This window comes from Mesorhizobium sp. KR9-304, assembly GCF_040049215.1.
GTDB lineage: Bacteria > Pseudomonadota > Alphaproteobacteria > Rhizobiales > Rhizobiaceae > Mesorhizobium_K.
Window position 1 is genome coordinate 2,427,963 of record NZ_JBDZDN010000001.1, and the last position, 112,927, is coordinate 2,540,889.

A 112,927-nucleotide genomic window follows, 5' to 3' on the forward strand; every position below is an offset into this window, starting at 1 on the left:
ACCGTACCCGAAACCGACACTGGTGGACTGGTAGAGTATACCAAGGCGCTTGAGAGAACTATGCTGAAGGAACTCGGCAAATTGCACGCGTAACTTCGGAAGAAGCGTGACCCTTTTGCGCGCAAGCGTAGGAGGGTGGCACAGACCAGGGGGTAGCGACTGTTTATCAAAAACACAGGGCTCTGCGAAGCCGCAAGGCGACGTATAGGGTCTGACGCCTGCCCGGTGCTGGAAGGTTAAGAGGAGGGGTGCAAGCTCTGAATCGAAGCCCCAGTAAACGGCGGCCGTAACTATAACGGTCCTAAGGTAGCGAAATTCCTTGTCGGGTAAGTTCCGACCTGCACGAATGGCGTAACGACTTCCCCGCTGTCTCCAGCATAGACTCAGTGAAATTGAATTCCCCGTGAAGATGCGGGGTTCCTGCGGTTAGACGGAAAGACCCCGTGCACCTTTACTATAGCTTTACATTGGCATTCGTAGTGGCATGTGTAGGATAGGTGGTAGGCTTTGAAGCCGGGGCGCCAGCCTCGGTGGAGCCACCCTTGAAATACCACCCTTGCGACTATGGATGTCTAACCGCGGCCCGTTATCCGGGTCCGGGACAATGTATGGTGGGTAGTTTGACTGGGGCGGTCGCCTCCCAAAGAGTAACGGAGGCGCGCGATGGTGGGCTCAGAACGGTCGGAAATCGTTCGCTGAGTGCAATGGCATAAGCCTGCCTGACTGCGAGACTGACAAGTCGAGCAGAGACGAAAGTCGGTCATAGTGATCCGGTGGTCCCGCGTGGAAGGGCCATCGCTCAACGGATAAAAGGTACGCCGGGGATAACAGGCTGATGACCCCCAAGAGTCCATATCGACGGGGTTGTTTGGCACCTCGATGTCGACTCATCGCATCCTGGGGCTGGAGCAGGTCCCAAGGGTATGGCTGTTCGCCATTTAAAGCGGTACGTGAGTTGGGTTCAGAACGTCGTGAGACAGTTCGGTCCCTATCTGCCGTGGGTGTAGGAATATTGAGAGGATCTGTCCCTAGTACGAGAGGACCGGGATGGACGGATCTCTGGTGGACCTGTTGTGGCGCCAGCCGCATAGCAGGGTAGCTATATCCGGACGGGATAACCGCTGAAGGCATCTAAGCGGGAAACCCACCTCGAAACGAGTATTCCCTGAGAGCCGTGGAAGACGACCACGTTGATAGGCCGGGTATGGAAGTGCGGCAACGCATGAAGTTTACCGGTACTAATAGCTCGATCGGCTTGATCGTTCTCATTCCTTGTGCCCATCGCACCCTTTCGGGTGTCGATCGGATGGCACGAAAATCCAGCTTCTCGAAACAACATGCTCTTTGCCGACCTGGTGGTTATGGCGGGGTGGCTGCACCCGTTCCCATTCCGAACACGGCCGTGAAACGCCCCAGCGCTGATGGTACTTCGTCTCAAGACGCGGGAGAGTAGGTCGCTGCCAGGTCTGCTAAGCGCATGTTGAAATCTTCTCTTGACGACAGGCCCGCCAACGGGATTTCGGGCCGCCAGCCTACTGGGTTCGGGCGGCCCTTTCATTTGGCGGGAATAGCTCGAAAGGACATTTGCCTTCGGCAAAAGTCCGGTGATACGGGGTGGAGCAGTGCCCCGTCCGCCCGCGGAGGCCCCACCTGTATCGGGGCTTCGAGGACGGACAAATCAAGAAGTCCGGGCTGCCCGGCCGGCATATGCCGTTAGGTTGACGCGGGGTGGAGCAGCCCGGTAGCTCGTCAGGCTCATAACCTGAAGGTCGCAAGTTCAAATCTTGCCCCCGCAACCAGATCGAAAGGCCCGGCTCGTCCGGGCCTTTTTCGTTTCTGGCTTGGCGGGACAGATACCGCCAATTCATGCCCTGCAACCAAGAATAGAAAGCCCGGCCCGTCCGGGCTTTTTGCGTTTCGATGGCCGTGAGGGACTTCGGCAACTGTCGCGAGCTCGAGGAAGTTTAACTGCCCCGAAGAGGGCTCCGCTTGCCCTTGGCCCCCAACAAGGCCAAGTTGGCGCCGAGAGTTGTTGTTCGCATACCGCCGATGCGCGGATGGCGTTCGGAGGTACTGCCGATGGGCTTGCAAGAATCGACCGTTGCCGTGATCGGCCTGGGCTCCATGGGGCTCGGCATGGCCCGCTCTCTGCTCAGGGCAGGCTTCGCCGTCAGGGGTTTCGACGTCAACGCGACGGCGCTGCGGGCACTGACGGATGCCGGCGGCATTGCCTGCGCGAGCCCCGCGGATGCCGGCGTTGGGGCAAACATTGCAGTCATTGTCGTGGTAAATGCTGCGCAGACGCAAACCGTGCTTTTCGAGGCCGACAATGTTGTCGACAGCCTCGCCGAGGGCGCGGTGGTGATCTCGTGCGCCACCATGTCGCCGGAAGATGCCAGGGATTTTGCCGCGCGAGTCGGCGAAAAGGGAGCGTTGTATCTCGACGGCCCGATCAGCGGCGGTTCGGTCAAGGCCGGCGACGGGGAGCTCACCTTCATGGCTTCGGGCTCGCCGGAGGCGTTCGCCGCTGCACAGCCGGCGCTCGATGCCATGGCAGGCACGGTCTATGCGCTCGGCGACGAGCCGGGAATCGGATCTTCCTTCAAGATCGTCAACCAGTTGCTCGCCGGCGTTCATATCGCCGCGGCTTGCGAGGCGATTGCATTCGCCAAGAGCCTCGATCTCGACATCTCGCGCGTGTTCGAGGTGATTACCCGGTCGGCTGGCAACAGCTGGATGTTCGAAAACCGGGTGCCCCATATCCTGGACGGCGACTACACGCCGCGCAGTGCGGTATCGATATTCACCAAGGATCTCGGCATCGTTTCCGATATCGGCCGCAAGCGAAAGTTTCCGTTGCCGATCGGAAGTTCTGCCCTGCAGCTGTTCGTCATGACCGAGGCAGCCGGCATGGGTCGCGACGACGACAGTTCGGTCGCCAGGCTGTTCGCAAAAATAACAGGGCTCGAACTTCCCGGCGCGGAAGAGGACGCTTGACCGCTTTTTGGCAAGATCGCGCCCATTCTCGCGCTGAGAGCAGACTTTTCGACTTGCAGTTCGCTCGCCGCTGGCCCAATTACCACCTGCAAGAAGACAGGGATTTATCAGACAAATGACTTTGCATCAGAATTTCATCGCCGGCAGCTGGATCGACGGCGCCGACGCGGGCGAGAACATCAATCCCTCCGATACCGGCGACGTCGTCGGCCGCTACGCGCGCGCCTCGCGCGAGCAGGCCGAGCAGGCGATAGCCGCGGCCAAGGCGGCGTTCCCGGCATGGTCGCGTTCCGGCATCCAGCAGCGCCACGACATCCTGAAGAAAGTGTCGGACGAGATCATCGCGCGCAAGGACGAACTCGGCAGGCTGCTTGCCCGCGAAGAGGGCAAGACGCTGCCGGAAGCGACCGGCGAGGTGCTGCGCGCCGCGCAGATCTTCGACTTCTTCTCGGGCGAAACGCTCAGGCTCTCCGGCGAGAAGCTGCCCTCGACGCGGCCCGGCATCGAGGTCGAGCTCACCCGTGAGCCGGTCGGCGTCATCGGTATCATCACGCCGTGGAATTTCCCGATCGCCATCCCCGCCTGGAAGATCGCGCCGGCTCTCGCCTACGGCAACTGCGTCGTCTTTAAGCCGGCCGACCTGGTGCCGGGTTCGGCCTGGGCTCTGGCAGATATCATTATCCGCGCCGGCGTTCCGGAGGGCGTGTTCAACCTCGTCATGGGCCGCGGCTCGGTGGTCGGCGACGCCATCCTCAACAGCCCCGGCATCGACGCGATCACCTTCACCGGATCGGTCGGCACCGGCAAGAAGGTCGCCGCCGCCTGCGTCGAGCACATGCGCAAGTTCCAGCTCGAGATGGGCGGCAAGAATCCGCTCGTCGTGCTCGACGATGCCGACCTCGCCGTCGCCGTCGAGGTCGCGGTTAACGGCGCCTATTTCTCGACCGGCCAGCGCTGCACGGCGTCGTCGCGGCTTGTCGTCACCGAAGGCATCCACGACAAATTCGTCGCCGCGATGGCCGAGCGGCTGAAGGGTCTCGTCGTCGACGATGCGCTGAAATCAGGCACCCATATCGGTCCTGTCGTCGACCAGAGCCAGCTCGACCAGGACAGTTCCTACATCGACATCGGCAGGAAGGAAGGCGCCAAGCTCGTGTGGGGCGGCGACAGGTTGAACCGCGAGAAGCCCGGCTTCTACCTGCAGCCGGCGCTGTTCACCGAGACCACCGCCGACATGCGCATCAACCGCGAGGAGATCTTCGGGCCGGTCGCCAGCGTCATGCGGGTGAAGGACTACGACGAGGCGCTCGCCGCCGCCAACGACACGCCTTTCGGGCTGTCCTCGGGCATCTGCACGACCAGCCTGAAGCATGCCTCGCATTTCAAGCGCAACTCCGAGGCCGGCATGGTGATGGTCAATCTGCCGACCGCCGGCGTCGACTATCACGTGCCGTTCGGCGGCCGCAAAGCCTCGTCCTTCGGGCCGCGCGAGCAGGGCCGCTACGCCGCCGAATTTTTCACCATCGTGAAGACGGCCTACACGCTTCCATAGGCAGCGGACCACGCATCGGTGGCCTTGGCCGGGGGCGGGGCTTGCGTCGGCCGGCCACTGCCGTCAAATGTCGGACAAAAGGGAGAGCCAAATGGGCAAGAGGATCATGTTCACCGGCGGCAGCGGCAAAGCTGGCCGCCATGTCGTGCAGTATCTGGTCGAGAAGGGGCACCAGGTGCTCAACATCGACACCAAGCCGCTCGACAATCCCAAGGTTAGGACGCTGATCACCGACATCACCGACAGCGGCCAGGTTTTCAACGCCTTCACCAGCTATATGGGCTTGCACGAATTCGACCCGTCACTGCGGGCGCAGCCGGTCGACGCCGTCGTGCATTTCGCGGCCGTGCCGCGCATCATGATCACGCCGGACAACGAACTCTTCCGCGTCAACACGATGGGCACCTATAACGTCATCGAGGCGGCGGTGAAGCTTGGCATCAAGAAGATCGTCGTGGCGTCGAGCGAAACGACCTATGGCGTGGTCTTCGCCAACGAGCCCAAGGACCCTACCCATTTCCCGCTCGACGAGGAATACGATGTCGACCCGATGGACAGCTACGCGCTCTCCAAGGTGGTCAACGAGAAATGCGCGCGCGCCTTCGCGTTGCGCAGCGGTTTCGACATCTACGCGCTCAGGATCGGCAACGTCATCGAGCCGCACGAATATGAGGGCTACATCCCGAAATGGATCAAGGATCCGGCCTTCCGCAAGCGCATCGCCTGGAGCTATATCGACGCGCGCGATCTCGGCCAGATCGTCGACCTCTGCATCGCCAAGGACGGGCTCGGCTACCAGGTCTTCAACGCCGCCAACGACGATCCATCGTCGGCGCTGACGACGCAGGAACTGCTCGACCGCTTCTATCCAAAAGTGCCGGTGAAGCGGAAGCTCGGCAAATACGAATCGCTCTATTCCAACCGCAAGATCCGGAAGGTTCTCGGCTTCAAGGAACAGCACAACTGGCGCAAATACGCGCCGAAGAAGAAGTAGGCGGCCGTCACACCGAAACGGTCATCCCGCCGTCGACATAAAGCGTGTGGCCGTTGACGAAGGAAGAGGCGTCGGACGCCAGGAACACCGCCGCGCCGACCAGTTCCTCGACCTCGCCCCAGCGGCCGGTGGGAGTCCGCTTCTCCAGCCATTCGGTGAAGGTAGGATCCTCCGACAGGGCCTTGTTCAGCTCGGTGCGGAAGAAGCCCGGCGCGATGGCGTTGATCTGGATGCCGTGCCTCGCCCAGTCCGCGCACATGCCGCGCGTGAGATTACGCACCGCGCCTTTGGTCGCCGTATAGGGCGCGATCGTCGGCCGCGCCAGCTCGCTCATCACCGAAGCGATGTTGATGATCTTGCCGCGCTTGCGCGGGATCATGCGCCTGGCCACCGCCTTGCCGACGTTGAAAACGCCGGTGACGTTGGTCTGCAGCAGCGCCTGCCACTTGTCGTCCGGGAACTCCTCCAGGGGCTTGCGGAACTGCAGGCCGGCATTGTTGACCGCGATGTCGATCGGGCCGATCTGCTTCTCGATGCGCGCTACTTCGGCCTCGACGGCGGCCGGATCGACCACGTCGAACACCGAAGCTTCGGCCGCCAGCCCCTCTCCGCGCAACAAGGCGACCGCCTTGTCGACCTTCTCCGCCGAGCGGCCATTGAGCACGACCCTTGCCCCGTGCCGGGCAAGGCCTCGCGCCAGCCCGTAACCAATACCCTGGCCGGAGCCCGTGATCAGGGCAAGCCGGCCCTTCAGGCTGAACAGGTCCGCCATGCGGTCAATTCGCTCCCGATCTATTCGCTCTGCCGGAAGTTTCGGATGCGGTCGAACAGCACCGCCAGGATGATCGCGCCGCCGATGAAGGTGCCCTGCCAGAAAGCGTTGATGCCGAGCAGGCCGAGGCTGTTGCGGATCACCTCGATCAGCGCCGCCCCAACGATGGCGCCGAAGGCCGTGCCGATGCCGCCGGCGAGATTGGCGCCGCCGATGACGGCCGCCGCGATGACCTGCAGTTCCAGCCCGGCGCCGATATTGGTGGTGATGGCGCCGAGCCACCCGGTCTGGATGATGCCGGCGATGCCGGCCGAGAGCGCGGAGATCATGTAGACGGCGACCTTGATCGGTTTCACCGGCACGCCGGTCAGCGTCGCCGCATGCTCGTTGCCGCCGATGGCGAAGACATGCCGGCCGAATCTGGTCCAGCGCAGCACGAAGCCGGTGATAAGCGCCAGCACGACCATGTAGAGCACGGGGTTGGCGATGCCGAACACCCAGGCGCCGCCGCCAAGCGCCAGCAGCTTGTCGTGATCGGGGCCAAACTGAAACACCACCGTATTCCCCGACGCGACCATGGCCAGGCTGCGGGCGATCGACAGCATGCCGAGCGTCACCACGAAAGGCGGAAAGCCGAGATAGGCGATCAGCACGCCGTTGAAGGCGCCGATGATCAACGCCGTCGCGATGGCAGCCGCGATGCCGATCTCGATGCCATAGCCGGCATGCATCGTGACGCCGAGAACCATACTGCACAGGCACAGAACCGAGCCGACCGACAGGTCTATGCCGCCGGTTATGATCACCAGCGTCATGCCGAGAGCGATGATGGCGACGAAGGTGACGTTGCGGGTTATGTTGTAGAGGTTCTTCGTCGTCGCGAAGGAGTCGGTCGCGAAGGACAGGTAGATGCAGGCAAGGATCACGGCGCAAAGCACCCAGAAGGTCTGGGTGTTCACGATCCGGCTGAGCAGGCTGTGCTGCTTGTGGGCGATCGTCTGATCGAGGGTGATAGCCATCTTCGATTTCTCTCGCTTACGCCACTTGCTCGATCGCGCCGGTGATCAGACCCGTGACTTCCTCGGGCGAACTCTTGGCGATCGGCTTGTCGGCGACCTTGCGGCCGCGCCGCATGACGATCACGCGGTCGGCGACCGTGAACACGTCGGGCATACGGTGGCTGATCAGCACCACCGCGATCCCCTTGCTCCGCAATTGGCGGATCAGGTTCAGAACCTCCGCCACCTGGCGCACGGAAATCGCCGCGGTCGGCTCGTCCATGAGCACGATCTTGGCTTCCGACAGCATGGTGCGGGCGATCGCCACCGCCTGGCGCTGGCCGCCTGACATCTGCTTGACGAGGTCGCGCGGGCGCGTCTCCGACTTCAGTTCCTTGAAAATCTCGCCGGCGCGCCGATACATCGACGCATAGTCGAGAATGCTGAACGGGCCGACGCCGCGGCGCAACTCGCGGCCGAGGAAGACGTTCGCCGCGGCGGTCAGATTGTTGCACAGCGCAAGGTCCTGATGGACGATCTCGATGCCGTGGCGGCGCGCGTCGACCGGCTTGTGCAGCACGAGTTCGTGGCCGTCCATCTTCATCGAGCCTTCGGTCGGGCGGAAATTGCCGGCGATCATCTTGACCAGCGTCGATTTTCCGGCGCCGTTGTCGCCCATCAGACCGACCACCTCGCCGGGCTCGATCGAAAACGACACGTCGTTGACGGCGTGGATGGCGCCGAAATGTTTCGAGATGTTCTTGAGTTCGAGAACCGCCACGCCTGTCAAACCTCCCAGCCGCCGCTTGGGCCTGGGCCAAGCTGACGCTCCTTGATGACCGCCGCCCTATTCCTCCCGGGTGGCGAACGGCCGCATTTACGCAAACCGGTGCGCGGGCGTCAATCGATAGTCAGGCGGAATGTCTCAGCAATTTTGTATGACAAATAGGACAATACCCGTTGACGCGCGAAACGCGCCGATATTAGGTAGCCTTCCTTCGGGAGGAAGGCATGCTGATCCTCGCAACTGGCGCAACCGGCAAGGTCGGACGGAACCTCATTGCTCGTCTGCTCGAGGATTCGCGCTTTGCCGGGGCAAGGGTCCGCGCATTGTGCCACAACCGCCTGTTCCCCGAAAGCGAGCGTGTTGAAGTGGTCAGGGGATCGATCGCCGACCGTGACGACGTTGCCCGCGCCATCGGCGGCGTCACCCATATCGTCCACCTCGCCACCTGCAAGGAAATCCCTGATGACGTGATGGACGTCACCGTCAAGGGGCTGTTCTGGCTGCTCGAGGAATTCCGGACCAGCCCGACGGCCCGGCAGTTCATCCTGATCGGCGGCGACGCCGGCGTCGGTCACTATTTCTATCGCCATGACGGTCCGGTCACAGAGAAGACGCCGCATATGGCCTATCCCGGCTGCTATGCGCTGTCGAAGGTGCTTGAGGAGGTGATGCTCGAGCAGTTCGGCATCCAGTACGACCTCAACGGCTGTTGCCTGCGCGCGCCGTGGATCATGGAAAAGGACGATTTCCGCTACACGCTGTCCTTCGGCGACGATCTATTCGGCGGACCGGACTGGAAGGCGATGGTGCCCGAAGCCGAAGCGAAGCGTTGCGCCCAAAAGGGCACGGTGCCGCTGCTCAAGGACGCCGACGGGCGTCCGCTGAAGCGCAATTTCGTGCATGTCGACGATCTCGTTTCGGCAATCCTCGCCGCGATCGATAACCCCAGTACGAAGCGCCAGCTCTTCAACATCTCAATGGACCGGCCCGTCGACTATGGCGAGCTTGCGTCCTATCTCGCGCGCACGCGCGGTCTGGATTCGATCGAGGTTGCGAGCCGGTTCCATTCCAACTGGATGGACAACAGCAAGGCGAAGTACCTGCTCGGCTGGCAGCCGGAATACGATCTCGAAAGGCTTGTCGACTCGGCATGGGAATACGAACGCGGGGTCAACGACCCCCGTGTCGTCTACTATCCGGGTTGATGTCGTGTGGCGGACACATCCGTGTCCGTCTGTTTCTAAAGGGAGGAATGAAATGAGGAAACTTCTATTGCTTGCCGCCACCGCGGCGATGGCGCTCGGCGCGAGCCAGGCGCTTTCACAGGATAAGAAGCAGCTTGTCATCGTGGTGAAGGGCCTCGACAATCCCTTCTTCGAGGCGATCAACCAAGGCTGCCAGAAGTGGAATTCCGAGAACGCAAGCTCGGAATATGAATGCTTCTACACCGGCCCGGCGTCGACGTCGGACGAAGCCGGCGAAGCGCAGATCGTGCAGGACATGCTCGGCAAGCCCAGCACGGTGGCGATGGCAATTTCGCCGTCGAACGCCAAGTTGATCGCGCAGACGATCAAGACCGCTGCGCCGACGATCCCGATCATGACCCTCGATGCCGACTTGACGGTCGAGGACGCTGCGCTGCGCAAGACCTATCTCGGCACCGACAACTACCTGATGGGCAAGCGCATCGGCGACTACATGAAGGAAGCAAAGCCGAGCGGCGGCAAGGTCTGCTCGATCCAGGGCAATCCCGGCGCCGACAACATCCTGCGCCGCGCCCAGGGCTGGCGCGATTCCCTGTCGGGCCAGGAAGGACTGGCCGAGCTCAAGGGCGAAGGCGGCTGGACCGAAGTTGCCGGCTGCCCGGTCTTCACCAATGACGACGGCGCCAAAGGCGTTCAGGCGATGACCGACATCCTCGCCGCCAACCCCGACCTCGCCGGCTTCGGCATCATGGGCGGCTGGCCGCTGTTCGGCGCTCCGCAGCCGTACCGCGACCTGTTCAAGCCGCTGGCCGACAAGATCGCGAGCAACGAGTTCGTCATCGGCGCCGCCGACACCATCGGCGACGAAGTGGCGATCGCCAAGGAAGGTCTTGTCACCGCTCTCGTCGGACAGCGTCCGTTCGAGATGGGCTACAAGGCTCCGTCCGTCATGATCGACCTGATCGAAGGCAAGCCTGTCGCCGATCCGGTCTTCACCGGGCTCGACGAGTGCACCAAGGATACGGTCGATACCTGCATCCAGAAATAAGCAACGGTCCTGAGCGCGCCCGCCCTTTCAGGGTGGGCGCGCTCGCTCCTTGCTGATCCTGCCAGAAATGCGATAGGCAGGCCGAGGGGGACGATTTGATGCGGGGTTTCAAGGACAAGACAGTGCCGGCCGGCTCGGCGGCACCCGCCGAACGAAGCAAGGGTTCGGGCGCTTCCTTCATGGCCGGCAGCAGCGTGCATGCCTCGCTCGCCAACGAGATCGGCCTGCGGATCGTGCGCGGCGACTATCCGCCCGGAACCATCCTTCCCAACGAGGCCAAATGGTCGGAGACCTTCGAGGTCAGCCGCTCGGCCGTGCGCGAAGCCATCAAGATGCTGATGGCCAAAAGCCTGCTGTCCTCGCGCCCCAAGGTCGGCAGCTGGGTCGAGCCGCGCGAGCGCTGGAACCTGCTCGACCGCGACGTGCTCGGCTGGTACGCCATGGCGCCGGACCGCGAAGCCTTCCTGCGCACCGTGCAGGAATTCCGCCACATCATCGAGCCGGAGGCGACCGCGCTCGCCGCCGAGCGCCGCACCGAAGAGCAGATGGCCGAGATCAGCGCGGCCTGCCGCGAAATGGGCGAGGCGACGTCGCTCGCCAGCCGCACCCACGCCGACACGCGCTTCCACCTCGCCATATTGCGGGCGTCCGGCAACGAATTGCTGGTGCCGCTCGGGGTGCTGATCGAATCGGCGCTGAACAACCTCTTCGTCTTCGTCACGCGCGAGACCAACGACGTGCGCCATGCGCAGAAGCTGCACGAGGCGATCGAGAAGAACGTCCGCCTGAAGCGTCCGGAGGCAGCCCGTGCCGCCGTGCGCAAGCTGCTCGCCAACACCGACGCTGTCATCATCCGCGAAGGCCGCTGACCTCGCGGCCGAATCTGTTCAGGCCAGGCAATCCGGCACGGCTCGCGCGCAGTACGCGATTCTCTTTGCAAGTTGCCCGCCCGGACCATGCCCAGCTGAATGAGGGGATTGATAACCGACCTATCCACGTCGCATGAATGGTGCGCGCCGCACGCAAGGAGGACATTGTGCTTGTCGACACGCATCTGCATCTCATCGACAAATCCCGGCTGGACTACCCCTGGCTGTCCGGTGTGCCGGCGCTAGACCGCGACTTTCTCTACGCCGAATATGCGCGCGACGCGCGGCGCGCCGGCATCACCGACGTGCTGCACATGGAGGTCGACGTCGCTCCTTCGGATATCGCAGGCGAGATCGAGTTCGTCCGCGATCAGTCGACCAGGCCCGACAGCCTGATCCGCGGCGCGATCTCCGCCTGCCGCCCCGAGGCCGAGGCGTTCCCGACGATGCTGGAGCGCGCTCTCGCCGATCCGTTCGTCAAGGGGTTTCGCCGCATATTGCATACCGTCGACGACGGCATATCGCAGGGTGCGCTGTTCCGCGAGAACCTCAAGCGCCTCTCCGGCACGCGGCTCACCTTCGACATCTGCATGTTCCCGCGCCAGGCAAATCTCGCGCTGGCGCTCGCCACGCTCGCGCCCGACGTCGCCTTCATCCTCGACCATTGCGGCGTGCCTGACGTCAAAGCCGGCGATTTCGACGCCTGGAAGCGCGGCATCGCGGAGATTGCGGCGCGCCCCAACGTGGTCGCCAAGATTTCCGGCATCGTCGCCTATGCAGACAGCGGAACCTGGACCGCCGACACGCTGCGTCCCTATGTCGAACATATCATCGACCGCTTCGGCTGGGACCGCGTCGTATGGGGCAGCGACTGGCCGGTCTGCACGCTCGGCGGAGGGCTGCTCGCCTGGGTGGCCGCGACCCACGCGGTGCTGTCGGGCTGCTCGGAGGACGAGCGCGACAGCCTGTTCTGGAAAAATGCCGACCGCGTCTGGCAACTCGGGCTCGGCCTCGAACGTTAGGAGGTCGGGGCATTCGCTGAATCTTGGCTTGACGGGCCCGAATTTTCTGATGGAACGGGTCAAAGCGCCGCATGTGGTGGTTTCTTGCAGTCATCGTGGTTGCCGCGGCTGTTGCCGCGATCGCGACCTATGGGCGGTTCGCCGCCCGGCTTGAGGGGCCGCCTTCCTCGGCCTTCGGGCTCGATGACGGCAAAACCGCGCTCGACATGGCCATCCAGCCGCTGCTTCGGCAGAACCCCGGCAAGACCGGGCTCAGGCTGCTGACGGACAATATCGAGGCCTTTGCGCTGCGTGCCGCCGTCGCGCGCAATGCCGAGCGCAGTCTCGACCTGCAATACTACTACTGGAAGGACGATCTCACCGGCGGCCTGCTTGCCGATGAGGTGATCAAGGCAGCCGACAGGGGGGTCCGCGTCCGGCTGCTGCTCGACGACATCAACGCCTGGGGGCGCGATTCCAACTATCGCGCGATCGACACGCACCCCAATGTCGAGGTGCGGCTGTTCAACCCCATCCGCTCCCGCGAGGGCATGTTGTTGCGCGGGATCGAAATGATCCTGCGCTACTGGCGGGTCAACCGGCGCATGCACCACAAGGCGTGGATCGCGGACGGGCGCGTCGCGCTGGTGGGCGGGCGCAACATCGGCGATGCCTATTTCGACGCATCCGAAGCCTCCAACTTCCGCGACATGGATCTCGTCGTGCTCGGCCCCGCAGTCCGGCAGACGGAGGAGATGTTCGACCGCTATTGGAACAGTTCCATGGTGGCGCCGATCCGCAACCTCACGCATCTGGGCCGCTTCAATCTCGGACGCCTGCGGCACAGGCTCAAGCGTCTCGTAGACTCAGACCGGGCGCGGCCCTATCTGGAGCGCGTGCGCAATGGCATGGCGGCCCGCGACCTGATGTCCGGCCTCGACATCCACTGGACCGACAAGGCGAGCATCGTGTCCGATCCGCCCATGAAGGCGACGACCGCCGACCGCGACGGTTGGTTGATCGATGCGATCCTTCCGACCCTCACGGGCGCGCGGGAAAGCCTCGAAATCACGTCGCCTTACTTCATCCCGCTCGACAGCGGAGCGCGCGTCCTGCTCCGGCTCGCCGGCGAGGGGGTCGCCATCTCGGTGCTCACCAACTCGCTCGCCGCGACCGACGTGGCCGCGGTGCATGGCGGCTACATGCGCTTTCGCAAGCCGCTGATCGCCGGCGGCATCCGGCTCTTCGAACTGCGCGCCCGCCACGGCCGCAAGGACATGTCGCTGTTCGGGTCGCGCGGCGCCAGCCTGCATACCAAGGCTTTCGTGGCCGACGGAATTGCGGGCTTCGTCGGTTCGTTCAACTTCGATCCCCGCTCGGTTTCGCTCAACACCGAAATGGGCATTCTGTTCGAACATGCCGAACTCGCGCGCCGGATGCAGGCGGTCTTCGCGGCGGAAACCGCGCCCGCGCGCAGCTACCGGGTGGTGCTTCTCGGCGGGCGCATCGGCTGGCGGGACGAGGCCGGCCATATTCTCGAGCGCGAGCCCGATGCGAGCCTGCGCCGCCGCGCCGTGGCGACATTGATCAGCCTGCTGCCGGTCGAATCGCAGCTTTGACCGCGCCCGCGCCGCCGTCTATGCCTGTCGGTAACGGAACCTTCATTGCCGGACCCGCTTTTCCTCCCGGAAAGGTCCGGATATCACTGTCGTCGTGGATGCCTGCCAAGGTCCTTGCATGATCAAAAGCCGCCTCGCTTTCCTCGATCCGGTGCTGCTCGCGCGTCTCAGGAAGAATTCCAACTCCATCAAGGCGCGGCTGCGGAGCCGCCTGCAGGCCATGCAGACGGCCGACGCCGCGACCTCGCCTGTCGGGAACGTCAAGGCTAATGGCGACCATGAACTCGTCGTCGCCTCCTACAACATCCACAAATGCGTCGGCACCGACGGCCGTTTCGAGCCAGCGCGGATTGCCGCCGTCATCGCCGAGATGGACGCAGACGTCGTCGCCATCCAGGAGGCGGACAGGCGTTTCGGCCGCCGCCAGGGCCTGCTGGACATCGAGGCGCTCAGGCGCGAGACCGGGCTGTCGCTGATCCCGACCTCGGAGAAGGCGGACGGGCACGGCTGGCACGGCAACGCGCTGCTGTTGAGAAAAGGCACGGTCAGCGACATCCGCCGGCTTGCCCTGCCCGGAGCCGAGCCGCGCGGCGCTCTCGTCGTCGATCTTGACCTGCCGGCCGGGCCGCTCAGGCTCGTGGCGGCGCATCTGGGCCTGCTCAGGCGCAGCCGGCGCTGGCAGGTGCGCTCGATCCTCGACGCCATAGAGCATGGTCCGCGCATGCCCATCCTGCTCGTCGGCGATTTCAACGAATGGCGGCCGGGCAGGAAGTCCTCGTTGCATGAGCTGAGGCCCGTCTTCGGGCCGCTCAGCCACAGCCATTTCTCGTTCCCGTCCTATTTCCCCGTCGTCGCGCTCGACCGCGTCATCGGCACGCCAGGCCTGGTGACCGCGATGGAAGTGCACGCCAGCAAGCTTGCGCAGGTCGCGTCGGACCATCTGCCGCTCAAGGCGACCATCGACATCCCGGCCGCGGTGAGAGAAATGCGCGGCCACGAGGACGAGCTCGTGCTTTCGGAGGTCGGCGCCTAGCAGGTCCCGACCCTGGCGGTTCCCCGGCAGAACCCCGTTGCGGTCTGGTTGCGGTCTGGGGCAAAGACGGGCATTTGTGCCGCAACAACAGCTTCTGGAGAGGATTTCGCCATGGCAGAGACGTTCGTGATCGCTCAGGGAGGCGGGCCGACGGCGGTGATCAACCAGACGGTCACCGGCGCCACGCTCGAAATCCGCAAACGCTACCCCGGGGCGCGCGTGCTCGGTTCCCGCTACGGCGTGCGCGGCGTGCGCGACGGCGATTTCGTCGTGCTCTCCGACCTTTCCGAGGACCAGCTTCGCCTGTTCGCCGGCACGCCGAGCTCCGGGCTTGGCTCCACCCGCGACAAGCCGGATGCCGCCTATTGCGACCTCGTGCTCAAGGGCCTGAAAAAGGCCGATGCGCAGGCCTTCATCTATATCGGCGGCAACGACACCTCCGGCACCCAGCAGATTCTCACCGACGCCTCGGGCGGCTCGATCGCCTTCGTGCATGCGCCCAAGACCATCGACAACGACCTTATGGAGAACGACCATACGCCGGGCTTCATCTCGGCCGCCGAATTCGTCGCCGGCGCCTTCCTCTCCGTCGATCTCGACTTCCGCGCGCTGCCCGGTGTCTATGTGGCAATCGTCATGGGCCGCCACGCCGGCTTCCTCACCGCGGCGTCGGCTGCGTGGCGGCTCGACGCCGAGAGCGGCCCGCATCTGATCTACGTGCCGGAGCGCGCCTTCTCGGTGAAGAGCTTCATCGACGACGTGAAGCGCACGCTCGACAAGCACAAGCGCTGCATCGTCGCCGTCTCCGAAGGCGTGCAGACGGAGGGCGGCACGTCGCTGGTCGAAAGCATCGTCGGCCCCGACAAGGTCGAGCGTGACGCGCATGGCAACGTCAAGCTGTCGGGCAGCGATCTGAACCGCGCCTTCGAGCATGCCTTGGCCGAAGGCCTGCCCGGCAAGCGCGCCCGCGTCGATGCGCTGGGCTACATGCCGCGCGGCTATGTCGGCGCCATCAACAAGGTCGACCAACAGGAAGCCTTCGATGCCGGCGTCCATGCCGTCGAGGCCGCCGCCCGGGGCGGCGGCTCGGTGGCGCTGCAGTTCGACGGGCGGAAGACCGTGTTGAAGATCGTGCCGCTGTCCTCCGTCGCCGCCAAGACCCGCCACATGCCCGACGATTTCCTCTCCGCCGAGGGCGCCGGGATCACCGACAAGGGCATGGCCTATCTGGAGCGGCTGGTGCCCAGGAAATTCGCGGTCGGCAAGCCGTTCGTGTGAGGCGAAAGCGGCTGGCGCAATCGATCTTCGTTTCGCTTCCGGAGCGGCCCCTGTAGGATGCTCGCCTCCGGCATTCTTTTTGAGGGGTTCTTATGTCCAGCAATGCAGCGCTCCAGGCCCGGCGGGTGGCAGCCATCCCGCGCGGCGTCGCCACCGCCTATCCGGTCTTTGCCGAGCGCGCGGAAGGCTCCGAACTTTGGGACAAGGACGGCAAGCGCTTCATCGATTTCGCCGGCGGCATCGCCGTGCTCAACACCGGCCACCGTCACCCGAAGGTGATCGCGGCGGTGAAGAAGCAGCTCGACGCCTTCACCCATACCGCCTTTCAGATCGTGCCCTACGAGCCTTACATCGAGCTCTGCGAGCGGCTGAACAAACTCGCGCCCTTCTCCGGTGAAGCGAAGTCGATCCTGTTTTCGACCGGCGCGGAAGCCGTCGAGAATGCGGTCAAGATCGCCCGCGCGGCGACTGGTCGCACCAACGTCATCGCGTTCTCCGGCGCCTTCCACGGCCGCACCCTGATGACCTCGGCGCTGACCGGCAAGGTCGCGCCCTACAAGAAGAAGTTCGGCCCGATGCCGGCAGGCATCTGGCACGCGCCGTTCCCCGTGCCGCAGTTCGGGGTTTCGGTTGCGGATTCGCTGCGCGCCATCGACTATCTCTTCCGCGCCGACGTCGACCCGGTCAATGTCGCGGCGATCATCATCGAGCCGGTGCAGGGCGAGGGCGGTTTCCATCCGGCGCCGACCGAACTGCTTGAAGGGCTGCGCAAGCTCTGCGACCAGCACGGCATCCTGCTCATCGCCGACGAGGTTCAGACCGGCTTCGCGCGCACCGGAAAAATGTTCGGTATCGAGCATTCCGGCGTCGAGCCCGACATGATCACCATCGCCAAGTCGCTCGCCGGTGGCTTCCCCCTGTCGGGCGTCGTCGGCAAGGCGGCGGTCATGGACGGTCCCGATCCCGGCGGGCTTGGCGGCACCTATGCCGGCAGCCCGATCGCCTGCGCGGCCGCGCTCGCCGTCCTCGACGTGATCGAGGAGGAAAAGCTCATCGAGCGCGCCAGCACGCTCGGCGTCCGCATCAAGGGCGAACTCGCCCGCATCGCGCAGCGCAACGACACGGTCGCGATGTCCTCGATCCGTGGACCGGGCGCCATGGTCGCCTTCGACGTGGTGAAGTCGCGCGGCGGCGAGGAGCCCGACGCCGACGCCACCAAGCGCGTCACTGCCGCCGCGCTGGCCGAGGGCCTGGTGCTGCTCTCCTGCGGCGTCCACGCCAACACGATCCGCATCCTGATGCCGTTGACGATTTCCGACGAGCTGCTTGGCGAAGGCCTTGCCAAGCTGGAGCGGGCGCTGGTCGTGGCGAACGGGTGAGCGCGCTTCTTCTTCGCTTGCGGGTACGCAGCCGTCCCTTCGGCGAACATGCCTAACGGGAAGCTTGGTTTCCCGTTAGACATGTTGTGGTGGATGACGTGACCTTCGATGAGATAGAGATTCGGCTGCGTAAAATTGCAGAACAGCGAACTGCAGTGCACTCAATTCCTCTCAATGCAGTTGCACTGAGGCTCATTTCTCCATTTGAGCAAGAACTTACTACCAACCAGGTCGCGGCCGTAAATCTGGCGCGGGTTCAATATCGTGGGGTGGCTACCTTCGAGCGCGACCTAAAAGACGCCTACGTCCGGTTATCGGCGAACTTTGGAAGGCTCCGGGGACGAGAGGACGCGTTGAATCGACTCGCTGCGCTATGCATCTGCCCGACATACTCTAAGCATCAAAACACCGATTTGATTGATCTTTTGATCGAGCTTTGTGAGGCGCTGCTGGTAGCGCCAGCTACGCTCAATGCGGCTCTGGACCTTGAACTGGCAAGCGTTGAAGCCACAAAGTCGATCTGGAACTGGCCCGCGAACAAACGTGGATAGTTTCCCTTCCGCTTGCCAACCAAGCCATTGATTTCACTCGCACGACAAAACGTGTCAACTGAATTCGGCCAACACCATTTCCCCCGCCCTCATACTCCATCCAGTTTCTCCTGCGGGAACGCCGATCATGACGGTGGTTTGCGGGGAGGGACCGGCGCTCGGGTGAAGCGGCTAACGTGGCCGTGGAGGTCGGGGGTCTCCCGGAGTTCCCAAGACTCCCCGCGCGCAAGCGACGGGAACCAGGCGTGGGTATGTCCCTGGCGCTGGCCGTACTTTGAAACTGCCGGCTGCACATGATCTTCCGAGGCGTTCGTATTTTCGGACAGGTCATAGCCGGTGTGTGTTGAGTTGGGGAATGGGAGGGCCAAAAAACGCCGGCGGGGCGCGGCAAGCTGCGCCATTGAATTAGTCTGAGAGGCTCGGCCATCGCGCCCCGCTTCCCGACTTCTCCCTCCGCGGCAGGGAGCGTTCTTTGACAATGGCCAGACTGCGAAAGCAGGGCGTGGCAACGATGAAGTGTGCGGCTAACGCTCCGGAATGACGAAGGAAGACAAGCCCGGGACCTCCCTCAAAGGGGAAGATGGCTACCCCACCACGATCGGGGTCTTGCCGTTGACGCGGTTGTAGAGGTCGATGACGTCCTGGTTGATCATGCGCACGCAGCCCGACGACATGGCCTGGCCGATGGTCCACCATTCCGGCGAGCCGTGCACGCGGAAACCGGTGTCGGCGCCATCCTTGAAGATGTAGAGCGCGCGGGCTCCGAGCGGATTCTCCAGCCCGCCCGGCCGGCCGTCCCGCCACTTTTCCAGCTCCGGCTTGCGGGCGATCATCTCCGGCGGCGGCGTCCAGGTCGGCCACTTCTTGCCGTACTGGATGTTGGCGCGGCCGGACCACAGGAAACCTTCCTTGCCGATGCCCACACCGTAGCGCAGCGCGTCGCCGCCCGGCTGCACGTAATAGAGGAAGCGCTCCTGCAGCTTCACCACGATGGTGCCGGGCGCCTCGCCAGTCGGGTCGACCACCACCTGGCGGTGCCATTTCGGCTCGATCTTCTTGAACGGCACTTCGGGCAGGGTGAAATTCTCGTCGGTGAACGACGCATACATCAGTTCGGGCGAGGTCACCTGGCGGTCGACGCTGATCTTCGGCCGGATCGAGCCGGTCGTCATGTCGTCGACCTGGTATGCCGGAACTTCGAGCGCGGCCATGTCGAACGAGCGCGAGCAGCCCGTTCCGGCGAGGATGGCCGCCGAGCCGAGGCCGAGAAGTGCTGCACGGCTCGAGATGGTTTCGGGAAATTCCTGCGAGACTGGCTGGGACACAAGCTTCGACACGGGCACTGTTCCACTCGGCTACACGCCCGGGCGACAGGCCGGGGCTTTCAGTATTTTAGGTATTCATGGTTGACGAAAAGTGAAAGCGTTGGCGGGCAAGGCGTAGCGCTCCGCTTCGCGCTGCAAGCGCCTTCCGGCGGGAAGGGGCGGCACAGAAAGACCTCTTCGCCGTCACAATCTCTCCCGAAACGGCCGGCTACCTGCGGCCCGACAGAAAGAGGGAATCATGAGCCACACATTGAAGACCGATTTTGCGCTGTTCGCTGCGGCCTTCATTGCGGGCGCTTTCGTGCCAACTCCGGGACGCCGGGCCAATGCCAGCTTCGCCGACATTCTCGGCGCGGTGCTCGGCGCCCATTAAGCCACGACGGTCCGGGACTTGCCCAAGGGCTTGCTCGCTGCCGCGTTTCCTGTCCCTATCCGGCTGACGAAGCATCTCCCGACGGAGGTTCGAGCTTGCAGCCGGCACTCATTCCAGCAGGCACATCATGGTTCTCGAGAACCTCGCCAGATTCGACACTTGGGGCGAACCTCGTCGCATTTACCGAACCGTTCCTGAACGACTACTTCAGGGCGAATTTCTATCACCTCAAAGGCCGCGATCTCGACCTCGTCGTTGACGCCGGCATGGGGCTGGCGCCGCTTGCCCCGCTGCTCGACCTGACACCGGGCAAGCCGGTGCTGGCGGCCGCCACCCACATCCATGCCGACCATGTCGGGTCGCTCTTCGAGTTTTCCGAACGCGCCGGGCCGAGGCTGGAGGCCGAAGCCTTCGCGACGATGGGGGATCGCTGGACCTTTGCCGACGAGTTCCGCTCGCTCGCCGAACCGGTGACGCGGCTGCCGCATGTCGGCTGGCGGGCGGCGGATTACCTCATTGAGCCAGCGCCGCTGACGCGTATCCTCGACGGGGGTGACCGCATCGACCTTGGCGACCGCAGCTTCACCGTGCTCAACTTGCCCGGCCATTCCTTCGGTTGCATCGGGCTCTACGACGAGCGCGACGGCCTGCTGTTTTCCGGCGACGCGATCTACGACGACACGCTGATCGACGACATGTGGTGCTCGAACCGGGACGACTATCGCGCCACGATGCTCCGCCTCATCGACCTGCCGGTACGTGTCGTCCATGGCGGCCACGGCGAAAGCTTCGGCGAGCCGCGGCTGAAGGAGATCGCGCGGGAGTATCTCGAGCGGCCTTGAACGCCGCTCAAGCACGAACCACTTTACAAATGGCGCGAGCGGGAGATTTATCCTCCCCATTGATAGGAAGATAAGAATGTCCGTCGAAACCTGGCTCGCTTTCGTTGCCGCCTCCTCGATCCTTCTCATCATTCCAGGGCCGACCATCCTGCTCGTCGTCTCCTACGCGCTGGGGCAGGGCTGGCGTACCGCTCTGCCGATGGCGATCGGCGTGGCGCTCGGCGACTTCACGGCCATGACGCTGTCCATGCTCGGCATCGGCGCGCTGCTTGCGGCCTCGGCAACGGTGTTCACGGCGCTGAAGTGGATCGGCGCAGCCTATCTGATCTATCTCGGCATCAAGCTTTTCCGCGCCGGCGGCGCTCTGAACGCCGAGCCGAGGACAGACGCCGCGTCCTCCGCCAGGATGATGGCGCATGCCTGGCTGGTCACCGCGCTCAACCCCAAGAGCATCACCTTCTTTGTCGCCTTCCTGCCGCAGTTCCTCGACCGCCATGCCGATTTCTGGACGCAGATGCTGGTCTTCGAAGCGACGTTCCTGGTGCTCGCCTTCGCCAATGCTTTCGGCTACGCGCTGGTGGCGGCTCGTGCGCGCAATGTCGTCAGGAACCCGAAGGCGATCCGCATCTTCAACCGCACGGGAGGCACGCTGCTGGTGGGCGCAGGCATCGCTACCGTCGCCATGCGTTCGGGCAACTGAGGCAGGCGCGGATGGCCGAAAAGGACAGCCTCGGCCTGACGCTTTCGGGTGCCGATATTGCCGGCGCGGCGCATTACGCCAAGGCGCTGCACGAGTTGCAGTGCTTCATCGGCGATCCGGTGGCCACGATCGATGCAGCGATCGCCGGGAGCCCGGACTTCGTCATGGCGCATGTGTTCAAGGGCTATCTCTACGGCCTGTCGACCGACCACGAGGCGACCCCGATCGTGAAAGCCTGCCATGAGGCGGCCGCCAGGCTGCCTGCGACCGGCCGCGAGCGTGGCCATGTCGCCGCGCTCGGCTTTCTCGCCGAGGGACGCTGGCACGAAGCCGGCCGCGTGCTGGAAGATGTCTCGATCGACGAGCCGCGCGACGCGCTCGGCCTGCTCGCCGGCCACCAGATCGACTTCTTCACCGGCAATTCGCGCATGTTGCGCGACCGCATAGCCCGCGCCATGCCTGCATGGTCGGAGGGCATGGCCGGCTACCATGCGACGCTCGCCATGCAGGCCTTCGGCTTCGAGGAAATGGGCGACTATGCCCGCGCCGAGATGCTGGGCCGGCGGGCAATCGAGTCCGAGCCGCGCGACGGCTGGGCTCAACACGCCGTCGCCCACGTTATGGAAATGCAGTGCCGCCAGCGCGACGGCATCGCCTGGATGCGGCACAATACCGACGACTGGGCCGGCGACAGTTTTCTCCAGGTGCACAATTGGTGGCACCTCGCGCTGTTCCACTACGAACTCGGCGAGACGGATGAGGCGCTGGCGCTGTTCGACGCGCCGATCTACGGCAAGCATTCGACGCTGGCGCTCAACATGCTCGACGCCTCGGCCTTGCTCTGGCGGCTGCATCTTCGCGGCGTCGATGTTGGCGACCGCTGGGCCGCGCTCGCCGCCAACTGGGCGCCCAAGGCCAAGGACGGCAATTACGCCTTCAACGACGCGCATGCGATGATGGCCTTCGTCGGCGCCGGGCTCGACGAGTCGGCGCGGCTTCTGCTCGAGGCGCAGCGCCATGCCATGGCCGGCAGCGGCGACAATGCCGGCTTTACACGCGATGTCGGCCACCCTCTCACGCTCGCCATCAAGGCGTTCGGCGACGGCGACTATGCGGAAACGGTGGCCTTGCTTCGGCCGATCCGTTCCATCGCCTACCGCTTCGGCGGCAGCCATGCTCAGCGCGACGTCATCGATCTCACGCTGATCGAGGCGGCCTTTCGTGCGGGTGACACAGCGCTCGCCGGCGCACTCTCGGCCGAACGCGCGGCGGCGCGTCCGGACAGCCCGCTTTCGCAGTTCTTCATGCGCCGGGCGACCGAGCTCGCCGCCAAGACAGCTTTCGCGGAATATCAATCCGTCTGATTTTTTGCGAAACGCGAAAAAAATCTGGTTTGACTAGTTGCGCCCTATGCGATTTTGCGCTGTAGGATTTGCCCGGAGGAAACGCGGCGCGAAAATCGGCGACCCGCATGACGGCCGGTCCAACGGCCGGGAGGAACGGCATGTATCTCGGCATCGATCTCGGCACGTCGAGCGTCAAGACGCTGCTGATCGATTCAAGCCAGGTGGCCGTCGCCTCGGCCACCGCGCCGGTCGAACTGTCGCGCCCGCATCCCGGCTGGTCCGAGCAAGACCCCGCCGACTGGATCGCCGCGACCGAACAGGCGCTTGACGAACTGAAGGCGAAACACGGCGTGGAGCTTGCCGCGGTGAAAGGCATCGGCCTTTCCGGCCACATGCACGGCGCGACCCTGCTCGATGCCGGCGACAAGGTGCTGCGCCCCTGCATCATGTGGAACGATACCAGAAGCCACGCCGAGGCGGCGAAGCTCGATGCCGATCCGCGCTTCCGGAAAATCACCGGCAACATCGTGTTCCCCGGCTTCACAGCACCCAAACTTGCTTGGGTGAAGAACCATGAGCCAGTCGTCTTCGCCAAGGTTGCCAAGGTGCTGCTGCCGAAGGACTACCTGCGCCTCTGGCTGACCGGCGAGCATATGTCGGAAATGTCGGATTCGGCGGGCACGTCCTGGCTCGACGTCGACAAGAGGCGCTGGTCGCCGGAACTGCTCGCCGCGACTGAACTAACTGAACAGCAGATGCCGCGCCTCGTCGAAGGCACCGAACCGGCGGGCAAGCTCCGCGCCGAACTCGCCTCGCAATGGGGCCTGAAGGCCGGAATCCCGGTGGCCGGGGGAGCAGGCGACAACGCAGCGTCCGCCTGCGGCATGGGCACGGTGAAGCCCGGCCATGCTTTCGCCTCGCTCGGCACGTCGGGCGTGCTCTTCGCGGCCAACGGCGCGTACCTGCCCAACCCCGAAAGCGCGGTGCACACATTCTGCCATGCGCTGCCCAACACCTGGCACCAGATGGGCGTCATCCTGTCGGCGACCGACTCGCTCAACTGGCTCTGCGAGATCACCGGCAAGAACGCCGGCGACCTGACCGCGGAACTGGGCGACAGTCTCAAGGCGCCGACCGGCGTGACGTTCCTCCCCTACCTCTCGGGCGAACGCACGCCGCACAATGACGCCGTCATCCGCGGCTCTTTCACCGGGCTCGGTCACGAAGCGACCCGCGCCACCCTGACCCAGGCCGTGCTTGAAGGCGTGGCCTTCGCCTTCCGCGACAGTCTCGAAGCCCTGCGCGCCGCCGGCACCGAGCTGACGCGCGTTACTGCGATAGGCGGCGGCTCGCGCTCGCGCTACTGGCTGAAGGCGATGGCCACCGCGCTAGACATGCCGGTCGACATTCCGGCCGACGGCGATTTTGGCGCGGCGTTCGGCGCTGCGCGGCTCGGCCTCATCGCCGCCGAGAAGGCCGATCCGTTCACGGTCTGCACCGCGCCTGCGACCGACGAGACGATCGAGCCCGACGCCAAGCTCGCCGGCGCATATTCCGAAGCCTACCAGCGCTACCGCGCGCTCTATCCCGCCATCAGAGGAGTTTCGTGATGCCAACCGGCTTTTTCGGCGACATCAAAAAGGTCAAATATGAGGGGCCGGACAGCACCAATCCGCTCGCCTACCGCTTCTACAACAAGGACGAGGTGGTTGCCGGCAAGCGTCTCGAAGACCATCTGCGTTTTGCCGTCGCCTACTGGCATTCGTTTGCATGGGAGGGTGGGGACCCGTTCGGCGGGCGCACCTTCGAGCGGCCGTGGTACGGCGACACGATGGAGCTTGCGAAGCTGAAGGCCGACGTCGCCTTCGAGATGTTCACCCTGCTCGGCGTGCCCTACTACTGCTTCCACGACGCGGATGTACGGCCCGAGGGCAAGACCTTTGCGGAAAGCGCCGCGCGCCTCGACGAGATCGCGGACTATTTCGCCAAGAAGCAAAAACAGACCGGCGTCAAGCTGCTCTGGGGCACGGCGAACCTCTTCTCCAATCGACGCTTCATGGCGGGTGCGGCTACCAATCCCGATCCAGACGTTTTCGCCTACTCCGCCGCGACGGTGAAGGCCTGCATGGACGTGACAAAGCGCCTCGGGGGCGAGAACTACGTGCTGTGGGGCGGCCGCGAGGGCTATGAGACCTTGCTCAACACCGATCTCAAGCGCGAGCGCGAGCAGGCCGGACGCTTCCTGTCGCTGGTCGTCGACTACAAGAAGAAGATCGGCTTCAAGGGCACGATCCTGATCGAGCCGAAGCCGCAGGAGCCGACCAAGCACCAGTACGACTACGACGTTGCCACCGTCTACGGCTTCCTCAAGGATTTCGGCCTGGAGAAGGAGGTCAAGGTCAACATCGAGCAGGGCCACGCGATCCTCGCCGGCCATACTTTCGAGCACGAATTGGCGCTAGCCGCCTCGCTCGGCATCTTCGGCTCGATCGACATGAACCGCAACGACTACCAGTCCGGCTGGGACACCGACCAGTTCCCGAACAACGTGCCGGAAATGGCGCTGGCTTACTACCAGGTTCTGCAGGCCGGCGGCTTCAAGACCGGCGGCACCAACTTCGACGCCAAGCTCCGCCGCCAGTCGATCGACCCTCAGGATCTACTGATCGGCCATATCGGTGCGATGGATTGCTGCGCGCGCGGCCTGAAAGCCGCGGCGAAGATGATCGAGGACAAGGCACTGTCCGGACCTCTCGAGGAACGCTACGCAGGCTGGCGCACGGCGGAGGGCCGGGCGATGCTGTCAGGCAAGCGTTCGCTGGAAGAAATCGCCGAGCGCGTGGTGAAGAAGAAGATCGAGCCGCAGCCGAAATCCGGCCGGCAGGAATTGTTGGAGAACATCGTCAACCGCTACGTCTGACTGGAAAGCACGGCTTTGCCGGCTTGGCAAAGCCGTTCTCTTCAGAGAAGGCTTGCCGCGACGATGGTAATAAAAGTGTCGCCGGTTCGACATGTCTTTGCCTTCAGCCTGTCACGAACGACGGCTAGGTTGGGCATATGGAAACGAACCGTACGAAGACACATCCGCAGAGCGGCTTCGACGCGCAGGTCGGAGCTTTGCTCGATCGAATCCATGAGTCGGCCTCGATCGTCGACAGCCTGATGGCAATGCCCTTGCCCGGCGAGGACAATGCCCCGCCGGAATGGGACGCGGCGGTTTCGCGCCGGCTGGAAAGCCGGCTTGCCGCCGCCATGCGGTCCATGATCGAGTCCGACGAGCCCGAACGCCGCAGCGCTTAGCAATTCCAGGAAAAGTGGAGACCGATTTTTCCGCCGGGAATTGCGACAAAACAAGAGGTCAATCCTTCCGCAAGGCGGTCGGCGACCTGCCGAACGATCGCGAAAAGGCTCGCGAGAACGCCGCAGCCGAGGAAAAGCCGGTGCGTGCTGCGATGTCGGCCATCGGAACTCTGGTGTCGACAACGAGTTTTCGCGCCGCCGTCAGCCTGAGCCTCAGATAGTATGCGCCCGGTGTCTCGCCGATCGACTTGTTGAAGATGCCTTCCAGCGTGCGTGGCGTCACGCCTGCTCGCTTCGCTATGGCGGCCATGCCGAGCGGCTGGTCGACATGCGCCTCCATCAGCCGGATCGCCTGGGCGAGGCGCGGGTCGTAGCCGTCGAGTCGGCCGAGCGAGACCAACGGCTGCGCGTCGGTCGCGGCGCGCGACTGGTCGTAGATGAAGACGCTGGCGACATCAAGCGCGGCAGCCATGCCGAGCCGCGACCGTACGAGATGCAGCATCAGGTCGAAGGTGGGCGAAGCGCCGCCGGTGGTGAAGACCGGCCCGTCGATGACGTAGCGGTCTGGCCGCACATCGGTGCCTGGAAAGGCGGCGGCGAAATCCTCCATATCCTCCCAGTGGGTGGTCGCCGCGCGCCCTTCCAGCAGCCCCGCCCGTGCCACCAGCCAGGTGCCGGCCTCGACCCCGCCGCAGGCGCGCGCCGAACGTGCGGCGCGGCGCAATCCCTGCAGGAAGCTCCCGGTGGCGTACCCCTGGGTGCCGAAACCGGCGACAACGACGATCATGTCGGTCTTGGCTGCAGGATCGAACTTGCCGCTGACCGCCACGGGCAGGCCGCAGGTGGTCATTGCCGGATCGCCGCTCACCGAGACAAGTTTGAAGTTAAATAGAATTTCGCCGGCGATGCGGTTAGCCGCGCGCAACGGGTCGATAGCCGAGGCCACGCACATAATCGAGGCGCCGGAGAAAACGAGAAATGTAACGTCGAGCGGCGTGCGCTCGGGCTGGAAGATGCCAGGCCTTTCGTTTTTTGCCATGTTGTATTCGTAAAACGCAAAGCAAGCGGCTGCAAGTCACGGCAAGATCGATCAATCCAGGGAGAGAGACATGCCGCTAGCCATGAACCGCGAGGTTTTCATCACCTGTGCCGTGACCGGATCGGGCGGCACCCAGGACCGCAGCCCGCATGTGCCGCGTTCGCCCAAGCAAATCGCGGACTCGGCGATCGAGGCGGCCAAGGCCGGTGCCGCCATCGTGCATTGCCATGTGCGCGACCCCGAAACAGGCAGGCCGCGCCGCGACGTCTCGCTCTACCGCGAGGTGACCGAGCGCATCCGCGACGCCAACGTCGATGTGGTGCTGAACCTGACGGCCGGCATGGGCGGCGACATGGTGTTCGGTCCGGTCGAGAGCCCGCTGCCGCTCAAGGAGCAGGGCACCGACATGGGCGGCGCGTCGAACCGCGTCGAGCATGTCAGGCAGTGCCTGCCGGAGATCTGCACGCTCGACTGCGGCACGATGAATTTCAACGAAGCCGACTATGTGATGACCAATACGCCGGGCATGCTGCGCGCCATGGGCGGCATGATGACGGCGATGGGCGTGAAGCCCGAGATCGAAGCTTTCGACACTGGGCATCTGTGGTTCGCCAAGCAGCTCGTCGAGGAAGGCGTGCTGAAGCCGGATGCGCTGGTGCAGCTCTGCATGGGCGTGCCGTGGGGCGCGCCTGACGATCTCAACACCTTCATGGCGATGGTGAACAACGTGCCGTCCACCTGGACCTGGTCGGCGTTTTCGCTCGGCCGCAACCAGATGGCCTATGCAGCGGCGGCCGTGATCGCGGGCGGCAATGTGCGTGTCGGACTGGAAGACAATCTGTGGCTCGACAAGGGAGTGCTCGCCACCAACGCGCAGCTCGTCGAGAGGGCCGTCACCGTCATCGAGAACATCGGCGCGCGGGTCATCGGGCCTGAGGAAGTGCGCAAGAAGCTCAACCTCACCAAGCGCGCGCCGGTGGCGGCATAATTGGGGACAATGACATGACCATTGAGAAGGCGGCCGCGATCGGCGGTGGGGTGATCGGAGCGGGCTGGGTTGCCCGGCTGCTGCTCAACGGCATCGACGTGTCGATCTACGATCCCGATCCGGAGGCTTCTCGCAAGGTCGGCGAGGTGATGAAGGGCGCACGGCGCGCCTACAGGAAGATGCTGCCCGGCGGGCTGCCCAAGGAGGGCAAGCTCACCTTCGCCAAGACGATCGCCGAGGCGGTGGCCGATGCGGACTTCATCCAGGAAAGCGTGCCGGAACGGCTGGACCTCAAGCACAAGGTGCTGGCCGAGATCGATCTGTATGCGCCGGCCAACGCCATCGTCGCCTCGTCGACATCGGGCATCCTGCCGTCCGACATGCAGGTGGCGATGAAGAAGCATCCCGAGCGGCTGGTCGTCGGCCATCCGTTCAACCCCGTCTACCTGCTGCCGCTGGTCGAGATCGTCGGCGGACAGCAGACGTTTCCGGAGGCGATCGAGGTCGCCAAGGAAATCTACGCCTCGATCGGCATGAAGCCGGTGGTGATCCGCAAGGAGATCGAGGCGTTCGTCGGCGACCGCCTGCTGGAAGCGGCATGGCGCGAGGCGCTTTGGCTGATCAAGGACGGTATCTGCACGGTCGAGGAACTCGACGACATCATGCGTTACTCGTTCGGCATCCGCTGGGCGCAGATGGGCATGTTCCAGGTCTATCGCGTGGCGGGCGGCGAGGCCGGCATGCGCCACTTCATGGCGCAGTTCGGGCCGTGCCTGAAATGGCCGTGGACCAAGCTGATGGACGTGCCGGAGTTCAACGACGAGCTGGTCGATCTCATCACCGAGCAATCCGACGACCAGGCGCATGGCCTGTCGATCCGCGAGCTGGAAAAGATCCGCGACGACAATCTGGTCGCGATCATGGAAGCGCTCGGCAAGCAGAACAAGGGCAAGGGCTGGGGCGCCGGCGAGCTCTACAACGGCTATACGAAACAGTTGTCGAAGCTCGCGTCGAAGAAGGCGAAGCCGGCGCTGAAGAGCAAGGTCGCGAAGTCGGCGGCCAAGGCGAAGGCGACGAAGCCCGTGAAGAAGTCTGCTGCGAAGGCAGTGAAAAAGACCGCCAAGAAGGCTGGCAAGAAGAAGGGCTGACCGCCGTGGATTTTGGCCTTACCGAAGAGCAGAAGCTCATTGTGGAAACCACTCGCGCGTTCGTCGAGAACGAGCTTTACCCGCATGAACAGGAAGTCGAGCGTACGGGCGTGCTCAGGCCCGAACTCGTCGCCGAGCTGAAAGCCAAAGCGATCGAGGCGGGGCTTTACGCCGCCAACATGCCCGCCGATGTCGGCGGGGCCGGGCTCGATACGGTGACCTGGCTGCTCTACGAGAAGGAACTCGGCAAGGCCAACTACGCGCTGCACTGGACCTGCGTGGCGCGCCCCTCGAACATCCTGCTCGCCGGCACGGCCGAGCAGCGGGAAAAATACCTGTTCCCCTGTATCCGCGGCGAGAAGTCGGACTGTCTTGCCATGACCGAGCCTGGCGCGGGCTCGGACCTGCGCGGCATGAAGGCGACCGCCACTCAGGATGGCGGCGACTGGGTGCTCAACGGCACCAAGCATTTCATCAGCCACGCCGACGTTGCCGATTTCGCCATCGTCTTCATGGCTTCTGAAGAGGAAGATTCTCCGCGCGGCAAGCGCAAGAAGATCACCGCCTTTTTCGTCGACAAGGGCACGCCCGGCTTCACCGTGCGCGACGGCTACCGCAACGTCTCGCATCGCGGCTACACCAATTCGGTGCTGGAATTCGACGACTGCCGGCTGCCGGCAGCCCAGGTTCTCGGCGAGGTCCACAAGGGTTTCGAGGTCGCCAATTCATGGCTCGGGGCGACGCGGCTGCAGGTCGGCGCGACCTGCCTCGGCCGCGCCGAACGGGCGCTCGGCCACGCCATCGACTATGCCGCGCAGCGCGAACAGTTCGGCCAGCAGATCGGCAAGTTCCAGGGTGTGTCTTTCAAGCTCGCCGACATGGCGACGGAACTAAAGGCCGCCGAACTAATGATCCTCGAAGCCGCCTGGAAATACGACCACGGCACGGTGACCGATCAGGACATGGCTATGGCCAAGCTGAAGGCTACCGAGATGCTCGCCTTCGTCGCCGACGAGGCGATCCAGATCCATGGCGGCATGGGGTTGATGGACGACCTGCCGCTGGAGCGCATCTGGCGCGACGCGCGCGTCGAGCGCATCTGGGAAGGCACCAGCGAGATCCAGCGTCACATCATTTCGCGCGCGCTGCTGAGGGCCGTCGGCGGATGAGCCGCCTCGACCGACTTCTGCGCCCCAAATCCATCGCCGTCATCGGCGGCGGCTTCTTCACGCCCAACGTCATCAAGCAGAGCCTGAAGATGGGCTTTGCCGGCGACATCTGGCCGGTCCATCATGAGAAGGACGAGGTGGCGGGCGTGCGCGCCTTCCGCTCGATCGCCGACCTGCCGGGCGCGCCGGATGCGACCTTCATCGGGGTCAACCGCAACCTCACCATCGACATGCTGAAGGCGCTGCGCCAGCGCGGCGCGGGCGGCGCGATCTGCTTCGCCGCCGGTTTTCGCGAGACGGCGCATTACGACCCGGACGGCTCTCGGCTGCAGGACGCGCTGATCGAGGCGGCCGGCGACATGCCGGTCATCGGGCCGAACTGTTACGGCCTCATCAACTACGCAGACGGCGCGCTGCTGTGGCCGGACCAGCATGGCGGGCGGCGGCTGAAGGAGGGCGAGACGGGGGCCGCGATCATCACGCAGTCGTCCAACATCGCCTGCAACCTGACCATGCAGACGCGGGGCCTGCCGCTTGCATTCCTGATGACGGCCGGCAACCAGGCGCAGACCGGCATCTCGGAAATGGCGTTGGGATTGATCGAGGATAGCAGGGTTTCTTCGCTCGGCCTGCACATTGAGGGTTTCGATTCCGTCGCCGGTTTCGAGCGTCTGGCGGCGCGTGCGCGGGAGCTTAACAAACCGATCGTCGCGATGAAGGTCGGCCGGTCCGAGCAGGCGAGGGCCGGAACCGTCTCGCATACGGCCTCGCTCGCCGGCTCCGACGCGGCTTCCGACGCTTTCCTGAAGCGCCTCGGCATTGCCCGGGTCGACACAATCCCTTCCTTCCTTGAGACGCTGAAGCTTTTCCACGCCGTGGGACCGCTGGCGAGCAACACGCTGTCCTCCATGAGCTGTTCCGGCGGCGAAGCGTCGGTGATGGCGGATGCGGCGGTGGGCCGCCCGGTCTTCTTCCCCGCACTGGCCGACGAGCACCGCGCGCGCGTCGAAGAAACGCTCGGGCCATTGGTCGCGGTCGCCAATCCGCTCGACTACAACACTTACATCTGGGCCAAGGAGGAGGCGCTGACCGCGACCTTCACGGCGATGGTGTCGGGCGGCTTCGGCCTCAACATGCTGGTGCTCGACTTCCCGCGCACCGACCGCTGCTCGGACGCTGACTGGTGGTTTACGGTCAACGCCTTCGGCAAGGCGCTGAAGACCAACGGGGCGAAGGGCGCGATCGTCGCATCGATGGGCGAGAACCTGCCGGAAGGTCATGCCGAAGAACTGCTGCGCCGCGGCATCGTGCCGATCCTCGGCATTGCGGAAGCGATGGATGCGGCGACGGCGGCGGCGTTTGTGGGAGAGGCGTGGCGTTGGCCAGTACCGCACTCATACTGGATATCGGAAACGCGAGCGAGATTGGATGAGATACGTGACCGTCTAGGCCATGCCAAAGACACTGTGGGTGCAGGTCGTACCGTGCTGACAGAATCGGTTGCCAAGTCCCAACTGCACGGCATTGGTTTGTCCATACCGGTTGGGCGTGAAGTGGCTACCGTCACTGATGCGGTTAAAGCTGCTCAGCAGATAGGCTTCCCGGTCGCTCTGAAAGCCCTTGGCGTCGCGCACAAGTCGGAAGTGGGCGCCGTCAAGCTCAACCTCAAAGACGAGGTGTCGGTGCGTGCCGCAGGCGAACAGCTCAGAGGCCTCGGCAGTGGCCTCTACGTCGAGCGCATGGTGGAAGGCGCCGTCGCCGAACTCATCGTCGGCGTCACGCACGATCCACTTTTCGGGCCGGTCATGACCGTCGGCGCGGGCGGCGTCTTGGTGGAGCTTTTGAAAGATTCCGTGACATTGCTAATGCCGCCGACTCGGACGGAAATCGAAACCGCGCTCGAAAGCTTGAAGATGTTCCCGCTGCTCGACGGCTTTCGTGGTCGCCCCAAGGCAGACTTGGATGCCGCCATTGAGGCGATCGCCAACATCGCCGATTTCGCGCTGACTCGCGGCAATGTGCTCGCCGAACTTGATATTAATCCGCTGATCGTCTGCGCGGAGGGCAAGGGCGCCTGGGTGGCGGACGCACTGCTCGTAACAAGAGAAATAGCTGGGGAGTCATAGATGACCGACGTGATCACCACGCGCCGCGAGGGCGCGATCCTCGAAGTCACGCTCGACCGGCCGAAGGCCAACGCCATTGACCTCGCCACCTCGCGACTGATGGGCGAGACCTTCAAGGCTTTCCGCGACGATCCGGAGTTGCGCGTGGCTATCGTGAAGACCGCCGGCGACAAGTTCTTCTGCGCGGGCTGGGACCTCAAGGCCGCGGCTGCCGGCGATGCGGTCGACGGCGACTATGGCGTCGGCGGTTTCGGCGGGCTGCAGGAACTGCGCGACATGAACAAGCCTGTCATCGCTTGTGTCAACGGTATGGCTGTCGGCGGCGGTTTCGAGCTGGCGCTGTCCTGCGACCTGATCTTGGCCTCCGACCACTCAAGCTTCGCGCTGCCCGAAATCCGCGCCGGCACGTTGGCCGATGCCGCCACGGTGAAGCTGCCGAAACGCATTCCGTACCATGTCGCCATGGACCTGCTGTTCACCGGCCGCTGGATGGATGTGCAGGAGGCTCACCGCTGGGGGTTGGTCAACGAGGTGCTGCCCAAGGAAAAGCTCGAGGACCGTGTCTGGGAGATCGCGCGGTTGCTCGCATCAGGCCCGCCGCTGGTCTTTGCGGCGATCAAGGAAGTCGCCCGCGAGGCGGAGGCGCTGACCTTCCGCGATGCGATGAACCGCATCACGAAGCGCCAGTTCCGCACAGTCGACGAACTCTACGGCTCGCAGGACAATCTCGAGGGCTTCAAGGCATTCGCCGAGAAGCGCGACCCGGTCTGGAAGGGCCGATAGGCTTAGCTTAGTGGTATGTCGTTGTCGGTCTTGCCCGACTGATAGGTAGCCGACAGCCTGTCGTAGGTCGCGGCGACGGTGCTGATGCGCGCCTCGAGCCGCGACCGCTCGGCTTCCGGCAGGCCAAGGACAAGCTTCCGGATCGAATAGCTTTTCCAGTAGGCGTTCTCGGCGCGGTAGCCGCCGGGGTCGAGCGTGAAGACCTCCTTCAGGATCTTGAGGTCATGCGGAATGGCAAAGCTGTCGCGTGAATCCTCGTGGCTGAAGAGGTAGTAGAAATTGTCAAAGCCGGTCCAGGTGATCGCCGACAGGCAGAGAGAGCAGGGCTCGTGCGTGGCGATGAAGATCGCGTCCCTGGTATCGACGCGCTCGGCCTTCGGCATTTCGTAGAAACGCTTCAGGCAATGGACCTCGCCGTGCCAGAGCGGGTTCTCGATCTCGTTGTTGGTTTCGGCAATAACCAGCGAGCGGTCGTCCTTGCGCAGGATCGCCGCGCCGAACAGCTTGTTGCCATGCGCCACGCCCTCGGCCGTCCTCGGCACGATATCGTGTTCGATCACATCGAGCAGGCGGTCGATCAGGGAAGGCTCTGCCATCGGTCAGCTTTCACGAGAGTCGGATTTCGAAGGGGCTGGGGAAATGGAACTCTTCCAGATTGTCGCCGTCGCCGCCGCGGTCGACGATCAAAAAATCCTGCGACTCGCCGATCGGCGTCAAAACGCCATGCCAGCGGTTGCGCGGATAGTTCACGCCCTGGCCCGACTGCGTGAGGAAAGCATGCGGCGTGCTGGGCGCGCCGCTCTCGTCATGGCAGACGACTACCAGGAAAGGGCGCGGCGAGAGCGGGATGAAGGCCTGGCTGCCAAGAGGATGGCGCTCGACCATCGTCAGCTTCAGCGGGAAGTCGTAGGGGGTCGCCTTGGCCAGGCTGATCAGCACATGACCGTTCGGTCCGGCGGCTTCCGCTCTTGCCAGCGCATGATAACGCTCGGTCTTGCCGCCGTTGATTGGGTAATGCAGGTCGCCGCCAGCGTCGATCACGTCGCCGAACGGCGCGAAGCTTTCGCGCGTCAGCGGCCGCGCCGTGATCGTCTTGCTCATCGGCCGAAGCCGCCGAGTTTCGGATGGCGGTTGACGTCCTTGTAGAGCAGATAGCGGAAGCGCCCGGGTCCGCCAGCATAGCATGCCTGCGGGCAGAAGGCGCGCAACCACATATAGTCGCCGGCCTCGACCTCGACCCAGTCCTGGTTCAGCCTGTAGACGCCCTTGCCTTCGAGCACGTAGAGGCCGTGTTCCATCACATGCGTTTCCGCGAAGGGGATGACGCCGCCGGGCTCGAAGGTCACGATGTTGACATGCATGTCGTGGCGCAGATCTTCCGGGTCGACGAAGCGCGTCGTCGCCCAGCGCCCTGCCGAGCCGGGCATGGCAAGCGGCACGATGTCCTGCTCGTTGCGGAACAGAGGCTCCGGCATGTCGAGTCCATCGACGCGCTCGTAAAGCTTGCGGAACCAATGGAAGCGCGCCGGCGCCTTGCCGGTGTTCTTCAGCGTCCAGCCGCTCGACGGCGGAAGATAGGCGTAGCCGCCCGGCTGCAGGCGTTGGCTCTTGCGGCCGAGCTTCACCGTAACCTCGCCTTCCATGACGAAAAGCACGCCCTCGGCGCCTGCGTCCGGTTCCGGCCTGCTGCTGCCGCCGCCCGGTTCCACCTCCAAGATGTATTGCGAGAAAGTCTCGGCGAAACCCGAAAGCGGCCGCGACAGGATCCAGGCCCGCGTGTTGTCCCAGAACGGAAGGCAGGAGGTGACGATGTCGCGCATCACGCCTTTCGGGATGACCGCATAGGCCTCGGTGAAGACCGCGCGGCCGGTCAACAAATCCGTCTGCGGCGGGCGACCGCCTTTCGGTGCGACATATTGGGGACCGACCATGTTGTCCTCTCAGGAAGGCAGGATTTCGCGAAGCCTGAGCAGCGCGATGCGTTCGACCTGTTTGCAGGCCGTTTCGAATTCCGTGGCCCGGTCGTTGCCGATGCGTGCCTCGAAGGCCGCGAGAATCTCGTCCTTGGTCTTGCCCTTGACGGCGATGATGAAGGGGAAGCCGAAGGTCGAGACGTAGGCTGAATTGAGCTTCGAGAAAAGCTCGCGTTCGGCGTCGGTCAGCGCGTCGAGGCCTGCGGATGCCTGTTCCCTGGTGGATTCCGCCGTCAGGCGCCTGGCCGCGGCGAGCTTGCCGGCGAGATCGGGGTGAGCGTTCAGCACGCCGAGCCTCTCCTTGTGGCTTGCCGCCCGGAAGATGCGGCAGAGCGCGTTGTGCAGGCCACCTGCAGTGTCGTGGGCAGGCCCGAGCTCCAGTGCATAAGCGCGTTCGGCGATCCACGGCGAATGTTCGAAGATGCCGCCGAACAGCGATACGAACGTGTCGAGGTCCATCCTGGAAGGTCTTATTGCCGGCAAGTGGAAAGGATGCGTCTCACTCCAGTGGCGTGCGATGTCGATACGCCGCGCCAGCCAGACCTTATCGTGGCCTTTGACGTAGTCGATGAAGCGCTTCAGCGCGGCAGCACGGCCCGGCCGGCCGACGAGCCGGCAATGCAGGCCGATGTTCATCATGCGCGGACGGCCCGCCTTGCCTTCGGCGTAGAGCGTGTCGAAACTGTCCTTCAGGTAGGCGAAGAACTGGTCGCCGGAATTGAAGCCCTGAGGCGTGGCGAAGCGCATGTCGTTGGCGTCGAGCGTGTAGGGGATGATCAGTTGCGCGCGGCCCTGGTGCTCGAACCAGTAGGGCAGTTCGTCGTCATAGGTGTCGGAGACATAGTCGAAGCCGCCTTCCTCGACCGCCAGCCGCACCGTGTTGACCGAGCTGCGCCCGGTGTACCATCCAACAGGGCGCTCGCCGGTCACCTCGCGGTGAAGCTTGATCGCCTCCGCCATGTGGCGACGCTCGTCCTCGATCGAATAGTCGCGGTAGTCGATCCATTTCAGCCCGTGCGAGGCGATCTCCCAGCCGGCCTCCTGCATGGCTGACACCTGGTCGGGCGAGCGCGCGAGCGCCGTGGCCACGCCATATACGGTAGCGGGAACGTCGGCCTCGGTGAACATGCGGTGAAGCCGCCAGAAGCCGGCGCGAGCGCCGTATTCGTAGATCGACTCCATGTTCCAGTGGCGCATGCCAACCCACGGTGCCGCGCCGACGATTTCGGACAGGAATGCCTCTGAAGCCGCGTCGCCGTGCAGCACGCAGTTTTCGCCGCCTTCCTCGTAATTGACGACAAACTGCACTGCGACATGCGCGCCATCAGGCCATTTTGGGTCTGGCGGGTTGCGGCCGTAACCGCGCATGTCTCGTTCGTAACGCATATGTTTCTGTTGCCTGTCGGGTGCATCTTCAGGATAAACAATGGATGTGCCGGACATTCCCTCGAAAATTTTTGAAAGTCTTTTTGTCGCGCTCCGCTTCACCCAGCCGATAGCATGGCCTTTAATGGGGCAGAATACGCATTCGATCGCAGGAAGGAGGGACCAATGGCGAAAGCCGATGGCGGTCGCCTGACGACCCACGTTCTCGATACCGCTTCCGGCCTGCCCGCGGCAGGGTTGAAGATCGCGCTCTATCGCATTATCGGCAACTCGCACCGCAAGATCCACGAGGCGGTCACCAACGCCGACGGACGGTGCGACGCGCCTTTGCTCGAAGGAAAGACCTTCCAGGCCGGTCAGTACGAGCTGGTCTTCTTCGCTGGAGACTATCTGCGGACCACCGGCGCGGCGCTGCCAGATCCGCCCTTTCTCGACCAGATCCCGATCCGTTTCGGCATGGCCGAGGCCAGGCACTACCACGTGCCGCTGCTGCTTTCGCCTTACGGCTACTCGACCTACAGGGGCAGTTGAGCATGGCGAAGCCGAAAATCCGGTCCGAACTGCGTTTCATCCTCAACGGCGAGGATGTCGCGCTCTGCGATGTCGCCCCCGGCGAGACGCTGCTCGACTATCTGAGGCTGCGCCGTTCGCTGCGCGGCACCAAGGAAGGTTGCGCGGAGGGCGACTGCGGCGCCTGCACGGTGCTGGTCGGCAAGCTTTCAGGCGGAAAGCTCGTCTACGAAAGCGTCAACGCCTGCATCCGTTTCCTCGGCTCGCTCGACGGCTGCCACGTGGTGACGGTGGAACATCTGCGCGGCGAAGCCGGCAGGCTGCATCCGGTGCAGCAGGCAATGGTCGATTTCCATGGCTCGCAATGCGGCTTCTGCACGCCGGGCTTCGTCATGTCGCTCTATGGTTTGTGGATGCGCTCGCCCGCTCCGTCGGTCGCGGCGATCGAGAAGGCGCTGCAGGGCAATCTCTGCCGCTGTACGGGCTATGAAGCGATCGTGCGCGCGGCCAGGGCGATTTCGAATTATGGCCAGGTTGCGAGGGACCCGCTTGCCGTCGAGCGCAAGCGCGTGACGGCCAGGCTGGCGGCGCTTCGCGACGGCGCGCGGGTCGAGATCGGCGAGGGCAGGCGGCGGCTGGTCGTGCCGGCCTCGGTCGATGATTTCGCCGCCATTCTCGACAAGGAGCCGAATGCCACTGTTGTCGCCGGCTCGACCGATGTCGGGCTCTGGGTGACCAAGCACATGCGCGACATCTCGCCGGCTATCTTCATCGGTGGCCTCGAAGGATTGCGCATCATCTCCGAAGAGGAGGGCCTCATCACCATCGGCGCCGGCGTCACCTACACGGAAACCTTCGCCATGCTGGCAAGACGCATTCCGGCGATGGGCCCCCTATTCGACCGCATTGGCGGCGAGCAGGTGCGCAACATGGGCACGATCGGCGGCAATATCGCCAACGGCTCACCGATCGGCGATACGCCGCCGCCGCTGATTGCGCTCGGCGCGACGTTGACCCTGCGCAGGGGCAAGCAGCGGCGCACGATTCCGCTGGAGGAATTCTTCATCGCCTATGGCAAGCAGGACCGCCGGCCGGGCGAATTCGTCGAGGCGGTGCATGTGCCGGTGCCCGCGAAGGGCGTGCACTTCGCCGTCCACAAGGTCACCAAGCGCCGCGACGAGGACATCACCGCCACGCTCGGCGCCTTCCACCTGACGCTGGCCAAAAACAGAACGGTGGCGTCGATCCGCATCGCCTATGGCGGCATGGCGGCGACGCCGAAGCGGGCGCGCGCGGTGGAAGCGGCGCTGCTCGGCAAGCCCTGGACGGAGGCGACCGTCGAGGCGGCGCTGCCGGCTTACGATCTCGACTTCGCGCCGCTGACCGACATGCGTGCCTCGGCGGAATACCGGGCGCTGGCGGCGAAGAACCTGCTCAGGCGCTTCTTCGCCGAGACCACAGGCACGAAGGCGCCGCTCACGGTCATGCGGCAAGAGGCGGCCTGATGAACAAGCACGCCGCTCCCGACATCAAGGCTGCAAAGATCACCGGCGGCGTCGCCACCGAGCTGCGCCATGATTCCGCGCACAAGCACGTCACCGGCACGGCCGTCTATATCGACGACATGCCGGAGCCGGAGGGCCTCCTGCATGGCTGCCTGGGTCTGTCGGGCGTCACTCATGGCCGGATCATGAAGATGGACTTGTCGGCGGTTCGCTCGGCAGCCGGCGTGGTCGATGTGCTGACCGCAAAGGACATTCCCGGCGAGAACGACATCTCGCCGACCGGGCGCCATGACGAGCCTGTGCTGGCAGACGGCGTCGTGCAGTTTTTCGGCCAGCCGATTTTCTGCGTCATCGCCCGGACGCGTGAAGAGGCGCGGCGCGCCACACGCTTCGCCAAGGTCGAATATGAAGAACTGCCCTTCATCCTCGACGTGGCCGATCTCGACCCGGAGAAAGGCAAACTCGTCACGCCGCCGCTGACGCTGAAGCGCGGCGATGCGCGCTCAGCGATAAAAAAAGCCCCCAAACGCATCAAAGGGCGGATGCGTCTCGGCGGCCAGGATCATTTCTATCTCGAAGGCCAGATCGCGCTCGCCGTGCCGGGCGAGGACCAGGACGTCACGATCTATTCCTCGACGCAGCATCCAAGCGAGGTGCAGCACATGGTCTCGCATGCGCTTGGCGTGCCCTCGAATGCCGTGACGGTCGAGATCCGCCGTATGGGCGGCGGCTTCGGCGGCAAGGAAACGCAGGGCAACCAGTTCGCAGCACTTGCCGCCATTGCCGCCAAGAAGCATCGCCGCGCCGTCAAGATCAGGCCCGACCGCGACGACGACATGATCGCGACCGGCAAGCGGCATGATTTCGTCATCGACTACGAAGTAGGCTTCGACCGCGAGGGAAACATACACGGCGTCGACTTCATGTTCGCCGCGCGCTGCGGTTTTTCCGCCGACCTGTCCGGACCGGTCACCGATCGCGCGCTGTTTCACTGCGACAACACCTATTTCTGGCCGGCGGTGCATGCGCAGTCGGCGCCGCTCTACACCAACACGGTGTCCAACACTGCCTTCCGCGGCTTCGGCGGGCCGCAGGGCATGGTCGGCGCGGAGCGTGTGATCGAGGAGGTAGCCTTCGCGGTCGGCAAGGACCCGCTGGAGGTCCGCAAGCTCAATTTCTACGGTACCGAAGACCGCAACGTGACGCCCTACCACCAGACGGTGGAAGACAACATCATCCACCGCATCGTCGCCGAGTTGGAAGAGAGCTCGGACTACGCAAGGCGGCGGCGCACCATCGCGGCCTTCAACACCAACAGCCGCTACGTGAGGCGCGGCATCGCACTGACGCCGGTGAAGTTCGGCATCTCCTTCACTGCTACGCAATACAACCAGGCGGGCGCGCTGGTGCATGTCTATACGGACGGCTCGGTGCATTTGAACCACGGCGGCACCGAGATGGGGCAGGGCCTCTACCTCAAGGTCGCGCAGGTCGTCGCCGAGGAATTCCAGATCGACCTCGACCAGGTGAAGATCACCGCGACAACCACCGGCAAGGTGCCGAACACGTCGGCGACAGCGGCGTCATCAGGCTCCGATCTCAACGGCATGGCGGCGCAGAACGCGGCGCGGCAGATCAAGGACCGGCTGATCGACTTCGCCGCCGAAAAATACCAGGTGCCGCGCGACCAGGTCGTCTTCCTGCCCAACAGGATACGCATCGGCAATCAGGAGATCGCTTTCGCCGATGTCGTGAAGCAAGCCTATATGGCGCGCATCCAGCTCTCGGCGGCGGGTTTCTACAAGACGCCCAAGATCCACTGGGATCGCGACAAGGGGCAGGGCCGTCCATTCTACTATTTCGCTTACGGCGCGGCCTGTTCGGAAGTGTCGATCGATACGCTGACCGGCGAATATGTCGTCGAACGCACGGACATCCTGCATGACGCAGGGCGTTCACTAAACAGGGCGATTGACCTTGGCCAGGTCGAGGGCGGCTTCATCCAGGGCATGGGCTGGCTGACCACCGAGGAGCTGTGGTGGGATGCAAAGGGCCGCCTGCGCACCCACGCGCCGTCAACCTACAAGATTCCGCTCGCATCCGACCGGCCGAAGATATTCAACGTCAAGCTCGCCGACTGGCCGGAAGCGAACGAGCCGACGGTCCATCGCTCGAAGGCCGTCGGCGAGCCGCCCTTCCCGCTTGGCATCTCGGTGCTGCATGCGCTGTCGGATGCGGTGGCGAGCGTGGCGGACCACAGGATCTGCCCGCGCCTCGATGCGCCGGCGACGCCGGAACGCGTGCTGATGGCGGTGGAGCGGCTGAAGGCAGAAGCGGCGAGGAAGCGCTGACGCTGGCGGAGCAACTCGGCCCGGAGAATGTTATATTCCGGCAGGATGAGGATGGCGACGACCACGGAAAGCCTGAAGGCATTTTTCAACGTGACCGACCGGGTTGCGCTGGTCGAGATCGCGCGGGCGAAAGGCTCGACCCCGCGCGAGGCCGGCGCATATATGCTGGTGTCACGCTCGGCCACACACGGCACCATCGGCGGCGGCCAGCTTGAGTTCATGGCAATCGATCAGGCGAGGCAGATGCTTGCCGCCCCCGGAGGGCCGCAGGAACTGATGCTTGACGTGGCGCTTGGGCCCGAGATCGGCCAGTGCTGTGGGGGGCGCGTCGAGGTGCTGACCAGGCTCGTGAACCACCGGCTGAAAGCCGAATTGATCGTCGCTGCAGAAGCCGAAGAGGCACGCCTGCCGCACATCTACATCTTCGGCGGCGGCCATGTCGGCCAGGCGCTCGCCAACGCGCTGGCGCTACTGCCCCTCAAGGCGGCGGTCGTCGAGACCCGCGCAGAGGCGCTGGCCGGCATGCCGCAGGGCGTCGAGACGAGGCTGACCTCCGTGCCGGAAGAGATGGTGCGCTCGGCGCCGGCAGGCGCGGTCTTCGTCGTGCTCACGCATGACCACGCGCTCGACTTCCTCATTGTCGCCGAGGCGCTGAAGCGGAAGGATGCCGCCTATGTCGGGATGATCGGCTCGAAGACCAAGAAGGCGGCGTTCCGGAGTTGGTATCTGAAAGTGGCGGGCGGTTCAGAGGCCGCGTACGGCCGCTTGGTCTCGCCGATCGGCGGCGACGCCGTGAAGGACAAGCGACCGGCCGTCATCGCCGCGCTCGCGGCGGCGGAGATCATGACGGCGCTCGCTGCCTTCCAGCAGGTGGACTTGCCTGTAGCTGCCGACTGATCGTTCATTTTCCCGCCAGCAGATCCTTGATCAATCGCTGGCAGCGCTCGGCCATGAAATCGAGCAGCAGTCGGACCTTGGGGTCCTGCAGCTTCTTGTGCGGATAGACGGCTGCAAGCTGGACTGGCGTCGGCGGCGTGTCTGGCAAGATGACCTTGAGCCGGCGGTCGCGGATGAAGGGCTCCACCTCGAAACGGGGCTTGTTGATGATGCCGCGGCCAGACAGCGCCCAGCCGGTCAGCACGTCGCCGTCATCGGAATCGAAGGGGCCGCGCACTTCGAATTTTGTCGGTCCCGCAGGCGTCTTCAGCGTCCAGAAATGTTCGCGCATGCCGGTATAGCGCAACATCAGGCAATCGTGTCTGTCGCCGGTCAACTGCTTGGGTTCGGTCGGTTCGCCACGTGCCTCGAGATAGGCGGGCGCGGCGACCAGCACGCGCTCGCAGTCCATGATGCCCCGCATCCTGAGGCTCGAATCCTCCAGGAGCCCGAGCCGGAAGGCGACGTCGATGCCCTCCTTCATGATGTCCACATCGTGGTCCGACAGGCGCAGCCGCACCTCGATATCGGGATATTTGTCGCGGAAGTCGGGAATGCCCGACGCGATCAGCCGTCGCCCCAGACCCAGGGGCGCGGTGACGCGAATGGTGCCGCGTGGCTGGCCCGACAGCGCACTGACCGCCGCCTCGGCTTCGGTGATAGCATCGAGCACCTGCTTGGCGCCGGCATAGAAGACGGTTCCGTGCTCGGTCGGCATGAGCTGCCGCGTCGTGCGGTTGAACAGCCTTACGCCGAGGTGCTTTTCGAGTTCCTTGATGCGATTGGATGCGACAGCCGGCGAGATGCGCATGTCGCGGCCCGCAGCCGACAAATTGCCGAGTTCCACGACCCGGACGAAGACTGCGATGTTGTCGAGATAGGCCATTCAGCCCGAACCTATGCCCGTTTCGGTAAGTGCGACAGTATTTTACATTTTTTTTTGAAAGTCATGAGGCATGTCCCCTCTTTCCGTTTGGAACGGAGACCTTAAAGTTCCGGGACGAGAGGGCTTTGGATGATCGATTTTGCGATTTTCTGGGATTGGCTGAGTTTTGCCGTGCGCTGGCTGCACGTCGTCACCGGCATCGCCTGGATCGGCTCGTCTTTCTATTTCGTCGCGCTCGACCTTGGCCTGCGCCAGCGTCCCGATCTGCCGGCGGGCGCGCATGGCGAGGAATGGCAGGTCCATGGCGGCGGCTTCTACCACATCCAGAAATATCTGGTGGCGCCGGCGGAAATGCCGGAGCACCTCACATGGTTCAAGTGGGAGTCCTATGCCACCTGGATGTCGGGCTTCGCCATGCTCGCCGTCGTCTACTACGCCGGCGCCGATCTCTTCCTCATCGACCGCAACGTGCTTGACATCTCGCCGATGACGGCGATCGGCCTGTCGATAGCCTCGCTCGTGCTCGGCTGGCTGCTTTACGATCTGCTCTGCAAGTCACCGCTCGGCAACAACGACACGCTGCTGATGCTGGTGCTCTACGTGATCTTGGTCTTCCTCGCCTGGGGCTTCACGCAAATCTTCAGCGGGCGAGCCGCCTTCCTCCATCTCGGCGCCGTGACGGCAACGATCATGTCGGCCAACGTGTTTCTGATCATCATACCGAATCAGAAGATCGTCGTTGCCGACCTGATCGCCGGCCGCAAGCCCGATCCGAAATACGGCAAGATCGCCAAGACTCGCTCGACGCACAACAACTACCTGACGCTGCCGGTGCTGTTCCTGATGCTGTCGAATCATTATCCGCTGGCGTTCGGAACTGAGTTCAACTGGATCATTGCCTCGATCGTCTTCATCATCGGTGTGTTGATCCGCCACTTCTTCAACACGATGCATGCCCGCAAAGGCAAACCCTACTGGACGTGGCTCGTGGCGACGATTCTGTTCATCGTCATCATCTGGTTGTCGACCGTGCCGAAGGTGCTGACAGGAGAGTCGAGAGCGTCGTCGTCGGCCGAGACCTTCGTGGCCTCGGTGCACTTCCCTGGTGTCCGTGACACGGTGCTCGGCCGCTGCGCCATGTGCCACGCGAACGAGCCATCCTATGAAGGCATCTACCATGCCCCCAAAGGCGTGGTTCTGGAGAGCGACGCCGCGATCGGCGAGCATGCGAAGGAGATTTATCTGCAGGCCGGCCGCAGCCACGCCATGCCGCCGGGCAACCTCACCCAGATCACGCCGCAGGAGCGCGCGCTGCTTGTGACCTGGTTCGAGGAATCGCGGCAGTAACATGAGCCAGACACTTCTTCGCGGCCGCACGCTGAGCTTCCTGCGCTGGCCCGACAATACGGACGACCATGCGGCCTACCGTTACGAGGAGGATGGCGGCCTGCTGCTCGACGGCGGCAAGATCGTCGCCGCCGGATCCTATGCGGACGTCTCGGCGAAGGCCGCCGAGAGCGCGAGACGAATCGACCACCGGCCGCATCTCATTTTGCCTGGCCTCATCGACGCGCATGTGCATTTCCCGCAGATGCAGGTGATCGCGTCCTACGGGGCGGAACTGCTCGACTGGCTGAACAAATACACTTTTCCGGAAGAGACGAAGTTCGACAACGCCCAGCACGGCCGGCGCATCGCGCGGCTGTTCCTCGACGAAATGGTCCGCCAGGGCACGACGACCGTTTCAGCCTACTGCTCGGTGCACAAGCAGTCGGCGGAAGCCTTTTTCGCCGAGTCGCACGAGCGCAACATGCTGAACATCGCCGGCAAGGTGATGATGGACCGCAATGCACCCGACGGCGTCCTCGATACGCCGCTCGGCGGCTATGACGATAGCAAGGCGCTGATCGCCGAATGGCACGGCAAGGGCAGGCAGCTCTATGCGATCACGCCGCGTTTCGCGATCACCTCCTCGCCGGAACAGATGGAAATGGCCGGCGCGCTGGCGCGCGAGTTCCCCGAGTTGCACATGCAGACGCATCTGTCGGAAAACCACGCCGAGATCGCCTTCACCAGGGAGCTCTATCCTTGGTCGCGCGACTACACCGATGTCTACGAACACTATGGCCTGCTGGGACCGCGCGCGCTGTTCGGCCACTGCATCCATCTGTCGGAGCGTGAAGCGGATGCGCTGTCGGACAGCGGTTCAGTCGCGGTCTTCTGCCCCACATCTAACCTGTTCCTCGGCTCCGGCCTGTTCGACTACCAGCGCTATCGCACGCGAACGAAGCCGCTGCGGATCGCCACCGCCACCGATGTCGGCGGCGGCACCAACTATTCGATGCTGCGCACGATGGACGAAGGCTACAAGGTGATCGCGCTCAACGGCGAGAAGCTCAATCCTTTCGCCTCGTTCTGGCAGTTGACGCGCGGCAACGCCGAGGCGCTGTCGATCGCCGACCGGGTCGGCACGCTGCATGTCGGCACCGACGCGGATATCGTGGTGCTCAATTCCCGAGCGACTCCGGCTATGAAACTCCGCATGGAGACGGTGGGCGCACTCGCGGAAGAGCTTTTCCTGCTGCAGACGCTGGGCGACGACCGTAGCGTAGCCGAGGTCTATGTCGCCGGCAGGCCGGCTAAGAGCGCGTTGGAAGCCGCCGCCCCATGAGCCATGGCTTGACCGGCCGGCCCGATGCCGTAAAGGCATGGCACCGGTCAGGAGGTGCAGCATGAGCGTCACGGACGACATCGCCAAAATCGCCGAGCAGGAAGAGCGGCTGGCCTTCTCGGCATTCGACGAGGCGACCGCCTTCTCCATAGGTTCGGCAATCCGCGGGCGGGCGCTCGCCGAAAACATGCCGATCGTGATCCAGATCGGCGTATGGGACCGGCTGCTGTTTTTTGCCGCGCTGCCGGGTTCCTCCAACTCGAATGCCGACTGGGTGCGCCGCAAGATCAATGTGGTCAAAATGTTTCAGAAGAGCACCTACCGGATGGTGCTGGAGCAGAACAGTCCCGACCGGGCGTTCAAGACCGGCCATGGACTGCCTGTGACCGAGTATGTCTTGGCAGGCGGCGGTTTTCCGCTTGTCATCAAGGGTGTCGGCGCTGTCGGCGCTTTTGGCGTTTCCGGGCTACCGGAACGCCAGGACCACGGCGTCATCGTCGACGCGCTCTGTGACCAGCTCGGCATCGAGCGCCAGGCGCTCGCGCTTCCCGTCAAGGTCGACTGATGGAAATCGATCCGAAGGCTTTCCTGACCTCGATCTTCGAGGCCGCGGTCGCCGCCGCCGATCCCGAGCGCACGATCCGCAACCACCTTCCCGCCAAGCCGAAAGGCCGCACGATCGTGATCGGCGCCGGCAAAGGGTCGGCGCAGATGGCGGCCGCCTTCGAGAAGGTGTGGGACGGCCCGATCGAGGGCCTGGTGGTGACGCGCTACGGCTATTCCGCGCCCTGCGAGCGCGTCGAGATCATCGAGGCGGCGCATCCCGTGCCGGACGAGGCGGGGCTTGTGGCATCGAAGCGGCTTCTTGCGATGGTTTCCGGCCTCACCGCGGACGACCTCGTCGTCGCGCTGATTTCCGGCGGCGGCTCGGCGCTGCTGCCGTCGCCCGCGCCCGGCCTGACGCTGGCGGACGAGATCGCGGTCAACGAGGCGCTGCTCGCTTCGGGCGCGCCGATCGCGGCGATGAACACGATCCGCAAGCATGTCTCCAGAATCAAGGGCGGGCGCCTCGCGGCTGCCGCCTGGCCGGCAAAAGTCGTATCGCTCGTCGTCTCCGACATCCCCGGCGACGATCCGGCGCTGGTCGCCTCCGGGCCAACGATCCCGGGCGAAGGAACTCGCGTCGATGCGCTGGATTTCGTGAAGGCATACGGCATGAAGCTGCCCCATGCAGTTATGGCCCACCTCAATCAGCCGGCCGCCGACGCGCCGACGGTCGACGATGCGCGCTTTGCCGGCAACGAGGTGCATCTGATCGCATCGGCGGCTGTGTCGCTCGAAGCCGCCGCCGCGGCGGCCAAGCGACAAGGCGTCGAGGCTGTCATCCTGTCCGATTCGATCGAGGGCGAGGCGCGCGAGGTGGGATCGGTTCATGCCGCGCTTGCTCGAGAGGTCGCGGCGCGAAACCGCCCGTTCCAAAAACCGGTTCTGATTCTTTCCGGCGGCGAGACGACAGTGACACTACGGGCGAAAGGCAAGGGCGGGCGCAACAGCGAATTCCTGCTCGCCTTCGCGATCGGCATCGACGGTTTCAGCGGCATCGACGCGCTGGCGGCCGACACTGACGGCATCGACGGCTCGGAGGACAATGCAGGGGCCTTCGCCGACGGCTCGACGGTGACGCGCATGCGTGCTGCGGGTGTCGACGCCAAGGCGATGCTTGCGGGCAACAACGCGTGGACCGCCTTCAACGCCGTCGGCGATCTGTTCGTGCCCGGGCCGACGGGGACGAACGTGAACGATCTCAGGGCAATCCTCGTCCGTTGAGATCACGCTCACACCTCGTGCAGGTAGAGGTGGTAGTCGAGTTCGCTCACGGTGCGGGCGACGCGCAGATATTCGGCGTGCTTGATGGCCGTGAAGGTTCGGTGCATGTCCTCGCCAAGCGCCTGCTTCAGGAATTCCGATGCTTTCGCCGCCTCGATGGCCGAACGCCAGTCCGGCGGCATGGAGGACGGCTGGTTCACTGTGGCCTCGTAGCCGTTCCCGGTAGTCTCCGGGCCTGGATCGAGCTTTTCTTCAAGGCCCTTGGCGATGCCGGCAAGGACCGTCGCGGCGACGAGATACGGGTTGGCGTCGACACCCGAAGGGCGATGCTCGATCCTGCGAGCGGCGATGTTCCCCGCCGGCACCCGAAGCGCGACCGAGCGGTTGTTGACGCCCCAGGTCGGCGCGACCGGCGCGTACGACTGCGACACAAAGCGACGCCAGGAATTGGCATGCGGCGCAAATACCAGCATCGATTCCGCCATGGTGTCGACAAGACCGCCAATCGCACGCAACAAGGGCAGGGACCAGTTCTCTCCCCCAGCCTCGGAAAAGACATTACCGCCTTTCTCATCCTGCAGCGAAACATGCAGATGCATGCCCGAGCCGGCGTATTTCTCAATCGGCTTCGCCATGAAGCAGGCCGTCACGCCATGGCGACGTGCTTGCGCCCGCACCAGCCGCTTCAGCAAAACGAGGTCGTCGGCCGCCTGCATCACGCCCTTGCGGTAGTTCAGCGTCAGTTCGTACTGGCCCGGCGCATATTCGGAAATGATCGTCTCGGCCGGGATGCCCTGGAGTGCTGCCGCCGCATAGATGTCGGAAAAGAGCGGCTCCATGCCGTGCAAATGGTCGACTGAATAAACTTCGGTCTTGCCGCTCTTCCTTCCGTCGAGCACGGCGGTCGCGGGCTGCACGCGGCCCTCCGCATCGCGCTCGTTGGCGAGCAGGAAGAACTCGAGCTCGAAGGCGCCGGCGGGAAACAAGCCTTTTGCCGCGAAAGCATCGACCTGCCGCGCCAGTGCATGGCGGGGATCCGACGTCATCGGCGCGCCATCCAGCGCATACATCGACATCAGCACCTGGCCTCGCGCCGGGGCAGTGCCGTGCAGCGGCTTCAGCGTGCCCGGGATCGGCCAGGCACGCAGGTCGCCGTCGCCGGAATCCCAGATCAGTCCGGTCTCGTGAACATCTTCGCCGGTGATGTCGAGGCCGAGGATCGAGATCGGCAGATGCCGGCCGTGCTCGTATAGCGCCATCAGCTCATGCCGCCGGATGATCTTGCCGCGGCCGACGCCGTTGGCGTCGGTGAGCACGATGTCGAAGGCCTCGATTTCCGGATGGGCTTCAAGGAAGGCGGCCGCTTCCTCGGCTGTCGAGCCCGATGGAGAATTCATGGAGAAATCCTGTTTCCTCGCGCTTTTCTCACGCCAAAAGAAGCGCCGCAACCTCGCCGAATGCCGCCACAAGGCGGTCAACCTGGCGCTTCGTGGTCGCTGGTGAGATGAGCATCATGTTGTGGAACGGCGCAATCAGCACGCCGCGATTGACAAGCGCGACATGGATGGCGGCCTCGAGAGCAGGCGCGTGCGCTGCCTCCGCTTCGCTGCCGTTCCTCAGAGGACCTTTCGCGCAGATGAATTCGACGCGGGCACCGACCCGGGCGACATGCCAGGGCAGGCGGTGCATCGCTATCGCGGCTTCAAGTCCGGTTTCGAGCCGCTCGGCCAGCCGCTCCATATGGGCGTAGTTCACCTCGGTCATCACCTCCTCCAGCGTCGCGCGCATGGCGGCGAACTGCAGGGGGTTGGCCGAGAGCGTGGTGCCCATGCCGGAATAGCCGGGTTCTTTCCTGGCGTTGTAGGCGCGGTAGCGGCGGGCAACATCGGCGCCCATGCCCCACACGCTTGCCGGCACGCCGCCGGCGATCGGCTTGCCGAGCACGAAGAGGTCCGGCTCCAGGCCGTAGCGCCCGGTATAGCCGCCGGGGCCGGTCGAGATGGTGTGCGTTTCGTCGATCAGCAGCAGCGTGCCCGCCTTGCGGGTAAGCCGGCGAAGGGCGTCGTGGAAGCCGGGATCGGGCAGCACCATGCAGGAATTGGTCAGCACCGGTTCGGTGATGACGCAGGCGATGTCCTTGCCTGCGAGCACTTTTTCCAGAGCAGGAATGTCGTTGAACTCGACGATTTTGGTCGTCTCGGTCAGGTCGCGGAACTCGCCTGCGAGGCCGGGGCGGTTGGCCGGACGTCCGTCGACTAGCCGCACCATCGTTTCGTCTACGGAGCCGTGATAGCAGCCGTTGAAGACGAGGATTTTCGGACGGCCGGTGACGGCCCGCGCGACGCGCAGCGCGAAACGATTGGCGTCGGTGGCGGTGGTTGCGATCTGCCATTCGGGCAGACCGAAGCGTTCCGACAGCAGCTTGCCTAGGACGAGCGTGTCTTCGTCGGGCAGCATGTAGGTCAGGCCACGCCCAGCCTGGCGACGGATGGCGCGCGCAACCGGCGGCGGCGAATGGCCGAACATCGAGCCGGTGTCGCCCAGGCAGAAATCGTCGAGGCCGATACCGTCGATGTCGACGATGACCGCCCCCTTGGCGCGGTCGACGACAACAGGAAACGGCGTCGGCCAGTCGTTCATCCAGTGCATGGGCACGCCGCCGAAAAAGCCGGCGATGCCTTTGCCGGCCGCGGCTTCCGATTTCGGCCGTGCGGCGCGGAAGGCCTCGGCTTCGGAGGCGCGCAGCTTCCTGATGCGGGTGAGGCTGACGCCGCCCTGGCTGTTTGCAGATGATTTCATGGTCCTGCCCGAGGCTTTCGCTGTTCCTAGCGGCTGGCGCGGCGTGTCGCAATCCGGTGCGCTTCATCGTCGCCGCGCAGTTTTCCTTCGCTCGTGGCAAGCTTCATCATCGCCACGCCCTGCTTTCGCAGTTCTGGCCATTTCAAAGAACGCTGCTCGCCACGGGAGCAGAAGTCGGAAAGCGGGGCGCAGGGCCGAGCCTCTCAAATTTTAGTGCGTGGCGCGAACCCCGCGCCCCGCCGGCGTTTTCCGTTTCCGTCCGTTCCGCTCCGCCCTGATACTCTTTGCCTTTTCAGGCATTGGCCTCAGGGCTATGTGCTCGTCCAGCACGCACCGCCCGTAGTGGCGGCAGGGGAACCCTTGGACGGAACCTCCCCGGGCAGCGGCCACGTTAGCCAACCACCGGAGGCGCCGTCTCCTCCCCACCTGACCACCGTCGCGACCGGCGTTCCCGCAGGAGGAACAGGCCAAGTATCGCCTATGGCGGACCGGCGTGAATAAACCGGGCCGCATCTTCTTCGAAATCGCGTGAAATCAATGGGTTGGCGCACGGCGCTTTCCACGCTTTCATTGAGGCGACCATGGGAAGCCGCGGTGCAAGGCGTGTTCTGTCTGCCAGGCGGTTTGTGGTATGGAGGGCCGGTTGGCCGGTATCGAGGGAATCCATGCGCAGAGAGATTTTGACGATGCTTGCCGTGCTGACCTGTCAGCCGGCCTTCGCTTCCGGGGGCATCCACTGCTCGGCCGATGCCGGCGGCGTGACCATCGACGTCGGCGGCGGCGTGACGCATGGCATGGGCGGCCCGCTGTTCAGCTTCGAGGGGAAGCTGGAGATCGCGGACAAGGCCATCGCCGCCGATCTCGGCGAGACCGCTTTCGCGCGCGAACACGTCGCGCAATATTGGCTGGATGGCGAGGATCTGCGCCTGCTGCTCTATCGCGAGCGGGAGGGCGACAAGCCGCATGGCTATGTCGAACTGACCATCCAAACCACGGCGCGCGGCGGTGACGATGGCGAAGGTTTTTATGACGGCCGCTACAAGCTCTCGGTTTTCGATGCGACGGAAGAGAACGGTGGCGAAGGCGTCACGGTTGAGCGTGAAGGCGAGGTCGTCTGCTCGGCCGAATGATCAATAGCGCTGCTTCAGGGAATCGATCACCCGCCGCGTGAGGTTAAGGAAGGTCGTCCGTTCCTTTTCTGATAGATCGCCGAGCGCCACGCCATTCACCGCGCGGGCCGCTGATGTCGCGGGCTCGCGCAGGGAGATCGCCTTCTTCGTGAGGTGAATCGACTGCGAGCGTCCGTCCTCGGGATGGGCGCGGCGCTCGATCAGCCCGTCGCGCTCCATTCTGGTCAGCGTGTTGGCCATGGTCGCCTGCTCGACATCCAGCAGCGCGACGAGCTCGCGCTGCGTCAGCCCGTCCTTCTCCCAAAGCGCGAGCAGGGTCATGAACTGCGCCGGAGCGAGACCGAGCGGCCGGATGTTCTGCTGCAGGCCCTTTGCGAAAAGCCTTGCCATGTGGTTGGCGAGGAAGCCGGCGGAGCGGGTCTTGTCGAATGTCATGTTGGTAAGAATAGCAGTTGCATAGCAAGCTATCCAATGATAAATAGCATGCTATCTAATTGGAGATTGGGTCTTGAAAACCAGGATTCATGCCTTTGCCGGCGCGCTGGCGCTGCTGACGATCTGTATCTTCTGGAGCGCAACGGCCATCGCCGAGCTGTTCGGCGACGCCTCGGCCATAGCTTCCGTCAAGAACGGCATCCTCGCCGGCATGCTGGTTCTCGTCCCGTCCATGGCAATCGCCGGCGCGTCGGGGTTCTCGCTTGGCAAAGGCTGGCGCAGCCCGGCGGTCGCGCGCGAGAAGCAACGCATGAAGATCGTCGCTGGGAACGGCGTTCTGGTCCTCTTGCCTTCGGCGGTCTTCCTGGCGAGCAAGGCCGGGGCAGGCGAGTTCGATACGGCCTTCGTTGCCGTTCAGGCGATCGAACTCGCGGCGGGAGCCGTCAACATCACGCTTCTGTCGCTCAACATACTGGACGGGCTGGCGCTACGCAGAAAGCCTGCGCGGGCGAGACCCGCGAAAACGTTGCTTGCCTAACCTGATATGTCGATGACGCCGCAGTCGCCGGTCTCGGTGCCGAAGGCGATGCGGCGCTCCTCGGCGTCCCACATCATCGAACTGACAGCGCCCTTGCCCGGCCGGCGCAGCAGCACTTCCTTGGTGTCGGCGAAGCGCACCGCCATCACCATGCCGTCATTGTAGCCGATGGCCGCGATCTCCTGGCTGGGGTGGCAGGCAACGCAGGTCACCATGGCGTTGCCGCGCGTGCCGAGTTCCAGCGGCGCCTTGCCCATCGGTCCGTCCTTGGCCTGGAAAGGCCAGACGATCGCAGCCTGCGCGCCGGAGCTGGCCAGCCATTTGCCCTTGGCGCTCCAGGACAGGCTTTTCACCTTGGCGGGATAACCCGACATGCGCATGTGCTTGCCGTCGGCGAGCTTCCAGCCATGCAATGCGTTCTCCTGCATGGTGGTGACGACGAAATTGCCGTCCGGTGAGAAAGTGATCGCGGTGTGGGCGCCCGCCCATTCGAGCTCGGTAGGCTTGCCGTCGGTCGCCGGGAAATGCAGCGTTACGCCGTTGTAGCGAGCGACGCCAAAACGCATGCCTTTCGGCGAGAAGGCGACGCCCTCCACCGTGCGCGGGTGCTGGAATTCCTTGGTCTTGCCGTCGGCGAACCGCACGAAGGCCGAGCGGCCGGTCGCATAGGCGACCGTGCCTTGCGGACCCGAAGCGACGCTGCTGATCCATTTCCGGCCAGCTTGCGCCAGGACATCGCTTGTTCCGCCGGCGCTGGCGCAGACTTTTCCGTCCTCGCCGCCGGTGATCAGCCGCGACTTTGCCTGGTCGAGCGTGGCGGAAAGCAGACCGTCATGCACCTGAAGCGTCTTGTGGCCGTGGTCGAGACGGTGGATCGTGCCGTCGGCAAGCGCGAAATGCGGCACGCCGCCGAGAAATACGGCTGCGATGCAATGGCCATCGAGATCAAGCGGGGCGACGGTGGGCATTCTCTGTCTTCCAGCAAGCTTCTTCCCGCGAGGACGCACGTCCTTCGGCGGCATTGGTCCGCGGCAATAGGGGAAGACGAAGCCGTCTGTCCAGTTGCCTGTGAGGGGCCGCTTCTCCGAGACGTATATTTTCGGCGGTTCAGGCTGCCGCCTGGCATGCCTCGAAGCTTTTTCTCAACCGCTCGGCATCGAACTCGCGACCTATGAACACCAGCCGGCTCTCATGCTTCTCGCCGTCCTTCCAGGGACGCTGATGGTCGCCCTCGATGAGCATGTGCACACCCTGGATCACGTAGCGGTCCGGATCGTCCTTCAAGGCGATGATGCCCTTGAGGCGCAGGATGTTCGGGCCTTCCATCTGGGTGATCTTCTCGATCCAGGGGAAGAACTTCTTCGGATCCATCTCGCCGCCGCGCAGCGACACGGACTGCACCGTCACGTCGTGGATCGGCGAGGCATGGGCGTGGTGATCGTGGCCGTCATGTTCGTGATGATGGTGATCATGCTCGTCATGCGCATCGAGAAAATGCGGATCGTTGTCGAGCGCCCGGCTGAGGTCGAACGCGCCGCGATCGAGCACTTCGCTCAGCGCAACGCCGGAGCGCAGGGTGCGGTGGATCTTCGCCGACGGATTGATGGCGCGGACCGCCGCCTCGACGTCGCGCAGTTCCTCCGGCGTAACCAGGTCGGTCTTGTTCAGCACGACGACATCGGCGAAGGCGATCTGGTCCTCTGCCTCCCTGGAATCCTTCAGCCTGAGCGGCAGGTGCTTGGCGTCGACCAGCGCGACGACAGCGTCGAGCCTGGTCTTGGAGCGTACGTCATCGTCCATGAAGAAGGTCTGCGCGACAGGCGCCGGGTCGGCGAGGCCGGTAGTTTCGACCAGGATGGCGTCGAAACGGCCCGGACGCCGCATCAGGCCCTCGACGACGCGGATCAGATCGCCGCGCACCGTGCAGCATACGCAGCCATTGTTCATCTCGTAGATCTCTTCGTCGGACTCCACGATCAGGTCGTTGTCGATGCCGATCTCGCCGAATTCGTTGACGATCACCGCATAACGCTTGCCGTGGTTTTCCGAGAGGATTCGGTTGAGCAGGGTGGTCTTGCCGGAGCCGAGATAGCCGGTCAGCACGGTCACCGGGATCTGGGCGGGGGTTTGGGCCTGGGCTTGAATCGATGCTTCGCTCATGGGAATGCCTCTGCCGATCAGAGGCTCCATATAGTGTGACGAGACCGGTTTTGCACCTCCCCTTGCGATGGGCCAGGCGGTGCGGAACCGATACCCCAGTGGCATGTGGGCGGCGACGAGGTCGGGGGAAACCACGTCCGGTTAAGCAATGGGCTGGCCGGCTCGCTACGTCAGGGGCCGACTGAACGTGTCACGTGCTGGAAGTTTTCCACGGCGGCATTTTCGTTTGTCATCTAACTGTTATTTCGATCTGGCATTAGCTTGCGCGCGACGGCTTTGCTTGCCGGCAAAAGGCTTTCTATACGCCAGTCTGCAGGGTCGCGACCATGATGCGCAATCCATCTGCCGAAGTACGCCGGCTACGGTTATTGGGGGAAAACAAATGGCCAAGGCGAACAAGGGCTCGACCATGAGCCGGCTGCATTCGGCGTCGCGTCTGTCCCGGACGGCGCTGGCGTCGCGGCTGCTTGCGCACGGTTTCTACGCAGGCCAGGACCAGATCATGATCGCGCTCAGCCAGGAGGACGGGCAGACGCCTGGTCAGCTGGCGATACGCCTGGGTGTGCGGCCGCCGACCATCACCAAGACGATCAACAGGCTGCAGGCGCAAGGTTTTCTGGACAAGAAGGCATCCGACCACGATGCGAGGCAGGCCCATATCTTCCTAACCGATCCGGGCCGGGACACGATCCGTGCGATCGAGAAATCGCTGCGCAAGACGGAAAAGCAGGCGCTGAAGGGCCTCGACAAGAAGGACCAGAAGACGCTGGCGAAGCTGCTTTCCCGTATCGAGGCCAATCTGTCGGACACTGCGCTCGCGGAGGTCGACGACGAGATCGACGCCGACGACTAGACAACCGGACGGCGCCAGTCCAAACGCGGCCACGTTTAGCGGTTGCGACCCCGGCACGATTCAATCTAAAGGCGGAAGTCGGCACGAAACGGTCCCGCCTTGCCCAAGCTCCCAGCATCATCGGAAATCGCGACACCACCCGCGGCGATCCTCTACATGGTCGTCGTCTACATGTTCTTTGCATTTCTCGACACCAGCGCGAAATACATCGTGCTTGCCGGCATCGCGCCGCTCTTCGCGGTCTGGATACGGTTTGCGGCGCATGTCGCGGTGGCGTTCTTCCTGCTGGGCGCCTGGCGCGAGCCCCGGCGCTTCCGCGCCGCGAACCTACCGATGCATGTGCTGAGAGGCACGTTCCTTTTCGGCTCCACGGTCTTCAATTTCCTGGCTCTACAGACGCTTCAGCTCGCCGAAGCGACATCTATCTTTTTCTTCGGACCGATGGTGATCACGGCGCTCGTCGGGCCCCTGCTCGGCGAATGGGCCGGATGGCGGCGTTGGTTGGCGATCCTTGCCGGTTTCGTCGGCGTCATCATCATCACGCGGCCCGGCAGCGGGGTCTTCGCCCTGGGACACATCTATGCGCTCTGCGCCATGCTTTCGAACTGCTTCTACGTGATCATGACGAGACGGATGTCCGCCACCGAGACGTCGGAGAGCCTCATCCTCTATGCGGCGCTGGCGCCGGTCGTTCTCCTGGCGCCGACGCTGCCCTTCACGGTTTCGCTGCCGCAGGATCCCTGGCACTGGTTAATCCTGCTGTCGCTCGGGGTCTACGGTGCGCTTGGCCACTGGTTCCTGATCCGCGCCTATCGCATTGCGACTGCATCCGCGCTGGCGCCCTATCCATACCTGCAGATGGTCTGGATGATCGGTTTCGGCTGGCTGATCTTCGACCAACTGCCCGACTGGTGGACGATCTCAGGCGCCGCGATCATCGTGGCCAGCGGCCTCTACATCGTGCATCGCGAGCACAGGCTGAGACTGAAGAGCAGCACGGCGCCCAACGCCGAGGACGAAGAGCTGGCAAAAAAGCTTTGACCCGGCCGCGAAGGATGGCATAAGCGCGTCTTTAAACAGTTTAAAGAGCGGGTCGGGGAGAGCGCGCTGGCACAGAAGATCAAGCTTTCGACAATTGCCGACGCGCTCGGGGTTTCGACGGCCACGGTTTCGCTGGCGCTGCGCGACAGCCCGCTTGTCGCCGACGCCACCCGCGACCGCATCAAGGATCACGCCAGGGCCATCGGCTACATCTACAACCGCCGAGCGGCGAGCCTCAGGACATCGCGGTCGGGCATTGTCGGGGTGGTCGTCCACGACATCATGAACCCGTTCTTTGCCGAGATATTGCGCTCCATCGAAAGCGAACTCGACCGCAGCCGCCAGACCTTCATCCTGTCCAACCACTACGACCAGCTGGAAAAGCAGCGCACCTTCATCGATACGCTGCTGCAACTCGGCGCGGACGGCGTGATCATGTCGCCGGCGATCGGCACGCCACGCGAGGACATCATCATGGCCGAAGAGAACGGATTGCCGGCGGTGCTGATCGCCCGCACGGTCGAGGGCGCCGAGGTGCCGGTGTTCCGCGGCGACGATGCCTACGGCACCGGGCTCGCCACCAACCATCTGATCTCGCTCGGCCACAAGCGCATCGCCATGATCGGCGGCACCGACCAGACCTCGACCGGGCGCGACCGCTATCAGGGTTATGTCGCGGCGATGGAGGCGGCCGGGCTGGAGATTAAGCCGCATTGGCGCATTCCCGGCCCGCGCACCAAGCAGGCTGGTTTCGAGGCCGCCAGCCAGTTCCTCGCGATGAAAGACCACCCGACGGCGGCCTGCTGCTGGAACGATCTGGTCGCCATCGGCCTGATGAACGGGATCGCCCGCGCCGGCCTGGTGCCGGGGGTCGACATTTCGGTAACCGGCTATGACGATCTGGAGGAGGCGGCGATCGCCACGCCGGCGCTGACCACCGTATGGAACGGCCAGCGCGAGGTCGGCCGCCGCGCCGCTCGTGCATTGCTCGACAAGCTCAGCGGGCAGGCCGTGCGCCCCTCGCAGGAACTCATCAAGCCGGAACTCCATGTCCGGCAATCAACCGGCAAACCCGTGGAGCGCCGATGACCGATACGCATGACTTTAGCCAGATTACCATATTGGTGCCGGGCAAGCTCTCCGACCACGCCGGAAAGCGTATAGACAAGACATTCGACATGGTGCTCCTGGAGAGCGCCGATCCGGCCAAGATCACGCCGGACCTGGCGGCTAAAGCGCGCGGAATCGCGGCTTTCGACGGCATCGGCGCCGCTTTCATGGATGCGCTGCCCAAGCTCGAGATCGTCGCGAGCTTCGGGGTCGGCTACGATTCGGTCGACGCCGCCCATGCCGGCAAACGGGGCGTCATGGTGACCAACACGCCCGACGTGCTGACCGAGGAGGTTGCCGACACCGCGCTCGGCTTGCTCATCAACACGGTCCGCGAATTGCCGCGCGCCGAGAACTACCTGCGCGAGGGGCGCTGGCAAAAGGAAGGCCCTTACCGGCTCACGCCAGCCACTCTGCGCGGCCGCAAGGCCGGCATCTTCGGCATGGGGCGGATCGGCATGGCCATTGCGCGGCGGCTTGAGGCATTCGGATTACCCGTCGCCTATCACAACCGCCGGCAGGTCGAGGGGATCGCCTATGAGTACCACAAGACGCTGGTTTCGCTGGCCGGCGCCGTCGACACGCTGATCTCGGTGGCGCCGGGCGGTGCATCGACGCTGAAGGCTGTTAACGCCGAGGTGCTGAGCGCGCTCGGCCCGAAAGGCGTCTTCGTCAATATCGGCCGCGGCAGCACTGTCGACGAGGACGCGCTTGCCGTGTCACTGCGCAACGGTACCATCCTTGCCGCGGGGCTCGATGTCTTCGCCGACGAGCCCAAGGTTCCAAAAGCGCTGCTCGATCTGCCCAATGCCTCGCTGCTGCCGCATGTCGGCTCGGCGTCGGTGCATACGCGAAATGCCATGGCCGACCTAGTGGTCGACAATCTGGAGTCGTGGTTCTCGAAGGGCGAACCGCTTACAGCCGTTCCCGAAACGGCGCATGTGAAGGCGAAGAATTAGGCGGCGCCTACTCCGCCGCGGTCCGGGCGCCCGTCCGGGCCAGCGCATGGGCGCGCACCGCGTCGCCGAAAGCGCGAAAGATCTTTGCCGAGTTGCCGTCGGCATGGACCCAGTATTCGGGGTGCCACTGAACGCCGACGGCAAAAGCGCGGGAGTCCTTCACCGAGACGGCCTCAACGGTACCGTCCTCGGCGACCGCCTCGACCTGCAGGCGCGAACCCGGTCTATCGATGGCCTGGCGGTGGACGGAATTGACCATGATCTCGCCCGCTCCGAACACCCCGGCAAGGCAGCTTCCGGGCTTGATCGAAACGCTCTGGCGTATGCCGAAACGCTCGTCCTGATCGTCGGAAACCGGCGCGCGATGGTCGAGCGAGTCGGGACGCTCCTGGATCTCCGTCGCCAGCGTGCCGCCGAGCGCCACGTTGAGCTCCTGGATGCCGCGGCAGATGGCGAGCAGCGGCACGCCGTATTCGATGGCCTTGCGGATCAGCGGAAGCGTCGTCGCGTCGCGTTGCGGATCATAGGGGCCGTTGGCTTCGGACGCCTCGCCGCCGTAGAGCGACGGATGAACGTTGGAGCGCGCGCCGGTCAGCATCACGCCGTCGACGGAAGCAAGCAACTGATCGAGATCGAGCCTGTCGCCGAAGGACGGCACCAGCACGGGAAACACGCCGGCGCCGGCGATGGCCGCCTCGAGATATTGTTTCGGCGTTGCGTGCCAATCGTAATTGTCGACGTGCTTTACGTCGGTCGAGACGGCGACGAGAGGCTGGAGCATGCACGGGCCCTGTTCAAGGCAAACGGTTTTGATGCCTACTAAATAGGCGATCGGCGGCGGCAAATCCATCGCAACTTTGTAGCGAGAGCCGGCCTGCCCCCTACTATAGTCCTAGTCACGGGCACTCAGAGTTCCGGATCCCTTCCAATGCTGGACTTGAGGCTTGCCGCGTGTATTGTCGGCTTCCGGCGCTGACCCAAGGAATTCAAGGGTTTCCCTTGGGTCAGGCATCGTCGTGATCCAACATGGGAGGTTTTGCATGGATCGTCGTTCATTCATCAGGAAGGCCGGTACGGCCGGCATCGGCGCCGCGGCGGCGACCGCCGCGCTCGCCGCGCCGGCCATTGCGCAGAGCTCGCCGAAAGTCTCGTGGCGTTTGACATCGTCGTTCCCCAAGGCGCTAGACACAATTTTCGGCGCGGCGCAGACGATGGCCAATCACGTCCGAGAATCGACTGACGGGAATTTCGACATCCAGGTCTTCGCCGCCGGTGAACTTGTGCCCGCATTGCAGGCCGCCGACGCCGTCGCGGCGGGGACCGTCGAGGCCTGCCACACGGCTTCCTACTATTTCTGGGGCAAGGATCCGACCTATGCTTTTGGCACGGGCATACCGTTCGGTCTGAACGCCCGCCAGATCAACGCCTGGTTCTACTATGGCGGCGGTAACGACCTGATGAACGAGTTCTATGCCACGCAGGGCCTTCTCGCCATGCCGTGCGGAAACACCGGCGCCCAGATGGGTGGCTGGTACCGCAAGGAAATCAACACCGTGGCCGACCTGCAGGGCCTAAAGATGCGCATCGGCGGCTTTGCCGGCACGATGATGGCGAAGCTGGGCGTCGTCCCGCAGCAGATCGCCGGTGGCGACATCTACCCGTCGCTTGAGAAGGGCACGATCGACGCCGCCGAGTGGGTCGGACCGTATGATGACGAGAAGCTCGGCTTCTACAAGGTCGCGCCATACTACTACTATCCCGGCTGGTGGGAGGGCGGCTCGGCCCTGCACACGATGATCAACCAGGCCAAGTGGAACGAACTGCCGAAAAGCTATCAGGCAGTCCTCAAGGCCGCATGCCAGGCTGCAAACTGCGATATGCTGGCGAGCTACGACCAGAAGAACCCGGCCGCGCTGCGCAGGCTCGCCGCAGGCGGCGCGCAGCTGAGGCCGTTCAGCCAGGAAGTGCTCGCGGCCTGTTTCGATGCCGCCAACGCGATCTACACGGAAGTCTCCGGCACCAACGCGGCCTTCAAGAAGATCTATGACAGCGTGACCGCGTTCCGGAAGGACGCCTATCTCTGGGCGCAGATATCGGAATACAATTTCGACACGTTCATGATGCTGCAGCAGCGCAACGGCAAGCTCTGACGCCAGCGTTTCAAAGAAACAGCCCCGGAGCCATGCTCCGGGGCTGTTTCTTTGCGACCGCGATGGCAGCCCAACCGTTCAATTGAAACTCGGTGGCTGCGACAGGTCGGTAGCCGGTGGCGCCGGCTGGGCGGGCGGTGTATCGCCGAAGCTGGGCGGCTGGGACAGGTCCGTCGCCGGAGGTTGGGCCGGGTCGGCCGGAGCCGGGCCGCCGAGATCAGGCAGGCCGAGCCCCGGAACGCCCGGTTGCCCGCCGCCCATCGGCGGCAGCACGATCTCGACGTCGCCCGGATCAACGACCGCGCCCTTGTAGTGCATGACCATCTGCGGAAACGCGATAACCAGTCCGATCATGATGACCTGGATGCAGACAAAGGGCACGGCGCCCCAGTAGATTTGGCCCGTGGTAATCGGCTCAATCTTCTTGCGTGTGACCTTGTCGAGATAGGGCACGCGCGCCGCCACCGAGCGCAGATAGAACAGCGCGAAGCCGAATGGCGGATGCATGAAGCTCGTCTGCATGTTCACGCCGAGCAGCACGCCGAACCAGATAAGGTCAATGCCAAGTTTGTCCGCCGCGGGCGCAAGCAGCGGCACGATGATGAAGGCCAGTTCGAAGAAGTCGAGGAAGAAGGCGAGCAGGAAAACGATGATGTTGACCGCGATCAGAAAGCCTACCTCGCCGCCGGGCAGCGAGACGAGCAGATGCTCCACCCACAGATGGCCGTTGACGCCATAGAAGGTCAGCGAAAAGACCCGTGCCCCGATCAGGATGAAGAGGACGAAAGAGGACAGCCTTGTCGTCGACGCAAGCGCTTGCTTGACGACGTCGAGATTGAGCCGTCCCTTGGCCGCGGCCATGATCAGGGCGCCCACGGCGCCCATTGCGCCGCCTTCGGTCGGTGTCGCGATGCCGAGGAATATGGTGCCGAGGACCAGGAAGATCAGCGCCAGCGGCGGGATCAGCACGATGATGACTTGCTGGGAAAGCCGCGACATCAGGTTCAAGTTGAGCGCCCTGTCCGCAAGGGCAGCTACGTAGATGACGACGATGCCGACCGTCGCGCCCCAGATTCCCGCATTGGCTCCCTGGCTCGGCGTCAGATAGACCTGCGCGGCATAGCCGATGCCGATCGTTGCGACGGTCGCGACGATCAGTGAAATGACGCCGTGGCCAAGCGTCCTGGCCTCGAGCGGCAAGGCCGGCATCGACTTCGGCCGGACGATCGACATGACGAGCACGTAAGACATGTACAGCCCGGTCAGAACAAGACCCGGAATTATCGCTCCCGCATACATGTCGCCAACGGAGCGGCCGAGCTGGTCGGCGAGAACGATCAGCACCAACGAGGGCGGGATGATCTGCGCCAGCGTACCGGAAGCGGCGATCACACCGCTGGCGAGGCGCCTGTCATAACCATATCGCAGCATGATCGGCAGCGAGATGAGGCCCATGGCGATGACGGACGCGGCAACGACGCCGGTCGTTGCCGCAAGCAGCGCGCCGACGAGGATGACGGCATAGGCAAGGCCGCCGCGGATCGGGCCGAACAACTGACCGATCGTGTCCAGCAGATCTTCGGCCATGCCCGACCGTTCAAGCACGATGCCCATGAAGGTGAAGAACGGGATGGCCAGCAGCGTATCGTTGGACATGATGCCCCAGAACCGCTCGGGAAGCGCGTAGAGCAGCGGCCAGGACAGCGAGATTTCGTTGCCCGAATAGGGGGCCAGTTCGACGCCAATGAAGAAGAAGAGGAGGCCGTTGGCCGCGAGCGAGAAAGCGACGGGATAGCCCAGAAGCATGAAGACGATGAGCGAGAAGAACATGATCGGCGCCATGTTCTGCGCAATGAAATGGATCATGAACGGATCTCCTCGGCGAGCGCCTTGGCTTCGAGTTCAGCCTGTTCGTGAGCCGAGATGAAGGGCGTCGGATCGTCCATCCTGCCAGTCATGATGGCGATCTTCTTGACGATCTCCGAAATTCCCTGCAGCGCGAGCTGCGAAAATCCGATCAGCAGCAAGGCCTTGGCGGGCCAGATGATGAGGCCGCCGGCATTGGTCGAGACTTCGCCTGTGCGATAGGAGAGCGAGACGTAAGGTACGAAGTAGAAGATCATCAGGATCACGAAGGGCATCAGGAAGAAGACATGCCCGAAAAGGTCGATCCAATGCTGGACCCGGCGCGAGAAGGCCCCGTAGACGATGTCGATGCGGATGTGTTCGTTCTGACGCAGCGTGTAGGCGGCGGCCAGCAGGAAAGCGGCGCCGAACAGATACCACTGCAGTTCGAGCCAAGCGTTCGACGACATGTTGAACGCCTTGCGGACGACGGCGTTCGCGGCGCTGACGAGAATGGCGAGAAGGATGAGCCATGAGACCCACCTGCCGACCAGTTCGTTGAACCGGTCGATCCCCCGCGACAATGCGAGAAGGCCTGACATCGTGATCCTCCCTTTGCGCCCGTGCCGGTTTTTTGGGGTCGCGTGCGTTCTATGGGTATGACGCCCGGCGCGGGACCCGTCAACAGAAGCGCAATCGCCAAAAGAGCGTGTGAGGTCAAGAATGCGCGAGGGTGGCGCAACGTCACGCGCCGAAAGTTCTAGGATCCTGACCCTAGACCGTGGCGCGACCCTCGTCCCTCCCGGTCCGCGTGAGCAAGAGCAGCGCGACCAGGAACGCGAACATCCATGCGTCGCGCCACTCGATGGGGAAGTAGCCGGACCAGAGCGATTCCGCGATCCCGTAGCAGGCCGCGCCAGCAGCCGCGCGTGTGGGATCCCGGTAGCTGCCAGCCGCGGTTACGAACAGCACCTTCAGCCCGTAGACCATGCCGCTGCCAAAGCTGATGTTGCCGTAATAGAGCGCCGCCATTGAGCCGGCCAGCGCCGCAAGCAGCGCTCCGCCGAGGACGGCCAAATAGAAGACGCGGCGCACGTCGATGCCGCATATGGCAGCTGCGCCCGGGTCGTCGCTGACGGCCCGCCAGGCACGTCCCAGCCGCGAGCGCGTCAGGGCCTGGCCGGCCACGGCGATGGCCACGGCGGCGAGCGCGCAGTTGACGAGCTGGATGACGGTGAGGGTGACGGTGAACCCGTTGGCCGACAGGAACACGACCGGTTCCGCCAGAAGCGGCGGCAGCCAGAAATCGCGGGTCTCGGCGGCGATGCGCGCCAGTTCCATGAGTACCAGCGCCACGCCGAGCGTCGCCACCACGATGGCGTTCGGGGAACGTGTTGCGAGGGGGACAAAGACACTGCGCGACAGCACGGTTGCGGTAAGGGCGGCATACGCGAAAGCGGCAACGATGCCGAGTGTGACCGTCGCGGGCAGCGTCAGCCACAGCACCTGCCAGCCAAACACGGCGACGAGGATCAGTACCTGTCCCACAAAGGCAAATATGGGCCCATAGGCGAGGTTCGTTCGCTTCAGCACGCCGTTGGTCAGGACATAGCCGAAGGCCAGAAGCGCATAGAGAGCGCCCGAATGAAATCCGTTCAGGATCTGCTGGAGGAAATAGGCCATGCGTCGGGGCCTGCGGGAGCTATCTGCAATAGCGATATTGAGCCGTCGAATCTAACTTGTCAAATATCTATTGGGGGTTAGTATTGAGCATGAACGTTTCCTGGACGAAGCATCGCTTTTCCGGCGGGCTGCTGGCTCTCGACACTACCAACACGGTCGTGCTGCGCGGCGATCCGGCGCGCTCGTTCGACCGTTTCGAAGATACGGCTGAGATCGCGCGCTTCGCTGCCGCTGCGGAAGGCTTTCGGTCCGCCGAGCTTGGCGGCCGCGGGCTCTCCTTCCAGTTTTCCGATGCGGCTGTGCGGCGGGTCATCGTTTTGCGGGAGGCGGCCGATCGGATGTTGCGCGCGGCCGTCTTGAGCGGCGGGATCGAAACCATCCATCTTCCCGACTTCCTTCGTGCGTGCGCGGCCTGTCTGGACGAAAGCGCCGAGCGGGTGGGCGCAGACGGCATGCCCTTCGGCGATCCGTCGCTGCCTATCCGCTTCGAGGCCGCGCTTGCGGTCTCCGCACTTTCGCTGCTGGCGGTCGATGCCTGGAAGAAGGTCCGTATCTGCCCGAATTGCAACTGGCTTTTCGTCGACCGAAGCCGCAATTCAAGCCGGCTCTGGTGCGACATGTCGGTGTGCGGCAACCGCAACAAGGCAAAAAGGCACTACCAGCGCGGCAAGCTGGCTGGAGGAGAGGCCGTCCATGTGTAAACGATCCATCCCGCTCATCACCTTGACCCTTGCGGGAATGCTCGGCGTCTCGGCCTGCCGCGACAGCGGCGGCGAGGGCGAGTTCTTTGCCGTTGCCGGGAAACTCTTCGTCTTCAACTATCGCGTTGCGACGGCCACCTATCTCGTCAATCTCGTGCCGCTCCAGCCAGTCGAGGACGGCCAGGCCGCCGTCGCAAGCTTCGAGGACCCGGCCGGCGGCGAGGCCATCGTGGTCCGCACCAGAATCTGGCCGAAAATGGCAAAGACGACGATCGAAAGCCCGCCTTTGCGGTGCATCGTGAAGAACAGGCCGTACAAGGTGTCAATCACGATCGAGGGACCCGACGGAGCGGTCAGGCAGACCATCGAAACGACCATGACCTCGTCGGAGGACCAGAATCTGCTTCCGGACCAGCCGCTGGTCGTCGGTCCGGTCTATACGCCCAATCCCGAACTCGCGGGCCATCCCGACGGCAAGCTGCCGAATCCCGATGTCCCGCCATGCCCAACGGCGCTTCCTGCCGCCCGCGGCTGAAGGCCGAAAAACGCCCGACAGGATCGTGCGCCGCCGCCTCGCAGGCGGTCATATTATTGCGCCGGCGAGTCGTCGCCCGGCTAAGCATTGCTCATTTTGGCCAGCCTCTTATTTCGTTTGACCTAACCGCACGGCAGAGGAACACTGTCGCCATGCAACCCACGTTGGCCCGCCTGCGTTTTTAGGCCGACCTCCGCAGAGGATTTGCCGATGACGCTTCATGACGTTGCGCTCGACGACAAGTTCGATCTAGCCAAGCAGCGCATCTTCCTGTCCGGCCCGCAGGCGGTCATCCGCATGCTGTTGATGCAGCGCGAGCGTGACAGGCTTGCCGGCCTCAACACCGCAGGCTTCGTATCCGGCTATCGCGGCTCGCCGCTCGGCGGTCTCGACCAGCAGTTCTGGCGCGCCAGGAAGCAGCTCTCGCAAGCCGATATCGTCTTCCAGCCCGGCCTCAACGAGGAACTCGCAGCCACCGCGTGCTGGGGCTCGCAGCAGACCGAGCTTCTCGGCGAGGGCAAGCACGACGGCGTCTTTTCCGTCTGGTACGGGAAAGGGCCGGGCGTCGACCGCTCAGGCGACGTGTTCCGCCACGCAAACCTTGCCGGCTCCTCCAAACATGGCGGCGTGCTGGCGCTGATGGGCGACGACCACACGGCGGAATCCTCCACCAACGCGCACGCCACCGAATTCCTTTTCGTCGACACGATGATCCCGATCCTCAATCCGGCCGGGGTGCAGGAACTCATCGACTACGGCCTTTACGGCTTTGCGCTGTCGCGCTTCGCCGGCACCTGGGCCGCGATCAAATGCGTCAAGGACAACATCGAGTCGACGGCCTCGGTCGACGCCTCGCTGGAACGCCTGAACATGATCGTTCCGGAGTTCGACATGCCGCCCGGCGGGCTCAATATCCGGCACGAGATCGACTTCATCGGCCAGGAAGCGCGGCTGCACGAATTCAAGCGCGCGGCCGCGGCCGCCTTCGTCCGCGCCAATGGGTTGAACAGGACCGTCTATTCGGGCGGCAGCAAGCCAAAGATCGGCATCATCACCGTCGGCAAGAGCTACCTCGACGTCCGCCAGGCGCTGGAGGATATCGGCATCAACGAGGAGAAGGCGAACGAGATCGGCGTGCGGCTCTTCAAGGTCGGTTGCCCGTGGCCTCTCGACATCGAGCACATAAAGGATTTCGCCCGCGGCCTCGAAATGATCGTCGTTGTCGAGGAGAAGCGCTCGCTGATCGAAGTACAGGTCCGCGAGGACCTCTACGGCACCGCCATGCAGCCGACGGTCATCGGCAAGAAGGACGAGCGCGGGAATTGGCTGTTTCCGGTAAAAGGCGCGCTCGATCCCAACGATATCGCCATCGCGCTCGGCGAGCGTGTCCTCAAGGTGATCGGGCCTTCAGAGGAGATAGCGGCCCGCGTCAGCCGGCTTAGGCAGTACCAGGCGATGCTCGCCGACACCAAGGACATCGGGTCGCGCACTCCGTTCTTCTGCTCGGGTTGCCCGCACAATACCTCCACGAAAGTTCCGGAAGGTTCGATCGCCGGCGCCGGCATAGGCTGCCATTTCATGGTTCTTTGGATGGACCGCGATACGGTCGGCTTCACCCAAATGGGCGGCGAGGGCGCGCAGTGGATCGGCCAGGCCCCCTTCTCGAAGCGTGAGCATTTCTTCCAGAATCTCGGCGACGGCACCTACAATCATTCCGGCATCCTCGCGCTGCGCTTCGCGCTCGCGGCCGGTGTCAACATGACCTACAAGATCCTCTACAACGATGCGGTCGCCATGACCGGCGGCCAGCCGCATGAGGGCGGGCTGACCGTCGACATGATCGCGAGGCAGGTTCATGCCGAAGGCGTGAAGCGCCTTGCCGTCGTGTCGGACGAGCCGGGCAAATACGACCGCGCGATTTTTCCGGCGAGCGCGACGTTCAACCATCGCGACGATCTCGACCTGGTCCAGCGCGAACTACGCGACGTGAAGGGCGTTTCGGTCCTGCTCTACGACCAGACCTGCGCGGCGGAGAAGCGCCGCCGCCGCAAGCGCGGCGCTTATCCCGATCCCGACAAGCGCGTCATCATCAACGAACTGGTCTGCGAAGGCTGCGGCGACTGCGGCGTGAAGTCGAACTGCGTGTCGATCCAGCCGGTCGAGACGGAATTCGGCCGCAAGCGGCGCATCGACCAGTCGAGCTGCAACAAGGATTTTTCCTGCCTCAACGGGTTCTGCCCGTCATTCGTCACCGTACATGGCGCCAAGATGCGCAAGGCGGAGGGCGTCGCCGGCAAGACCGACCCGATCGACGGCGTCCCCGATCCACAGGAGTTCCCGCTCGACAGGGATGGCTGGGCCTCGATCATCGACGGTGTCGGCGGCACCGGCGTGGTCACGATCGGCGCCATTCTCGGCATGGCCGCGCACCTCGAAGGCAAGGGCTGCGGCATGATCGACATGGCCGGCCTCGCCCAGAAGGGCGGCTCGGTTTTCAGCCATGTGCGCATCGCCAGGACCCCGGAGGACATCCATGCCATCCGCATCTCGGCCGGCAAGGCGGACCTGATCCTCGGCTGCGACCTCGTCGTCTCCGGCGCCCGCAAGGTGCTTGCCGCCGTGCGCGAAAACCATACGATCTTCGTCGCCAACACGGCCGAGATCATGCCCGGCGAGTTCACCCGCTCCGCCGACTATTCGCTTCCCATCGAACGGCTCAAGAAGGCGATACGCCAGGCCGCGGGCGAGGAAAAGGCGCATTTCTTCGACGCCACGCGCACGGCTTCGGCGCTTTTCGGGAATTCGCTCGGCGCCAACATGTTCATGCTCGGCTTCGCCTTCCAGCATGGCGGCCTGCCGCTGGCCGCGGAGGCCATCGAGAAGGCGATCGCACTCAATGGCGAAGCCGTTCCCATGAACATTTCGGCTTTCCGCTGGGGCCGCCGCGCCGCGCATGAGCCGGATTTCGTGCGCGGCCTCGTCGCGCAGTCGACTGGCGCGGCTTCCGATCCGGCCGTGCCGACCGTCGACGACCTCATCGCCCGCCGAGCCGCGTTTCTAACGGCCTATCAGGACGCCGCTTATGCAAAGCGATATCTCGATCGGGTCGCGGCTCTCCGTACCGCGGAGAACGGCGCTGTCGCGGGCTCTACGGCGGTCACGGAAGCGGTCGCCAGAAACCTGTTCAAGCTGATGGCGGTCAAGGATGAATACGAGGTCGCCCGCCTCTACACTGACGGCTCGTTCGCAAAGCAACTTTCCAAGGAATTTCAATCGTTTGACCGGTTGGAGTTCCATCTTGCGCCACCGGTCCTGGGGCGGAAGGGCGCCGACGGGAAACCTCGCAAATCGAGCTTCGGCCCATGGATGATGAAGGGATTCCGGTTGCTTGCTGCGTTGAAGGGCCTGCGCGGGACCGTTTTCGACGTTTTCGGCTATTCCGAGGAGCGCCGGTTCGAAAGAGCGCTGCTCGAGCAATACGAACGGGACCTGGATCTCATCCTGGCGGCAATGGCGCCGGGCAAGGTCGAAGCGGCCGCGGCGCTTGCCTCGGTTCCATCGCTCATCCGTGGTTACGGGCACGTCAGGCGGGCGAGCGCGGACACCGCATCGGGCGAACGCGCACGGCTCCTGCGGCGGCTTTCCGATGCCCCCGTGGCCCCGGTTCTCCAGGCTGCGGAATGACGGATACGGCTTGTTTACCGGATCGTCAGATTCCTTGCATTGCAAGGTATTCAGCCCCTTGCCGGCAGTCGCCGAAAGCGATCTTCTAAGCCTTTCTTAAGGCGACCCATGCCATGACTGCGGTTCGCGCGGCACCGCAGGCAATGAAAACAAGCAAACCGGACGAGATACCAGAAGACATTTATGTCGGCTTCGTCCGGGCGTTGTTCTCGGACGCGAGCATTCTGCTGGTTGGCGCTCTGACGCAGGGGCTGGTCGGCCTGCTGGTCTATTGGAAGACCAAGGAGCCGATCTATCTCGTTCTCGCCGTCATGATGACGGTCGCCAGCGTCGGCCGCTATCTGGCCATACGCAGGGTCGATCCGGACAGCATCGTCGGCTATGAGACCGCGCTCAGCTGGGAGCGCTACTACATCATCGCGGGCACGATCCAGGGCTTCTGCGTCGGGCTCTTCGCCTTCGTCAGCCTCTATGTCGCGCCCGACGCTTTTGGCGAGATCGCCGCCATATCCATGGTGCTCGCAAGCACCATCACCATCGCCGGACGCAATTTCGGCTCCCGGAAGATGGTCGCCATATTGTCGACGTCGGTGCTGGCGCCGATCACGCTCGGGCTGATGCTCAAGGGCGACTTCTACCACTTCATGCTCGGCCTGTTCGTCATCCCCTTCGTATTCTCGATCAACAAGATGGCGCACCTGGTGCGCACGGTGCTGTTCACAGCGATCAGCGAGGAAAAGAAGGCAAACCGCATTGCCGAGCGCTTCAACCGGGCGCTGAATACCATGTCGCATGGGCTGGTCATGCTCGGGCCGAGCGGCCGCGTCGTGGTGGCGAATGCGGAAGCCGCGCACCTCATGTCCTTCCAGTCGCCCGATGCGCTGCTCGGTCGATCCATACACTCCATGCTCATGCGAGGTGTGGCGGGCGGGATGCTGGCCATCAAGGACTGCAAGTTCATCGAGGGGCAGTTGACGCGCGCGCTTCGCGAAGGCAGGGACCGCAAGGTCCTTGTTTCGCTTTCCAACGGCCAGCATTTCGAGTTCTCTGCCCGAGAAGGCAGCCAGCAACTCGGCGTCATCACCTTCGAAGACGTTACCCAGCGCGTCGAGACCGAAGAAAAAATCCGTTCCATGGCGCGCTTCGACAATCTGACCGGCCTGCCGAACCGAGCTTATTTCCACGAGCTCGTGGGTGAGACCATGTCCACCGGCGACCAGGACCGCTCCTGCGGCCTCGCCGTGCTCGATCTCGACGATTTCAAGAGCGTCAACGATACGCTGGGACATCCCGTCGGCGATGGGCTGATCTACGCCGTCGCGGAGCGGCTCGCGGCCTTCGCCAGCGACACCGTCAAGGTCAGCCGCTTCGGCGGCGACGAGTTCATGATCTTCATCGACAGGGTCGACGACGAAAGCCATCTGACCGGAATCCTGGACCAAATATTCGCCGGGCTCCAGGGCGACATCGACGTCGCCGGCCACGCGCTGCGCATCCAGGCAAGCGGCGGCGCCGTCCTGTCGCGCGTCAAGGACACCGACGTCGACGCGATGATCGTCAAGGCCGACCTTGCTCTCTACAAGGCCAAGGAGCTCGGCAAGAACGACTGGCGGCTGTTCGAGGCGGCGATGGACGCGGCCTTCCGCAACCGCCAGCTTATGAAAGCGGATCTGCGCGCCGCGATCGAGGCAAAGTCGCTGCGTGTCGTCTACCAGCCGATCGTGACGATGGACACGATGCGCATCGCAAGCTGCGAGGCGCTCTGCCGCTGGGAGCACCGCGATCTCGGCCCGATATCGCCGGCCGTATTCATACCTCTCGCCGAGGAGATGGGGGTGATCTCCGAGATCAGCCACTTCGTCCTGCAAGCCGCCTGCGCCGAATGCGTCCGCTGGCCGGAGCAGATCAGCGTATCGGTGAACCTGTCGGCCAAGGATTTCCGCAATCGCGATGTGATCGAAAAGGTGCGCAACGCGCTTTCGGCCTCGGGTTTGGCGCCGCACCGGCTCGAGATCGAGGTGACCGAGACGGCATTGCTCGACGACAAGTCGCTGACACGGCAGTATATCGAGGAACTGAAACGGCTCGGCGTGCGCATCGCGCTCGACGATTTCGGCACCGGCTATTCGAGCCTCAGCTATCTGCACAAGCTGCCCCTGGACAAGGTCAAGATCGACCGCAGCTTCCTCATGGACGTCGGCCAGAGCACGCGTTCGCTCGAACTGCTGAAGGGGATCGTCAATCTGTCGCGTCCGCTCGGCCTTACGGTTACCATCGAAGGGGTCGAGACTTTCGAGCAGCTGAAGATCCTTGCGCTTCAGGTCAAGCCGGATCTCGTGCAGGGGTTTCTGTTCGGCGCCGCGCTCTCCGCCTCCGGCATAGAAACGATGTCCAACACCGTTTGGCCTTTCGCCAAGGACATCCGCGAATCCAGAAGCGCCGCCGCCAAGCGCTGACCGCGCTTTCCAACCACCGCCCTCGCCAAGCGCCTGTTCGGCGCGACACGCTCGCGACGGATTTTGACGCTCTTTTGTCTCAATTTACGATTTGTTAAGGTTAACCGAGCGTAAATACCTTGCATGTAATTTAAAAGTTTACATATTTCATGATTGCCTTACCCTAACGGGTGGCGGCTGAGGGCATTGAGTATGTTTACGCAGGTGGCAGCGTTTCGCGAGGCAGCGGCTGTAGGCGAAGAAGCAACCGCGTCCCCGCCAGTATCCTCGTTTTCCAGCAAGGTAGAGGCGTTGCTGGAGCGCATCGAATACCGGCGTTGCGAAAGCGGCGAAGATCTCGAGGACATCTACCGGCTTCGCTACAAAGCCTACAAGCTGCATGGCTTCATCGAAGAATCCAGCAACCAGATGGTTACGGACGATCTGGATGACGCACCCAATTGTTATCGCTTCGGCGTCTTCATCGACGGCGAACTGGTCAGTACGGTACGGATACACCATATTTCGGAGGCCGAGCCCTACGGGCCGGTGATGAAAACCTTCGACGATATCCTGCGCCCGCGGCTGCTGCGTGGCGAGAGCTTCATCAATCCGACCATGCTCGCCGCCGAGCCCTACTACCGGTCCCCCCTGCAGGCCTTGCCGTATCTGACGCTGAGGCTGGGTCTGGTGGCCAGCGTCTATTTCGACGCCACCAGCTGCATCGGCGTGGTCCGGGAGGAGCATACGGCGTTCTACCGGCGCATCTTTGGCGCCGTGCCGGTCGGCGAGGCGAGGGCGTATCCTCCGATCAGCGTGCCCGTCATCCTCTACGACGCGAATTGCGCGGCCAACAGGCAGCCTATCCTCAAGCGGTTTCCGTTCTTCAAATCGACGCCGGTGGAGCAACGCATGCTGTTTGCCAAGCCGGCCAAGGGGGAACTCGCGCCCCTTACCATCCTGCCGACCGCGAAATATTATCGCGACGCCGCGTAGATCGCCGTGCGTTCTGCGGACGCACAAAGGACGATTTCACTATTTGATTGAACATCGGAATATTCCGAAAACCGGATTCCGATTTTCGGTCCGATGCTCTTCAGGCTGACGCCTCCCCGATCGTTTCCTCTTATTGCCTCATCCCAACGATGGGGTTGCGCGCCGCGATGCCGCTGGCATTATGGCCGCAACAACCGCGAACAAGCGGGACGGGAGGAGCACGCACATGGTTGCGACGGCCTTGGCCGGCGGCATGGACACGTTCCCGAAATATCTGCTGCGCAATGCCGAAAGGCTGGGCGACCGCCCGGCCATGCGTCACAAGGATTTCGGCATCTGGCAGAGCTGGACCTGGCGCGAACAGCTCGAAGAGGTCCGCAAGCTTGCGATCGGCCTGCAGTCGCTCGGTCTCGGCAAGGGAGAGAGGATCGCGGTGATCGGGGCCAACCGTCCGCGCCTCTATTGGACCTTCGCGGCGGCACAATCGCTCGGCGCCATTCCGGTGCCGGTCTATGCCGACGCCGTGGCCGACGAGATGGCCTATGTGCTCGACCATGCCGGCGTCCGTTTCGCCGTCGTGCAGGACCAGGAGCAGGTCGACAAGATCAGGTCATGCGCCGACAAGATCCCGGCCCTTACCGACATCATCTACGACGAACCGCGCGGCCTGGCCCTCTATCCGCCGGCCGGACTCCATGCCTTTTCGGCCGTTCAGGCCTTAGGCGCCGAACGGTTGCGGGCCGACCCGTCCCTCGGCGAAGCCTGGGTGAACGCGATCCGAGCCGCAAGCGGCGAAGACATATGCGTGATGCTCTACACGTCGGGGACGACCGGCCGCTCGAAAGGCGTCATGCTGAAGGCCGCGGGCGCGGTCAGGGCGGCAAGGGACACGGTCGCCTTCGATGGCCTGACCGAAAACGACAGCGTGCTCGCCTATCTGCCGCTCGCCTGGGTCGGCGACCACTATCTCAACTACGCCCAGGGGTATGTCGCCGGGCTCTGCATGAACTGCCCCGAAAGCGCCGATACGGTGCCGCAGGATCTGCGCGAGATCGGGCCTACCTTCTATTTCGCGCCGCCGCGCGTCTTCGAGTCGCTGCTGACCAGCGTGACCATCCGCATGCAGGACGCCGGCTGGCTGAAGCGCAAGCTGTTTGCCTATTTCATCGGCGTGGCGAAACGGCACGGCGAGGCTATCCTCGAAGGCCGGCCGGTACGGCTGTCCGCCCGGTTCGCCTATGCGCTCGGCGAAGTGCTGATCTATGGTCCGCTCAAGAATGTCCTCGGCTTCTCCAACATCCGCGTCGCCTACACGGCCGGCGAGGCGATCGGACAGGATCTGTTTTCCTTCTTCCGCTCGCTCGGCATTAACCTCAAGCAGCTCTATGGCCAGACCGAAGCCTTCCTCTATGTGACCTGCCAGAAGGACGGCGCGGTGCGGGCTGATACGGTCGGTCCCCCCGCGCCAAACGTCGACATACGCATCTCCGACGCCGGCGAGGTGCATTTCCGTTCGCCCGGCATGTTCGCAGGCTATTTCAAACAGGAAGAGACGACCACGGAGGCGATGACGGCGGACGGATATGTCCGCACGGGCGATGCCGGCTTTTTCGATACGGACGGGCAGTTGAAGATCATCGACCGCGCCAAGGACGTCGGCCGGCTGAAGACAGGGGCGTTGTTCGCACCGAAATATATCGAGAACACGCTGAAGTTCTTCCCCGACATCAAGGAGGCGGTGGCGTTCGGCAGCGGCCGCGACTTCTGCGCCGCCTTCCTCAACATAGACCTCCATGCGGTCGGCGACTGGGCGGAGCGCAACAACATCCCCTACGCTTCCTATCAGGAACTCGCCGGCCATCCCGAGGTCGCAAGGATCGTCGCCGCGCATGTCGATGCCACCAATCTGCGGCTGTCGCGGGAGCCGATGATATCAGGCGCGCAGGTCAGGCGGTTCCTGATCCTGCACAAGGAGCTCGACGCCGACGACGGCGAACTGACCCGCACGCTGAAGGTGCGCCGCGCCTTCGTGGCGGATCGCTATGCATCGCTCGTCGAGGCGCTCTATGACGGCTCGACCGAAAAATATGTCGAGACGGAAATGACCTACGAGGACGGCCGCAAGGGTACCGTGCGCGCGACCGTCCGCATTCATGAGGCGCGGACCTATCCAGCCGCGGCGCCGATGCTCGAGGCCGCCGCATGAACGTGCAAGCTGCGTCAGCTCAGGGCGTTGTGGCTGACGACGGCATCGCGCCCGGCGAACTGCTGATGGACGTGCGTAACGTCTCGCTGTCCTTCGGCGGGGTCAAGGCCGTCACCGACATCTCCTTCGACGTGAGGAAGGGCGAGATCCGCGCCATCATCGGCCCCAACGGCGCCGGCAAGACTTCGATGCTCAACGTCATCAACGGCTTCTACACACCGCAAAAGGGGACCATCGTCTTTCGCGGCCGCGAGCGGCGGTCGATGAAGCCGCATCATGCCGTCAGGCAAGGGATTGCCCGGACATTCCAGAACGTCGCACTGTTCAGGGGCATGTCGACGCTGGACAACATCATGGCCGGGCGCTCGGTGCTGATGAAGCGCAACATCTTCTGGCAGATGCTCTGGCACGGCCCGGCGCTCGCCGAGGAGATCGAACACCGCAAGAAGGTCGAGGAGATCATCGATTTCCTCGAAATCGAGCACATCCGCCGCACGCCCGTCGGCAAGCTGCCCTACGGGCTGCAGAAGCGGGTAGAGCTCGGGCGCGCGCTCGCCATGGAGCCGTCGCTGTTGCTGCTCGACGAGCCGATGGCCGGCATGAATCTCGAGGAAAAGGAGGACATGAGCCGCTTCATCATCGACGTCAACCGGCAGCGCGGCACCACGATCGCACTTATCGAGCACGATATGGGGGTGGTGATGGACCTTTCCGACCGCGTCGTCGTTCTCGACTACGGCAAGAAGATCGCCGACGGCACGCCGGATGCCGTGAAATCCGACAGACAGGTCATCGACGCCTATCTCGGCGTCGCCCATTGAAAGGAAACGACATGGATCTCTCCAACCTGCCGCTCACGCCGCTGATCTCGCTCATCGCCGGCGTTGTCATCCTCATCATGCCGCGCCTGCTCAACTACATCGTCGCGATCTACCTGATCGTCATCGGCCTCCTCGGTATCTTCCCGCAACTCGCAGCCTGATCGGAATGCGCCGGTCTCGGCCAAGGGAGAAGCAATGGAATTGCTGAATTCCATCCTCGTCAAACCTTTCGCCGACATGGCCGGCGCGCCGGATTTCCTGTTGCAGGTGCTGTGGGAAGGACTGGTCGCCGGCGTGCTCTACGCGCTGATCGCGCTCGGCTTCGTGCTGATCTACAAATCCTCGCGCATCTTCAACTTCGCGCAGGGCATCATGGTGGTCTTCGCGGCGCTGACTCTCGTGACCCTGCATGAGAAGGGCGTTCCGGCGCTGCTTGCCGTGCCGCTCACGCTGGTGGTCATGTTCGTGCTGGCAGTCGTCATCGAGCGCGTGGTGCTGCGCCCGCTGGTGAACCAGCCCGACATCATTCTGTTCATGGCCACGATCGGCATCACGCTGTTTCTGATCGGCTTCGGTGAGATCATTTTCGGCGGCGAGAACAAGGTGATGATCACCGAGGCGCTCTACATTCCGACCGGCAGCTATACGTTCGAGCCGTTCGGCGGCTTCGTCTCGATCGAGCAGAAGGACCTCACGGCGGTCGTCGGCGCCGCCGTGCTCGTGTGCTGCCTTCTCCTTTTCCTCAACAGGTCACGGCTTGGCCGAGCCATCCGCGCGCTCGGCGACGATCACCAAGCGGCACTTTCGGTCGGCATCTCCCTGTCCACCATCTGGGTGCTGGTGTGGTTCATCGCCGGCGTTATCGCGCTGGCGACCGGCATCGTCTGGGGCGCGCGGGCAGGCGTCTCCTTCGCGCTCGAAGTGATTGCGTTCAAGGCGCTGCCGGTGCTGATGCTGGGCGGGCTGGAATCGGTCACCGGCGCGATCGTCGGCGGCATCGCCATCGGCGTCCTTGAAAAGCTGTTCGAAATCTACTGGGGTCAGCCGCTGCTTGGCGGCAACACCGAAACGTGGTTCGCCTTCGTGCTGGCGCTGATCGTGCTGCTGTTCCGGCCGCAAGGCCTGTTCGGCGAGCGCATCATCGAGAGGGTGTGAGGCATGCTCTATCGCACCGCTGGCCAGTTCAAGACGTCCTATGCCGCCGACCATGCGCTGTTTCCGGTGCGGCAGGATGCCTGGCTGCTGGGCATAATCCTCGTTTTCGCCTTCGTCATCTTCCCGCTCGCCGCCTCAGAATTCGCCTTCAAGGCGCTGCTCATCCCGGTGCTGATCTATTCGCTGGCCGCGCTCGGTCTCAACATCCTTACCGGTTATGCCGGGCAGCTTTCGCTCGGCACGGGCGCCTTCATGGGCGTCGGCGCCTATGCCTGCTACAAGCTGATCAGCATCTTCCCCGAACTCAATCCGATCGCGGCGATCTTCCTGTCCGGCTTCTTCTCGGCGGCCATCGGCGTCGCCTTCGGCCTGCCATCGCTGCGCATCAAGGGTTTCTACCTCGCCATCGCGACGCTCGCCGCGCAGTTTTTCCTCGTCTGGCTGTTCGAGAAATGGGCGTGGCTCTACAATTACAACTCGTCGGGCGCCATCCAGGTGCCGACCGTCGAGATGTTCGGGGTTCCGGCGTTCGGCCCGAACGCCCTTGCGATCGTGCAGTATTATGTCGTGCTCGGCATCGTGACGGTGATCACCATCGCGTCGATCAACATCACCCGCGGTCGCATCGGTCGCATCTGGAAATCGGTGCGCGACATGGACATCGCCGCCGAGCTCGTCGGCATCAATTTGATGAAGGCGAAACTCTCGGCCTTTGCCGTTTCGTCCTACATCGTCGGCATTGCCGGCGCGCTGTTCGTCTTCCTGTGGCGCGGAGCCGCCGAACCGGTCGTGTTCGACATACCGCTCTCTTTCCGGGTCCTGTTCATCGCGATCATCGGCGGCCTAGGCTCGATCCTCGGCAACTTCCTCGGCGCGGTCCTGATCGTGGCACTGCCGGTGCTGCTCGGCACGGTGCCGGCCGCGCTCGGCCTACCGATCAGTTCGGCCATGGTCGAACATCTCAACACGATGATCATAGGCGCGCTGATCATCATGTTCCTGATCGTCGAGCCGCACGGGCTCGCGCGCTTCTGGGCGATCACTAGGGAAAAGCTCATCATGTGGCCTTTCCCGCACTAAGGGGGCAATCCCGAATCCTGAAACGACAAGTGGAGGAAATGACATGAAGAACAAGATGACCGGCCTGGCGCTTGCAGCAGCGTTATCCGTCGGCGCCGTCGGAGTTGCCCCGGCCTTGGCCGAGGATACCCTCAGCCTGCCCAATCTGTCCTACCGGACTGGGCCATTCGCGGCGACCGGCATCCCGCTGATGAACGGCCAGCGCGACTATATGATGATGATCAACGAGCGCGATGGCGGCGTGAACGGCGTCAAGCTCGGCTACGAGGAGTGCGAGACCGGCTATTCGACCGAAAAGGGCGTCGAATGCTACGAGAAGACCAAGGCGACCGGCATCGTCACGCAGCCGTGGTCGACCGGCATCACGCTGCAGGTCCTGCCGAAATCGAATGTCGACAAGATCCCGATCCTTGCGCCCGGCTACGGCTTCTCGCCGATGGCGGACGGCAAAGTGTTCAAATGGGCATTCAATCCGCCGGCTTCCTATTGGGACGGCGCCTCCATGATCCTCCGGCACATTTCAGACGGCAATCTCGACAGCCTGAAGGGCAAGAAGATCGTGCTCCTGCATCTCGACGCGCCCTACGGCAAGGAACCCATCCCGCTCATCCAGTCGCTCGCCGGCAAGCACGGCTTCACCTTCCTGCCGATCCCGGTTGGCGTGAAGGAGATGCAGAACCAGTCGGCGCAATGGCTGCAGATTCGCCGCGAGAATCCCGACTTCGTGCTGATGTGGGGCTGGGGCGCGATGAATGCCGGCGCGCTGACCGAGGCGGCGAAGACCAAGTTCCCGATGGAGAAATTCATCGGCATCTGGTGGTCGGGCCATGACGGCGACATGAAGAGCGTCGGCGAGGCCGGCAAGGGCTACCGGTCGATCTCCTGGAGCGTGCCGGTGTCCGATTCGCCGGCCATGCAGGACATCAAGAAATACGTGCTCGACCCGAAGAAGACCGAGATCGGCGAAGGCGAGTTCGACTGGGTCTTCTACCAGCGCGGCGTGCTCATCTCCATGTTCTCCGTCGAGGCGATACGGGCCGCGCAGGAGCAGTTCGGCACCAAGATGGTGAACGCCGAGCAGCTGCGCTGGGGCTTCGAGAACCTGAAGATCGACGAGGCCAAGCTCGACCAGATCGGCATGACGGGCATGGTCGCTCCCTTCCAGACCTCGTGCGATAACCACACCGGCCACGCCGGCGCATGGATGCTCGAATGGGACGGCGCGAAGTTCGTCAAGGTTTCGGACCTCCTGCAGGCGGACCAGGCGGAGATCGCCCCCCTGGTCCAGGCCGAAGCCAAAAAATACGCCGAGGCCAACGCGCCGTGGCCGATCAACGAAGAGTGCAAGATGTGATGAAGGCTCTCCTCTCGCCGCTTGCGGGGGAGAGGAGAGCCGGCAGGCAGGTGAGGGGTGGTACGAACGTCGCAAGGTGGCGTCTGCCCCTCATCCGGCCCTTCGGGCCACCTTCTCCCCGTGAACGGGGAGAAGGGGTCGTCCACGCTGGAGCCCGTATGACGAACCCTTCTCCAAACCCAACTTCCATCCTCTCGGTGAACAACATCGAGGTGATCTACGACCACGTCATCCTCGTGCTCAAGGGCGTGTCGCTGACCGTGCCGCATGGCGGCATCACCGCCCTGCTGGGAGCCAACGGCGCGGGCAAGACCACGACGCTGAAAGCCATATCCAACCTTCTGCGCACCGAGCGGGGGGAGGTGACCAAAGGTTCGATCATCTTCGACGGGCAAGAGGTGCAGGCGCGGTCTCCCGACGATCTGGTCAGGCGCGGATGCATCCAGGTCATGGAGGGGCGCCGCTGCTTCGGCCATCTCTCGGTCGAGGACAATCTGGTTGCGGGCGCCTTCACCCGGCGCGACGGTAAGGCGGCCATCCGCCGCGAGCTAGAGCTCGTCTACGACTATTTCCCGCGGCTGAAGATCAGGCGGTCGAGCCAGGCCGGCTATACCTCTGGCGGCGAACAGCAGATGACGGCGATCGGCCGCGCGCTGATGTCGAAGCCGAAAATGATCCTGCTCGACGAACCGTCGATGGGCCTTGCGCCGCAACTGGTGGAGGAAATCTTCGGCATCGTGGAAAAGCTCAACCGGGAGCAGGGCGTCTCCTTCCTGCTTGCCGAGCAGAACACCAACATCGCGCTTCGCTTCGCCAAATACGGATACATCCTAGAATCGGGCCGCGTCGTGCTCGACGGCGAGGCCAGCGCGCTGCGCGAGAACGAGGACGTCAAGGAATTCTATCTCGGCATCGCCGGCGATGGGCGAAAATCGTTCAGGGATGTCAAGCACTACAAGCGACGCAAGCGCTGGCTGGCTTAGCTTTCCAGATTAACACACTTGTCGCAGCCCCAGTGGCAATCCTGCCATTGCCCTTGGCGCGGCTTTTCGATATGTGCGCTGAAGAGCTATCCGGAGGGATCTACATGGCCGACCACTCGCCGACCGGACCCGTCGAAACGGGCGCGCAGATGGACTACCCCGAGCATGAAAAGACCTATGCGGGCTTCATAACGCTCGCGAAATACGGCTCGCTGTTCTGCGGAGCGTTGCTGGCGGCCATGGCTTTCGGCTTCTTCACCACCGCCGGTTTCTTCTCCTCGACGATCCTCCTCATCCTGATCTGCGCGGTAGGCTGGTTCATCCTGCGCTAGAGACCAGGTTTCCAAACATCCCGCGGGCGAGCTTTGGCCGCGGCTTAACGTTGGGTAAGGTTCCGGCCGAAAGGATCCGCGGTGGGACAGACAGTCTTCGTACCGAAAGAGATTGAAGCGGGAGAGCCGCGCGTCGGCGCTTCGCCGGACACGGTGAAACGGCTTGTTGGGCTCGGCTTCGAAATTATCGTCGAGGCCGGCGCGGGCCTGGGGTCGCGCATCACCGACGACGAGTTCGCCAAGGCAGGGGCTGCGATCGGCAAGGCGTCCGATGCCGGTCGCGCCGATCTGGTGCTCAAGGTCAGGCGTCCGACCGAGGCCGAGCTGAAGGGCTACAAGAGCGGCGCAGCGGTCATCGCGACGATGGACCCTTATGGCAACGATGCCGCCGTGGCTGCGATGGCGCGGGCAGGGGTAACGGCCTTCGCGATGGAATTCATGCCGCGCATCAGCCGAGCGCAGGTGATGGACGTGCTGTCCTCGCAGGCGAACCTCGCGGGCTACCAGGCGGTGATCGACGCGGCGGCCGAATACGACCGCGCGCTGCCGATGATGATGACGGCGGCAGGCACGGTGCCGGCAGCCAAAGTGTTCATCATGGGCGTCGGCGTCGCCGGCCTGCAAGCGATCGCCACGGCGCGGCGCATGGGCGCGGTGGTTACCGCCACCGACGTGCGCCCGGCGGCCAAGGAGCAGGTCGCCTCGCTCGGCGCGAAATTCCTGGCGGTCGAGGACGAGGAGTTCAAGGCGGCCGAGACCGCCGGCGGCTACGCCAAGGAGATGTCGAAAGAATATCAGGCCAAGCAGGCGGCGCTGACGGCCGAGCACATAGCCAAGCAGGATATCGTCATCACGACCGCGCTGATCCCCGGTCGTCCGGCGCCGAAGCTGGTGTCGGCTGCCATGGTGGCCTCGATGAAGCCCGGCTCGGTGCTGGTCGACCTTGCGGTGGAGCGCGGCGGCAATGTCGAGGGCGCGCAAGCCGGCAAGGTGGTGACGACGGCGAACGGCGTGAAGATCGTCGGCCATCTCAACGTACCCGGCCGCGTCGCGGCAAGCGCCTCGCTGCTCTACGCCAAGAACCTCTACGCCTTTCTGGAGACGATGGTCGACAAGACCACGAAAGTTCTGGCGATCAATCGCGATGACGAACTGGTCAAGGCGACCATGCTGACCGACGCTGGCCGCGTCGTGCATCCGGCGTTTGCCAAGGCAGTGGCGCTGGGAGCACCTGTCGTCGAGCCCGCTGCGATCCCCGCGACGACGCTGGTGGCCGAAGCTGAAGCCGCGCCGGAAAAGCCGGCCAAGAAGTCGGGGCCAAAGAAGCCTGGAACGGCGAAGGGGAGCGTGTGATGGAACAGACCGCCCTTGAAAAGGCTCTCGACCAGCTCGAACAGGCGGCAGCCGCCATTCGTCTCGGCGTGCAGGAAATGGCCGATTCGCCTGGCGGCGCCGGCGGAATCGCCGACGCCGTGCATGCGGCTTCCGGCGGGGTCATCGACCCCTTCGTCTTCCGTTTCGCCATCTTCGTCCTGGCAATCTTCGTCGGCTATTACGTCGTCTGGTCGGTGACGCCGGCGCTGCACACGCCGCTGATGGCCGTCACCAACGCCATCTCCTCGGTCATCGTGGTCGGCGCGCTGCTGGCGGTCGGCATCTCGGCCTCGGGGCTCGCCACTGGCTTCGGCTTCGTCGCGCTGGTGCTCGTGTCGGTCAACATCTTCGGCGGCTTCCTGGTCACCCAGCGCATGCTGGCGATGTACAAGAAGAAGGAGAAGTGACGTGAACGCCAACGTCGCCTCTTTCCTCTATCTCGTGTCCGGCGTGCTGTTCATCATGGCGCTGCGCGGCCTGTCGCATCCGACAACCAGCCGACAGGGCAATCTCTACGGCATGGTCGGCATGGGCATCGCCATCGCCACGACGCTGGCGCTCGCCACCCCGACCGCGACGGGCTTCGGGCTGATCGTGCTCGGGCTTGTCATCGGCGGCTCGGTCGGCGCCGTGACCGCGCGGCGCATTGCCATGACTTCGATGCCGCAGCTTGTCGCCGCGTTCCACAGCCTCGTCGGCCTTGCCGCAGTCATGGTGGCGGCAGCCGCCATGTATGCGCCGGAAAGCTTCGGCATAGGCACGGTCTCAGACATTCACAGCCAGGCTCTGATCGAGATGAGCCTTGGTGTCGCCATCGGCGCGATCACCTTCACGGGCTCGGTCATCGCCTTCCTGAAGCTTGACGGCCGCATGTCGGGCAAGCCGATCATGCTGCCGGGCCGTCATGTCATCAACGCGGCGCTCGGCATCGCGCTCGTCGTGCTGATCGTGCTTCTGGTCACGACCGAGAGCTTCACTATGTTCTGGCTGATCGTGGCGGTTTCGCTGGCGCTTGGCATCCTGCTGATCGTGCCGATCGGCGGTGCGGACATGCCGGTCGTCGTGTCGATGCTCAACTCCTACTCTGGCTGGGCGGCGGCCGCGCTCGGATTCACGCTCGGCAACCTGGCGCTGATCATCACTGGCGCGCTGGTCGGCTCGTCGGGCGCGATCCTAAGCTACATCATGTGCAAGGGCATGAACCGGAGCTTCATCTCGGTCATCCTTGGCGGCTTCGGCGGCGAGACGGCGGCGGCGGTCGACGACGGCGTCCAGCGCACGGTCAAGCAGGGCTCGGCCGACGATGCGGCCTATCTGATGATGAACGCGCAGAAGGTCATTATCGTGCCGGGCTACGGCATGGCGGTCGCGCAGGCGCAGCACGCGTTGCGCGAAATGGCCGACAAGCTGAAGGCGCACGGCGTCGAGGTGAAATACGCCATCCATCCGGTGGCCGGCCGCATGCCCGGCCACATGAACGTGCTCTTGGCCGAAGCCAACGTGCCTTATGACGAGGTGTTCGAACTCGAGGACATCAACTCGGAATTCGCGCAGGCCGACGTCGCCTATGTCATCGGCGCCAACGACGTCACCAATCCGTCGGCGCGGGATGACAAGAGCTCACCCATCTACGGCATGCCGATCCTCGACGTCGACAAGGCGCGCACCTGTCTCTTCGTCAAACGCTCGCTCGGTTCGGGCTATGCTGGCATCGACAATACGCTGTTCTACAAGGACGGCACCATGATGCTGCTCGGCGACGCCAAGAAGATGACCGAGGAAATCGTCAAGGCGATGGATCATTGATCGCATAGTTCGATTGAGACGAGGGAAAGCCCGGCCCCGCGCCGGGCTTGCTGTTTGAGGGGCGATCACGCGGCTATGGAGGCTATCATGACGCCCACAATCCGGCCGTTCGAGGCAACCGATCGCGAGGCTGCGGTCGAACTCTTTCTGCAGCTCAACCGGCACGAATTCGCGATCACCGGCGACCGCCGCACCGATCGCGGGGGCGCGGAATTCTGCGTCGAGGACATGATCCAGGCTGTCGGACAGGGTGCAGTGGCGCTCGTCGCCGAAATCGCGGGCTCGGTCGTCGGCTTGCTGGTCTGGGCCGCCTGTGACGAGGAAGCTTATATGGCCGAAGCGGTCAGGCGCCACGGCAGCGTTCAGGACATCGTGATTTCCGAGGCCCACCGCGGCCAGGGCATCGGCCAGGCCTTGCTTGCTGAGGCAGAGCGGCTGACCCGCGAGGCCGGCATGAGGCGGCTGAAACTCACCGTGCTGTCCGGGAACGATGTCGCCGTAGATGCCTATGGCCGCTTCGGCTTTCGCGACTATGCCCGGGTCATGATCAAGGATTTCGACTGAGCAGAGTCGCCGACAACACCCCCTTCTACCAGGAAGGCACCATGACGCTGCTCGACGGTGCCAAGAATATGACCGAAGAGATAGTCAAGGCCATGGATCACTGAGCGGGCAGGAAGACGCCCGAGAGATCACCGCTCCCCTTCCAATCCCGATCTGTGCGGGATGCACATGCGGTGCGCGCTCCTGTATGACCGCCGGGGCTTTTTCATTGGCGCGCACTGGCATAGACTTCCGCCACGTCAATGGAGCGAGCCGACCGATGAGCGACGCGGCTGGCAGGAACGGTGCCGGAGAACGGAATCCCGCCGCCGGCGGCAAAGCCGGGCAGAGCCGCGAGGCGCGCAGAAAACAGGCCGTCGTCGTCGTCCACGGCATGGGCGAGCAGCGCCCGATGTCGACGCTGCGCGGCTTCGTCGAGGCGGTATGGACGCAGGACCCCGAAATCAGGGAGAAAGCCGGGCACGCGAACGCCAACAAGACGTGGATCACGCCGGACAAACGCGCCGGCTCGCATGAACTGCGCCGCATCACCACGCCCTATGTCGGCGGCATCGGCACCGACTTCTACGAACTCTACTGGGCCGATGTAACCCGGGCTACGACCCGCTCGCGGCTCGTTGCCTGGGTGTTGGAACTGCTCTGGCGCAAGCCGGGCGAGATTCCCCCGGATGCCCGGCTCCTCTACCGTGCAACTGCCGTCATCACCGCGCTGTTTGCGATCGTAGCGCTTCTCGTAGCCCTCAGTGCACTTTACAACCCGATGCTGGCCGCCCTCATCACGGCTGTCGGCGGCGTGCTGTTCTGGTTTCTCGACCGGTTCGTCGTGCCCTACTTCGGTGACGTTGCGACCTACGTGCAGGCGACACCGACCACGGTCGCACAGCGTGCGGAGGTGCGGGAGCGGGGGCTCAAGCTGCTGACGGCGCTTGCAGACGACCGGCGCTATGACCGGATCGTTCTCGTCGGTCACAGCCTCGGCTCCATCGTCGCCTACGATCTGCTGCAGATACTCTGGGCCGAGCGCCGTCCGGCGAACATCGAGTGGAAGGCCCATCGCGCGATCTTCCGGGCCATTCACGCGGTGGAGAAGTTTGCGGTCCTGCCCGGCGAGGAGGCTTCGGCCGGGCTCGCCGGCGGCAGCCTTGAAAAGCTACGCGAGGCTCAGTGGAGGCTCCACCAGGAGATCCGCAACCCCGACGCACTGCCGGGCAAGGGCTGGAAGATCAGTGATTTCGTCACCCTCGGGAGCCCGCTGACGCATGCCGAGTTCCTCGTCACACACAATATGCGGGACTGGCGCCGCGGTGCGATGGAGCGGCTGTTCGCCCTTTGCCCGCCGCTGTCGGACCAGAACACGAAACGGCGGCTTCTCTACGAGCAGGGGCGAAACCCGAAAAGCGGGGTCCAGCAGTATGCGCTGCACCACGGCGCCTGTTTCGCGGCCACCCGCTGGACCAACCTCTACGACCTCGGCAACCTGCTCTCGACCGGCGACCCGATCTCCGGCGCCATGGCGGAGAATTTCGGTGAAGGCGTCGAAAATGTCCGGGTGCAACTGGAGGGCAGGCTCGGCCGCGTGTTCACGCATACGCTCTACTGGTCGCTTGCGGCCAAGGGCGTCGAGGTGGGCGCGGCAACCGTCCCTCCACGCAGCCATATCGAGGCGCTGCGCGACGCCATCGACCTCCGCCGCGAGCTGGAGCCTCCCGACCAACACTGACCCGTGATGCTTTGGCGCAGCCGGCAACGACGACATGCGTTGGCGCCGCTGCGGTTGATCAGGCTTCCGCCCGGTTCAATGGACGTCAGCCGGCAGCCGACCGCAGCTTGAGTTCGGCGATGCCGATGGCCAGGTTGACGCCGGTCTGCGCCTGCACGCTCAACGGCTGCAGCGAGAAGGTACGGTTCGAGCCGCCGACCAGGACGTTCGCGCCGGCGCCGATCGCCGCGGAAGCTTCGGCACTCGCGCCGACATAGTCTCCTGCCAGCGCGCCCGGAGCGTAAAGGTCGGCGTTCGGCGCAATCACTGCCCAGGTGATGAGGGTCTGGCCGGTCACACCAATGTCCAACCCGATCTTGTTGATCGTGCCGTGGTAGTTTTCCGAACCAAGGTTCTTGTCGGCCGGCCTGTAGGTGCACAGAACGTCCTTGGTGGAGCCGATGATGAAACCGGCGCCACCCTCGACTTTGCAGTCGAGAACACCCAGTTCCATGCCCTTGGTCTGGGAATTGGCCGCAGGGATGGCGGCAAGCAACGCCGTGGATGCAGCAGCGATAAGCAGATATTTCATGTCGGACCTCCTGGAAGCTTTCGCCGACAACTGTCGACGTGGCTCCAAGGTTCCCACGCGCCTGGCCGTCTCGGCCGGCTGCGCGGCCGGGCCGACCGCTATTTCAGCGAGTGGATCAGCTTCATCGAGGTCACGGCAAGAGCGAGGTTGACGCCGGTCTGCGCCTGGACGCTCAGCGGCTGAAGCGTGAAAGACCGCTGGAAACCACCGACCAAAAGGTTGGCGCCGCCGCCTGCGACGATGCTCGCCTCGGCGTTGACACCGAGATAGTCGCCGGCAAGCTGGCCGTCCTCATAGTCGCGGCTGACCGCAAGAACGGCCCATTGCAGCGAACCCTGATGCGTCACGCCGAGGTCGACGCCGAACTTGGAGATGAAGCCGGTATAATACTCCCTGCCGCCGCCGCGGGAGGACTTGAAGGTGCAGGAGAGCCCCTTGTTGGAAGCGATGATCATGGCGGTCCCGCCGTCGATCTCGCAGGTGAGAAGACCAAGCTTCACGTCGCCTGCGCCGGCGGGAGATACGAGAAGAGCCGCGCCGAGCAAGGCGGCAAGGAGGCTGGTGATTTTCGTGATCATCGAGGTCATCCAAAGGTTTGCGTGAAATTGACAGGCGAAGAACTCAGGTCGCTTTCGTACGCGCCAGTCCGTCCACCGCTGGCTTGTAGTTCGGGTCGAGCCGCACCGCCTGCTGATAGGACTTCGCGGCCTTCGCCTTGTCGCCGCGCCGCTCGTAGATGAGCGCCTGATTGGCCCAGCTCTCGGCAATTCTTCCATCTAGCTTGATCGCCGTGTTGAAGTCGGCGAAGGCGTTGTCCTCGTCGTTCGTCGCCAGATAGGAGAGGCCGCGGCCGTTATATGGCTCCGGCGCGTTGGGCGACAGCGAGATCGAGGTCGAGAAATCCTCGATTGCAAAGGCGTGCTGGCCTTGGCTCTGATAGATCAGGCCGCGATTGTGGTAGGCGCGCGCGTCGGTCGTGTCGAGCTGGATCGCCTTCTGGAAATCGTTGAAAGCCTCGGTGACGCGGCCGGCCTTCCGGTAAAGGTTGCCGCGGCCGATATAGGCCGCGTCATAGTTCGGGTTCAGCTGGATGGCCTTGTTGTAGTCCGCGAGCGCCGCCGCCTGATCGCCGAGAAAGCGCTGAATCAGCGCGCGGTTCGAATAGGCTTGATAGAAGTTCGGCTTGAGCTGGATTGCCCGGTCGAAATCCTTCAGCGCCTCGCGGTATTTGCCGCCGCGTCCATAGGCCGAGCCGCGGACATTGTAGGCTTCCGGATCCTGCGGGTTGCGGTCGATGACGGCAGTCAGCGACGCGATGTTCTGGTCAGAGCCCTGCGCGGTGTCGATGGTGGTGAGTTCGCCCGTCGGGCCGCTCTGGCAAGCGGAAACCAGGAGGCAGGCAACCAACGCCGCCATCATCGTCGTACCGCTTCGCATCGTCGGCTTGCGGTCGCCAATGGCTGCATTCATTGCGTTTCTTCCCTAAATGCGGCCTGGCTGCCGGTTATGGTCCCCGCATCGCGTCCCCCGAGCGCGATGAAAAAACGAAAGGTGGCGGCGACTCGCATCGCCCCACCTTGATGGTCGTATCGTCGGAAAAGGACGAAAAGGAGGCGCGTCAGCGCGCCGGACGTCCTGCACCGGGTCCGCCGGCGGCGCCAGCGACGGGACGCGGCGTCATCGGCAGCAGGCCCTCGCGCTGGGCGCGCTTGCGAGCCAGCTTGCGAGCGCGGCGAACGGCCTCCGCCTTTTCGCGGGCGCGCTTCTCGGAGGGCTTCTCGTAATGTCCGCGCATCTTCATTTCGCGGAAGATGCCTTCGCGCTGCATTTTCTTCTTGAGCGCGCGAAGCGCCTGGTCAACATTGTTGTCGCGGACGAGTACCTGCACGGGCGATCCTGTCTTTCGTGTTCAAAAACAAGGCGCTAGCTCAAGTCGAAGCTTATAGCCAACTGCCTCCGCGGCGGCCTCCACCGCGAATTGTGGCGGCTGATAGCAGAATCAGGGCCGGATGTCGAGTGCGTAACGCCGCTTCATGGAAGCACGCATCCTGGCACCAGAAGTCAGCGCGACTGCATCATCGACTTGACGGCGGTCGGGCGTATCTGCAATCCCGACGCGTACAGACAAGCATCCCCCGAGACAAGCAGTGACCGATACCAGCATGCAGGCACGGCCTTCCAGCGCCGAGGGCACCGTATTTGCCGTCATCCTGGCGGTAAGCCTCTGCCACTTCATCAACGACGTCATGCAGTCGCTGCTGGCCGCGATCTATCCGCTGCTGAAGGACAGCTATCGCCTCGACTTCTGGCAGATCGGCCTGCTGACTCTGGCCTTCCAGGGGACGGCATCGCTGCTGCAGCCCTTCATCGGTATGTATACGGACAGGCGTCCGCTGCCCTATTCGCTGCCGGTCGGCATGGCGTCGTCGCTCGTCGGCCTCATCGTTCTCGCCTATGCGCACAGCTACGGCGTGCTGGTGCTCGGCGCGATGCTGATCGGCCTCGGCTCGGCGATCTTCCATCCAGAATCGTCGCGCGTCGCCCGCCTCGCATCCGGCGGCCGCTTCGGCCTGGCGCAGTCGATCTTTCAGCTCGGGGGCAATTTCGGCCAGGCGGTCGGGCCGCTGCTCGCGGCTTTCATCGTGGTGCCTTTTGGCCAGACCAGCGTATCCTGGTTCACCGCCGGCTCGCTGGTCGGCATCGTCGTTTTGTGGCAGGTGGGCGGCTGGTACGCGGCGCATCTGCGCGACCGCCACGGGCGCAAGATGCCGGCGCCGATGTTCCCCGCGTTGCCCAGGGGGAAGGTCGTGGCCGCGCTTGTCGTGCTGACGATCCTCACCTTCTCGAAAAACATCTACATGGCGTCGCTGTCGAGCTACTACACATTCTACGCCATCGACACGTTCGGCGTCTCGGTGCAGGGATCGCAGCTCATGCTGTTCGCCTTCCTCGGCGCATCCGCGGCGGGACTGGTGCTCGGCGGCCTGTTCGGCGACCGCTTCGGGGCCAAGACCGTGATCTGGTTCTCGATCCTCGGCGTGCTGCCCTTCACGCTGGCGCTGCCCTACGCCAACCTTTTCTGGATAAACGTGCTCACGATCCTGATCGGGCTCATCCTGTCGTCGGCATTCTCCGCGATCGTGGTGTTCGCGCAGGAACTCGTTCCCGGCCGCGTCGGCATGATCGCCGGCATATTCTTCGGGCTCGCCTTCGGCTTCGGCGGCATAGGTGCTGCCGCACTCGGCGTGCTCGCCGACTACAGGGGCATCGACTATGTCTTCTGGCTGTGCTCGTTCCTGCCGCTGCTCGGCCTGCTGACGATCTTCCTGCCGAACATGAAGGCGGCGCGCGCCAGCCGCTGACGGACGGCGCAAAGCGGCAAACGCCGTCGCTATCAGCGCAAGGGTGACACAGGCTTTTCGCTAGTGGTACACCTCGCATCCGGTCGAGTCAGGCTGCCAGCGAGGCTATCGAAACAGCATGCGGAAATATTCGGTATTTGCGATCGCCCGGGAAGCGATGCGCGGCCACAAGGGCTGGGAGGAGCAATGGTCCTCGCCCGAACCGCGCGCCGAATACGATGTGATCATCGTCGGCGCCGGCGGACATGGTCTCGCCACCGCCTACTATCTCGCCAAGCAGCATGGCATCACCAATGTCGCGGTGCTGGAAAAGGGCTGGCTCGGCGGCGGCAACACGGGCCGCAACACCACCATCATCCGCTCCAACTATCTCTACGACGAGAGCGCGGCGATCTACGATCACGCGCTCAAGCTCTGGGACGGTCTCTCCCAGGATCTGAACTACAACGTCATGTATTCGGCGCGTGGTGTCATGATGCTGGCCCACAACGTGCATGACATCCAGGTGCTGAAGCGCCACATCCACGCCAACCGGCTGAACGGCGTCGACAATGAATTCCTGACGCCCGAGCAGGCGAAGGAATTCTGCCCGCCGCTGAACATTTCGAAGAACGCGCGCTATCCGGTGATGGGCGCAGCCCTTCAGCGGCGCGGCGGCACCGCCCGCCACGATGCGGTTGCCTGGGGCTATGCGCGCGGCGCGTCGGCGCGCGGCGTGCACATCATCCAGAACTGCGAGGTGAAGGGAATCAAGCGCGCAGCGAACGGCGCGGTCACCGGCGTCGAGACGACGAAGGGCTTCATCGGAGCCAAGAAGGTCGGCGTCGTCGCGGCCGGTCATTCGTCGGTCATCATGGACATGGCCGGCGTGAGAATGCCGCTGGAAAGTTATCCATTGCAGGCGCTCGTGTCGGAGCCGGTCAAGCCGGTGTTTCCCTGCGTCGTCATGTCGAACACGGTGCACGCCTACATCTCGCAGTCCGACAAGGGCGAACTGGTCATCGGCGCCGGCACCGACCAGTATGTCTCCTACTCGCAGACCGGGGGCCTGCACATCCTCAACCACACGCTCGACGCCATCTGCGAGATGTTCCCCATGTTCACGCGCATGAAGATGCTGCGCTCCTGGGGCGGCATCGTCGACGTGACCCCGGACCGTTCGCCGATCCTGGCCAAGACGCCGGTGCCCGGCCTCTATGTCAACTGCGGCTGGGGCACGGGCGGCTTCAAGGCGACGCCGGGTTCGGGCCACGTCTTTGCCCACACCATCGCCAACGACCAGCCGCATCCGATCAACGCCCCGTTCACGCTGGAGCGGTTCAAGACCGGCCGGCTGATCGACGAGGCGGCAGCCGCCGCCGTGGCGCACTAGGAGCCGGAGGAAACATGCTTCTCATCCGTTGCCCCTATTGCGAGGAAGAGCGTCCGGAACTCGAGTTCCGCAACGCCGGCGAGGCGCATATCGCGCGCTCGACCGACATCGCCTCGATCAGTGACGACGACTTCGAAAAGTTCTTTTTCATCCGCTCGAACCCGAAGGGGATCATCTTCGAGCGGTGGCGGCACGTGCATGGCTGCGCGCGGTTCTTCAACGCCGCGCGCGACACCGTCACCGACAAGTTCCTCGCCGTCTACAAGGCGGGCGAGCCGAAACCCGATCTTGCGAAGCTCGCGTCGAGTGATCCTGCCGCCTATGCCAACCGTCCTCCGGATCAGCTCAACGTGAAGAAGACCGACGTGAATAAGCCCGCTCGGCGCGCGCCTGCGAAGAAGAAGGACGCGTGATGGCCGAACCGTTCCGCATTTCGGGCGCCGGCCGCCTGACGCCCGCAAAAACCGTGCGCTTCAGCTTCGACGGCAAGCCTTACAGCGGCCTGCAAGGCGACACGCTCGCCTCGGCGCTGCTCGCCAACGGCGTCCATTTGGTCGGCCGTTCGTTCAAATACCATCGCCCGCGCGGCATCCTGTCGGCCGGCGCGGAGGAACCCAACGCGCTGGTCCAGGTCGAGCGCGATGCCGCGCGCAAGACGCCGAACGTCCGCGCCACGGTGCAGGAGCTCTATGACGGGCTGACGGCGCATTCGCAGAACCGATGGCCATCGCTTTCCTTCGACGTCGGCGCGGTCAACGACATCGCTTCGCCGTTCTTCTCGGCCGGCTTCTACTACAAGACGTTCATGTGGCCAAAGGCGGCGTGGAAGCACCTTTACGAGCCGAAGATCCGCGCGGCCGCCGGTCTTGGCGTCGCGCCCGACCAGCCCGACCCCGACCACTATTCGTCGCGCTTCGCCCATTGCGAGGTGCTGGTGCTGGGCGGCGGCGCCGCCGGCATCGCGGCAGCACTTGCCGCGGCCGAGACTGGTGTGCGCGTTATTCTCGCCGACGAGCAGGCCGAGTTGGGCGGCGCGCTGCGCTTCGAGAGCGGCGCCAGGATCGACGGGCAAGATGGCTGGGCGTGGGCGCAATCGAGCATTGCCAAGCTCGCGGCGATGGACAACGTCCGCCTGCTGCCGCGCACGACTGCATTTGGATATTACGCACAGAACTTCGTCGGGCTCACCGAGCGCGTCACCGACCATCTCGCCAATCCCGGCCGCGACCTGCCGCGCGAGCGGCTCTGGCAGGTGCGCGCGAAGAAGGTTGTGCTCGCCACCGGCGCGATCGAGCGGCAGATGGTGTTTGCCGACAACGACCGCCCCGGCGTCATGCTGGCGTCGGCGGCGCGCACCTATCTCAACCACTATGGCGTCGCGGTCGGCCGCAATGTCGGCGTCTACACCGCCAACGACAGCGCCTATGCCGCCGCGATCGACCTCAAGAAGGCCGGCGTCGGCATCGCCGCCATCGTCGATCTGCGCGACAACCCGCACGGGCCGCTGATCGACGCGGCACGCGCCGCGGGCATCGAGATCCATGATGGTCGCGCCGTGGTCCGCGTCGGCGGCAAGCTGCGCGTCACTCACATGGTGGTGCAGCCCAAGACCGGTGGCGGCGAGCGCTCCATTGGCATCGACGCGCTTTTGATGTCGGCCGGCTGGACGCCTTCGGTGCACCTGTTCTCGCAGTCGCGCGGCAAGGTCTCCTTCAACTACGAGACCAAGCGCTTCGTGCCAGGCACATATGCGCAGGACTGCATCTGCGTCGGCGCCGGCAACGGGACCGACGGTTTGTCGGCCTCGATCGACGAGGCCTATGCCGCAGGGATAAAGGCGGCCAGGGAAGCAGGCGGAAAAGCGGTGAAATCCGCCAGGCCCAAGGTCGATGCCAGCGAGGGCTGGTCGCGCGGCATGCTGGGTGCAGGGCCTGGCGCGGGGCCGAACACCACGGTCAAGGCCTTCGTCGATTTCCAGAACGACGTCACCGCCAAGGACATCCGCCAGGCGGTGCATGAGGGCATGCGGTCGATCGAGCACGTCAAGCGCTTCACCACCAACGGCATGGCGACCGATCAGGGCAAGACATCCAACATGCACGGACTGGCGATTGCCGCCGAGGCTTTGGGTAAGCAGATACCGGAAGTCGGGCTGACCACCTTCCGCGCGCCCTATACGCCGGTCACCTTCGGGGCGATCGTCAACCATGCGCGCGGGCCGTTGTTCGATCCGACGCGCCGCACCGCCACCCACGCATGGGCCGAGCGCCAAGGCGCCGTGTTCGAGGATGTCGGCCAGTGGAAGCGCGCCTGGTACTTTCCACGCGCCGGAGAGGACATGCACGCCGCCGTCAACCGCGAGTGCGTGACCGTTCGCAAGACGGCCGGCCTGTTCGACGCCTCCACGCTCGGCAAGATCGAGGTGGTCGGGCCGGACGCCGCGAAGTTCATGGAGCTTCTCTACACCAATCCATGGGAGAAGCTCGAACCCGGCCGCTGCCGTTACGGGATCATGCTGCGCGAGGACGGTTTTATCTATGACGACGGCGTCGTCGGCCGGCTCGCCCCCGACCGCTTCCACGTGACGACGACGACCGGGGGCGCGGCCCGCGTCATGAACATGATGGAGGACTATCTCCAGACCGAATTCCCTGAGCTCAACGTGTGGCTGACCTCGATCTCCGAGCAGTGGGCGGTCATCGCTGTACAGGGACCGAATTCGCGTGAGATCGTCGAGCCGCTGGTCGAAGGCATCGACATGTCCGACGAGGCGATGCCGCATATGTCGGTGCGTGAAGGCAAGATCTGCGGGGTGCCGACGCGGCTTTTCCGCATGTCCTTCACCGGCGACCGCGGTTTCGAGGTCAATGTGCCGGCCGACTACGGGCAGGCGGTGTGGGAAGCGCTGTGGGCCGAAGGCCAGAAGCACGGCGCTTGCGCCTACGGCACCGAGGCCATGCACGTCCTGCGCGCCGAGAAGGGATACATCATCGTCGGCCAGGACACGGACGGCACGGTGACCCCTGCCGACGCCGGCCTCGACTGGGCGGTCGGCAAGAAGAAGACCGATTTCGTCGGCATACGCGGCCTGATGCGGCCCGACCTCGTCGCCGCAGGGCGCAAGCAACTCGTCGGCCTGAAGACCAAGGACCCGAAGACCGTGCTGGAAGAGGGCGCGCAGATCGTAGGCAATCCAAAACAGCCGATTCCTATGAAGATGATCGGCCATGTCACATCGAGCTATTGGTCGGAGAATTGCGGCCGCTCGATCGCCATGGGTCTCGTGGTCGACGGCCGGTCGCGTCTGGGCGAGACGCTGTTCGTGCCGATGCCCACAGGCGCCATCGAAGTCGAGATCTGCTCGCCGGTGTTCTTCGACGAGAAGGGAGGCCGCCTCAATGGCTAAGGCAGTTCAGGCCGCCGTCCGAAACCCGGCTATGGCGGGCCGCGAATTCTCGGCGAAAAATGCAAAGCTCGCCATGCTGCCGCCCGCGCATCGAATCTCGTTGCGCGCGCCCGCCGCGTCCGTCGCCGCGCTGTCCGAGGCGCTTGGGCTAACGCTGCCGCAGAAGCCCAAAGCCTCGGCGTCGGAGGGCAGCCGCTCCGCGCTGTGGCTCGGACCGGACGAGTGGCTTGTCATCGACGACGGCGCCAGCGACCCGCTGAAAGCCTGCGCCGGCGTCGAGGCGCTGCATTCGGCGGTCGGCGTTTCCCACCGCAATGTCGCGATCTCGGTCACCGGACCCGGCGCCGCGAACATTATCAACGCCGGCTGTCCGCAGGATTTGTCGCTTGTGGCGTTTCCGGTCGGCGCATGCTCTCGCACCGTCCTTGGCAAGGCGGAGATCGTTCTCATGCGCACGGCGGAGGATGCCTTCCGTGTCGAATGCTGGCGCTCCTTCTCCGATTATGTCTTCACCTTCCTCACCGATGCAGCGCAGGATGCTGCCGCCTGACGGCTGTCGGGCTGACATCGACCGCCACATTGCCTATCTTGCTAGGTAGACAGCGAGGACGATGCGAGATGGCGAGCCCAAAAACGCCCAACGATGCGAAGAAATCTCCTGCGGTGAAATCGCTCGAACGCGAGCAAAGCAAGCAGCCGCACCTGTCACCGAAGCAGGAACGCGATGAGGAACTCGAGGAAGGCCTCGAAGACACGTTTCCGGCCAGCGACCCGATTTCCGTGATCTCTTCGTCTATTCCCGGTAAGCCCAAGAAGAAGCAGAAATAGCCGCTATTTCTCGGCTGCCAGGAAGGCTTCGATCTTCTCCGGCGGCAGCTTGGCTTCTTTGCCGATACGGCGCGCCAGCTCCGCCGCCGCCCCGCGCGGCTTTCCGATAGGTCGGTCCAGCCAATACGAAACGGGATTCAGCGCGGTGCGCTCGTCAACCGTGACGATGCGGCCCGAAGCGAGCTGATCGACGGTCAAGGGCGGCCTCGACAGCGCAATTCCCAGCCCATGTGCTGCCGCATCGAGCACCAGGTTATAGTCCTCGAAGCGCCTGTCCTCGGCACGCGGGCGATAGTCCATGCCGCGCGCGCCGAACCAGGCGCGCCAGGCGGATGCATCGGAATCGTGAATCAGCGGGTATTTCAGCAGCCGTTCAGGCTTGCCCATGCCGATTTCCGCAGCCAGCCTCGGCGAGGCAATTGGAGAGCAATACTCCTCGAACAGCTGCACGGAGATCCGTCCCGGAATCTTGCCGCGTCCGCAGCGGATCGACAGGTCCATTCCCTCGTCGGCGAGATCGGCCTGGTGGTTGTCGACTTCGAGCACGATGCGCAGCCGCGTCGGCCCATCCTCCAGCGCATGCAGGCGCGGCATCAGCCATAGCCCGCTGATCGAGGGGATCGAGGTCAGCCGCACCACCGCCGCTCCGCGCGGGTCGCTCCAGCGGTCGGTCGTATCGGATATCAGCGAGAAGGCCTCGTTGGTGCGCAGGAAAAGTCGCTGGCCCTCAGGCGTCAGCGACACGCCCCGCGCGCCTCGTTCGAACAGCTTTAGCCCCAGCCAGCCCTCCAGCTTGGCGATCTGCCGGCTGATCGCGCCATGCGTGATGTTGAGGTGCTCCGCAGCGGCGCTGAAGCTGCCGGTCCGGGCGGCCGCCTCGAAACCGCGCAACGTCTCGAGCGGCAGCATGGGTTTCAAGCTGTGATCCATGTTCACAGCAGAACCATCATTTATTCGTTTGTCAATCAGCTCATACCGGCGCTCTCTCTGCCGAGATTTTGCGAGGATTTACAAATGAGCATCGCCTTGGCATCACCCGCCACTTCACCGAGGACCGATCCGGTTGCCACGGTTGCGGTCGTCGTCACGATCTTCGCCTGGGCGTCCGCCTTCCCGGCGATCCGCGCCGGCCTGGCGGCCTTCGGGCCGCTGGAGCTTGGTGCGGTGCGTTTCGCCATCGCTGCGGTTCCGGCCGCCCTCTACCTTGCGCTCACAAGGCCCAAGCTGCCCGAGTTCAACGAGCTCTGGCGTTTCGGCGTCGGCGGTTTCGGATTCGTGGCACTCTACACAGGCCTGCTCAATTATGGCGAGCTCACGGTGTCGGCGGGTGCTGCGAGCTTCATCATCAATGTCAGCCCGATCCTGACGGCGCTTTTCGCGACCGTCTTCCTCGGCGAGCGGTTTTCGTTCATCGCCTGGGCCGGAACGCTGCTTTCCTTCGCCGGCATCGGCATCATCGCGCTGGGCGAGGGCGAGGGGCTGCGCTTCGAGGCCGGCGCGCTGCTCATCTTGGGCGCCGCCTTCGTCACGTCGATCAACGCGATCGCGCAGAAGCCGCTTTTTGCCCGCCACAACCCCTTGTCGGTCTCCGCCTGGAACATGGTCGTCGGCGCCTTGGCGCTGTCGCCCTTCCTGCCGTCGGGCCTTGCGCAGGCAGCGGTCGCCGATGCCGATGGCCTGTTCGCGGCGGTCTATCTCGGTATCGTCCCGAGCCTCATCGCCTATGCGAGCTGGGCCGTCGCGCTCTCCCGCCTGCCCGCCTCGCGCGCCTCGAATTATCTCTACTGCGTACCGCCGGTCGCAACCCTCATGGGCTTCTTCTGGCTCGGCGAGGCGCCGGGCCCGCTCGGCATCGTCGGTGGGGCGCTTGCCTTGGTAGGTGTCGCGGTCGTCAATCTGCGGCGGTAGCACAAGTCAAGGAAAGCGTGCGCCGATGTTCCGTCCGGAATCGCTGCTGGACGCCAAGGAACGAATGCCTGACCCTGCCGTTGTTGTCCAAAATCCGCAGAGGGACACACAATGGCATCCGCTTTTTCACGATTCCGCAGCGAGGACGATCTGGGGGCACAGGTCGCGCGTCTCAGCAAGGAGATGGCCGCGCTCAAGAAGGCGCTATCGAAACGGGGTTCCGATGTCTATGACGACGCCCGCGACGCGGGCGCGGACCTCTATGGCGAGCTTCGCGACAGGTTTACCGATGCGCTGCCGATGGTGCGCAGGCGCGCCCATGCCGCCGAGCAGGTTGCGCGCGACCATCCGGCAACCGCGGCGGTTGTTGGCTTGCTCGTGGTTGGACTGCTGGTGACGATGCTCGCCCGTAAATAACCGCGCCGGGCTGCTCAGCCGTCGTTGGAAGCGTTGAGTTCGTCGGGCATCAGGCCCTGTTCCTCGACCGTCTCATCAACCAGTTCGGAAATTGTGAGCCGGCGCGACTTGAGCAGCGGCCCAAACGCGGCGCGCGTGGTTGCGAGGCGCGGATTTTGCGCGTGTACGTCGACCGCTGTCTGGTCGGCATAGAGTTCGCTTACCATCATCCTGTCGGGGACCGGCCTGCCGTCCGCATCGACCGGCTTGAGCACCTCGAAGCGCAGGCAACCCTCTTCCTCGAACAGCGTCCGCCTCGCATGGTCCTTGATCAGCGATGCGAATTCCTGCTCGCGACCCTCCTGCGTTTCGTATTCGACGATGATGCTGATCCGCGGCACGCACTATCTCCCCAAATCGCCCTCATGGCCCTCGTTGGCGGCCTGCCGTCGAGGCGGTACGAAAGCCAGTGTCAGCCATCGTGCTGTCAGCGCCGGCTTGGCGGAGGCTTCGATCTCGATCGTCACATCGTTGGCGATGTGGACCCAGCCCGAAGGCCGCGCCTTGACGTCGGCCAGCACGAAACGCGCGCGTATGCGCGAGCCGGTCTTGACCGGGGCGACGAAGCGCACGGAATCAAAGCCGTAGTTTATTCCCATGTCGGCGCCTTCGAGGCCGGGCGACGTTTCAAACGCGAATGTCGAAAGCAGCGAGAGCGTAAGGAACCCGTGCGCGATGGTGCCGCCGAAGGGCGTCTCCGCCGCGGCCCGCGCGGGATCGCAATGGATGAACTGGTGGTCGTCGGTCGCATCGGCGAACTGGTCGATCATGGTTTGCGTGACCTCGCGCCAGGGCGACAGGCCCATTTCCTGTCCGACCAGTGCCTTCAGTTCGTCGAGCGTTATCGTCTTCACGCTGGTTTACCAGTGGATTGCCGGGTTCGGGCGTGGGTCTGCCACGCGAAGCAAGCGCTTCCCTATCCCGGTTTGACCCGGTCTTTCAACCTTCAGGGACAGGAACGCCGAAGTTCCAGGGCGATTGCGGCGCCGCAATCAGGCGGCGGTGGCGAATTCCGGGGCCGTCTTGGCGCCGGTGATGTAGGCGACGACATCCTCGCCGTTGGTCTCCGACTTGTTCAGGTTGGCGACGATCCTGCCGCGACGGAACACGACGATGCGGTCGACGAGGTCGAAGACCTGGCGCATGTTGTGACTGATCAGGATCAGCGGCTCGCCATGCGCCTTGAGCGTGCGGATGATGTTCTCCACCTGAGCCGTTTCCTGGACGCCGAGCGCCGCCGTCGGTTCGTCCATGATGATGAGCTTCGAGGCGAAGGTGGCCGTCCGGGCGATCGCCACGCACTGGCGCTGGCCGCCCGACATGTGGCGGATCGTGCTCGACAGGTTGGGGATCTTCACCGCGGTCCGCTCCAGCGCCTTGCGCGTCGCCTCGCGCATCGCCTTGCGGTCGAGGATCGAGAAAGGCCCGAGATTGATCAGGAACTTCTCGCGGCCGAGAAAGAGGTTGGACGGCACGTCGAGGTCGTCGGCCAGGGCCAGCGTCTGGAACACCGCCTCGATCCCTGCCTCGCGCGCATCCAGCGGTCCGCGGAAGTTCACCTCCTTGCCGTCGAAGACGATTTTCCCGCGGGTCGGCTGCTCGACGCCGGTGATCTGGCGCACGAAGGTCGATTTCCCGGCGCCGTTGTCGCCCATGATGGCGACGTGCTCGCCTTTGTGGACCTCGAAGTCGGCCATCTCCAGTGCATGCACGCCGCCGTAATATTTGGTCAGGCCTTCCGTCTTGAGGATGATGTCGGACATGGTCAGCCCCTCATTGCCCTGGCGCGCTGCCGCCACTGGTCGAGCACCACGGCGCCGACGATGATCACGCCCTTCACCATCTCCTGATAATAGGCATCGAGCCGCATGAAGGTGAAGCCGGAGATGATGACGCCGAAGATCAGCGCGCCAAGCACGGTGCCGAAGATCGAGCCGCGCCCGCCCCTGAGCGACACGCCGCCGATGACGGCCATGGCGATGGCGTCCAGCTCATACATGGCGCCCATGCCGGCCTGGGCGGTGAGATTCTTCGAACTCAGCACCAGCGCCGCGACCGAGGCGAGCATGCCGGCGATGACGTAGACCAGCACCTTGTGCTGCTCGACCTTGACGCCGGTCGTGCGCGCTGCCTCTTCGTTCGAGCCGATGGCGTAGCAGTGCTTGCCGTATTTCGTGTAGGTCAGGATGAGCTGGAACAGGATGGCCAGCGAGATGAAGATGACGACCGGCATCAACCCCTTGCCGATGGCGGCAAAACTGTCGGTCGGAAACGAAATCGGGTTGCCCTTCGACCACCAGCGCGACAGGCCGCGCGCCGCCACCATCATGCCGAGCGTCGCGATGAAGGGCGGGATTCTCGTGTAGGCGATCAGCGAACCGTTGATGAGGCCGGCGATCAGGCCGCAGCCCAGCCCGACCAGGATAGGCACGATGACGGGAAGGTCGAGCCAGCCCTGTTCGGGAAAGATCGCCTTCGGGTTGGGATTGCCGTTCACGATCGCCACCTGGGCGAATGACATTGCGATCATGGCGGTCGCGCCGACCACCGAACCCGACGACAGGTCGATGCCGCCGGTGATGATCACCTGCGTCACGCCAATGGCGATGATGCCGACGATCGACACCTGGAGGATGATGATCTCCAGGCGCTGCTGGTTGAAGATGCCCGAGACGTTCTCGCGCGTGTTGAACAGGAAGCTGTCGCCGACGATGAGCCGGCCGAGAATCTCAAACGCCGCCACGACGATGACAAGTGCGATGAGCACATTGAATTCGGGCGGCCAGACACGCCGGGACGTGTCGAAAGGCAGGCCGCCAACGCCATGAGCCGTCTGTGCCACGTCGCTTCCTCCGCCCACCAGCCGCGCCGGTGGAAGTCGAATTGGAGAGGCGGCGCCGCTGCGCCGCCTCCGCTTGTCAGTCGTCGGACGACCTCAGTTCTTCTTGAGGAAGTCGTTGATGTTGGCAGGGGTCACCAGCTGGAAGGGAATGTACACCTTCTTGTCGACCTTCTCGCCCTTCGCCAGCTTCAGGGCTGCATCGAGGGCCCCGGCGCCCTGGCCCGCCGCATCCTGGAACACGGTCACGTCGAGGTCGCCCGCCTGCATGGCGGCCAGCGCATCCTGCGTGGCGTCGACGCCGCCGACCACCACCGACTTCATGTCGATGTTAGCCGCCTTCATGGCCTGGATCGCACCGATGGCGCTTTCGTCGTTGTTGGCGATCACGCCGTCGAATGGCGTGCCGGTCGACAGCCAGTTGGTCATCAGGTTCTGGGCCTCGTCGCGGCGCCAGTTCGAGGTCTGCTTGTCGATGATCTTGATGAAGCTGCATTCGGGCGTCGCGATCACGTCGTCGATGTCCTTGGTGCGCATGACAGCAGCCTGGTTCGACAGTTCGCCCATGATCACGTAGATGCTCGCCTCCGTCTTGCCCGCTTCCTTGAACAGCCGGCAGACTTCCTGAGTTTCCAGCGTTCCTGAGTCCATCTCGTTGGACGCGACGAAGGCCTGGCTGTCCGGCAGCGTGTCGACGTTGATCGGTTCGCGGTTGACGTAGACCAGCGGGACCTTGGCCGCCGCCGCTGCGTCGGACATGGCCTGGGTGGCCGAGGTGTCGACCGGATTGACGACGATCGCGTCGACGCCCGAGGCGATGAAGTTCTTGATCTGGTCGAGCTGCTTGGCCACGTCGTTCTGCGCGTCCTCGACCTGGATCTCGACGCCAGCCATTCCCTTGGCCTGCTCGACCATGCCGTTGCGCAGCACGGTCAGGAAGTTGTCGTCGAACAGCGCCATGGACACGCCGATCTTCTCGGCCATGGCCGAGGAGGTCATGAGCGCAGAAAGGGCTGCGCCCAACAGATATTTCTTCATTTTATTTCTCCTCCACAAAGTTGGCGTCCGGTGGCGCCTATTGTCCGGAACTTCCTGTCAGAAAGCCCTCCCGGAGGATTTGCGTCCTCACCTGCATCCGGTCCAGACCTCCGTACCCGGCCCGGTTGCCTTGCGGCGCCGGGTTTCTTGAGCCCCTTGCCGCAGCATGCTAAATAGAACAAAAATGTCATTCGCATTTCTGATGGAATATTCATTCCATTCCGAGCTAGGGGAGTCAAGCCGAAACTTGCTCCGCGGCGGCCAGTCATCGAGGCTTGCCCGGGCACTCCGGCCCTCCTAATAGGACGCGCGGCAGGCGCGGCGCGGGCGCCGGGTTCGAGGGCGAAACGGGATTGGGAAACTGAATGGACGGTACGGCCGGAATGGTCATCATCGGGGCAGGGGAATGCGGCGCCCGCGCGGCCTTCGCGCTGCGCGAGAACGGTTATGCCGGCCCGGTGACCCTGGTCGGCGAGGAGGCGCATCTGCCCTATGAACGCCCGCCGCTCTCCAAGGAGGCGCTGCATCGCGAGGAAGAGCCCGAGCCGAAATGGATCGGACTTGCCGGACACTTTACCGAACAGGGCATATCCGTGCTGACGGGGCGGACGGCGGTCGGGATCGACAGGCACGCGAAAACCGTGCGGCTTTCCGACGGATCGGCGCTCGCCTACGACAGGCTGCTTCTGGCGACGGGAGCGCTGCCACGGCAATTGCCCCTGGCGGCAAATGCGGGCCCCCGCTGCGTGACACTGCGCAGCTTCGACGACGCGCTCGCCATCCGCCGGCTGCTCGTCCCTGGAATGCGGCTCGTCGTCATCGGCGGCGGCTTCATCGGGCTCGAGCTTGCGGCAAGTGCGGCGAAGCGCGGCGCAGCCGTGACTGTCGTCGAAGCGCAGCCCCGGGTGCTGATGCGCGGCGTGCCGGAGGAAATCGCTTCCGTCGTGGCCGAACGGCACCGCGCCGAGGGCGTCGATATCCGGGTCGGCGTAGCCATCGCGTCCATATCGGGCGATGCCGATTCGGCGCATGTCGTCCTCGCCGATGGAACCGACCTGGCGGCCGACCTGCTGGTGGTCGGCATCGGCGCCGTGCCGGTAACCGGACTGGCCGAGGCTGCGGGGCTGGCGATCGAGAACGGCATCGCTGTCGACCGCCATCTCAGGACCTCCGATCCGGACATCTTGGCGGCGGGCGACTGCTGCTCGTTTCCGCTTGAGACTTACGGCGGGCGGCGGGTGCGGCTGGAATCCTGGCGCAACGCGCAGGACCAGGGCACGCTTGCGGCGAAGAACATGCTCGGCGTCGACGAACCTATCTCGGCGGTGCCGTGGTTCTGGTCGGATCAGCACGACCTAACCCTGCAGATCGCTGGGCTCGCCGAAGGGGCGGAGCGGCATGTCCGCCGCGATCTCGGCGACGGCGCATTCATACTGTTCCACCTCGCGCCGGACGGAAGGCTGCTGGCTGCGAGCGGCATCGGGCCCGGCAATACTGTGGCGCGCGATATCCGGCTTGCCGAGATGCTGATAGCCAAGGGGGCGCGGCCCGATCCGCAAGCACTTGCCTCACCGGATGTGAAGCTCAAATCGCTGCTGGCCGGCGGGTGAGCGCAAGGGGAGGGAAAACGGCGCACCTCATCGCCGCCACGCCGAGGGCGCGCCATGAGGCGCGACGCCGGTCCCCACACCCATTGGGCGCGTGTCATCGTTGCCACGCCCGCCGAAGCGTCTGGCCATTTCAAAGAACGCCCCCTTCCACGGAGAAGTCGGGAAGCGGGGCACGGGACCGAGCCTCTCAATTATTTGTACGTGGCCGGTTTCCCGCGCCCCGCCGGAGTTCTTGCCCTACCTGGAGGGGACGCAGCGAATTCTTTCACCGCGCGACCTCGGTCAGGGCCCGGACCTCAGGGCTCATCACCCAGCCGCGCCACCGTTAGGGCGACCGATCCTGCGCCGCCGCCCTCCCTGATACCCGGTGCGCACTAGGTTCCCGTGAGGGCGGTGCGGCAAGTATGCGGGAGGCTCGATCGGCGTGAATGAACAGGCTCGATTATTTTTCGTAGTCAAAGGAAATCAACGGGTTGGGGGGAGTGTATATCCACGCGAATCCGCTTTGCATCGCTCGGCGGCATTCACCCGCTCTAATGCAGCACCAGCACGTCTTCGGGCGAGAAGCTGATCTCGGCCTTGTCGCCGACGGTTGGCGGCGGAGAGGCCGGGCTGTTGAACGTGTCGAGCGAGACGCGATCCTTGCCGACGCCGACGCGAACGCGGATGACCGAGCCAAGAAAGCTGACCTCGGCAATCTCGCCACCCAGCGTCGCGTCCCGGCCGGGCTGGCGGCCCAGCGAAATCGCCTCGGGCCGCAGCGCGAGTGACAGCGTGTCGCCGGCCTTCGAGCCGTTCAGCTTGCCCTTGAGCATGACGCTGTTGGCGCCAACCTGCACCGCCCCTGTCGACGGATCCGTGACGGTGCCTTCCAGCACGTTCAGCGTTCCTACGAAATTGGCGACGAATTTGGTTGCCGGGCGGTTGTAGATTTCGAATGGCGTGCCAACCTGCTCGGCCTTGCCGCCGTACATGACGACGATACGGTCGGAGATGGAGAGCGCCTCTTCCTGGTCGTGCGTGACGAAAACGGTGGTGATGCCGAGTTCCTTCTGGATCGCCCTGATCTCGTCGCGCAGGGAAACGCGCACCTTGGCATCGAGCGCCGAGAGCGGCTCATCGAGCAGCAGCAGCTTCGGCTTCGGCGCGATGGCGCGGGCAAGCGCCACGCGCTGCTGTTGTCCGCCGGAGAGCTGGTAGGGATAGCGGTCGCCGAACTGCGGCAGCTTGATGAGGTTCAGCATCTCGGCGACGCGCTTGTCGCTGTCGGCTTTGGGGACGCCGGCGACCTTGAGGCCGAAGGCGATGTTCTGCGCGACCGTCAGATTGGGGAAGAGCGCGTAGGCCTGGAACACCATGCCGATGTTGCGCTGGTTGGGCTTCAGCCGCGTCACATCCTTGCCGCCGATCACGATGGCTCCCGATGTCGGCTCCTCGAAACCCGCGACCATGCGCAGCACGGTCGTCTTTCCGCAGCCCGACGGGCCGAGGAAGGAGACGAACTCGCCGGTGCCGACGTCGAGATTGAAATCCTGCACGACGGTCGTCGGCCCGAAACTCTTGCGGACGCTCTGGATCTTCAGGAAGTGGTCGGTCATGGCTTTTGCTCTGACATCAGTTTGGCTGGTTCGCCGATTTCGGCGCGAAACGCGACAGCACCTGGATGACCGACATGCAGCCCCAGGTGATGGCAAAGGCGATGATGGCAAGCGCCGCCGGCTCGTAGGCGCGGTTCGCGCCGATGTTCTGCAGGTAGGGTCCGAAAGCGGGCCGGTTGAGCAGCGAGGCCATGGTGAACTCGCCGATCACGATAGCGAAGGTGAGAAAGGCGCCAGACAGCACCGCGATCAGCACGTTGGGCATGATGACGCGCGCGACGATGGTCGTCCAGCCGGCGCCGAGGATCTGCGCGGCTTCGGTCAGCGTGCGAACGTCGATGGTGCGCAGGCCGGTGTCGACGGCGCGGTACATATAGGGCAGAGCCAGCGTCGCATACCCGATCACCAGCAGCACATTGGTGCCTGCCGCGCTGCCTAGGAACGGCAGCGGCGAGTTCGAGCCGTACATGCGGATATAGCCGAAGACGATGACGATGGCCGGGATGACCAGCGGCAGGAGCGTGATGAACTCGACGATCGGCCTCAGATGCGGCAGGCGCAGCCTGATCCAGTAGGCCGCGGGGACCACGATCAGCACGCCCAGAATGATGGTGAAAACCGCGGCGACCACAGAATAGGCGAAGGTTGCCTGAAACCGGGGATCGCCGAACACCACCGTATAGGCGTCGAAGGAATAGACGCCGCGGCGCATGCGCATCGAGAATTCGAAGGTCGCGATCAGCGGAATGAAAAAATAGGCGGCGCCGACCGCGAAGGTGACCCAGGCCCAGAAGCGTCCCGACTTCATTTCAGCCACCTCTCGGAGCGGGTCCGGAACCAGATGTAGAAGACATTCGCCATGCCGGTGATGAAGATCATACCGAAGGCGATGGCGTAGCCGAGATGCGGATTGTGCAGCACGTCGCCGCGGATCTGCGCGTAGAGCAGGATCGGCACGATGTTGAGCGAGGAGCCGGTCAGCGCATAGGCGGTGGCGATGGCGCCAAAGGCGTTGGCGAAGAGCAGGATCACGGTGCCGAGGAAGCTCGGCCAGATCACCGGGATGACGACCATGCGCCAGTATTGCCACTGCGTGGCGCCGAGCGTGGCGGCGGCTTCGCCCCATTCCTTCTTCAGACCGTCGATCGCCGGGGTGATGATCACCACCATCAGCGGGATCTGGAAATAGAGATAGGTGAGGGTGAGGCCCCAGAAGGACAGGATGTTGAAGCCGGTGGCGTAGATGTTGAGGCCGATCGCGTTGAGAAGCACGGTGACCAGACCGAGCCGGCCGAGCGTGGCCAGGAAGGCGAAGGCCAGCGGCACGCCGGCGAAATTGGAAGCGACGCCGGAAAAAGTCATGGTGGCCGAGCGCACCCAGCCGGGCAGGCCGCCGCGCACGATTGCGATGGCGATCGCCAGGCCGATCAGCGCGCCAAGGATAGCCGAGGCCAGGCTGACCTTGATGGAAATCCAGTAGGCGGCGACGATGGTGGGCTGCGACAGCGCGGCCAGGTTCTCAAGCGTGAACTCACCGTCCGAGTTCTGGAACGCGCCGAGGATCAGATAGGCCGTCGGCAGGATCAGGAACATCAGCGCGAAGATAAAGAACGGCGCGACGCCAAGCCATTGCGTCGGAAAACGGATGCCGGCACTCGACGACGACGGCGGCGCTGACCTGGCTGCTGCCGGATCGGAAACGGTGATGTCTGTCATTCGCCCCGCCCGCCTGTCGAACCTTGTTTCGTCGCAATCCCAGGAAAACCGGCTCCGCTTTTCCTGGAACTGCTCCAGATGCGAAGCGGGCGGCACCGCGAGATGCCGCCCGGACGTTCTTTTTACTGGACGTTGGCGCCGACGACGCTGTCCCAGTTCTTGGTGATGGCTTCCTTGGCGGCGGCCTGCTCGTCGAGCGACGGGAACACGGCGGCCTCATAGGCGGCAGCCGGCGGCAGCTTGTCCATCATCTCCTGCGGAATCTTGCCGTTCTTGGCGAGATCGTTGAAGCGGATCGGATGGCAATAGCCCTTGAGCCAGCCGAGCTGGCCTTCGTCGGAATAGAGATACTCCATCCACAGCTTGGCAGCGTTCGGATGCGGCGCGAAGGCTGAGATTGCCTGGACGTAGACGCCGGCGACAACGCCGGTCTTCGGTACGACGACTTCGACCGGCGGGTTGCCGTTCAGCGTGTCGCGGCCCGAAAGGGCGTTGTAGTCCCAGGTGATCAGGATCGGCGTCTGGCCCTGAGCGAGGGTAGCTGCCTTGCCGATGACCGGCACGAAGTTGCCCTTGGCGTTGAGCTCCTTGAAGAACTCGAGACCGGCAGTGCCGGCCGCTTCACCGGCGGCAGCGCCCTTCGACAGGCCGGCGGCGTAGACGCCCTGAATGGCCTGGTTCGAAGCGCGCGGGTCGCCCGCGAGCGCAACGGTGTTCTTGTACTCGTCCTTGAGCAGGTCGGCCCAGTCGGCCGGCACGTTCGGGACGAGGTCCTTGTTCACCTCGAAGGAGAGCACGCCGTAGTAGTCGCCGTACCAGTAACCTTCGGCGTCCTTGGCGCTGTCCGGGATCGAGTCCCAGGTCGAGACCTTGTAGGGCTGGATGAGGCCGTCGGCCTTGGCGGTCGGGCCGAAGGAGAGACCGACGTCGATCACGTCGGGGGCCTGCGGGCCCTTGTTGTCCTTGTTGGCCTTGATCGCCTCGATCTCGTCGCCGGAGCCGGCGTCGGGGTTGAGCTCATTGATGGTGATCTCGGGATACTTGGCCTTGAAGCCGGCGATGACGTCGCCGTAGCCGCACCAGTCATGCGGTAGCGCGATGGTGGTGAGCTGACCTTCTGCCTTGGCCGCGGCGATGAGGTCGGCTGACTGCGCCGACGCGATTGCCGTCGTCACCATGAGGGACGCGGCCGTGAGGGAAAGCACTTTCCCCGTGAAATTGAACATTTGTTCTCTCCGTTGAACTGACGCCATTCGACGCCTCGGATGCGGTACCGCTGTCGTGTGACAGTCCGATGAATAGACTGCCGGAACCCCCCAGGCGCAAAAAGTTAACCCCTTTTTCGAGACCGTAGCAATTGTCGCCGAGTTTATTTCTCGGCTAATTATTCGTGATCGCCTCCTCCCTTCATTATCCCTCCTGTTTGCGACTGTCCGAACTCCTTATGCGACAGCCATTCAAATCTTTCCCGAGATCGAGCCGTCCAGCAGCCCGAGCGCCGCTTTTTTGGTCAGCTTGACCGGGTTGCCGCCAGTGCTCGGATCGGCGACCGCCATCTCGGCAATGAGCGCCTTGCGCTTTGCGTCCATGTTCAGCCCCTTGATAAGTTCGGGCAGGGTGTGCGGAACCTTGAGCTCCTTCCTGAGCTTCAGGATCGCCCTGGCGAAGCCGTCAAAGCCGCCCTTGATGCCGAGATAGGCGGCCGCCCGCGCGATCTTCTCCTCGATCGCCGGGCGGTTGAAGGCGAGCACGTAAGGCATGAAGACGCCGTTGGTCATGCCGTGATGGGTATCGTAGAGCGCGCCGATCGGATGCGACAGCGAATGGATCGCGCCCAGTCCCTTCTGGAAGGCGGTGGCGCCCATCGCGGCGGCGGCCATCATGTTGGCGCGGGCGGTGATATCCCTGCCGTTGGCGGCGGCCCTGGGAAGGTTCTCGAAGACAAGCCGCATGCCTTCGAGCGCGACGCCGTCGGCCATCGGATGATAGCCGGCTGCCGAGTAGGCTTCGAGGCAATGGGCGAGCGCGTCCATCCCGGTGCCCACCGTGATGAAGGGCGGCATGCCGACGGTGAGTTCGGGATCGGCGATGACGATCGCAGGCAGGAGCTTCGGGTGGAAGATGATCTTCTTGGTGTGCGTCGCCTCGTTGGTCAGCACGCCGGCGCGGCCGACCTCCGAGCCGGTGCCAGCGGTGGTGGGGACGGCCACGATCGGCACGATGGCATCGGCGTTGGCGCGCGTCCACCAGTCGCCGATATCCTCGAAATCCCAGACGGGGCGCGTCTGGCCGGCCTGGAAGGCGATCAGCTTGCCGAGATCGAGCCCCGAGCCGCCGCCGAAGGCGACGACGCCGTCATGCTTGCCCTTCTTGAACGCCGCGATGCCGGCAGTGAGGTTCGATTCCACCGGGTTTGCCTTGACGTCGGAAAACACCGAATAGGGTATCTTCGCGTCGTCGAGGATCTTCAGCGTCGAGGCGACGACCGGCAGCTTCGCCAGCCCAGGATCGGTGACGAAAAGCGGCCGCTTGATGCCGGCAAACGCCAGCGCGTCGGGCAGCTCCTTGATTCGGCCCGCGCCGAAACGAATGGTGGTCGGGTAGTTCCATTTGGAAAAGAGCTTGGTCATGGCAACGCTTTCGGGATTTGGATTTCGGGCTCAGATTTTCTCGCGCAGGTGATAGCTCTTCGGCCGGGTCAAGTTGTCGTAGCCGATCTGCGACAGGCCAGCGCCCTTGCCAGTGTCCTTGACGCCGGTCCAGACCAGCGCCGGATCGAGATAGTCGCAGCGGTTCATGAACACCGTGCCGGTCTCGACGCGGTCGCCGATCGCAATGGCGTGCTCGGTGTCGGAGGTCCAGATCGAGGCGGTGAGGCCGTAGGGGCTGTCGTTCATCAGCGCGATCGCCTCCTCGTCGCCCCGCACCTTCATGATGCCGACGATCGGCCCGAAACTCTCTTCGCGCATGACCGACATCTGGTGATTGACATCGGTCAGCACCTCGGGCGCCAGATAGGGCGAGCCGGCGACGTCGTTAGCCACCTTCATGTTGATGTTGGCCGTCGCGCCCTTGCGCAGCGCCTCGGCCTTCTGCTCGCGGATGAGGTCGGCGAAGCGCGCCTGCGCCATCGGCCCCATGGTGGTCGCCTGTTCGAGCGGATTGCCGACGACATAGTTCCTGGTCTCGGCGACGAAGCCTTCGACGAATTCGTCATAGACCTTCTCGTGGACGTAGACTCGCTCGATGCCGCAGCAGCACTGGCCGGAATTGTAGAAGGCGCCGTCGACAAGATTGGCGACGGCGAAGTCGAGCTTGGCGTCGTGCAGCACGTAGGCCGGGTCCTTGCCGCCGAGCTCCAGCCCGAGCGTCATGAAGGTGCCGGCCGCCGCCTTCTCGATGGCTCGGCCGCCGGCGACCGAGCCGGTGAAGTTGACATGGTCGATCTTCCCCGAACCGAGCAATTTCTCCGTCTGCGCATGGTTGAGCACGAGGTTCTGGAACACGCCCTTGGGCAGGCCGGCCTTCTCGAAGGCTTGTGCGAAACGCTCGCCGACGAGCAGCGTCTGCGCGGCGTGCTTGAGGATCACGGTCGAGCCGGCCATCAGCGCCGGCACGATGGTGTTGACGGCGGTGAGATAGGGATAGTTCCACGGCGCGATGACCATCACGACGCCGAGCGGCTCCTTCTTCACGTAGCGGCGGAAGCCGTCCTTGGGATTGGAGGCCGGCACGGGCGCCAGCGCCTTCTCGGCGATCTCGACCATGTATTGCGTGCGCTCCTTGACGCCGCCGAACTCGCCGCCGTAGCGCACAGGCCGCCCCATCTGCCAGGCGATCTCGGGTACGATCTCGTCGGTCATGGCGACCAGCGCTTCGAGCATGGCGAGCATGTATTTGCCGCGCGTGGCGATCGGCAGCTTCGCCCACTCGACCTGCGCGGCCTTGGCGCGCTCGACCGCGGCGCTTACCTGGCTGTCGGTCGCGACCGGCCGCTCCACGTAGATGGAGCCGTCGATCGGGGATTTGAGCTTGATGGTTTCCATCATGGATATTCCTGAGGTTGTTGCTCTAGCAGGGAATTACCTGGACGTGGCCCTGGTTGGCGTAGTCGAGGATTTTCCGATCACGCGTCATGATGCGATAGCCGTGCTCGCGCGCGGTCGCAATGAAGAGGCGATCGAAGGGATCCCGAGGCGGGTCGCCCGGAAGAAAGGATGAGTTGACCAGAATGTCGATCGTAAGCTCCGCCACTTCCGAGTAAGGCGGCACGAGCAGACTATCGAACCACGAACGGACCGATATCGCCGCCAACACCTGTCGTCTCGCAATCAGCATTCCCATTTCCCAGGCGCTGGTCGGCGAAACCATCACCGGCAATCTCGCTTCCGCGCTTTCGTCGAGTGCTGTCCGTGCCGACGGATCAATCTTGGCTTCTTCGGTGATCCAGATGGCCGCGCACGTGTCGAGCAGAATATTGCCAGGCATATGGCTAGTCCCTAATCTCGGGCCCGTATTTCCGATCGAGAAAGTCAGCCAGGTCCGGATCGGCTGGTGCTGTAAGGTCGACGTCTGGGAGCATGGTGATCATGCCGTTCAAACGACCGAACAAAGGATGACGGCGAGTAGGCTTCTTTTCGAACTCGGTCTGCGGGCTCTCGCCAAAACCGCCGGCGGTTGCAGCATTTGCATTTGGTCTCACCCGCGCGAACGCCACGCTTTCTCCGGCCACGTCCAAATCCTCCGTCTGGAAACCCGCCGCAAGCCACTCCTTGGTCATGGGATTGTTGCTCGGATTGTTGCTCCACCAAGCCGGGTATTTCTTCGATGCCGGCAGCTTTTCGCCGATCAGGCGTTCGATCTCGTCGAACGACATCGCTACCCGATCCCCTTCCTGCGCCAACAAATGAAAACGCAACGGTGTATATTTTCCCATCTGGAAGTCTCCGGCCTAACTTAACGTAATACAGCTTTAGTTTTGGCCGGACAACCTTATTTGTAAGCTTTAATATCTCTCGAAGCCCCGGTGCAGCTCCCAGTCCGTGATGCGGCGGTCGTATTCGAACTGCTCCCATTCGGCGGTGTTGACGTAGTGGTCGACGATATCGTCGCCGAGTGCTGCACGCAGCATCTTCGACTTCGACAGGCTTTCCGTCGCGGCGCGCAGCGTCTTTGGAATCTCCGGCAGACGGCTCGCCTTGTAGGCGTCGCCCTCGAAGGGCTTCTGCAGTTCAAGCTTCTCGTCGATGCCGGCGAGCCCGGCGGCGATCAGCGCCGCGAAGGCCAGATAGGGATTCAAATCAGCGCCGCCGATGCGGCACTCCATGCGCACGGCCTTGGTTCCTTCGCCGCAAAGGCGGAAACCGGCGGTGCGGTTGTCGCGGCTCCAGATGATGCGGGTCGGCGCCCATGTCGCGACCTGGAAGCGCTTGTAGGAGTTGATGAAGGGCGCCAGGAACCAGGTGTATTCGCGCGCATATTTGATCTGCCCGGCGGCCCAGCTCTGGCCGAGCTTCGACAGGCCCCAGGGTCCCTTCTTGTCGAGGAACAGCGGCGTCTTGCCGTCGGCGCTCCACAGCGAGTTGTGGACATGGCTGGAGTTGCCGGCGAGGCCGTAATTGTATTTGGCCATGAAGGTGATCGCCTTGCCCATCTGGCCTGCGATCTCCTTGGCGCCGTTCTTCAGGATGACGTGACGGTCGGCCATGTCGACGGCTTGGGCATAACGGACGTTAATCTCCTCCTGGCCGGGGCCGGCCTCGCCCTTGGAGTTCTCGATGGGGATGCCGGCGCCTTCCATCTCGTTGCGCAGCCGGCGCATCACGTCCTCTTCCTTGGTGGTGATGCCGATCAGATAGTCGCCGATATAGGGAGAGGCGGTCGAGAGGCCCTGCCAGTGCTTGCCACGCGCCGAATCGTAGCTTTCGTTGAACAGGTAGAATTCGAGCTCGGAGGCGAAATAGGCGATGAAGCCGCGGTCGTTCAGCCGTGCGACCTGCTTCTTCAGGATGGCGCGCGGCGAATGCGGCAGGTCTTCATGCGTGTGATGGTCCTGGATGTCGCACAGGACCAGCGCGGTCTTTTCGAGCCAGGGAATGTTGCGCAGCGTCGACAGGTCCGGCTTCATGGTGAAGTCGCCGTAACCCTGCGCCCAGCTCGCGGCCTTGTAGCCCGGCACCGGCTCCATATCGATGTCGTTGGCCAGCAGGTAGTTGCAGCCGTGCGTCTCGCCGTAGCCGGATTCGACGAAGAATTTAGCGAGAAAGCGCTTGCCGACCAGCCGGCCCTGCATGTCGACGGCGCAGGCGAGCACCGTGTCGATTTCGCCGCTTGCGACGGCTTTCTTCAACTGGTCGAAAGTGAGGTTGCCGGCCATTCAATCCTGCTCCCGTAGATCAAAGAGGTTCATGAAAAGCCGTGGCCGGCATCGCGCCGGCCACGGCGATGATGGAGCGGTTTTCAGCGACCGGTCTCGCCCACGGCCACTTCCGCCGCCTTGATGGCGGC

Annotated in this window: 105 protein-coding genes, 1 tRNA gene and 2 rRNA genes (2 of these 108 only partly in view); 69 read left to right on the forward strand and 39 right to left on the reverse strand. The window is 63.9% G+C overall.

The features are described 5' to 3' along the window. From ABLE71_RS11605 to ABLE71_RS11630, 6 genes are all read left to right on the forward strand, one after another. Positions 1 to 1,263 (forward strand): 23S ribosomal RNA (locus ABLE71_RS11605) (it extends 1,545 nt beyond the left edge of the window). Between the two features lie 88 nt (positions 1,264 to 1,351). Further along, positions 1,352 to 1,466 (forward strand): 5S ribosomal RNA (gene rrf / locus ABLE71_RS11610). A 256-nt stretch (positions 1,467 to 1,722) separates the two neighbouring features. After that, positions 1,723 to 1,799 (forward strand) — tRNA-Met (locus ABLE71_RS11615). Between the two features lie 280 nt (positions 1,800 to 2,079). Beyond that, entirely contained in the window at positions 2,080 to 2,997 is a 918-nt protein-coding gene (gene ltnD, locus ABLE71_RS11620) for an L-threonate dehydrogenase (protein ID WP_348783489.1), read from the forward strand. 115 nt (positions 2,998 to 3,112) lie between these two features. Next, positions 3,113 to 4,549 (forward strand): aldehyde dehydrogenase family protein, encoded by a 1,437-nt coding sequence (locus tag ABLE71_RS11625; protein WP_348783490.1) that lies wholly within the window; start codon positions 3,113 to 3,115, stop codon positions 4,547 to 4,549. Between the two features lie 91 nt (positions 4,550 to 4,640). Further along, positions 4,641 to 5,543 (forward strand): NAD(P)-dependent oxidoreductase, encoded by a 903-nt coding sequence (locus tag ABLE71_RS11630; protein ID WP_348783491.1) that lies wholly within the window; start codon positions 4,641 to 4,643, stop codon positions 5,541 to 5,543. A 7-nt stretch (positions 5,544 to 5,550) separates the two neighbouring features. On the opposite strand, the gene ABLE71_RS11635 is transcribed toward ABLE71_RS11630, so the two are convergent. From ABLE71_RS11635 to ABLE71_RS11645, 3 genes are read right to left on the reverse strand one after another with little or no spacing between them, the layout of a single operon-like run. Further along, on the reverse strand, positions 5,551 to 6,315 hold the full coding sequence (locus tag ABLE71_RS11635; protein WP_348783492.1) for an SDR family oxidoreductase: 765 nt from the start codon (positions 6,313 to 6,315) through the stop codon (positions 5,551 to 5,553). Between the two features lie 20 nt (positions 6,316 to 6,335). Further along, the gene (locus ABLE71_RS11640; protein ID WP_348783493.1) at positions 6,336 to 7,334 is read right to left on the reverse strand and encodes an ABC transporter permease; all 999 of its coding nucleotides are present in this window, start codon (positions 7,332 to 7,334) and stop codon (positions 6,336 to 6,338) included. Between the two features lie 16 nt (positions 7,335 to 7,350). After that, positions 7,351 to 8,094, reverse strand: coding sequence for an ATP-binding cassette domain-containing protein (locus tag ABLE71_RS11645; RefSeq protein ID WP_348783494.1), 744 nt, complete (start codon positions 8,092 to 8,094; stop codon positions 7,351 to 7,353). Between the two features lie 230 nt (positions 8,095 to 8,324). Between ABLE71_RS11645 and ABLE71_RS11650 the strand changes: the two genes are divergently transcribed. The 9 genes from ABLE71_RS11650 (at position 8,325) to ABLE71_RS11690 (ending at position 18,083) form a co-directional block, all read left to right on the forward strand. Beyond that, positions 8,325 to 9,305: an NAD(P)-dependent oxidoreductase gene (locus tag ABLE71_RS11650; RefSeq protein WP_348783495.1), complete on the forward strand. Its 981-nt coding sequence runs from the start codon at positions 8,325 to 8,327 to the stop codon at positions 9,303 to 9,305. 52 nt (positions 9,306 to 9,357) lie between these two features. Further along, positions 9,358 to 10,353, forward strand: a complete 996-nt coding sequence (locus ABLE71_RS11655; RefSeq protein WP_348783496.1) for a substrate-binding domain-containing protein — start codon at positions 9,358 to 9,360, stop codon at positions 10,351 to 10,353. 98 nt (positions 10,354 to 10,451) lie between these two features. Continuing rightward, the gene (locus tag ABLE71_RS11660; protein WP_348783497.1) at positions 10,452 to 11,222 is read left to right on the forward strand and encodes a FadR/GntR family transcriptional regulator; all 771 of its coding nucleotides are present in this window, start codon (positions 10,452 to 10,454) and stop codon (positions 11,220 to 11,222) included. A 167-nt stretch (positions 11,223 to 11,389) separates the two neighbouring features. Next, positions 11,390 to 12,244 (forward strand): amidohydrolase, encoded by an 855-nt coding sequence (locus tag ABLE71_RS11665; protein ID WP_348783721.1) that lies wholly within the window; start codon positions 11,390 to 11,392, stop codon positions 12,242 to 12,244. 71 nt (positions 12,245 to 12,315) lie between these two features. Then, on the forward strand, positions 12,316 to 13,842 hold the full coding sequence (locus tag ABLE71_RS11670; protein WP_348783498.1) for a phospholipase D family protein: 1,527 nt from the start codon (positions 12,316 to 12,318) through the stop codon (positions 13,840 to 13,842). Positions 13,843 to 13,960: 118 nt separating this feature from the next. Continuing rightward, positions 13,961 to 14,875, forward strand: a complete 915-nt coding sequence (locus tag ABLE71_RS11675; protein ID WP_348783499.1) for an endonuclease/exonuclease/phosphatase family protein — start codon at positions 13,961 to 13,963, stop codon at positions 14,873 to 14,875. Between the two features lie 111 nt (positions 14,876 to 14,986). Then, the gene (locus tag ABLE71_RS11680) at positions 14,987 to 16,153 is read left to right on the forward strand and encodes a diphosphate--fructose-6-phosphate 1-phosphotransferase (protein WP_348783500.1); all 1,167 of its coding nucleotides are present in this window, start codon (positions 14,987 to 14,989) and stop codon (positions 16,151 to 16,153) included. Between the two features lie 92 nt (positions 16,154 to 16,245). Next, positions 16,246 to 17,532, forward strand: coding sequence for a 4-aminobutyrate--2-oxoglutarate transaminase (gabT, locus tag ABLE71_RS11685; protein WP_348783501.1), 1,287 nt, complete (start codon positions 16,246 to 16,248; stop codon positions 17,530 to 17,532). Positions 17,533 to 17,621: 89 nt separating this feature from the next. Beyond that, positions 17,622 to 18,083 carry a hypothetical protein gene (locus ABLE71_RS11690; protein WP_348783502.1) on the forward strand — a complete coding sequence of 154 codons (462 nt, stop codon included), beginning with the start codon at positions 17,622 to 17,624 and terminating at the stop codon, positions 18,081 to 18,083. Between the two features lie 584 nt (positions 18,084 to 18,667). On the opposite strand, the gene ABLE71_RS11695 is transcribed toward ABLE71_RS11690, so the two are convergent. Then, entirely contained in the window at positions 18,668 to 19,420 is a 753-nt protein-coding gene (locus ABLE71_RS11695) for a L,D-transpeptidase (protein WP_348783503.1), read from the reverse strand. A 226-nt stretch (positions 19,421 to 19,646) separates the two neighbouring features. Here ABLE71_RS11695 and ABLE71_RS11700 point away from each other — a divergent pair, with 226 nt between their 5' ends. The 7 genes from ABLE71_RS11700 (at position 19,647) to ABLE71_RS11730 (ending at position 25,969) form a co-directional block, all read left to right on the forward strand. Then, positions 19,647 to 19,781 (forward strand): hypothetical protein, encoded by a 135-nt coding sequence (locus ABLE71_RS11700; protein WP_348783504.1) that lies wholly within the window; start codon positions 19,647 to 19,649, stop codon positions 19,779 to 19,781. A gap of 95 nt (positions 19,782 to 19,876) precedes the next feature. Next, positions 19,877 to 20,623, forward strand: a complete 747-nt coding sequence (locus ABLE71_RS11705) for an MBL fold metallo-hydrolase (RefSeq protein WP_348783505.1) — start codon at positions 19,877 to 19,879, stop codon at positions 20,621 to 20,623. 76 nt (positions 20,624 to 20,699) lie between these two features. Then, on the forward strand, positions 20,700 to 21,323 hold the full coding sequence (locus tag ABLE71_RS11710) for a LysE family translocator (protein ID WP_348783506.1): 624 nt from the start codon (positions 20,700 to 20,702) through the stop codon (positions 21,321 to 21,323). An 11-nt stretch (positions 21,324 to 21,334) separates the two neighbouring features. Beyond that, positions 21,335 to 22,687, forward strand: coding sequence for a tetratricopeptide repeat protein (locus tag ABLE71_RS11715; protein ID WP_348783507.1), 1,353 nt, complete (start codon positions 21,335 to 21,337; stop codon positions 22,685 to 22,687). A 140-nt stretch (positions 22,688 to 22,827) separates the two neighbouring features. Next, on the forward strand, positions 22,828 to 24,279 hold the full coding sequence (gene xylB / locus ABLE71_RS11720) for a xylulokinase (RefSeq protein WP_348783722.1): 1,452 nt from the start codon (positions 22,828 to 22,830) through the stop codon (positions 24,277 to 24,279). Further along, positions 24,279 to 25,589, forward strand: a complete 1,311-nt coding sequence (xylA, locus tag ABLE71_RS11725) for a xylose isomerase (protein WP_348783508.1) — start codon at positions 24,279 to 24,281, stop codon at positions 25,587 to 25,589. Before xylB ends, xylA begins: the two co-directional genes overlap by 1 nt. Positions 25,590 to 25,726: 137 nt before the next feature. Then, a complete protein-coding gene (locus ABLE71_RS11730) occupies positions 25,727 to 25,969 on the forward strand; it encodes a hypothetical protein (RefSeq protein WP_348783509.1) in 243 nt (80 codons plus the stop codon). Between the two features lie 58 nt (positions 25,970 to 26,027). Here the strand turns inward: ABLE71_RS11730 and ABLE71_RS11735 are convergent, their stop codons facing one another. Further along, positions 26,028 to 27,008 (reverse strand): GlxA family transcriptional regulator, encoded by a 981-nt coding sequence (locus ABLE71_RS11735; RefSeq protein ID WP_348783510.1) that lies wholly within the window; start codon positions 27,006 to 27,008, stop codon positions 26,028 to 26,030. 70 nt (positions 27,009 to 27,078) lie between these two features. Here ABLE71_RS11735 and ABLE71_RS11740 point away from each other — a divergent pair, with 70 nt between their 5' ends. From ABLE71_RS11740 to ABLE71_RS11760, 5 genes are read left to right on the forward strand one after another with little or no spacing between them, the layout of a single operon-like run. Beyond that, on the forward strand, positions 27,079 to 27,996 hold the full coding sequence (locus ABLE71_RS11740) for a 3-keto-5-aminohexanoate cleavage protein (RefSeq protein ID WP_348783511.1): 918 nt from the start codon (positions 27,079 to 27,081) through the stop codon (positions 27,994 to 27,996). A gap of 14 nt (positions 27,997 to 28,010) precedes the next feature. Next, positions 28,011 to 29,144, forward strand: coding sequence for a 3-hydroxyacyl-CoA dehydrogenase NAD-binding domain-containing protein (locus ABLE71_RS11745; protein ID WP_348783512.1), 1,134 nt, complete (start codon positions 28,011 to 28,013; stop codon positions 29,142 to 29,144). A 5-nt stretch (positions 29,145 to 29,149) separates the two neighbouring features. Continuing rightward, positions 29,150 to 30,313 (forward strand): acyl-CoA dehydrogenase family protein, encoded by a 1,164-nt coding sequence (locus ABLE71_RS11750; protein WP_348783513.1) that lies wholly within the window; start codon positions 29,150 to 29,152, stop codon positions 30,311 to 30,313. Next, positions 30,310 to 32,439: an acetate--CoA ligase family protein gene (locus ABLE71_RS11755; RefSeq protein WP_348783514.1), complete on the forward strand. Its 2,130-nt coding sequence runs from the start codon at positions 30,310 to 30,312 to the stop codon at positions 32,437 to 32,439. Before ABLE71_RS11750 ends, ABLE71_RS11755 begins: the two co-directional genes overlap by 4 nt. After that, entirely contained in the window at positions 32,440 to 33,222 is a 783-nt protein-coding gene (locus ABLE71_RS11760) for a carnitinyl-CoA dehydratase (protein WP_348783515.1), read from the forward strand. A 2-nt stretch (positions 33,223 to 33,224) separates the two neighbouring features. Here the strand turns inward: ABLE71_RS11760 and ABLE71_RS11765 are convergent, their stop codons facing one another. From ABLE71_RS11765 to puuE, 4 genes are read right to left on the reverse strand one after another with little or no spacing between them, the layout of a single operon-like run. Further along, the gene (locus ABLE71_RS11765; protein WP_348783516.1) at positions 33,225 to 33,818 is read right to left on the reverse strand and encodes a nucleoside deaminase; all 594 of its coding nucleotides are present in this window, start codon (positions 33,816 to 33,818) and stop codon (positions 33,225 to 33,227) included. Between the two features lie 10 nt (positions 33,819 to 33,828). Further along, positions 33,829 to 34,323 (reverse strand): ureidoglycolate lyase, encoded by a 495-nt coding sequence (locus tag ABLE71_RS11770; protein WP_348783517.1) that lies wholly within the window; start codon positions 34,321 to 34,323, stop codon positions 33,829 to 33,831. Continuing rightward, positions 34,320 to 35,153, reverse strand: coding sequence for a bifunctional allantoicase/(S)-ureidoglycine aminohydrolase (locus ABLE71_RS11775; protein ID WP_348783518.1), 834 nt, complete (start codon positions 35,151 to 35,153; stop codon positions 34,320 to 34,322). Before ABLE71_RS11775 ends, ABLE71_RS11770 begins: the two co-directional genes overlap by 4 nt. Positions 35,154 to 35,162: 9 nt before the next feature. Beyond that, positions 35,163 to 36,581: an allantoinase PuuE gene (gene puuE / locus ABLE71_RS11780; protein WP_348783519.1), complete on the reverse strand. Its 1,419-nt coding sequence runs from the start codon at positions 36,579 to 36,581 to the stop codon at positions 35,163 to 35,165. 165 nt (positions 36,582 to 36,746) lie between these two features. Between puuE and uraH the strand changes: the two genes are divergently transcribed. Genes uraH through xdhC form a run of 4 tightly spaced genes read left to right on the forward strand, consistent with a single transcriptional unit; the run spans position 36,747 to position 41,844 of the window. After that, positions 36,747 to 37,112 carry a hydroxyisourate hydrolase gene (gene uraH, locus ABLE71_RS11785; protein WP_348783520.1) on the forward strand — a complete coding sequence of 122 codons (366 nt, stop codon included), beginning with the start codon at positions 36,747 to 36,749 and terminating at the stop codon, positions 37,110 to 37,112. 2 nt (positions 37,113 to 37,114) lie between these two features. After that, positions 37,115 to 38,596 (forward strand): xanthine dehydrogenase small subunit, encoded by a 1,482-nt coding sequence (gene xdhA / locus ABLE71_RS11790; RefSeq protein ID WP_348783521.1) that lies wholly within the window; start codon positions 37,115 to 37,117, stop codon positions 38,594 to 38,596. Further along, positions 38,596 to 40,947 (forward strand): xanthine dehydrogenase molybdopterin binding subunit, encoded by a 2,352-nt coding sequence (gene xdhB, locus ABLE71_RS11795; RefSeq protein ID WP_348783522.1) that lies wholly within the window; start codon positions 38,596 to 38,598, stop codon positions 40,945 to 40,947. Before xdhA ends, xdhB begins: the two co-directional genes overlap by 1 nt. 51 nt (positions 40,948 to 40,998) lie before the next feature. Next, entirely contained in the window at positions 40,999 to 41,844 is an 846-nt protein-coding gene (gene xdhC, locus ABLE71_RS11800; RefSeq protein WP_348783523.1) for a xanthine dehydrogenase accessory protein XdhC, read from the forward strand. A gap of 4 nt (positions 41,845 to 41,848) precedes the next feature. Here xdhC and ABLE71_RS11805 read toward each other — a convergent pair whose 3' ends face one another. Then, on the reverse strand, positions 41,849 to 42,769 hold the full coding sequence (locus ABLE71_RS11805; protein ID WP_348783524.1) for a LysR family transcriptional regulator: 921 nt from the start codon (positions 42,767 to 42,769) through the stop codon (positions 41,849 to 41,851). A 129-nt stretch (positions 42,770 to 42,898) separates the two neighbouring features. On the opposite strand from ABLE71_RS11805, the gene ABLE71_RS11810 reads away from it, so the two are divergent. The 4 genes from ABLE71_RS11810 (at position 42,899) to ABLE71_RS11825 (ending at position 47,267) form a co-directional block, all read left to right on the forward strand. Beyond that, positions 42,899 to 44,116: a urate hydroxylase PuuD gene (locus ABLE71_RS11810; protein WP_348783525.1), complete on the forward strand. Its 1,218-nt coding sequence runs from the start codon at positions 42,899 to 42,901 to the stop codon at positions 44,114 to 44,116. A 1-nt stretch (position 44,117) separates the two neighbouring features. Beyond that, positions 44,118 to 45,440 (forward strand): guanine deaminase, encoded by a 1,323-nt coding sequence (gene guaD / locus ABLE71_RS11815; protein ID WP_348783526.1) that lies wholly within the window; start codon positions 44,118 to 44,120, stop codon positions 45,438 to 45,440. Positions 45,441 to 45,501: 61 nt separating this feature from the next. Continuing rightward, a complete protein-coding gene (locus ABLE71_RS11820; RefSeq protein WP_348783527.1) occupies positions 45,502 to 46,005 on the forward strand; it encodes a heme-degrading domain-containing protein in 504 nt (167 codons plus the stop codon). Continuing rightward, positions 46,002 to 47,267 carry a glycerate kinase gene (locus ABLE71_RS11825; RefSeq protein ID WP_348783723.1) on the forward strand — a complete coding sequence of 422 codons (1,266 nt, stop codon included), beginning with the start codon at positions 46,002 to 46,004 and terminating at the stop codon, positions 47,265 to 47,267. The genes ABLE71_RS11820 and ABLE71_RS11825 overlap by 4 nt, the downstream gene beginning before the upstream one ends. 8 nt (positions 47,268 to 47,275) lie before the next feature. Here ABLE71_RS11825 and ABLE71_RS11830 read toward each other — a convergent pair whose 3' ends face one another. Continuing rightward, complete coding sequence (locus ABLE71_RS11830; protein ID WP_348783528.1) at positions 47,276 to 48,664, reverse strand: glutamine synthetase family protein; 1,389 nt, start codon at positions 48,662 to 48,664, stop codon at positions 47,276 to 47,278. Between the two features lie 28 nt (positions 48,665 to 48,692). Beyond that, positions 48,693 to 50,066, reverse strand: a complete 1,374-nt coding sequence (locus ABLE71_RS11835; protein WP_348783529.1) for an aspartate aminotransferase family protein — start codon at positions 50,064 to 50,066, stop codon at positions 48,693 to 48,695. Between the two features lie 665 nt (positions 50,067 to 50,731). Here ABLE71_RS11835 and ABLE71_RS11840 point away from each other — a divergent pair. Next, on the forward strand, positions 50,732 to 51,196 hold the full coding sequence (locus ABLE71_RS11840; protein WP_348783530.1) for a hypothetical protein: 465 nt from the start codon (positions 50,732 to 50,734) through the stop codon (positions 51,194 to 51,196). On the opposite strand, the gene ABLE71_RS11845 is transcribed toward ABLE71_RS11840, so the two are convergent. Next, a complete protein-coding gene (locus tag ABLE71_RS11845; protein WP_348783531.1) occupies positions 51,197 to 51,631 on the reverse strand; it encodes a MarR family transcriptional regulator in 435 nt (144 codons plus the stop codon). A gap of 73 nt (positions 51,632 to 51,704) precedes the next feature. Between ABLE71_RS11845 and ABLE71_RS11850 the strand changes: the two genes are divergently transcribed. Beyond that, positions 51,705 to 52,169 carry a hypothetical protein gene (locus tag ABLE71_RS11850; protein ID WP_348783532.1) on the forward strand — a complete coding sequence of 155 codons (465 nt, stop codon included), beginning with the start codon at positions 51,705 to 51,707 and terminating at the stop codon, positions 52,167 to 52,169. Here ABLE71_RS11850 and ABLE71_RS11855 read toward each other — a convergent pair. Continuing rightward, positions 52,166 to 53,137: a WD40 repeat domain-containing protein gene (locus ABLE71_RS11855; protein WP_348783533.1), complete on the reverse strand. Its 972-nt coding sequence runs from the start codon at positions 53,135 to 53,137 to the stop codon at positions 52,166 to 52,168. The two genes, ABLE71_RS11850 and ABLE71_RS11855, sit on opposite strands and share 4 nt — an antisense overlap. A gap of 139 nt (positions 53,138 to 53,276) precedes the next feature. Further along, a complete protein-coding gene (locus ABLE71_RS11860) occupies positions 53,277 to 54,329 on the reverse strand; it encodes a GTP-binding protein (RefSeq protein ID WP_348783534.1) in 1,053 nt (350 codons plus the stop codon). A 382-nt stretch (positions 54,330 to 54,711) separates the two neighbouring features. Between ABLE71_RS11860 and ABLE71_RS11865 the strand changes: the two genes are divergently transcribed. The 4 genes from ABLE71_RS11865 (at position 54,712) to ABLE71_RS11880 (ending at position 58,292) form a co-directional block, all read left to right on the forward strand. Next, complete coding sequence (locus tag ABLE71_RS11865; RefSeq protein ID WP_348783535.1) at positions 54,712 to 55,182, forward strand: MarR family transcriptional regulator; 471 nt, start codon at positions 54,712 to 54,714, stop codon at positions 55,180 to 55,182. A gap of 156 nt (positions 55,183 to 55,338) precedes the next feature. After that, the gene (locus ABLE71_RS11870; RefSeq protein WP_348783724.1) at positions 55,339 to 56,223 is read left to right on the forward strand and encodes a DMT family transporter; all 885 of its coding nucleotides are present in this window, start codon (positions 55,339 to 55,341) and stop codon (positions 56,221 to 56,223) included. Positions 56,224 to 56,289: 66 nt separating this feature from the next. Continuing rightward, on the forward strand, positions 56,290 to 57,312 hold the full coding sequence (locus ABLE71_RS11875; RefSeq protein WP_348783725.1) for a LacI family DNA-binding transcriptional regulator: 1,023 nt from the start codon (positions 56,290 to 56,292) through the stop codon (positions 57,310 to 57,312). After that, positions 57,309 to 58,292: a 2-hydroxyacid dehydrogenase gene (locus tag ABLE71_RS11880; protein ID WP_348783536.1), complete on the forward strand. Its 984-nt coding sequence runs from the start codon at positions 57,309 to 57,311 to the stop codon at positions 58,290 to 58,292. Before ABLE71_RS11875 ends, ABLE71_RS11880 begins: the two co-directional genes overlap by 4 nt. 7 nt (positions 58,293 to 58,299) lie before the next feature. Here the strand turns inward: ABLE71_RS11880 and ABLE71_RS11885 are convergent, their stop codons facing one another. After that, positions 58,300 to 59,073, reverse strand: a complete 774-nt coding sequence (locus ABLE71_RS11885; RefSeq protein WP_348783537.1) for a gamma-glutamyl-gamma-aminobutyrate hydrolase family protein — start codon at positions 59,071 to 59,073, stop codon at positions 58,300 to 58,302. Positions 59,074 to 59,332: 259 nt separating this feature from the next. Between ABLE71_RS11885 and ABLE71_RS11890 the strand changes: the two genes are divergently transcribed. Next, positions 59,333 to 60,442 (forward strand): TRAP transporter substrate-binding protein, encoded by a 1,110-nt coding sequence (locus ABLE71_RS11890; protein ID WP_348783538.1) that lies wholly within the window; start codon positions 59,333 to 59,335, stop codon positions 60,440 to 60,442. Between the two features lie 78 nt (positions 60,443 to 60,520). Here ABLE71_RS11890 and ABLE71_RS11895 read toward each other — a convergent pair whose 3' ends face one another. The 3 genes from ABLE71_RS11895 to ABLE71_RS11905 all read right to left on the reverse strand — a co-directional run bounded on the left by ABLE71_RS11895 (position 60,521) and on the right by ABLE71_RS11905 (position 63,970). Then, positions 60,521 to 62,308: a TRAP transporter large permease subunit gene (locus ABLE71_RS11895; protein WP_348783539.1), complete on the reverse strand. Its 1,788-nt coding sequence runs from the start codon at positions 62,306 to 62,308 to the stop codon at positions 60,521 to 60,523. Continuing rightward, a complete protein-coding gene (locus tag ABLE71_RS11900) occupies positions 62,305 to 62,889 on the reverse strand; it encodes a TRAP transporter small permease subunit (protein WP_348783540.1) in 585 nt (194 codons plus the stop codon). Before ABLE71_RS11900 ends, ABLE71_RS11895 begins: the two co-directional genes overlap by 4 nt. A 172-nt stretch (positions 62,890 to 63,061) precedes the next feature. Next, positions 63,062 to 63,970, reverse strand: coding sequence for a branched-chain amino acid ABC transporter permease (locus ABLE71_RS11905; protein WP_348783541.1), 909 nt, complete (start codon positions 63,968 to 63,970; stop codon positions 63,062 to 63,064). An 89-nt stretch (positions 63,971 to 64,059) separates the two neighbouring features. Between ABLE71_RS11905 and ABLE71_RS11910 the strand changes: the two genes are divergently transcribed. The 18 genes from ABLE71_RS11910 (at position 64,060) to ABLE71_RS11995 (ending at position 85,716) form a co-directional block, all read left to right on the forward strand. Next, entirely contained in the window at positions 64,060 to 64,671 is a 612-nt protein-coding gene (locus tag ABLE71_RS11910) for a CGNR zinc finger domain-containing protein (RefSeq protein ID WP_348783542.1), read from the forward strand. After that, complete coding sequence (locus ABLE71_RS11915; RefSeq protein WP_348783543.1) at positions 64,664 to 65,206, forward strand: hypothetical protein; 543 nt, start codon at positions 64,664 to 64,666, stop codon at positions 65,204 to 65,206. The genes ABLE71_RS11910 and ABLE71_RS11915 overlap by 8 nt, the downstream gene beginning before the upstream one ends. 210 nt (positions 65,207 to 65,416) lie before the next feature. Next, the gene (locus ABLE71_RS11920; protein WP_348783544.1) at positions 65,417 to 68,890 is read left to right on the forward strand and encodes an indolepyruvate ferredoxin oxidoreductase family protein; all 3,474 of its coding nucleotides are present in this window, start codon (positions 65,417 to 65,419) and stop codon (positions 68,888 to 68,890) included. A 143-nt stretch (positions 68,891 to 69,033) separates the two neighbouring features. Next, positions 69,034 to 71,346: an EAL domain-containing protein gene (locus ABLE71_RS11925; RefSeq protein WP_348783545.1), complete on the forward strand. Its 2,313-nt coding sequence runs from the start codon at positions 69,034 to 69,036 to the stop codon at positions 71,344 to 71,346. A 192-nt stretch (positions 71,347 to 71,538) separates the two neighbouring features. Next, on the forward strand, positions 71,539 to 72,321 hold the full coding sequence (locus ABLE71_RS11930; RefSeq protein WP_348783546.1) for a hypothetical protein: 783 nt from the start codon (positions 71,539 to 71,541) through the stop codon (positions 72,319 to 72,321). Between the two features lie 226 nt (positions 72,322 to 72,547). After that, the gene (locus ABLE71_RS11935; protein WP_348783547.1) at positions 72,548 to 74,527 is read left to right on the forward strand and encodes an AMP-binding protein; all 1,980 of its coding nucleotides are present in this window, start codon (positions 72,548 to 72,550) and stop codon (positions 74,525 to 74,527) included. Then, positions 74,524 to 75,348 (forward strand): ABC transporter ATP-binding protein, encoded by an 825-nt coding sequence (locus ABLE71_RS11940; protein WP_348783548.1) that lies wholly within the window; start codon positions 74,524 to 74,526, stop codon positions 75,346 to 75,348. Before ABLE71_RS11935 ends, ABLE71_RS11940 begins: the two co-directional genes overlap by 4 nt. An 11-nt stretch (positions 75,349 to 75,359) precedes the next feature. Then, positions 75,360 to 75,509 (forward strand): DUF3096 domain-containing protein, encoded by a 150-nt coding sequence (locus tag ABLE71_RS11945; RefSeq protein WP_348783549.1) that lies wholly within the window; start codon positions 75,360 to 75,362, stop codon positions 75,507 to 75,509. Between the two features lie 34 nt (positions 75,510 to 75,543). Continuing rightward, a complete protein-coding gene (locus ABLE71_RS11950) occupies positions 75,544 to 76,503 on the forward strand; it encodes a branched-chain amino acid ABC transporter permease (RefSeq protein WP_348783550.1) in 960 nt (319 codons plus the stop codon). A gap of 3 nt (positions 76,504 to 76,506) precedes the next feature. Then, on the forward strand, positions 76,507 to 77,583 hold the full coding sequence (locus ABLE71_RS11955; RefSeq protein ID WP_348783551.1) for a branched-chain amino acid ABC transporter permease: 1,077 nt from the start codon (positions 76,507 to 76,509) through the stop codon (positions 77,581 to 77,583). A 43-nt stretch (positions 77,584 to 77,626) separates the two neighbouring features. Then, entirely contained in the window at positions 77,627 to 78,937 is a 1,311-nt protein-coding gene (locus ABLE71_RS11960) for an ABC transporter substrate-binding protein (protein WP_348783552.1), read from the forward strand. A gap of 158 nt (positions 78,938 to 79,095) precedes the next feature. Next, the gene (locus tag ABLE71_RS11965) at positions 79,096 to 79,920 is read left to right on the forward strand and encodes an ABC transporter ATP-binding protein (RefSeq protein ID WP_348783553.1); all 825 of its coding nucleotides are present in this window, start codon (positions 79,096 to 79,098) and stop codon (positions 79,918 to 79,920) included. Between the two features lie 104 nt (positions 79,921 to 80,024). Beyond that, positions 80,025 to 80,252, forward strand: coding sequence for an aa3-type cytochrome c oxidase subunit IV (locus tag ABLE71_RS11970; protein ID WP_348783554.1), 228 nt, complete (start codon positions 80,025 to 80,027; stop codon positions 80,250 to 80,252). Positions 80,253 to 80,333: 81 nt separating this feature from the next. Beyond that, positions 80,334 to 81,605 carry a Re/Si-specific NAD(P)(+) transhydrogenase subunit alpha gene (locus ABLE71_RS11975; protein ID WP_348783555.1) on the forward strand — a complete coding sequence of 424 codons (1,272 nt, stop codon included), beginning with the start codon at positions 80,334 to 80,336 and terminating at the stop codon, positions 81,603 to 81,605. After that, positions 81,605 to 82,033: an NAD(P) transhydrogenase subunit alpha gene (locus tag ABLE71_RS11980; protein ID WP_348783556.1), complete on the forward strand. Its 429-nt coding sequence runs from the start codon at positions 81,605 to 81,607 to the stop codon at positions 82,031 to 82,033. Before ABLE71_RS11975 ends, ABLE71_RS11980 begins: the two co-directional genes overlap by 1 nt. A gap of 1 nt (position 82,034) precedes the next feature. Continuing rightward, positions 82,035 to 83,432, forward strand: coding sequence for an NAD(P)(+) transhydrogenase (Re/Si-specific) subunit beta (locus tag ABLE71_RS11985; protein WP_348783557.1), 1,398 nt, complete (start codon positions 82,035 to 82,037; stop codon positions 83,430 to 83,432). A gap of 87 nt (positions 83,433 to 83,519) precedes the next feature. Further along, complete coding sequence (locus tag ABLE71_RS11990; protein WP_348783558.1) at positions 83,520 to 83,996, forward strand: GNAT family N-acetyltransferase; 477 nt, start codon at positions 83,520 to 83,522, stop codon at positions 83,994 to 83,996. 259 nt (positions 83,997 to 84,255) lie between these two features. Continuing rightward, positions 84,256 to 85,716, forward strand: coding sequence for a hypothetical protein (locus ABLE71_RS11995; RefSeq protein WP_348783559.1), 1,461 nt, complete (start codon positions 84,256 to 84,258; stop codon positions 85,714 to 85,716). Positions 85,717 to 85,801: 85 nt separating this feature from the next. Here ABLE71_RS11995 and ABLE71_RS12000 read toward each other — a convergent pair whose 3' ends face one another. From ABLE71_RS12000 to rpsU, 4 genes are all read right to left on the reverse strand, one after another. Then, on the reverse strand, positions 85,802 to 86,287 hold the full coding sequence (locus tag ABLE71_RS12000; protein ID WP_348783560.1) for a DUF992 domain-containing protein: 486 nt from the start codon (positions 86,285 to 86,287) through the stop codon (positions 85,802 to 85,804). A gap of 98 nt (positions 86,288 to 86,385) precedes the next feature. Next, entirely contained in the window at positions 86,386 to 86,865 is a 480-nt protein-coding gene (locus tag ABLE71_RS12005; RefSeq protein ID WP_348783561.1) for a DUF992 domain-containing protein, read from the reverse strand. 43 nt (positions 86,866 to 86,908) lie between these two features. Further along, positions 86,909 to 87,757, reverse strand: coding sequence for a tetratricopeptide repeat protein (locus tag ABLE71_RS12010; protein WP_348783562.1), 849 nt, complete (start codon positions 87,755 to 87,757; stop codon positions 86,909 to 86,911). A gap of 148 nt (positions 87,758 to 87,905) precedes the next feature. Next, entirely contained in the window at positions 87,906 to 88,175 is a 270-nt protein-coding gene (gene rpsU, locus ABLE71_RS12015) for a 30S ribosomal protein S21 (protein ID WP_348783563.1), read from the reverse strand. Between the two features lie 274 nt (positions 88,176 to 88,449). Between rpsU and ABLE71_RS12020 the strand changes: the two genes are divergently transcribed. The 6 genes from ABLE71_RS12020 (at position 88,450) to ABLE71_RS12045 (ending at position 95,255) form a co-directional block, all read left to right on the forward strand. After that, on the forward strand, positions 88,450 to 89,649 hold the full coding sequence (locus tag ABLE71_RS12020) for an MFS transporter (RefSeq protein ID WP_348783726.1): 1,200 nt from the start codon (positions 88,450 to 88,452) through the stop codon (positions 89,647 to 89,649). Between the two features lie 118 nt (positions 89,650 to 89,767). Then, positions 89,768 to 91,021 (forward strand): sarcosine oxidase subunit beta, encoded by a 1,254-nt coding sequence (locus ABLE71_RS12025; RefSeq protein WP_348783564.1) that lies wholly within the window; start codon positions 89,768 to 89,770, stop codon positions 91,019 to 91,021. A gap of 14 nt (positions 91,022 to 91,035) precedes the next feature. Further along, entirely contained in the window at positions 91,036 to 91,434 is a 399-nt protein-coding gene (locus ABLE71_RS12030; protein ID WP_348783565.1) for a sarcosine oxidase subunit delta, read from the forward strand. Beyond that, positions 91,434 to 94,427, forward strand: coding sequence for a sarcosine oxidase subunit alpha (locus ABLE71_RS12035; RefSeq protein WP_348783566.1), 2,994 nt, complete (start codon positions 91,434 to 91,436; stop codon positions 94,425 to 94,427). The genes ABLE71_RS12030 and ABLE71_RS12035 overlap by 1 nt, the downstream gene beginning before the upstream one ends. Beyond that, a complete protein-coding gene (locus ABLE71_RS12040) occupies positions 94,420 to 94,977 on the forward strand; it encodes a sarcosine oxidase subunit gamma (RefSeq protein ID WP_348783567.1) in 558 nt (185 codons plus the stop codon). Before ABLE71_RS12035 ends, ABLE71_RS12040 begins: the two co-directional genes overlap by 8 nt. A 68-nt stretch (positions 94,978 to 95,045) precedes the next feature. After that, positions 95,046 to 95,255 (forward strand): hypothetical protein, encoded by a 210-nt coding sequence (locus tag ABLE71_RS12045; protein ID WP_348783568.1) that lies wholly within the window; start codon positions 95,046 to 95,048, stop codon positions 95,253 to 95,255. Positions 95,256 to 95,258: 3 nt separating this feature from the next. On the opposite strand, the gene ABLE71_RS12050 is transcribed toward ABLE71_RS12045, so the two are convergent. Continuing rightward, positions 95,259 to 96,164 (reverse strand): LysR family transcriptional regulator, encoded by a 906-nt coding sequence (locus ABLE71_RS12050; protein WP_348783727.1) that lies wholly within the window; start codon positions 96,162 to 96,164, stop codon positions 95,259 to 95,261. Between the two features lie 105 nt (positions 96,165 to 96,269). Between ABLE71_RS12050 and ABLE71_RS12055 the strand changes: the two genes are divergently transcribed. After that, a complete protein-coding gene (locus ABLE71_RS12055) occupies positions 96,270 to 97,163 on the forward strand; it encodes a DMT family transporter (protein WP_348783569.1) in 894 nt (297 codons plus the stop codon). A 111-nt stretch (positions 97,164 to 97,274) separates the two neighbouring features. After that, the gene (locus ABLE71_RS12060; protein WP_348783570.1) at positions 97,275 to 97,580 is read left to right on the forward strand and encodes a hypothetical protein; all 306 of its coding nucleotides are present in this window, start codon (positions 97,275 to 97,277) and stop codon (positions 97,578 to 97,580) included. A 14-nt stretch (positions 97,581 to 97,594) separates the two neighbouring features. Here ABLE71_RS12060 and ABLE71_RS12065 read toward each other — a convergent pair whose 3' ends face one another. The 5 genes from ABLE71_RS12065 to ABLE71_RS12085 all read right to left on the reverse strand — a co-directional run bounded on the left by ABLE71_RS12065 (position 97,595) and on the right by ABLE71_RS12085 (position 101,496). Continuing rightward, complete coding sequence (locus tag ABLE71_RS12065; RefSeq protein WP_348783571.1) at positions 97,595 to 97,960, reverse strand: antibiotic biosynthesis monooxygenase; 366 nt, start codon at positions 97,958 to 97,960, stop codon at positions 97,595 to 97,597. A gap of 3 nt (positions 97,961 to 97,963) precedes the next feature. Continuing rightward, positions 97,964 to 98,473, reverse strand: a complete 510-nt coding sequence (locus ABLE71_RS12070) for a MaoC family dehydratase (protein WP_348783572.1) — start codon at positions 98,471 to 98,473, stop codon at positions 97,964 to 97,966. A 138-nt stretch (positions 98,474 to 98,611) separates the two neighbouring features. Then, positions 98,612 to 99,382, reverse strand: a complete 771-nt coding sequence (locus tag ABLE71_RS12075; RefSeq protein WP_348783573.1) for an ATP-binding cassette domain-containing protein — start codon at positions 99,380 to 99,382, stop codon at positions 98,612 to 98,614. A gap of 2 nt (positions 99,383 to 99,384) precedes the next feature. Beyond that, positions 99,385 to 100,461, reverse strand: a complete 1,077-nt coding sequence (locus ABLE71_RS12080; RefSeq protein ID WP_348783574.1) for an ABC transporter permease — start codon at positions 100,459 to 100,461, stop codon at positions 99,385 to 99,387. A 93-nt stretch (positions 100,462 to 100,554) separates the two neighbouring features. Next, entirely contained in the window at positions 100,555 to 101,496 is a 942-nt protein-coding gene (locus ABLE71_RS12085) for a sugar ABC transporter substrate-binding protein (protein ID WP_348783575.1), read from the reverse strand. Positions 101,497 to 101,861: 365 nt separating this feature from the next. Between ABLE71_RS12085 and ABLE71_RS12090 the strand changes: the two genes are divergently transcribed. Next, the gene (locus ABLE71_RS12090) at positions 101,862 to 103,106 is read left to right on the forward strand and encodes an FAD-dependent oxidoreductase (protein WP_348783576.1); all 1,245 of its coding nucleotides are present in this window, start codon (positions 101,862 to 101,864) and stop codon (positions 103,104 to 103,106) included. Between the two features lie 533 nt (positions 103,107 to 103,639). On the opposite strand, the gene ABLE71_RS12095 is transcribed toward ABLE71_RS12090, so the two are convergent. The 10 genes from ABLE71_RS12095 to ABLE71_RS12140 form a co-directional block, all read right to left on the reverse strand. After that, entirely contained in the window at positions 103,640 to 104,704 is a 1,065-nt protein-coding gene (locus ABLE71_RS12095; protein WP_348783577.1) for an ABC transporter ATP-binding protein, read from the reverse strand. A gap of 16 nt (positions 104,705 to 104,720) precedes the next feature. Then, positions 104,721 to 105,512 carry an ABC transporter permease gene (locus ABLE71_RS12100; protein WP_348783578.1) on the reverse strand — a complete coding sequence of 264 codons (792 nt, stop codon included), beginning with the start codon at positions 105,510 to 105,512 and terminating at the stop codon, positions 104,721 to 104,723. Then, positions 105,509 to 106,420: an ABC transporter permease subunit gene (locus ABLE71_RS12105; RefSeq protein WP_348783579.1), complete on the reverse strand. Its 912-nt coding sequence runs from the start codon at positions 106,418 to 106,420 to the stop codon at positions 105,509 to 105,511. Before ABLE71_RS12105 ends, ABLE71_RS12100 begins: the two co-directional genes overlap by 4 nt. A 122-nt stretch (positions 106,421 to 106,542) precedes the next feature. Further along, on the reverse strand, positions 106,543 to 107,646 hold the full coding sequence (locus ABLE71_RS12110; RefSeq protein WP_348783580.1) for an ABC transporter substrate-binding protein: 1,104 nt from the start codon (positions 107,644 to 107,646) through the stop codon (positions 106,543 to 106,545). Positions 107,647 to 107,877: 231 nt separating this feature from the next. Beyond that, on the reverse strand, positions 107,878 to 109,050 hold the full coding sequence (locus tag ABLE71_RS12115) for an iron-containing alcohol dehydrogenase (RefSeq protein WP_348783581.1): 1,173 nt from the start codon (positions 109,048 to 109,050) through the stop codon (positions 107,878 to 107,880). Positions 109,051 to 109,080: 30 nt separating this feature from the next. Continuing rightward, the gene (locus ABLE71_RS12120; protein ID WP_348783582.1) at positions 109,081 to 110,469 is read right to left on the reverse strand and encodes an aldehyde dehydrogenase family protein; all 1,389 of its coding nucleotides are present in this window, start codon (positions 110,467 to 110,469) and stop codon (positions 109,081 to 109,083) included. A gap of 22 nt (positions 110,470 to 110,491) precedes the next feature. After that, positions 110,492 to 110,908 carry a type II toxin-antitoxin system VapC family toxin gene (locus tag ABLE71_RS12125; protein ID WP_348783583.1) on the reverse strand — a complete coding sequence of 139 codons (417 nt, stop codon included), beginning with the start codon at positions 110,906 to 110,908 and terminating at the stop codon, positions 110,492 to 110,494. 4 nt (positions 110,909 to 110,912) lie between these two features. Beyond that, positions 110,913 to 111,356, reverse strand: coding sequence for a hypothetical protein (locus ABLE71_RS12130; protein ID WP_348783584.1), 444 nt, complete (start codon positions 111,354 to 111,356; stop codon positions 110,913 to 110,915). A gap of 69 nt (positions 111,357 to 111,425) precedes the next feature. Then, on the reverse strand, positions 111,426 to 112,796 hold the full coding sequence (locus ABLE71_RS12135; protein WP_348783585.1) for a glutamine synthetase family protein: 1,371 nt from the start codon (positions 112,794 to 112,796) through the stop codon (positions 111,426 to 111,428). A gap of 83 nt (positions 112,797 to 112,879) precedes the next feature. Beyond that, positions 112,880 to 112,927, reverse strand: partial view of an amino acid permease gene (locus ABLE71_RS12140; RefSeq protein WP_348783586.1) — the final stretch only. The gene runs 1,515 nt beyond the window's last position; the window shows 48 of its 1,563 coding nt (coding positions 1,516-1,563); its start codon lies off the right edge, out of view — the gene reads right to left on this strand; it ends in the stop codon at positions 112,880 to 112,882.

Coding starts and splice junctions, on each gene's coding strand:
- ABLE71_RS11960 (WP_348783552.1), top strand. CDS start 77,627: ATGAAGAACAAGATGACCGGCCTGGCGCTTGCAGCAGCGTTATCCGTC.
- ABLE71_RS11715 (WP_348783507.1), top strand. CDS start 21,335: ATGGCCGAAAAGGACAGCCTCGGCCTGACGCTTTCGGGTGCCGATATT.
- ABLE71_RS11675 (WP_348783499.1), top strand. CDS start 13,961: ATGATCAAAAGCCGCCTCGCTTTCCTCGATCCGGTGCTGCTCGCGCGT.
- ABLE71_RS11840 (WP_348783530.1), top strand. CDS start 50,732: ATGCGCAGAGAGATTTTGACGATGCTTGCCGTGCTGACCTGTCAGCCG.
- ABLE71_RS11735 (WP_348783510.1), bottom strand. CDS start 27,008: ATGGCAAAAAACGAAAGGCCTGGCATCTTCCAGCCCGAGCGCACGCCG.
- ABLE71_RS12075 (WP_348783573.1), bottom strand. CDS start 99,382: ATGTCCGACATCATCCTCAAGACGGAAGGCCTGACCAAATATTACGGC.
- ABLE71_RS12100 (WP_348783578.1), bottom strand. CDS start 105,512: ATGAAGTCGGGACGCTTCTGGGCCTGGGTCACCTTCGCGGTCGGCGCC.
- ABLE71_RS12115 (WP_348783581.1), bottom strand. CDS start 109,050: ATGACCAAGCTCTTTTCCAAATGGAACTACCCGACCACCATTCGTTTC.
- ABLE71_RS11880 (WP_348783536.1), top strand. CDS start 57,309: ATGACCGATACGCATGACTTTAGCCAGATTACCATATTGGTGCCGGGC.
- ABLE71_RS12060 (WP_348783570.1), top strand. CDS start 97,275: ATGGCATCCGCTTTTTCACGATTCCGCAGCGAGGACGATCTGGGGGCA.
- ABLE71_RS11865 (WP_348783535.1), top strand. CDS start 54,712: ATGGCCAAGGCGAACAAGGGCTCGACCATGAGCCGGCTGCATTCGGCG.
- ABLE71_RS12035 (WP_348783566.1), top strand. CDS start 91,434: ATGGCCGAACCGTTCCGCATTTCGGGCGCCGGCCGCCTGACGCCCGCA.
- ABLE71_RS11990 (WP_348783558.1), top strand. CDS start 83,520: ATGACGCCCACAATCCGGCCGTTCGAGGCAACCGATCGCGAGGCTGCG.
- ABLE71_RS11775 (WP_348783518.1), bottom strand. CDS start 35,153: ATGGTCGGTCCCCAATATGTCGCACCGAAAGGCGGTCGCCCGCCGCAG.
- ABLE71_RS12085 (WP_348783575.1), bottom strand. CDS start 101,496: ATGAAGAAATATCTGTTGGGCGCAGCCCTTTCTGCGCTCATGACCTCC.
- ABLE71_RS11940 (WP_348783548.1), top strand. CDS start 74,524: ATGAACGTGCAAGCTGCGTCAGCTCAGGGCGTTGTGGCTGACGACGGC.
- ABLE71_RS11945 (WP_348783549.1), top strand. CDS start 75,360: ATGGATCTCTCCAACCTGCCGCTCACGCCGCTGATCTCGCTCATCGCC.
- ABLE71_RS11680 (WP_348783500.1), top strand. CDS start 14,987: ATGGCAGAGACGTTCGTGATCGCTCAGGGAGGCGGGCCGACGGCGGTG.
- ABLE71_RS11910 (WP_348783542.1), top strand. CDS start 64,060: ATGAACGTTTCCTGGACGAAGCATCGCTTTTCCGGCGGGCTGCTGGCT.
- ABLE71_RS11755 (WP_348783514.1), top strand. CDS start 30,310: ATGAGCCGCCTCGACCGACTTCTGCGCCCCAAATCCATCGCCGTCATC.
- ltnD (WP_348783489.1), top strand. CDS start 2,080: ATGGGCTTGCAAGAATCGACCGTTGCCGTGATCGGCCTGGGCTCCATG.
- ABLE71_RS11950 (WP_348783550.1), top strand. CDS start 75,544: ATGGAATTGCTGAATTCCATCCTCGTCAAACCTTTCGCCGACATGGCC.
- ABLE71_RS12125 (WP_348783583.1), bottom strand. CDS start 110,908: ATGCCTGGCAATATTCTGCTCGACACGTGCGCGGCCATCTGGATCACC.
- ABLE71_RS11710 (WP_348783506.1), top strand. CDS start 20,700: ATGTCCGTCGAAACCTGGCTCGCTTTCGTTGCCGCCTCCTCGATCCTT.
- ABLE71_RS11820 (WP_348783527.1), top strand. CDS start 45,502: ATGAGCGTCACGGACGACATCGCCAAAATCGCCGAGCAGGAAGAGCGG.
- ABLE71_RS12095 (WP_348783577.1), bottom strand. CDS start 104,704: ATGACCGACCACTTCCTGAAGATCCAGAGCGTCCGCAAGAGTTTCGGG.
- xylB (WP_348783722.1), top strand. CDS start 22,828: ATGTATCTCGGCATCGATCTCGGCACGTCGAGCGTCAAGACGCTGCTG.
- ABLE71_RS11740 (WP_348783511.1), top strand. CDS start 27,079: ATGCCGCTAGCCATGAACCGCGAGGTTTTCATCACCTGTGCCGTGACC.
- ABLE71_RS12030 (WP_348783565.1), top strand. CDS start 91,036: ATGCTTCTCATCCGTTGCCCCTATTGCGAGGAAGAGCGTCCGGAACTC.
- ABLE71_RS11980 (WP_348783556.1), top strand. CDS start 81,605: ATGGAACAGACCGCCCTTGAAAAGGCTCTCGACCAGCTCGAACAGGCG.
- ABLE71_RS11930 (WP_348783546.1), top strand. CDS start 71,539: ATGTTTACGCAGGTGGCAGCGTTTCGCGAGGCAGCGGCTGTAGGCGAA.
- ABLE71_RS11650 (WP_348783495.1), top strand. CDS start 8,325: ATGCTGATCCTCGCAACTGGCGCAACCGGCAAGGTCGGACGGAACCTC.
- ABLE71_RS11965 (WP_348783553.1), top strand. CDS start 79,096: ATGACGAACCCTTCTCCAAACCCAACTTCCATCCTCTCGGTGAACAAC.
- puuE (WP_348783519.1), bottom strand. CDS start 36,581: ATGCGTTACGAACGAGACATGCGCGGTTACGGCCGCAACCCGCCAGAC.
- ABLE71_RS11630 (WP_348783491.1), top strand. CDS start 4,641: ATGGGCAAGAGGATCATGTTCACCGGCGGCAGCGGCAAAGCTGGCCGC.
- guaD (WP_348783526.1), top strand. CDS start 44,118: ATGAGCCAGACACTTCTTCGCGGCCGCACGCTGAGCTTCCTGCGCTGG.
- ABLE71_RS11855 (WP_348783533.1), bottom strand. CDS start 53,137: ATGCCCACCGTCGCCCCGCTTGATCTCGATGGCCATTGCATCGCAGCC.
- ABLE71_RS11625 (WP_348783490.1), top strand. CDS start 3,113: ATGACTTTGCATCAGAATTTCATCGCCGGCAGCTGGATCGACGGCGCC.
- ABLE71_RS12105 (WP_348783579.1), bottom strand. CDS start 106,420: ATGACAGACATCACCGTTTCCGATCCGGCAGCAGCCAGGTCAGCGCCG.
- ABLE71_RS12090 (WP_348783576.1), top strand. CDS start 101,862: ATGGACGGTACGGCCGGAATGGTCATCATCGGGGCAGGGGAATGCGGC.
- gabT (WP_348783501.1), top strand. CDS start 16,246: ATGTCCAGCAATGCAGCGCTCCAGGCCCGGCGGGTGGCAGCCATCCCG.
- ABLE71_RS11860 (WP_348783534.1), bottom strand. CDS start 54,329: ATGAGCGAAGCATCGATTCAAGCCCAGGCCCAAACCCCCGCCCAGATC.
- ABLE71_RS11955 (WP_348783551.1), top strand. CDS start 76,507: ATGCTCTATCGCACCGCTGGCCAGTTCAAGACGTCCTATGCCGCCGAC.
- ABLE71_RS11900 (WP_348783540.1), bottom strand. CDS start 62,889: ATGTCAGGCCTTCTCGCATTGTCGCGGGGGATCGACCGGTTCAACGAA.
- ABLE71_RS11655 (WP_348783496.1), top strand. CDS start 9,358: ATGAGGAAACTTCTATTGCTTGCCGCCACCGCGGCGATGGCGCTCGGC.
- ABLE71_RS11770 (WP_348783517.1), bottom strand. CDS start 34,323: ATGAGCAAGACGATCACGGCGCGGCCGCTGACGCGCGAAAGCTTCGCG.
- ABLE71_RS12130 (WP_348783584.1), bottom strand. CDS start 111,356: ATGGGAAAATATACACCGTTGCGTTTTCATTTGTTGGCGCAGGAAGGG.
- ABLE71_RS11745 (WP_348783512.1), top strand. CDS start 28,011: ATGACCATTGAGAAGGCGGCCGCGATCGGCGGTGGGGTGATCGGAGCG.
- ABLE71_RS12120 (WP_348783582.1), bottom strand. CDS start 110,469: ATGATGGAAACCATCAAGCTCAAATCCCCGATCGACGGCTCCATCTAC.
- ABLE71_RS11835 (WP_348783529.1), bottom strand. CDS start 50,066: ATGAAATCATCTGCAAACAGCCAGGGCGGCGTCAGCCTCACCCGCATC.
- ABLE71_RS12000 (WP_348783560.1), bottom strand. CDS start 86,287: ATGAAATATCTGCTTATCGCTGCTGCATCCACGGCGTTGCTTGCCGCC.
- ABLE71_RS11995 (WP_348783559.1), top strand. CDS start 84,256: ATGAGCGACGCGGCTGGCAGGAACGGTGCCGGAGAACGGAATCCCGCC.
- ABLE71_RS11890 (WP_348783538.1), top strand. CDS start 59,333: ATGGATCGTCGTTCATTCATCAGGAAGGCCGGTACGGCCGGCATCGGC.
- xdhB (WP_348783522.1), top strand. CDS start 38,596: ATGAACAAGCACGCCGCTCCCGACATCAAGGCTGCAAAGATCACCGGC.
- ABLE71_RS12045 (WP_348783568.1), top strand. CDS start 95,046: ATGGCGAGCCCAAAAACGCCCAACGATGCGAAGAAATCTCCTGCGGTG.
- ABLE71_RS11805 (WP_348783524.1), bottom strand. CDS start 42,769: ATGGCCTATCTCGACAACATCGCAGTCTTCGTCCGGGTCGTGGAACTC.
- ABLE71_RS12050 (WP_348783727.1), bottom strand. CDS start 96,164: ATGCTGCCGCTCGAGACGTTGCGCGGTTTCGAGGCGGCCGCCCGGACC.
- ABLE71_RS12110 (WP_348783580.1), bottom strand. CDS start 107,646: ATGTTCAATTTCACGGGGAAAGTGCTTTCCCTCACGGCCGCGTCCCTC.
- ABLE71_RS11730 (WP_348783509.1), top strand. CDS start 25,727: ATGGAAACGAACCGTACGAAGACACATCCGCAGAGCGGCTTCGACGCG.
- xdhA (WP_348783521.1), top strand. CDS start 37,115: ATGGCGAAGCCGAAAATCCGGTCCGAACTGCGTTTCATCCTCAACGGC.
- ABLE71_RS11640 (WP_348783493.1), bottom strand. CDS start 7,334: ATGGCTATCACCCTCGATCAGACGATCGCCCACAAGCAGCACAGCCTG.
- ABLE71_RS11970 (WP_348783554.1), top strand. CDS start 80,025: ATGGCCGACCACTCGCCGACCGGACCCGTCGAAACGGGCGCGCAGATG.
- ABLE71_RS11905 (WP_348783541.1), bottom strand. CDS start 63,970: ATGGCCTATTTCCTCCAGCAGATCCTGAACGGATTTCATTCGGGCGCT.
- ABLE71_RS11765 (WP_348783516.1), bottom strand. CDS start 33,818: ATGGCAGAGCCTTCCCTGATCGACCGCCTGCTCGATGTGATCGAACAC.
- ABLE71_RS12020 (WP_348783726.1), top strand. CDS start 88,450: ATGCAGGCACGGCCTTCCAGCGCCGAGGGCACCGTATTTGCCGTCATC.
- xylA (WP_348783508.1), top strand. CDS start 24,279: ATGCCAACCGGCTTTTTCGGCGACATCAAAAAGGTCAAATATGAGGGG.
- ABLE71_RS12135 (WP_348783585.1), bottom strand. CDS start 112,796: ATGGCCGGCAACCTCACTTTCGACCAGTTGAAGAAAGCCGTCGCAAGC.
- xdhC (WP_348783523.1), top strand. CDS start 40,999: ATGGCGACGACCACGGAAAGCCTGAAGGCATTTTTCAACGTGACCGAC.
- ABLE71_RS11895 (WP_348783539.1), bottom strand. CDS start 62,308: ATGATCCATTTCATTGCGCAGAACATGGCGCCGATCATGTTCTTCTCG.
- ABLE71_RS11885 (WP_348783537.1), bottom strand. CDS start 59,073: ATGCTCCAGCCTCTCGTCGCCGTCTCGACCGACGTAAAGCACGTCGAC.
- ABLE71_RS12025 (WP_348783564.1), top strand. CDS start 89,768: ATGCGGAAATATTCGGTATTTGCGATCGCCCGGGAAGCGATGCGCGGC.
- ABLE71_RS11920 (WP_348783544.1), top strand. CDS start 65,417: ATGACGCTTCATGACGTTGCGCTCGACGACAAGTTCGATCTAGCCAAG.
- ABLE71_RS11760 (WP_348783515.1), top strand. CDS start 32,440: ATGACCGACGTGATCACCACGCGCCGCGAGGGCGCGATCCTCGAAGTC.
- ABLE71_RS11915 (WP_348783543.1), top strand. CDS start 64,664: ATGTGTAAACGATCCATCCCGCTCATCACCTTGACCCTTGCGGGAATG.
- ABLE71_RS11635 (WP_348783492.1), bottom strand. CDS start 6,315: ATGGCGGACCTGTTCAGCCTGAAGGGCCGGCTTGCCCTGATCACGGGC.
- ABLE71_RS11935 (WP_348783547.1), top strand. CDS start 72,548: ATGGTTGCGACGGCCTTGGCCGGCGGCATGGACACGTTCCCGAAATAT.
- ABLE71_RS12055 (WP_348783569.1), top strand. CDS start 96,270: ATGAGCATCGCCTTGGCATCACCCGCCACTTCACCGAGGACCGATCCG.
- ABLE71_RS11925 (WP_348783545.1), top strand. CDS start 69,034: ATGAAAACAAGCAAACCGGACGAGATACCAGAAGACATTTATGTCGGC.
- ABLE71_RS11700 (WP_348783504.1), top strand. CDS start 19,647: ATGAGCCACACATTGAAGACCGATTTTGCGCTGTTCGCTGCGGCCTTC.
- ABLE71_RS11670 (WP_348783498.1), top strand. CDS start 12,316: ATGTGGTGGTTTCTTGCAGTCATCGTGGTTGCCGCGGCTGTTGCCGCG.
- uraH (WP_348783520.1), top strand. CDS start 36,747: ATGGCGAAAGCCGATGGCGGTCGCCTGACGACCCACGTTCTCGATACC.
- ABLE71_RS11845 (WP_348783531.1), bottom strand. CDS start 51,631: ATGACATTCGACAAGACCCGCTCCGCCGGCTTCCTCGCCAACCACATG.
- ABLE71_RS12010 (WP_348783562.1), bottom strand. CDS start 87,757: ATGAATGCAGCCATTGGCGACCGCAAGCCGACGATGCGAAGCGGTACG.
- ABLE71_RS11830 (WP_348783528.1), bottom strand. CDS start 48,664: ATGAATTCTCCATCGGGCTCGACAGCCGAGGAAGCGGCCGCCTTCCTT.
- ABLE71_RS11660 (WP_348783497.1), top strand. CDS start 10,452: ATGCGGGGTTTCAAGGACAAGACAGTGCCGGCCGGCTCGGCGGCACCC.
- ABLE71_RS12005 (WP_348783561.1), bottom strand. CDS start 86,865: ATGATCACGAAAATCACCAGCCTCCTTGCCGCCTTGCTCGGCGCGGCT.
- ABLE71_RS12040 (WP_348783567.1), top strand. CDS start 94,420: ATGGCTAAGGCAGTTCAGGCCGCCGTCCGAAACCCGGCTATGGCGGGC.
- ABLE71_RS11870 (WP_348783724.1), top strand. CDS start 55,339: ATGGTCGTCGTCTACATGTTCTTTGCATTTCTCGACACCAGCGCGAAA.
- ABLE71_RS11810 (WP_348783525.1), top strand. CDS start 42,899: ATGATCGATTTTGCGATTTTCTGGGATTGGCTGAGTTTTGCCGTGCGC.